Below are 99,689 nucleotides of genomic sequence, written 5' to 3' on the forward strand. Positions count from 1 at the left end.
TTTTTTATTCTCACCGAATTATTGTTTGGTTTGTACTTCTCTCAAAGTATTTACTTTATTTAATTTATTAAGGTTCTATACTCACGAAATATATTTTAAAACGTGATTTTCAAAGTTTATTTGAAGTTCGCGTTTTGTGAGCTAACTATTACATTATACTCTTGTATTTCTTTATTGTCAAGTGTTTTTTTAATTTTATTTAATTAAAAAATTCACCGAACAATTGAGTGCTTATATATATTATCAAGTTTGCACTGTATTGTCAAGTGAATTTTAAAGTTTTTTTACTTTTGTTTTACAATAAAACCACAGAAAGCCCCCGACTTTAGTCGTGGGGATGAACTGGAAAGCAAGCTTTAAAAAATAATTTATACAATAGATTGTTGTTGTGTAGTCTATCCATATATGATATAATAAACATAGGTGATATCAATGATTAACTACACTAGAAAAAAAGGAATAGTATACAAACATCAATTCCATATTATCTTTTGTCCTAAATACAGAAGAAAAGTATTAGTAAATGGAATTGACGATAGATTAAAAGAGGTGTTTTTAGAAATCGCTAAGGATGAAGAAATAGATATTAAGGCTATGGAAATAATGCCAGATCACGTTCATCTCTTTATAGAGTTTGACCCTAGAAAAAGTCTTCATAGAGTAATAAAAGCACTAAAAGGAAAGTCTTCAAACATACTAAGAAATGAATTTCCAGAATTAAAAAGCAAAATACCGAGTTTATGGACTAGAAGCTATTTTGCTTGTTCTGTAGGACACATAAACGACAAGGTAGTAAAAAAGTATATAGAACAACAGAAAGGTGTATAGATGAAAAATAAGACAGCATCGTATGTAGTTCAATATGAACTATTGACAACTACTAGAGATAGAAAAAGTTTAGAAAAGAAATTTAATAGTGCTAAGTCTATATACAATGCTTGTCTTAATGAGTGTTTGAAAAGACTCGATAGATTAAAGAAAAATGAAGAATACAGTAGTCTTTTAAAAGAAAAATCTAGCAAAGAAAGAAACAGAAGACTTAAAGAAATAGAACTATCTTTGAACTACTCTGAATATGATATGCACAAATATGTTAAAGACATAAGAAAGCTTTATTCTAAACATATAGGCTCTTTAGAAGCACAAAAACTTGCTACTAGATCATTTCAGGCTGTGGAAAAACTACACTATCATATTGCTGATAAAGTTAATTTTAAAAACAGATATAGCGATATGTCTGTTGAGAACAAAAGCAATAATACAGGTCTTAGATTAAAAGATAATATTGTTCTATGGAATGATTTAAAGCTAAAGATTAAAGAAAAGAGAAATGACATATACAATATTCAATCAAGAAATGATAAGACTAAATACATTAGAATACTTAAAAAAAAGATAAGAAGAAAGACTAGATATTTCATTCAAGTAATCAAAGAAGGTATTCCTCCTAAGAAAAGAAACTACGGACAAGAAACTGTAGGTCTTGATATAGGAACATCATCTGTTGCTATTGTATCTGATAGTTGTGTTAAATTAGAAAAGCTATCTAATACCGAAAATGAATACAAAAAATTGAGACGATTAAATAGAAAACTAGAACGATCTAAGAGAATAAATAATCCCAAAAACTATAATGATGACGGAACGGTTAAAAAGGGATCAAAAAGATGGATATACTCTAATAGATATATCAAACTAAAGCAAAAAAGAAAAGACTTGTACCGTAAATTAGCTAGTAAAAGAAAAGAATATCAAGAAATATTGGCAAATAAGATAATATCATTAGGTGTAGATATTAAAGTCGAAACAATGAGATTTAACGCCCTACAAAAAAGAGCAAAAGAAACAACCATAAACAAGAAGAACGGAAAGATTAATAAAAAAAAGAGATTCGGAAAATCTCTTATCAATAACTCACCTTCCCAACTGTTAACTATCATAGATAGAAAACTACACTATGTAGGTAGCTATTTAAAAAGAATAGATACGTTTGAAGTTAAAGCAAGTCAATTTAATCATAAAACTAAAGAGTGTGTTAAAAAGAAACTATCTCAAAGATGGAATATAATAGACAATATTAAAATACAAAGAGATTTGTATTCAGCATTTTTAATCCAAAATGTATGTGATGATTTAAAATCAATAAATGTTAATTTATGCAATGAAAAATATGACAAGTTTGTTAACTTGCATGATATAGAAATAAATAGACTAAAAGAAACAAAAGAAATGCGTTGGTTAATCGCATAAAAAAAGACCAGTCGGATTGACTGCACCGACTTAAATAAGACAAAATCATAAGCACATAGCAGGTCTTTTAAAGGCTGGGCTAGTGAAGTGCATATCATACGATATAGATTTGTTGAGTTCTCTGTTAAAGAAGACTAGATTATTTGTATAATGAAGCAATCTTCGGCTATGTCAAAAGAGAACCCCCCCGTCTTTAGTCGTGGGGAGTAGTCAGTTTTATTTTACTTTAGTATATTATTACTGCTATGTTGTCTGTCACATCATAATATATGCTTTCTAATAGGTTGGGGCTTACTTGTATGTCAGAGTTTTGTTCTGTAGATATTGTGTGTCTGTAAAATCCCAGCGTGTAGTTTTTGGAGTAGCCTTTTATTTTGTTATCTATGTTGTAGATTCCTTTTGGGATTGGTTGTGCGATTTTTATGGGTATACTTTTGTTGATTTTGTAGTTATTGATGTAGTAGAGCGTTTTGTTTTGTTGGTCGATTTCAATGTATTCGTCTTGAATGTCGTTTTTGAGTCTTGACTTCGCTTTTTTTGAATACACTGGTTCTATTGTTTTATCTTCCGCATCATCTAGTGTGAGTTTTATAAGTTCTACCGTTTTGTGTTTGTCGATTTCCCAGCCGTAGTCTGTTGCGCCCAGTGTGAGTGTTTTGTTTTCTGCTGTTTTTATTGTGTGTGGTTTGTTGTATGTGTCGGTTTCTTTTTTCAAATCGTCTACGTAGTGTCCGATTTCACTGTCTTTATATACGAATCCATCTCTTTCATCAAACTCCATCATGTTGCGAAGTTGTGCGCCTTTTAGTTTATGAATTGTGTCGTTGAAGTCAAAGCTTATTTCGATGTCTTTGAGTTTGTTGAGTTTGTTTTTGGCGCGTATGATGTTCCAGTCGTTTGCGTAGACTTTTGGTTTGATGTATTCGTTTTTGAGTGTGATGTCTTCTTTTTGTTCTAGTAGTGATTTTTTGATTGTGTCTTTGAGTTTGTCAGTGTCTATTTCGTTTCCGATTTCTTCTGGTATTATTGTGTATTCATCATCCAAGTAACTGATGTAGGCGTTGTACGATTTCTTGGCGTTTTTGTTGAGCTGTGCTTGGTAGATTTTTTTGTTTAGTTTGTCTTCGTCAATTGTGTAATCAAAATTGATATTGTATTTTTTGGTGTCAAAAAAAGACAACGGCCATGAGAATGGGTTTTGTTCGATTTTGAAATCTTCTGTTATTTTTAGGTTGAAATCCACTTCTTTTGCATCTATTACAAGTTTACGGTTATCAGTAGCATTAATTGTGAGTGTTCTGATGTCTGCATTTCTGTCAACTATTTTGGATTTTTCGACATAGCTCATGTTGTAACCATTGACGTATGTGTTGGGTAGTGCGTAGAATGTGAAGAATGTTGTTGCACTAAAATACACTAGGAATAAGAATAGTATTGTGGTTATGAGTACTCGTTTTTTCATTTGTTTTTCCTTTTCTTTTATGATTAATATTATTGTACTTTTAATTTGAGTATATATCAATGTTTGCAAATAAAAAAAGCGAGTATAATTACTCGCCTTTTGATTATCTTGAGTACAACTCAACTACTAATGAGTCTGTAATTTCGATTGGAATTTCTTGTCTTTCAGGAAGTCTTGTCAATGTTACTTTGAAGTTTTCTTCCTTGTCAATGTAAGGTAATGATTGTGCAAAGTTTGTTTCATAGTTTTCTTTGAACAATTCATTTGATCTTGATTTTTCTTTCAATTCGATTACAGATCCTTCAGCTACTTGGTAAGAAGGGATATCTACTTTTTTACCGTTTACTCTGATTAAACCGTGAGATACCATTTGTCTTGCTTGTCTGATTGATGATGCAAATGAAGCTCTTAGTACTAGGTTGTCTAATCTAGTTTCTAATTGTCTTACCATTACATCCCCAGTTGTAAGACCTTCTTTGTTGTTAAGGGCTTTTTCGAAGTATTTGTGCATTTGTTTTTCGTTTACTCCGTAATATGCTCTTAATCTTTGTTTTTCAAGAAGTTGCATACCATATTCAGTTAACTTCTTGTCGTTTCTTCCAAGTCCTTTACCCATTCTTTTGTTAGCTTTTGGGTGACCGCATACGTTAAGACCTAATCTTCTAGATTGTTTAAATCTAGGTCCCATCATTCTTGCCATTAATATTCATCTCCATTAAAAAATTATTTGCCGCGATAATTTTTTAAGCCAACGCTATTATATCACCTACTGGTTTGTTTTTCAACAATTTTTGTGTTAATTTTGTTGTAAATTTTCGATGAATTTAATGTATTGTTTTGCAAGGTCGTTATCTTTGTTAAGTGTAGCACCTTTTTCAAGGATTGCGTCATCTATTACGACTTCATCTTTTTCAATATTTACTGATACTGCTACTTTTGTTCTTCCATTAGCTCCTACTAATGTAAAGTAGTTATCAAATATGCTTTTTAATCTTTCACCTGTCACATATTTTTCGTGTTCGTTCATTAATTTTGCTAATTCGTTAGCTTCTGCATTAGTAAGTTCTCTTGTAACTTTCTTACCGTCTTTTGTGTATGTGAATTTAACAGATGTTGCAACGTTTGGGTTGGTTTTAGCTAATTCTTGTTGAATTTGTTTGGATACTGTCTTTTCTCCACCTATTATAGCTATTAGTAGCAATGTAATTAGAATTCCAGCTACTAGTTTTTTATTCATAGGTTCCTCCAATAAATTTCTAGAATATTTCGCTATATGTTAACTAATTATTCTTATTTTTATTATATTGCTATCTTTTCATTTTCGCAAATGGCCATAAAAAAAATAACTAAGCAAATGCTTAGTTATTTTCTATTTGTCAGCTTTCACTGTTTCTTTTTCATTTGAGGATTCTTTTTTTGTGTAATCTACTAATTCAAGTATACACATTTCAGAACCGTCTCCTCTACGAGGTCCTAATTTTAAGATTCTAGTGTATCCACCTTGTCTGTCAGCATAAACTGGTGCGATTTCTTCAAACAATGTGTTTACAACGTCTTTTTTGTATATATATTTAAGAGCTTCTCTTCTAGAGCTCAAATCACCTTTTTTACCAAGTGTAATCATCTTTTCAGCTTCTCTTCTAACTTCTTTTGCACGAGTAACTGTTGTTTCGATTTTTCCATTTTCGAACAATGATTGAACTAGGTTTCTTAACATTGCTGTTCTGTGATCAGTTCTTCTACCTAATTTTCTTAAGTTAGCCAATGTCTATCCTCCTTTATTCGTCTTTTATTTCTTCTTTAAATGCAAGGCCCATTTCTTGAAGTTTTTCTTCAACTTCGTCTAAGGATTTTTTACCAAAGTTCTTTATCTTCATCATTTCTGCTTTTGTATGAGATACGATATCTCCTACAGTATTGATATTAGCTCTTTTCAAACAGTTGAATGATCTTAATGAGAAATCTAATTCTTCGATATTGATGCCCATTTGAGTTTCTTTATCTTTTTGATTGTCTTCGTCGTCACTGTTTGTATTACACTCGTAGTTAGGTAATTCACTGAATAATTCCAGGCAATTGATTAGGATGTTGCTTCCTTCGCTTAAGGCATCTTGTGGTCTAATTGTTCCATTAGTCCACACTTCTATTGTAAGCTTATCGTAATCAATTACTTGGCCAACTCTGGCATTATCTACTGTGAAATTAACCTTTTTCACAGGGCTAAACAGTGAGTCAATGGCGATATCTCCTATAATATCTTCATCTGTTTTGTTAAATTCAGATATTTTGTAGCCTTTTCCGTTGATAACTGTGATTTGCATTTCTAATGAAGCTTCTTCATTAAGTGTTGCAATGTAGTGATCTGGGTTTTTAACTTCCAAATCAGTATCAACTAAAATATCCTTAGCTGTTAGAACACATGGACCTTTTATGTCTACATTTAATGATATAGGTTCTTCATTGTATTTCTTTACAGCGATACCTTTTAAATTCAAAATTATTTCAGGTACGTCTTCTTTGACACCTTTAATCGTAGACATTTCATGAGCTACACCTTGGATATTTATCTTTGATATAGCAGCTCCTGGTAATGATGATAATAAAACTCTTCTGAGAGAGTTTCCTAGAGTAGTTCCATATCCCCTTTCCAGTGGCATTATGACAAATTTACCGTAATTATTTTGTTCATCTAATTCAACGATTTTTATTTTAGTATCTAATTGTTCAGTCATAAATACAGCCTCCTTCGACAAGTCCTATCAGGAAATCCTGAATTAAGCCTATGTGTTATACTCTTCTCTTCTTTGGTGGTCTACAACCGTTGTGAGGGATTGGAGTTACATCTTTAATAGAGCTAACTTCAAGTCCAGAAGCTTGCAAACTTCTAATTGCAGATTCTCTTCCTGAACCTGGTCCTTTTACATAAACTTCAACAGTTTTTAATCCGTGTTCCATTGCTTTTTTAGCAGCTTCTTCAGCAGCTTGTTGTGCAGCGTATGGAGTTGATTTTCTAGATCCTCTGAATCCTAATTGTCCAGCAGAAGCCCAGCTTAATACGTTACCGTTAAGGTCAGTTAAACATACCATAGTGTTGTTGAATGTAGAAGAAATGTGTGCTTGACCTTTTTCAATATTCTTTTTTACTCTTTTTTTACCGCGAACGTTACGTTTTGCGCCTTTAGTTTTTAGTGCCAATTAATTTCCCCCTCTCTATGCTTGTTTTCTAGGACCCTTACGAGTTCTTGCGTTGTTCTTTGTATGTTGTCCTCTTACTGGAAGGCCTTTTTTGTGTCTTGATCCTCTGTAGCAGTTGATTTCTTTTAATCTTTTGATGTTCATTGCTACGTCACGACGTAAATCCCCTTCAGTAAGATAGTTGTCTAATTCATTTCTGATATCAGATAATTCAGATTCTGTTAAATCTTTTACTCTTGTGTCAGGATTGATTCCTAATTTAGCTAAGATTTTATTTGATGATTGTCTACCTATTCCATAAATTGCAGTTAGTCCAATTTCTACACGTTTGTCATTTGGTAAGTCGACACCTTGAATTCTTGCCATTTATACCTCCTACTAACCTTGTCTTTGTTTGTGTTTAGGGTTATCGCAAATAACCATAACACGACCTTTTCTTTTTATAATCTTGCACTTTTCGCACATTTTTTTAACTGATGGTCTTACTTTCATTGCTTAACCTCCGTTTATTTCTTTCTCCATGTTATTCTTCCACGATCCAAATCGTATGGTGATAGTTCAACCGTTACTTTGTCTCCTGGAAGAATTCTTATATAATTCATTCTTAATTTGCCTGAAATATGAGCTGTTATTACATGGCCATTTTGAAGTTCTACCTTAAATACCGTATTAGGAAGAGCATCTACTACTGTTCCTTCTAATTCAATAACTTCTTTGGACATCCTTGTCTTGATCCTCCTTTTTTAAATTGTTTAACATATATCTTAGTTTCTTATCTGTTAAATTCTCTAATTGCAACTTTTTGTTGTATTTTTGAAGATGTTTTATCTTCTTTTTCTTTGGTTTTTCGATTTTACGTTGTTTTCCATCTACTACCAATACATAAGAATCGTCAAGAATTTCCAAAACCATTTGTAGTTTGCCCATATCACGACCACAAGTACTTAAAACAACTTGTCCTGTTTCAAGTTTGTTGTATTGGCTCATTAATTCTAACCTTTTTTTAATTCTGTTACTAACTTATTAGTGATTTCATCTATTGGAAGAGTTCCGTCAACTGTGAATACTAAATCTTGTTTGTTGTAGAAGTCTACTAAAGGTTTAGTTTGTGAATCGTAAACTTTGATTCTGTCTAGTACAGTTTGTTCTTTGTCATCTTCCCTTTGGATTACTGGAGTTTGGCATACATCACAAATTCCTTCAACTTTTGGAGGGTTGTTATCAATGTGATAGCTTGCACCACAGTTTGGACATACACGTCTTCCTGAAAGTCTTTTTACAAGAGAATCTTTGTCAACGTCTATGTTTAATACGCGGTCTAGTTTCAATCCCCTTTTAGCTAGTCCTTCATCAAGAGCTTCAGCTTGTGGGATTGTTCTTGGGAATCCGTCAAGTAAGAAGCCATTTTTGCAATCTTCTTGATCTAATCTATCCCAAACTATTTCTATTGTTAATTCATCAGGTACAAGTTTTCCTTCTGCAAGTAAGCCTTCAACTTTTTGACCTAGTTCTGTCTTTTCTTTGATATTTTTTCTGAAAATATCTCCTGTTGAAATATGAGGAATATCAAATTCTTCAATTACTCTTTTAGCTTGAGTTCCTTTACCTGCTCCCGGAGGTCCTAATAATATTAATCTCATTATAAACTCCTTATTTCAAAAATCCTTTATAGTGTTTCATAGTTAGCATACTTTCCATTTGTTTTACAGTATCTAATACTACCCCTACTACGATGATGATTGATGTACCACCGAATAGGATTTGTATTCCTATAGCTTTTGATATTAGCATTGGTGCTGATGCTACTAGCGCTAATATGATTGCGCCTATAAATGTTACTCTATCAGAAATTTTCTTTAGATACATGCCTGTTGGTTTACCAGGTCTAATTCCCATAATGAATCCGCCATATTGTTGCAAGTTTTTAGCGTATTCAACAGTATTAAACTGAATTGCTGAGTAGAAGAATGCGAATATTATAATCAATAACATGTTTACTATTGAGAAGATTACTAACCCTGATGTTGTTTGTACTGTGAATATGTGGGCTAACCATCCTGGCATGTCTTTGCCAAATAATAATGCTATTGTTTGTGGTAATTGTAATATTGCTGATGCAAAGATTACTGGCATTACACCACCCATATTAACTTTGATTGGAATATGAGTTGATTGACCACCATACATTTTTCTTCCTACTACTCTTTTAGCGTATTGTACAGGAATTCTTCTTTCACCTTGGTTAATTAATACCACTACTACTAATATTATAATCGCTATTAGTACGAAAAGTAATATTTTCCACCAAGATAACATTCCTTGTCTAGATTGATAAATCATTGTACCGATTTGTCTTGGCATATTTGAAATGATACCTAAGAAAATCAAGATTGAAATTCCGTTACCGATACCTCTTTCAGTAATCATTTCTCCTAGCCATACTAGAAACATTGATCCTGCTACCAAGCTTATTAGTATAACAAATCCTGTTAAAAAGCTTTTGTCTACGATTGCTCTGTTAAATAAACCATTAACTGTAGCATATCCTTGAATGAATGCCAAAATTATACTACAGATTTTAGTGTATTTACCCATTCTCTTCTTTCCTTCTTCACCTTCACGAGTAAGTTCTCCCAATCTAGGAAATGCTACTGTTAAAAGTTGAAGAATGATTGAAGCGGTAATGTAAGGGTATATTGAAAGAGCGAATATGCTCATTTGTCTCAATGATCCCCCACTCAATAGGTTCAATAAAGAAACTATTCCGCCTTCTTGACCGCTCATTATTTGTTTAATAATGGCCTTATCCATAAAAGGAACCGGTATTGCATTACCTAATCTAAAAACTACAACCATTAGTAGAGTAAAGCCGATTCTTTTACGAATGTCTAAAACCTTCCATGCGTCTTTCAAGGTTTTAAGCATCTTAAATCACCTCTACCTTTCCTCCGGCTTTTGTAATTTTTTCTTCAGCTGATTTAGTAAATTTATTAGCTTTTATAGTTAATTTCTTAGTTAATTCTCCGTCACCTAAAATCTTAACGCCGTCTTTTGCCTTAACTGGCTTAAAGAATCCTGCGTTTGCTAGGATTTCTGGTGTTATTTCGTCTCCATCTTCAAAACAATTTAAGTCTCTGATGTTGATTTCAGCGTATTGTTTTGCGAAGTGGTTTTTGAAGCCCCTCTTAGGAAGTCTTCTGAATAAAGGCATTTGACCCCCTTCAAATCCTGGTCTCACGCCTCCGCCTGATCTTGAGTTTTGTCCGTCTCTACCACGTCCAGCATTGTGTCCTAATCCTGAACCGTAACCTCTACCAACTCTTTTTCTTGCTTTTACTTCTCCACCTTTAGCAGGTCTTAAGTTGTGTAATTTCACTATAACACCTCCTACTTAACTTCTTCTACGTCAACCATGAATGCAATGTGTCTAATCATTCCACGTACTGCATCATTGTCTTCTTTGATTACTGATTGTCCGATTTTATGAAGTCCAAGGGCTTCACAAGTTCTAATGTGTTTTTCAATTCTACCGATTTTGCTCTTTTTAAGAGTGATCTTTAATTTACTCACTTAAAAGCCCTCCTTATTTTAAAATTTCTTCTACAGACTTTCCTCTTAATTTAGCTACTTGTTCAGCTGTCTTAAGTGATTTAAGTCCTTCTACAGTTGCATTAACAATGTTTTGAGGGTTTGATGTTCCCAATGATTTAGAACGAACGTCTTTGATACCTGCTAATTCACATACCGCACGAACAGGTCCTCCGGCGATAACTCCAGTACCTTCTCCAGCTGGTTTTAATAATACTCTACCAGCTCCAAATATTCCTGTTACTTGGTGAGGAATAGTTGTGTTTACGATAGGAACTGTGAAGATGTGTTTTTTAGCATCTTGGCTAGCTTTTCTGATGGCTTCTGGTACTTCTTGTGCTTTACCAATACCAACGCCAACGTGTCCGTTTTTATCTCCAACTACTACAAGGGCTGCGAATCTAAAGTTTCTACCACCCTTAACAACCTTAGCTACACGGTTAATATTTACAACTCTTTCTTCTAATTCTAAACCTTCTATTTCTTTATTTAAAAGTTCCAATACTAAATACCTCCCTTGCACTAAAATTTAAGTCCGGCGCTTCTAGCACCTTCAGCTAATTCTTTAACTTTTCCGTGATATAAATATCCAGATCTGTCAAATACGCATTGTTCAATGCCTTTGTCGATAGCTTTTTTACCGATTAATTCACCAACAAGTTTTGCAGCTTCCATGTTAGATTTTGATTCGCCTTTGTAATCTTTATCTAATGTAGATGCAGCTACTAATGTGTTGTGGTTAACATCATCGATTAATTGTGCATAGATGTTAGTATTAGACTTGAATACGCATAATCTTGGTTTTTCAGAAGTTCCTGTAAGGTTCTTACGAATACGTAGATGTCTTTTAACTCTATTTGCATTTTTATCAATTTTCTTAAACATACCTTACTCCTTTCTTACTTACCTGTTTTACCGACTTTACGTCTAATATGTTCATCTTCATATCTGATACCTTTACCTTTGTATGGTTCAGGTCCTCTTAGGTCTCTGATTTTTGCAGCATAGTTACCAACTTGTTGTTTGTTATTACCACTGATAACTAATGTGTGTTGTTCTGGAACTTCAACTGTGATTCCTTCTGGATCTTCTTTTTCAATTGTGTGTGAATATCCCAAGTTTAACACTAATTTTTTACCTTGTTTTGCTGCTCTGTAACCAGTACCTTCTATAATTAAAGTTTTCTTATATCCTTCAGTAACACCTTCAATCATGTTAAAAACAAGAGTTCTTGTTAAACCATGAAGTGATTTGTGTCTTTTAATTTCTGAAGGTCTTGAAACTGTGATTGTATTATCTTCTACTTTGATAATCATTTCCTTTGGCATTTGTTGAACTAATTCACCTTTTGGTCCCTTTACAGTACACAAATTGTCTTCAGTTATTTTTACTTCAACGCCATTAGGAATTTCAATTGGTTTTAATCCAATTCTTGACATGGTCAAACCTCCTTATAATGTTTGTGTTACCATACGTAACAAATTACTTCTCCACCAATACCTTCTTTTCTAGCAACTTTATCAGTTACAAGGCCTTTTGATGTAGAGACAATAGCAATACCAAGTCCGCCTAAAACCTTAGGAACTTCATTTGCTCTGGCATAGACACGAAGTCCAGGTTTAGATATTCTCTTGATACCTGAAATTACTTTTTCTTCGTTAGGACCATATTTTAAATCTATTGTAATGATTCCTTGTTTACCGTCATCAGTAACATTGAAACCATCGATAAATCCTTCATCTAATAAAATTTGTGCTATTGATTTTTTGATATTAGATGCAGGAACTTCAACAACTTTATGTTTCGCATTAACTGCGTTTCTTATTCTTGTTAGCATATCTGCTATAGGATCAGTCATCATAAAAGCTTCCTCCTTCCTTTCTTACCAGCTTGCTTTTCTTACGCCAGGGATTTCGCCTTTATAAGCCAATTCTCTAAAGCATATACGGCAGATGCCATATTTCTTTAAATATCCGTGAGGTCTACCACAAATTTTGCATCTGTTATATTCTCTTGTGCTAAACTTTGCAGGTCTTTTTTGTTTTGCGATCATTGATTTTTTAGCCACTAAAACTCCTCCTTATTTCTTAAATGGCATTCCCATTTTGTCTAATAATTCCTTAGCTTCTTCGTCAGTGTTTGCAGTAGTAACGACCACAATATCCATACCTCTAATTTGATCTACCATATCGTATTCAATTTCAGGGAATATTAATTGTTCTTTGATACCTACAGCATAGTTTCCTCTACCATCGAATGATTTAGAAGAAATACCTCTAAAGTCTCTTACACGTGGAAGAGAAATGTTCATAAATTTATCTAAGAAATCATACATTTTTTCACCACGTAATGTAACTTTAACACCAACATTCATTCCTTCTCTAAGTTTAAAGTTAGCGATAGATTTTCTTGCTTTTGTTACAATTGGGTGTTGTCCTGTAATTGTTTCTAATTCTTTAACTGCGCTTTCGATAGCTTTAGGATTTTCTTTTGAAGAGCCTAAACCCATGTTAAGCACGATTTTTTCCAATCTTGGAACTTGCATGATGTTTTCATATTTGAAACGTTCAACCAAGAAAGGAACAACTTCATTTGTATATTTTTCTTTTAATCTGGAAGTCAAGTTTATACCCTCCTTATGTTACTTAATAGTTTCGTTGTTAGATTTCATAAATCTAACCTTCTTACCGTCTTCAAACTTGTAACCTAATCTTGTGCCTTTCTTGATTTTAGCATCATAATACATTACGTTTGAAACATCAATAGGAGCTTCTTTTTTGATTAGTCCACTTTCAACACCACGTCCGTTAGCTTTTTGGTGTTTAGTAACTATGTTAACTCCTTCTACTACCACTTTATTTTGTTTGGCTAATACTTCAATAACATTTCCAGTCTTTCCTTTGTCCTTACCAGAAATAACTATTACAGTATCTCCATTTTTAATCTTCATATCTCTTTACACCTCCAATTATAATACTTCAGGTGCCAATGAGATTATTTTCATGAAGTTATTGGCTCTCAATTCACGAGTTACTGAACCAAAAATTCTTGTTCCCACTGGATTTTTATCATCTTTTATAATTACAGCTGCGTTATCGTCAAATCTGATGTAACTTCCATCAGCTCTTCCCAATGGTTTAGTTGTTCTTACGATAACAGCTTTTACTACATCACCTTTTTTAACCATACCGCCCGGTTGTGCAGATTTAACTGAGCAAACTACGATGTCTCCGATAGCTGCGTACTTTCTTTTAGTACCACCTAAAACTCTTATTACTAGTAGTTCTTTTGCACCAGAGTTATCTGCAACTCTCAAACGACTTTCTTGTTGAATCATAAAATTCTCCTTTCGTAATAAGAATTACTTAGCTTTTTCTATAACTTCTACAAGTCTCCAGTTCTTTGTCTTAGAAAGAGGTCTTGTTTCCATTATTTTAACTTTATCGCCGATACCAGCAATGTTTTCTTCATCGTGTGCTTTAAATTTAGTTGTTTTTCTTAATTGTTTACCGTATTTAGGATCTTTGACAAGTGTCTTAACTTCTACAACAATTGACTTATCCATTTTATCTGAAACAACTATACCAACTATGGTTTTTCTCATATTTCTTTCCATAATTGTTAAGCCTCCTTACCAATGTTTAGCTCACGTTCTCTAATAATAGTCTTAATGCGAGCTATATCTTTTTTTACAAGTCCTATCATCATAGGGTTTTCTAATTGCCCAGTAGCTAATTGAAAACGTAGATTAAACAATTCACTTTTAGATTGTTCTAATTGTTTTTGTAAATCTTGATCTGATAGATTACGAATTTCTTTAGTTTTCATCAGCTTCACCGTCCTTTTCTCCGAACTCTTCACGAGCTATAAATTTAGTTTTGATAGGTAGTTTGTGTTGAGCAAGTCTCATAGCTTCACGAGCTACATCTTCAGGAACACCTGCCATTTCAAATAATACTCTACCTGGTTTAATTACTGCTACCCAATATTCTGGAGCTCCTTTACCTGAACCCATACGAATACCGATAGGCTTCTTTGACACTGGCTTATCTGGGAAAACTTTAATCCAGATGTTACCGCCTCTTTTTATATATCTTGTCATAGCACGACGTGCTGCTTCTATTTGATTAGCTGTTAACCAACAAGAACCTAACGCTTGTATACCATAATCACCGTAAGTTAAAGTATTGCCTTTTAATGCTTTACCTTTCATTCTGCCTCTGTGAACTCTACGGTATTTTACTCTTTTAGGCATTAACATAGAATATTTCCTCCTCTCGAATTAGTTTTTAGCTGCTTGGGATTTACCTTTTCTGTTATTGTTTCTTCTTTTTCTGTTTTTGTCGTTTTTTTTGTTTTTGTAAACAGGTAAATCTTCTTCTGTCATACCAGGTAACATTTCACCTTTGTATAACCAAACTTTAACACCAAGCTTACCATAAGTTGTGTCTGCTTCTGCAAATCCATAGTCGATTGCAGCTCTTAGAGTTTGAAGAGGAATAGTTCCTTCGCTGTATCCTTCGCTTCTTGCCATATCAGCTCCACCAAGTCTACCAGAAACCATAGTCTTAATACCCAAAGCTCCTGCTCTCATGCTTCTTTGCATTGTTTGTTTCATTGCACGTCTGAAAGAAATACGTCTTTCTAATTGACTTGCGATATTTTCTGCAACTAATTGTGCATCTAAGTCTTGGAACTTAATTTCTTCTACATTTATGATTAATTTCTTACCTGTTAATTTTTCTAATTTATTTTTTAATTCTTCAACGCCAGCACCTTGACGGCCAATAACCATACCAGGTTTAGCTGTGTTGATAGTTACTTTAATTTTGTTTGATGCTCTTTCGATGGCTATACTGCTAATACCAGCGCTGAAAGATTCTTTCTTGATTAGTTCACGAATTTTGTGATCTTCTACTAAATAATCACTAAAATCTTTTTTATCTGCAAACCATCTTGAATCCCAGTCTTTGATAACACCAACTCTTAATCCTTTAGGATTAACTTTTTGACCCATCAGACTCCTCCTTATAATTCTCTTTCTTCTACAACTACGCCAACATGACTTGATCTTTTAAGGATTGGATAAGCCATTCCTTTAGCTTTTGGTCTCCATCTTTTCATTACTGGAGCATTATTAGCGTATGCTTGTGATACAAAAAGATCTTCTCTGTTTAATCCAAAATTGTGTTCTGCGTTTGCAATTGCTGAATTTAGCACTTTTTCTAAAATTCTAGCACCTTTTTTAGGAGTGAATTTCAATATAGCAAGGGCTTCATCAACTTGTTTACCTCTAATTTCTTTGCATATAAAGTTAACTTTTAGAGGAGAAATACGTACATATTTCGCTATAGCTTTAGCTTGCATTGTCATACCTCCTTATATTAATTACGAACCTTACTCGTTTTTTCGTTTTTAATGTGACCTTTGTATGTTCTTGTAGGAACAAATTCTCCTAATTTATGACCAACCATATCGTCAGTAATATAAACAGGTACATGCTTTCTTCCATCGTGAACTGCAATTGTGTGACCTACGAAGTTAGGGAATATTGTAGAACGACGAGACCAAGTTTTAATAATCTTCTTTTCATCGTTTTTGTTAAGTTCTTCCACTTTCTTCATTAAGTGTTCATCGCAGAAAGGTCCTTTTTTAAGTGATCTACTCATTCTATCCCTCCGTTATTTCTTTCTTCTTCTTACAATGTACTTATTAGACTTTTTGTTTTTCTTACGAGTCTTAAGTCCAAGTGCTGGTTTACCCCATGGAGTTGAAGGAGCTGGTCTACCGATTGGTGCTCTACCTTCACCACCACCGTGAGGGTGATCTACTGGGTTCATTGCTGAACCTCTTACGTAAGGTCTCTTACCTAAGTGTCTGTTACGTCCAGCCTTACCAATTGTAACCAATTCGTGAGAGATATTTCCAACTTGTCCTACAGTAGCTCTGCAGTCAAGGTGAATTAATCTATATTCTCCTGATGGTAATCTTAATTGTGCAAATTTGCCTTCTTTAGCCATAAGTTGTGCTTCAGCACCAGCTGTTCTAACTAATTGAGCTCCTTTGCCAACTTTCATTTCAATGTTGTGAACTGTAGTACCAACTGGAATGCTTCTTAATGGAAGAGCATTACCAGGGATAATATCTACATCCGCACCACTTTCAACTACATCTCCAACTTTTAAACCTTGTGGTTGGATGATGTATCTCTTTTCACCATCTTCATATTGTAACAAAGCGATGTTTGCTGTTCTGTTTGGATCGTATTCGATTGATTTAACAACAGCTTTAATACCATCTTTGTTTCTTTTAAAATCTATAATTCTATATTTTCTCTTAGCTCCGCCGCCTCTGTGACGAGTAGTTACTCTACCATAAGAGTTTCTTCCGCCAGATTTGTTTAAGCTAACAGTTAATGATTTTTCAGGAGTAGTTTTTGTGATTTCATCAAATGATAAAACACTCATACCACGTACACCGGCAGAAGTCGGTTTATATTTTTTTATTGCCATGTTTTTACCCCCTTAATTACATTCCTTCGAAAAATTCAATTTCTTTTGAATCTTCTGTTAATGCAACTATAGCTTTCTTCCAATCAGATCTCTTACCACTGTGAGCGCCCATTCTCTTAACTTTTCCTTTAACGTTCATAGTGTTAACAGATTTTACTTTAACATCAAAAATCTTTTCGATAGCGTTTCTGATTTCTATTTTATTCGCATTTTTATCTACTTTGAATACATATTTCTTGTCTTCCATTTTTTCCATAGAATCTTCAGAAATAATTGGTTTCAAAATAATATCATATGGTGATTTCATTATTGAAACACCTCCTCAAGAATTTTAACAGCATCAGTTGTAATAACTAATGAGTTGTATTTCAAACAATCATATACATTGATTAATCTAGCTTCACAAATAGCTACATTTTCAATGTTTCTAAATGATCTGTAAAGTGTATCATCATTTTTATCAACAACTACTAAAGCTTTCTTGTCTGCTTTAATATTCTTTAATACTTCAACAGCTTTTTTAGTGCTAATAGCATCTAAGCTTAATTTATCTAAAACGATCATTTCATTGTCATTAACTTTGTCAGTTAATACTGATTTGATTGCAAGTCTTCTAACTTTCTTAGGAACAGCGTAGCTGTAATCTCTAGGTTTTGGAGCGAATACTACCCCACCACCTCTCCATTGTGGAGATCTGATAGATCCTTGTCTTGCTCTACCTGTACCTTTTTGTCTCCAAGGCTTCTTTCCTCCACCTCTTACCTCACTACGAGTTTTAGCAGATTGTGTGCCTTGTCTTTTATTAGCAAGTTGATTTCTAACTACTTCGTAAACAACGTGCTCATTAACATCAACGCCGAAAATGGCTTCATTTAATTCTAATTCTCCAACATTTTCTCCTTGTTGGTTTAAAATTTGAACTTTAGGCATGTTTCATCCTCCTTCCTATTTTGACTTAATAGCTTCTCTAACAGTAACTACTCCACCTTTGTTTCCTGGAACAGCTCCCTTAATAAGAAGTAAGTTTCTTTCATTGTCAACTTTAACAATTTTCAAGTTTTGAACAGTTACACGGTCATGGCCCATCTTTCCTGAACCTTTACGTCCTTTGAAGACTCTTGCTGGATAAGATCCCGCACTTCTTGCACCTGCAACTCTGTGTGATTTAGAGCCGTGTCCCATAGGTCCTCTTGCATAGTTGTGTCTAACTATTGAACCTTGAGTTCCTTTACCTTTTGAAATACCGATAACATCTACAACATCTCCGTCTTGGAAGATATCTAATTTGATTTCATCTCCAAGGTTGAATTGTTCGTCATCACCTATTTTGAACTCTTGTAAGTGTTTCTTGAATGAAACGCCTGCTTTGCCAAAATGACCTCTCATTGGTTGGTTTACATGTTTTTCTTTCTTTTCGATGTAACCAACTTGAATTGCGTTATATCCTTCTTTTTCTTTAGTTTTGATTTGTGTAACAACCATTGGACCCGCTTCAATGACAGTTACTGGAACAACACTACCATCTTCGTTGAAGATTTGAGTCATTCCGATTTTTTTACCTAAAATACTCTTCATTGAGTACACCTCCTATAGTGTGATATCCACATTAAAATTTACTTACAGCGGATTGCTTTACAATCATACTAAGATTAAAGTTTAATTTCGATATCTACGCCGGCAGGAAGGTTAAGTTTTTTAAGCGCTTCCAATGTCTTTGCGTTAGGATTAATGATATCGATTAATCTCTTATGTGTTCTTTGTTCGAACTGTTCTCTTGAGTCTTTGTATTTGTGAACAGCTCTTAAGATTGTAACAACTTCTTTTTCTGTTGGCAACGGAATAGGACCTGATACTTTAACGTCAGTTCTCTTAGCTGCCTCAACGATTTTTTGAGCTGATTGATCGATTAATTCGTGATCGTAAGCTCTTAGTCTGATTCTGATTTTTTGATTTGCCATTTAGGCACCTCCTCTATATTTTTGAAGAAGCGTCTTGCTGGGTTATATTCATACACCCTCCCGGGTGTACAGTGACCTAAAATTTAAAAAACTTTTTTAAAAAGTTTAACCCATCGCCCTAATCGTGTAGGACTTCTCGGTGAAAATTACCTCGGAAGATTAATCACGTTTCCCGAGCAACCTTCCACTTCTACGCTTACTAACTTTAGGCACAACTGGTATTATACATTGTCTATACAACAATGTCAACACCTTTTTGAAGTTTTTTTGTAAAATTTCAATATTTTTACGAAAAATTTGTTTCCTTCCTTATTATATAATAAAAGGGCGGGGAGTAAAAGTTATATTCTTGCTGAACGCATTTCAAAAAACAAAAATAATTTAGCACGAATATCTGTCTCCAAAAATAAACAAATTCAAAGCTTGTGAACCTAAAATCTCAAGTGCGAGCTTCGCTCTGGCACGAGTGAGATTTTTTCACGGTTCACTTCGCTAGAATTTGTGATTATTTTTTACGAATGATATTCTTAGCTAAAACTATTTTTGTTTTTATTGCTAAGAAGTGTCGTCAGTAATTTTCGGTAACATTTTTCGTTTTAACTTGCGACAAATTTTCATCCAACAATTTTCGTTTTAACTTTCAACAAAGTGTTGTTAATAATTTTCTTAATATTTAGTGAATAATATTCTTTAAATCTGGGTATATAAAGTATATCAACAATTTAAGGAGGTGTTAGTATGGTAGAAGAAAAGAAATCAGTTGATTGGATTTCTCTTATTACAGGTATTTGTTTTATTATAGTTTCATTCATAGCTTTTAAAAATCCATATGCCAGCTTAGCGAGTCTGGTGATTTATTTTGGAATAATTGCAATTGTTAAAGGCGTAGGCGGAGTTTTAATTTATAAAAAGATAAAAGATTTTACAAGACTGAACATAAAATTATTCTTTTGGATAAGCATAATAGATATAATACTTGGCCTCATTCTTCTTTTTAATGTCGAATCTGCTGTATTGATCATTCCGTATGTGTTCTCGATTTGGTTTATTATCGATTCAATCAACGATATTAGTTTCGGAAGATATCTAAGGTTTGTTCCAGGTGGACTTTACCATCTTAATATCATAATTAATATTATTACTTTAATTCTTGGAATTATGATGTTGTACAATCCTTTAAGAGCATCTTTTACGGTTGTATTTTTAATTGGAATGTATTTGACAATATCTGGCGTTAAATATATTGCATATGCTTTCAAACATGAGTATTAAAAAAATCGTCTCAAAATGATGTGTGCCATCTTTACCGGGTCATCCAGTAAGGATGGTACATATCAAAACGAGACGATTTTTTATATTTTAATGTTAACCCATTTACCTTGTCTAAATCTGATTGAATTGAACATGTATCTAGAGAATTGGTCGGAGAAGATTCCTAGCCATATTCCAACTATTCCCATTTCAAACACAGATACAAGGATGTATGTTACTACTGTCCTTATGATTGTTACACTTATGATTGAAGAGATTAATGTGTATTTTACATCACCTGCTGATCTCAAACATCCTCCGTAGATGATTTGTGAGATTTGTAGAAGGACTATTACTGTGATGAATCTTGCGATGATTTCTCCTGTTTCTATGATGGAGAGTTTGTCGAAGAACAAATGGAATATTCCTTTTCCAAATAACAACAATATCAAAGATAGTACAAGAGATATCATAAGTCCTATTCGTTGGCAGACTTTGCCGTAAATCTTGGCGTTTTCTTTCTTACCAGCGCCAAGGCTTGATCCTGTTAGAACGACTGCTGCAACTTGCATTCCGTCTGCGAACGCAAAACAAATACTTAGAAGATTCATTCCTACATTGTGTGCTGCAAATGTGTCTGTTCCAAGTCCCGCTGCCATAAGTGCCGTTGTCAAGAATCCTATTCTCATGGCTATGTTTTCAACGAACAAGTTGGTTCCAAGTTTGACGATACTTGTGAATACTTCAACTGTTGGCTTGATTTTCTTTTTGAAAATGTATTTGATTTGTACGAAACCATCTTTTCTGAAAAGCGATCTAATGCACATTATACTACTTACGACTGTTCCAAGTACTGTCGCAAGCGCCGCTCCTGAAACTTCCATTTTGGGAAAACCAAAATTACCACCTATCAAGCAGTAATTAAAAAATATGTTGACAATACTTGACACCAAGTTAGTTGTAAATGCAATTCTAGTGTTGCCCGATCCTCTTTGTGCTGCATTTATCGTCATACTCACTACGGAGAAAATCATTCCTCCCATGATTATTCTGAAATAATTCAGCGCATCAGTATGCGTGTCCGAGTTACTTCCTGCAAGTCTCAGAATACTATCCGAAAAATACACCATCACAGTGCTTATAACAACCGTTAGCACAAGTCCCATGATAATCGCTGTTACAAGTATTCTGTTTGCTTCTTCCTTGTCCTCTTCTCCAAGACGTCTAGCAACTAAAGCCGACGTAGCGATATTTATGGAGAAGAATATCGCTAGTGCTATGAATTTGGGTTGTGTGGTAAGACCTACAGCCGCTACTGCAGAGCTTCCAATCGAAGACACCATGTATGTGTCAATAATTCCCGCAAGTGCTATGAAAAAGCTCTCCAACACCGACGGCCACGCCACCTGTATTGCTCTTTTGTAAAAATTCTTATTCTTCATTTAATCATCCATTCTATCGTTCAATCTAATTCTAATACTCAATCTAAAAATAAAATTATATATTACATCATACTACTACAGAAAATTTAATACAAGTTAGCGTGTCTTAATTCTCACAGTTGAATATTCTTCATTAGTATATACAACTTCAAATCCACAGCTCAAAAACAAATTCAACGAAGGATTGCCTATACCAATATTATCGTAAAGCTCATCTATGTCCAATTTTTTCGCCAAATCAATCAAAAACATTAACGCTTTTTTCCCGTAGCCATTGTTTCTGTATTCGTCTTTTACAATTAAACTGCAAATCCACCTATCATCTTCCTTATATATACAACATTCTCCGACAGGCTTGTTATGACCCATAATGTAATAGTAAAATCTGTCGTCAGAGTTTATCCATTTGTCATACCAACTTTGCCATTTGTCTTCTGAGAAATCAATAGCTCCGCCATATTTTTCATTGAAACTCATCGTGTTTTCATCCGCCAACAATTCTTGTCTGAAATTCAACTCATCAAATTCAGGAATCACAAAATCACATTCGTAGTCTTCGTCAATCATCGAATACATACAAGAATCTGCGACGCCTTGGTTGTCCATTGCTGATTTTCTAAGACATCCTTCGAATTTCATATTAGCATTCATCATAACCTTGCCACTTGCAGAATTTCTCCTGTCGTGTGTGGCTTCAACTCTTACGGCGTGTTTATCTTCAAACAAATATTTTATCATCAGTTTCAAAGACTCAGTCATTATTCCCTGGGACCAATAATCGTATGCCAAGCAGTAGCCAATAGCGTAAGTCTTCGGATTTTCCTTAATTAATGATGCAGATATGCAACCGATGTTTTTATCGTTTGTGTTGCAAATCGCAAAGTACACATCCTTGTCGTCGTTTATCCATTGTTTAATTATACTTTCAGTTTGCTGGATTGATGTGTGAGGCTCCCACGTCAAAAACTTCGTAACTCTGCTGTCACTTGCCCAGTTTTCATACATTTTGCCTGCATCATTTATCGTAAATTTTCTTAAAATTATTTTGTCAGTTTTCATAATTGCACTTCCTTTTTTATATAATACCATATTATTTTCTTTGCACTAACCACTTTTAAGATAGAAAGTTATCAATTTCGTTGACTAGTTATATTTTATAATTTATAATTAAATCACGATAGTATTTATCGTTAAATAATTTCTGGAGGTGAACTAATGAGTTCAGAAGAAAACAATTGCTGTTGCGAAGTCGTAACGAAAGAAAGCCTCATACAAGGATTCACAGGTGAGGTTATCGGTACATTTTTGATGTGCTTTTTAGGAATTGGATCTGTAGCCACAGCTACATTGTACCAAGCGCACACTGGTCCATTCCAAGTCGGTATCGTGTGGGGTCTTGCAATCGCTATTGCGATTTACGCTACTAGAAACTTGTCTTGTGCGCACTTCAACCCAGCGGTTACTTTTGCAATGTGCATTTCCAAAAGATGTTCATGGAAGAATTTCCCTGTATACATACTAGGTCAATTTGTTGGGGCTATCTTAGCAGCCAGTGCATTATGGGTGTTCTTTGCAGATTCTGTGAAGAAAAGCTTGGATGCAGCTAACTTGACCATGGATGTGGCATCACCAGCATCAAGTATTTGGATTGAAGTGTTCCCTAACACAGCAAACGGCGTAATCGGTATGCCTGTTGCGGCTTTCGCAGAAGCACTTGGCGTTTTCATTTTGGTTATGATTATTTTCTCAATGACTGAAGGTTGTAACATAGGTAGACCAAGCGACGATTTGTTCCCATTATTTATCGGTCTAACAGTTGCCGCTTTGATATGTACAATTGGACCTATGACTGATGCAGGACTTAATCCAGCGAGAGATTTCGGCCCAAGAATCGTGGCGTATTTTGTTGGATGGAAAAACATCGCATTCACAATGGATGCATTCATAGTTTATGCACTTGCACCACTAATCGGAGCTGGACTAGCAGCGATTTTCTTTACAAAAGTAATCGAGCCAATGCAAAACTCAAAAAATAGTTGCGGTTGCAATTAATGGTATAATAATATTAGAGTAACAATAGGAGGTATTTATGGAAGACATTAGAAAACAAGTATCAGAATATTATAGCAATATAACTACAGAAAAAGAAGGACAAATGGAAACAAAAATCTGTAGTTGCCAAGATAATATGCCTGAACATTTGAAAGAAATAAGAAGTATGATTAATCCTGAAATCATCAAAAGATTTTACGGATGTGGCTCTCCAATCCCACAAGCCTTAGAAGGATGCACTGTATTGGATTTGGGATGCGGTACTGGAGTTGACGTGTATGTAGCTTCAAAATTAGTTGGCGAAAATGGAAAAGTAATCGGCGTGGACATGACTGATGACCAATTAAACTTTGCTAAGAAATACCAAGACGAAATGGCTGAAAAATTTGGCTACAAGAAATCAAACGTAGAATTCAAAAAAGGATACATCGAAGATTTGAAATCAATCGGAATCGAAGATGAATCAATCGATGTTGTAATCAGCAACTGCGTTATCAACCTTTCCCCTTTCAAAGAAGAAGTGTTCAAAGAAGTGTGGAGAGTATTGAAAAAAGGTGGAGAATTGTACTTCTCAGATATTTTCGCTGACAGAAGGGTTTCTGATGAAATATACCAAAACCCTGTATTACGTGGTGAATGTTTAGCCGGTGCAATGTATGTAGAAGATTTCAGAAGATTATTGCATAAAATCGGCTGGGAAGATTTCAGATATACTAAAATCACTAAGGCACCAATCGAAAACAGAAAAATCGAAGAATTAGTTGGCAATGTGAACTTCACATCAAGAACTGTAAGAGCTGTGAAATTACCAGGAATTATCGAAGATAGATGCGAACAATACGGACAATTCGTAACTTATCGTGGAGGTATTTTAGGTAGTGAACACTACTTCGACCTTGACGACCACCACAGATTCTATAAAGATTTGCCAATGGCAGTGTGTGGAAATAGCTGTGCAATGATCGAAGAAACAAGATTTAAAAAATACTTCGATGTCGTTGGAGATAGAACAAATCACTTTGGTCTGTTCGATGGTTGTGATGGCCCAGGAAATGAATGTGATTGTGATGGAAACAGCGGTTCTTGCTGCTGCTAACAAAATCAAAAGCTGTGAGTTTTCTCACAGCTTTTTTTGATTGCGTAAAATCATGCTTTAATATATTTAGTTGCCCTTCCACTACCTATTTGTTTAATTAAATGTGTGTCTTTTAATTCTTTCAAGGCTCTTTCAATAGTTCTTTGAGAAATATCTGGACAAAGCATAACAATATCAGACTTTGACAATGGTTTTAACGTTTTTTCGAAAATCTTCATAACTCTCTCAGCAGATGTCAAAGATTTTTCTCCGATAAGTCTGAATCTCTCATCACACTCAACATATGCCTTGTAAATAACTGATAACATATATTTTATAAATGGCAACTCGTTATTTTCTCCAGAATGCCAATTCTTGCTTGATGATTGTAATTGTTCATAATACATGTCCTTAGTATCTTCAATTATCATTTCCAAGGAAATATATTTTCCTACAAAGAAACCATTTTTGTATAAAAGTAAAAGCGTCAGTAGCCTTGACATTCTACCATTTCCGTCATAAAAGGGATGAATACACAAAAAATCATGCACCACAGATGAAATTAATAACAATGGTGGTACTTTTAATTTTACGGCTTCATCATAAGCACTTATCATTTTATCGATATAATTTTCCGTTTCAAATGCAGACACTGGCTGAAACCTTATCTTTTTCTCTCCAAATGCATTTGTTTCCACAATGCTATTATCGATAGTTTTGAATTTCCCTTTATGACTTTCAGAAGAGTAATAATACAACCTACTATGAAGAGTCAAGATATTATTTTTCGTAAATTCAATATTTGAATAATTTTCGTGGATAATATCCAACACTTCCCTATATCCATATATTTCTTCTTCATTTCTATTTCTAGGTTCACTTTTTTTCTTCATTAACTCTTCTAATCTACTATCATTTGTAGAAATTCCTTCGATTGCATTAGAAGATTTTGTTGACTGAATCTTCGCAACCTCCACCATCTTTTCAAGTACATCAGAAAAATTTGCCACATAAAGTTCCTGTTTGCCTTTATATTCGTAAATTTTTGATATCAAATCGTACATATTTGCAGGAATATTCAGATTTAATAATTTTGAATAATCAAATTCTCTCATACATTCTCACCATCTTTCTCGCCATTATACCATAAATGGCGTAGATAAATCAATATTGGCGAGATTAATCTCGCCATTTTTATCAATTTGGCTGCGATAAATAAAAAGTGGCGAGAAAAAAACTACGAGCGATATCGCCCGTAGTTCTCATTTTAAATTATCTGTACAATCCACCAACTGATTTTAAGTTAGCGTTGATGATTTCCATTACTTTTTCGTAAGCTTCTGTTGATGACATTTCTACATTTTCAAGTGTTTTTCTTTCAGAAAATTCTACTATGTCCTCAGTTGCTTTCTTTCCTACAGTTATTCTTAGCGGAATTCCTATTAGGTCACGGTCGTTAAATTTTACTCCTACTCTTTCTTTTCTATCGTCAAGTAGAACTTCTACTCCTTGAAGAATTAGCTTTTCGTAAAGTTTTTCTGCAAGTGTATTTTGTTCTTCATTTTTTGTGTTAACAACTGTGATGATTACGTGATATGGCGCTACAACTAATGGCCAAATCATTCCCTTGTCGTCGTGGTTTTGTTCTACAATTGCGCTGACACTTCTTGTAACACCAATTCCGTATGAGCCCATCCAGAAGAATTGTTCTTTTCCATTTTCATCTAAGAATGTAGCGTTCATACTTTTGGAGTATTTTTGTCCCAATTGGAAGATATTTCCAACTTCGATTCCTCTTTTGAATTTCAGTGGAGATTTTGTTTCAGGATCGATATCCCCTTCTTGTACCATCAATAAATCTTCTACGATTTCTCCTTCGAAATCATCTCCATAGTTTACATTTTTGATGTGATAGTTTTCTTCATTCGCTCCAACGACGAAGTTTTTCATTTGTGTAACTCTTGAGTCAATGATGATTCTTGAATCTAGTCCGATTGGTCCAGTAAATCCTGGTGAGCTGTTCAATGCTAGGATGTCTTTTTCTTCCATCATTTCTATTTCGTGTTCTGGACATTTCAAATAACTTACAAGTTTGGACATGTTAAGTTCACGATCTCCTGGTATGAACACTATTACAGGTTTTCCTTCTACCATCAAATCCACTGCTTTCAAACAATGTGCAGGGTCGACTTTTAAGAAATCACTTACTTCTTCAATTGTTTTGCAATTTGGTGTTAGAACTTTTTCTGATGGAAGTTTTTCTACATTTTCATCTTCAACTTTGTAATATACATAAGCTTTTTCGTCAGTCGCTGCGAAATCACTGTCATCGCTGTAGCAAATCACACCTTCACCTACATCACTAAGTGCGATAAATTCGTGCGAACTGTTACCACCCATGGCACCGCTGTCTCCAGCTACGATTTTGTATTCCAAACCAAGTCTGTTGAATACAACTTCATACGCTCTCCACATGTTCATGTAAGCTTCACGCATCGCTTCTTCATCTACATCAAATGTGTAAGAGTCTTCCATCAAGAATTCTCTGGAACGGTTGATTCCAAATCTTGGTCTTTTTTCATCACGGTATTTTGTTTGGATTTGATAAATATTAAGTGGAAGTTGCTTGTAGCTTTTGATTTCACCTTTTACTAAATCTGTAAAATATTCTTCGGCTGTTGGTCCAAGGCAGAATTCACGATTATTTCTGTCTTGTAGCTTGAACATTTCCGGTCCAAATGTCTTCCATCTTCCCGATTCTTCCCAGATTTCACGAGGTTGAGTTATAGGCATGTGGATTTCTTGTGAACCGTAGTTGTCCATTTCTTCACGAACGATGTTTTCTACCTTTCTTACAATTCGATATCCCAATGGCAAATAACTGTACAATCCTGCTGCTGTTTTTCTAATCATGCCAGCTCTTAATAGAAGCTTGTGGCTTGCTATTTCTGCATCTTGTGGATCCTCTCTTAAAGTTGGCATATAAAATTTATTCATTCTCATAATTTACATGTTCCTTTCTTTGGTGTATTTAATATGTATCTAAAAAAAGATCCCCCGTCACGAAGACGAAGGATCGCTATACCACTTCTAGTTTGTTAGTTATAAGGTGACAACCCTATGATTTTGACATAATCTCCGAGTTAGGTTCATTCTATCGTAAATGAAAGTTTCCACCTTACACTTTCTCTCTGAAAAATCGTATAGAACTAGTATTCTCTTCATCGATACATTAGATTGTATCAGAATAGAGTGTTTTTGTAAAGATTACTATTTTATTTTTTCGACAATTCTTGATTTTGTTTCAAAGTTACTATCTGTTCCTGTGAATGAAGAATCTTTAACTGCCAAATCACTCATAGCGTCAATAATATCTTTGAATTTGTTCAAATCTTTTGTCTTGTTGGATAATTCATCAATTCCTTTTTCTTTGTATTCTTTTAGTTTGGAGCTGAATTCTTTTTGTCCAGAAGCAAGCTTGTCGCTACCTGATTTTAATTGTCCAGTTGATGAATCTAATTTTCCAAGTCCATCATTTAACATATTGATTGCATTGCTCATTGGAATGATGGCTTTTTCATTGATTTGTGACAATGAAGATAAAAGAGCTGATTGTTTGTTGAATTCTTGTAATCCACCAGATAATTTTGATGAGCCTTCAACTAACGCACTTGAATTCTTATCCAATTCTTTTATTCCATTCAAAAGCATTGCCATTGCTTTTTCGTTTTGCAATGTTCCTTCTTTTAATGTTTGTGATCCACCTTTGATTTGACCTGTTGCATCGTCAAGTTTGTCGATGGAATCTTTCAATGTTGATAATCCGTCTGCGCCATTCAATGCGCCACCCATTTGTCCTAATCCTTGAGATAATTGGTTGGAAGAATCTACAAGTTTTGCTTTTGATTGATTCATAGCAGCTGATGTTCTCATAAGTGCATTGGATAAATCAGCGTTTCCTTGTGATAATGCACTTGAACTTTGTGCTAGTTGTGCCAATGCTGCTTGTAGTTTTTGTTGCCCAGCATTTTGTGAACCAGCATTTCTAATGGATTCTGCTTGAACGTACATTACATTTTTTTGTGCTTGAAGATATGCAATTGTGTCGTTAAGTTGTCCTTCTTCATTTTTTGCTTGTAATTGTTGGATTGCATTGTTCAATCCTTCTGCTGAGCTTTCAAGTCCACGTGCGATTTTTTCTGCACTTGCGCTTGTCTCAGCACCACCTGCAAGTTGTGCAACTTGTTGTAATTTTTCGTTGAATTGTGCGCTTGAATCTTTTAATTGTTGTGATTTTCCAGAAATTTGTTCAACTGTATCTGCTAATTGACCATAACTTCCTGCCAAGCCATTCAATCCGTTTGATAATTGTGATGATTTTTCAAGTAGTTGGTCTTTTTGTGCAGTCATTTCTTTCATATTTTCAGTTCCAGCTCTTAATTGTGAAGTCGCATCTTTTAATTTGCCAACTCCATTGTCCAAATCAGTCGCACCTTTGGCTAATTTTTCGGATCCTGCTTTGATTTTAGCTGTGTTTTCTTTGATTTTTCCAACTGCAGCTGTGTAGTCAGAAATTCCGTTGTACAATTTCAAGCTACCGTCATTCATTTGAGCTACATATCCTTGGATAGGACCTACTTTTGATTGTATTCCTGAGAATTTGCCTTGCATTTGTTGTGTAGATGATGCAAGTTTGTGTGAACCTGAGTGAAGTTTTGTAACTCCTGTTTGCATTTGTGAAATTCCTGAGTTTAGTTTGTCTTGTCCTTCAGATAATTTAACTGATGCATCTACAAGTTTTTGTGAATTATCTTGTAATTCTTTAACACCGTTTTGAAGTTTATCCAATGAGTCGATGTTTTTCTTTTCTTGGAAAAATTCGTTAGTGATTACAGAATAGATTTCTACTGGTTTGTAATCCTTGATGTCCATTTCAACTGAAACTTCGTCCTTGAATTTGTCCAAATTTTTGTCTTCTACAATCCCTCTCAAGTTTTGTTTCATACCTGGTGTCATAACTGTAGTTACTATTTCGTTCTTGCCGTCTTTTACAACTTTGATATCATCTGATGATACGTTGTTTACTTTTTCATCATCAAATGTCATCGCTGCTACAACGACATATGGTGAATATACATTTCTTGATTGTCCGTCAATTGTTTTGGCTTCGTATCTGTTATTTTTAGAAGTAATTACAATCTTCAAATGACCAGATTTCCCTTCTAATTCAGAAGCTTTCATTTCTTTTCCATCTAAGAAGTATTTTACAGATACATCCACTGGAAGTTTTTTGTCAGTGTCACCTTTGTAGTAGATGTCTTTTTTGTTTTCATCTAATTTCAAATATCCGTTTTCAGATTTTAGTTCTTTGTCTGTTTTTAAATCTTTTACATTTGTCAAATTAGATTTGTCGTTTGCCTTTATATTTTTATCTGAATTTAACCACACAGAAACTGATTTGTCTTTGATTTCGTTACCTTCTACTGTTACATAAACTGTTTCTGATTTTTTGATTAAATCTTGTTGTTCTGCAAATGATAGGTTAGCAAATGTCATTGAAGATACTAATGACAAGGCTAAGATTTTTTCAATATTTTTCTTCATAGTCTTCTCCTTTACGCTAAATTTTTAGTTGTTTTCTTGATAAATGGGAATGTAATGCTCAATACTGCTGGAAGTAATATTATGATTACAAGCATACTGATGATTGCTCCCCTAGCCAATAACGTACATATTGTGGATACTATTTCCATTTTTGAATAAATTCCTACACCAACTGTTGCTGCCATGAATGATAAGGCACTTGTAACAATTGATTTGGATGTTTCTCTTACTGATGTTTTCAACGAACCATTTACATCTTTAGTCTTTCGATATTCGAACAAGAATCTGTCCGTCATTAATATAGAATAATCTATAGTAGATCCCAATTGAATTACGCCGATTACTATCGATGTGATAAACGGAATTGTTTGATTGAAGTAGAATGGGATTGCCATGTTGATTTGAATTGCAAGTTCTATGGCTGCTATCAATACAACAGGAATTCCAAATGATTTGAACGATATTGCGATGATTATGAATACTGCAATTAATGATGCTATGTTAACCATCTTGAAGTCTTGATCGGAAATATCTGTCAAATCGTCTGTAAGAACAGCTTCCCCTGTCAAATATCCGTCCTTGTCGTGTTTTGCTATTACATCACGCATTTGTGTGATTTGTTTGTCTACTTCGTCAGATGCTGTTTGGTATTCTGAATTAACCATAAGCATTTCGTAGCCGTTTTTTACGAAGTTATCTCTGAGTTTGTCTGGCAAGAATGTCGCAGGAATTGTAACACCTGTGATTGAATTCGTTCCGACAACTGAATTGATACCGTCGATGTGTTCTAACTCATCAATCATAGAATCCATAGCAGTATTAGATAAATTATCTTTTACTACGATAAAATGAGTACTTGCCATATTGTAGTCTTTCTTCATTTTATTAAGAGATACAATAGAGTCCAAATCTTGTGGCAATGATCTATCCAAGTTGTAGTATAATTTTGTGTTTACAGATCCATAAATTGCTGGAATAAATAACACTACAAATACAATTGCCAACACTTTTCTCTTGTCTACGACGAAGTTTGGTAATTTTGTAAATTCTGGAAGTAATACTTTGTGATTGTATTTGTCCACAGCTTTTTCTGTAAGAAGTAGCATTGGTGGAAGAACAACCAAAGTAGATAAAAGTCCTATGAATACACCCTTACTCATTACAAGACCGATATCTTTACCCAACGATAATCTCATCAATATCAAAACCAAGAATCCTGCAAAAGTTGTAAGTGAAGATGAGAATAACGATGAGAATGTCGCCTCAATAGCTTTTGCCATTGCCTTCTTATGTGTGTCTCTCTTTTTCTTTTCCGCTGCATATCTGTGATACAAGAAAATCGAATAATCCATCGTAACGGCAAGTTGCAACACCGCTGCAATCGCCTTAGTAATGTAGGATATTTGTCCTAAGAATATATTAGTCCCAAAATTATAAATAACAGCATATCCTATATTCAACATAAATACGAATGGAATTACAGTCGATTCATTCGTCAAGCTCAACACCACAAGTCCAAGTGCCACAGCAAGCATTACATAAATCGGCGTTTCCTTGTCAATCAAATCCTTCGTGTCTTTTACAAGAGCACTAATACCACTCAAGTATTTTTCTTTGGATTCGATTTGTTTGATTTGATCTATCGCCTTCATAGTTCTCATTGAAGATGACGATTCACTAAACTTAACCATCATTAGAGTACTATCTTTGGCATAGAACACATCTCTAATATCATCTGGCAAAAATTCGTTAGGAACAGTTGGTCCTAAAATTGAAGTCTTGGATATAACATCCTCAACCCCGTCGATTTTTTGCACTTCTTCTCTTAATTTCTCGGCATCGTTGTCTGTGCCTTTTAAAATCAACATCCCAGTAGCTGCATTTTTGAAATCTTTATCCAAAATAGTTTGACCTTGAGTTGATTTCAAATCAGTTGGCAAATAAGACAAAATATCGTAATTGATATTTGTTGCCTTGTAACCAATTATTGATGGAATCAACAACAAAGTCATAACCAAAAGCACTAACTTAGGATGATTAGCTATAAATTCTGAAAATTTCTTCATGTAAATCACCCTTATCTATTTAAAATTTGTTTAATAACTTCAACCAAAACAGACTTCATTTCATCAATAGATAAAATGGAATCCTTTCTGATTGCAAGCTTACAAGTCGAAATCACAGTTTCAATCGTCAAAGAAAGAATATATAATTTTTGTGAATCAGAATATTCCTTTGAGAACAACTGTGAATACTTGTTCAAAATGTATTTCAGCGCAGTGTCTGTTTCAGAAAATCTCTTATCATTTTCTACCTTAGCATACAACGCCCAGTTCAAATTACTCGCAACAAGTTCAAACTCAAAAGGATTAGCAATATAATAATCAATAATATAATCCAAAAAACTAATAAACCTTTCAACATAATCTTCTTGTGTGCACTTCTTCTCAGTTTCCACCACCAAATCTGTAAGCTTCTTCAGGACGATTTGTTCCTTCAAATCTTCCTTATCCTTAAAATAAGAATAAAAAGTTCCCAATCCCAAATCAGTGTTGCTCATAATATCTCTGATAGTCGTCTTATCAACGCCTTTTTTCTCAAACATCTTAACTGCAGACTGAATTATTTGTAATTTATTATCTTTTTTCTTTTCGTCCAAATACGACACAACTAACCTCCTTTCATCTATTGAACACTGTTCATTTCTTTTGACGTTTTATATTGTAACACTTTTTTGAACTATGTTCAACATTTTTCCTAAATTTTTTTATTTTTATTTTCATAATTTAAAACGTTTAAAATACAACATTTGTTTTGCAAATTTCGTTTTTATTTGATATTTTTCAATTTCATAAAACAAAATTTTTGAAATTTTGTAACATTTTTTTATAAATTTTCGGGGGTTGGAGTTTGATGTAAATTTGGGCAAAAAAATACCGTGAACTAGTCCACGGTATAATTTGTAATATTTTATTTTATATTCATGATAAAATCTCTTTTTTCCATAATTTCTTCTGTTTTTGGGCCATAAGAAACATAAGAGATTTCTGTGTCTAATTCTTTTTCGATAAATGTCATGTATTTCAAGAAGTTTACTTCAAACACATCATTCCAACCGTCAAATTCTTTGTAGATTGGCTTTGCTTTTTTGAAATCATTTGAAATGAATGGCATTTTTTGTTCAACTCCATCAATTTCATATCCAACGCATACTTTTACTTTGTCGTATCCGTTTAATACGTCTGCTTTTGTCATGACAATTGAATTGATTTTGCTCTTTTTGATGGCATAACGTAATTGTGCAAGGTCAATCCAACCTACACGTCTGTTTCTTCCAGTTGTAGCTCCGAATTCATTGCCTAATTTTCTAAGCTTATCTGCTTCTTCATCGAACAATTCTGTTGGGAATTCTCCTTCTCCAACTCTGGATGTGTATGCTTTTACAACTCCCATGATTGTGTCATCATCAGTCAATGTAACATCTGCTGCTGATGCGCTGTAAGCAGTTGTTGTGCTTGATGTAACGTATGGGTATGTTCCTGAGTCTAAGTCAAGCATGATTCCTTGTGCACCTTCGAAAAGTACTTTTTTGTTTTTGATTTCATCTTCGATTTCAGATGCTGATGTGAATGTAACGCCCAATTTTAATAATTGGTCGAACTTGTCAAGCAAATAATTTACTGTTTCGTCGACATCGATGTGCATTTTGCCTTCGTAGATGTTGTTTTTCAAATAAACTATTTCTTCAACACGTTCTCTTAACAATTCATCGTCAAACAAATCAATAATTCTAACGTTTTGTCTAGCAGCTTTGTCTTGATAAGCAGGTCCGATACCTCTTTTTGTAGTTCCGATAGGATTTTTTCTCATAGATTCCAACAATCCGTCTTCTTCTTTGTGGTAAGGTAGAACGATGAATGTTTCTACATCGACCATAAATCTCATAGAAATTCCTGGAAAATCAGCTTCCAAAACTTTCAACTCTTCTATCATTTGTTCTAATTCTATAACCATTCCTTTTGCCAAGAATCCCTTAGAATCTGTATCAAAAGTTATAGATGGTAGCAAATGATGTACGTATTTTTTGTCTTTAAAATAAATAGTATGTCCTGCGTTGGCACCACCTGAAGATCTTACAATAATATCATTAAATTGTGAAAAGTAATTTACAACCTTTCCCTTACCTTCGTCTCCCCATTGTGCACCAATTATCGCTAATTTATTCATAACAACTTCCTTTCAAATTATTAGATTCATTTAACTGTTAAGTTAACTACAAATCACAACTACTAATTATACCATATTCCCACATTTAAAAATAGTGTAAAATCCGTAATTTATCCGATTTGTTATTTTGAATTATTCTTTCATTTATATTATACACCAACTTATATCTAATTCTGATACCAACAAAAAAGTCCTCACCAAATCTCTACCAAAATCCAATGAGAACTTCGCTATGTTACGATAAGAATATTTCAATTTTCTATTAAATCATATTAAAATTACGAAAATTATATAAAAAATTACCAGCACGGAAATTGATCCAATTTTAAACTTTTTTGTTAATTCTGATAAAAATGTATCTGCGGTTAAACTAAAAACATTAATTCCCACTAAAAGAATCAATGTGATTTTTGATATTTCAATATTTCTCTTGTTAACTATAAACATTAAAATTAATGTCACCAAATAAATTAATTTGCATATTGCAGATAAGTACTTTCTTCTCATTCTTCTCCCTCTTGATAGTGAATATTCTTATCACTTATATAATAAATTTTCATTTACCATTTGTCAATAAAAAAACTAGCTATTTCTAGCTAGATTTTTCTAATATTCTCTTTTAATAATATTCACGATTTCTTTCTTGTAATCGTCTGTATTTGGATAGCCCACAATGAAATATCCCTTGTCTTTAACTTGTCCGATTATCATTTGGTTTCTGTATAATTTGTTCTCTCCAGTTCCCAAATATCTCATGTCTGTGACAAATCCTATGATAATTCTCTTCTTGTCTGATAATTTGTATTCTTCTTCATAATCTTTCATCACAGAAAAAGCCATAATTTCTCCTGCAACACCATCGTCAATCGACAATCCATCAAGACAAGCTATTAAAACATCTGCTTCTTTTAACTTCGCCATGTCATTTCTTGCGATGTCGATGTCAGTAATTGTAGCATCATTGTCTTTTTTGTTGTTTATCGAATCATTTCGTTGTGGCACATACAAGTCAATGTCCACTTCTTTCTCTATAAACCTCGCCAAATCTTCAGTCCAACGAAACATAGCGTCATTGAAGAAATGTGATGCAAAATATCCTTTCATTTTTCACCTCAATTAATTTTATCATAATAATTTACCTAAATTATATACCAAATGCACTTTAAATCCACACCCGCATTTTATTATATAGATAACAAGGAGGAGCTTATGATTAAATTAAATAACGTTAAAGTTCAATACAAAGACAATATTGCTGTTGATATTAAAGATGAAATCGTCCTAGAAGATGCTCATAAAATAGGAATTATTGGATCAAATGGTGCAGGAAAATCCACGTTAATTAAGGCAATTTTGGGATTAGTTAATTATAGTGGGAGCATTTCAAGCGATATACCCAAAGAAAAAATTGCAGTTCACATGCAGTTTAACAATTATTCAGAAACGGTTAAAACAAAAGATATTATTCAAATGATTACTAATAAAAAAATAGAATCAGATGAAAATTTGATGGATTTAATAAAGTATTTCGATTTCGAAAAATTGCTTCATAAATCATTTAAAAAATTATCTGGTGGAGAAAAACAAAAACTCACTTTGATTTTGGTTATGTGGCAAAATTCTCCAGTCACTATATTTGATGAGGTAACAACAGGACTTGATTTTGTGAGTCGACAATCATTAATGGAAAAAATAGTAGAATACTACAAAGACAAGTCGACAACAATCCTCATGGTTAGTCATTATTATCAAGAATTAGAGGATATTTGTGATAAGTTGTTGTATTTACATGAAGGAAAAGTTCTTTTCTATGGAAAAAAAAGAGAGATGTTCTTAAAGTACTGTACAAGTTCAGTTATTTTAACCGAAAAAAACAACATAACAGAATCACTTATACCAAAAGATATAAGATTAGAAGCAATGGAAAACAAAATAGCTGCAGGATTTCATGATTTAAATACAGAGAAAAAATTGATATCATCTCTTGTGGATAATGATCAACAATTCGAACGTTTGAATGATTCTATTGAACTTACAGTTCTTAATGCATTGAAGAAGGAAGGAGCAAAATAATGAACAAATACATTTTTAAGTTTGAAACAAAGTTACTTTTACAAAACTTTACAAGTTTATTTTTCGGAATGGTATTTCCAATATTGATGTCATTTCTAATAATATCGGGACTCAAAGATGTTCCTGCACCTCTCATTGATGAGGTAAAAAGAAGCATAGTTTTAAGTATTAGTATTATAAGCCCATTTTCTATATTCTTAGTTGGATTATCAGCATTATTTGCTAAAGATTTGGAAGAAGGTGTCTATGATAGGTTAGACTTGTTTTCAATTAATCATTTATCAATGGCAAAATACAAATTTATAGTCTATTATTTATTCTGGACTGTTTGTAATATTTTTTATTTTGGGGTTATGAAATACGCTTTAGGTGTTAATATTCCTTTAATATCAATAATAAAACACACAGGATTTGTAACTTTGATTGCTGTTGCTTCTTTTTTTATCGGATATTCTATATGTATATTCTTTAAAAAATTCTCTATTTCTTTTTCCCTTTCAATGGGAATATACTTTTTGAGTATGATACTAGGAGGAATGATGGGGATTCAAGTAGAAGATATGCCAAAAGGAATCAAGAAGATTGCACAATTAATTCCAATTAGTCACTTTTCTTCTGTAGAATATGTGAATGAAGTAGCAAAAGGAGCAAAATTAAACTATTCATTCTTTCAATCTTTAATCGTATTAGTCTTATTATCATTAGTATTATTTACTATATCTATTTACAAAAACAAACGCAAATCGAACTAACAACTACATTTTTTATCAACTTATTATATAATTATTATAGGATGTGATGGTATGAAAAAAATATTCTTTTTAGAAGACGAATTGCAAATAAGAGAGATTTTAACCGAATACATGAAAATAGCTGGATTTGATGTGTGTCAAAGTTCAAATGGCGATGAAGCGATTAAAATTTTGAGTAATAATAGTTTTGATGCTATCATCCTAGATATTATGGTCGAAGGAGAAAACAGCGGAATAGATGTATTAAGGTTTATACGAAATACTCCGTCTATATCAAACTCAAACGTATTGATGCTGACTGCTCTTGACGATTTAAATACTCAAATTAGTGCTTTTGATCTGTATTGTGATGATTACATTGTCAAGCCAGTTCAGCCAATACTATTGATTAAAAAACTAGAAATGATAATGAAAAGAAGAAGTTTTTCACAAAACACTTCACAGGTGGGATTATCGTTAGATGAAGAAGGTTTTCGTGTATTATACAATGGAATGGATTTGAAATTAACAGTTACAGAATTTCAAATTATGTCGTTGTTTCTAAACAATCCAACAAAAGTATTTTCAAGAGAAAATCTCATTAATTCTCTCTACAACACAGATTTTTATGGAAGCAGTAGAACTATAGATTCCCATATAAAAAATTTGAGGAAAAAACTACCCAAAGACTTTATTAAAACAGTTATAGGAGCGGGGTATAAGTTAAATGAAGAAGCCTAAATTAAATATTTCATCAAAAAATTTTCTCTATAATATCATCCTCACTCTCTTGATATGTACTATTATATTTTCCTATATGGCTTTTTATATGCCCAATGTGTACTTAGAAAAAAAAATAGAATCAGCAGAGAATTTTGCATCATCAGTTCATGATTCATTTATAAAAAACAAAAATTACAATAATCTAAATGAAATCGCAAAAGAGGGTATGTATTCATATTTTATTCCTAAAGGAAAAGATAAAGTTGTGTTTTCAGGTCTGCGATTTAATTTAAGTATGACAATTAAAAATGAAAATATAAAAAATCTTTTACGCTCTCTTGAAACCGATGAGTTTAAAGAGATAAATTCTAAATATTCTGAAAGATTAATAAACCCTTTAATAAAAGAAGCAAAAAAAGAACTAGAAAAATACGTTATAATTGATAGTTACAGTAATATCAATAATGTATCAAAAGACACTTTTAGTATTAAAAGAAAGAATAATTCAATACTAATTAAAGCAGAGTCCAAAACAAAAGATTCTATCGCTACTAATCTTATTTTAATATCAAAACATTCTGAAGGAACTTATGTTTCTATATATCCTTATATATTTAACAGCATTTCCGATATAAAATCTACTGTGATTTCTGCATTTCCTGTGATTTTCTTGCTTATAGTAATGATAGTGTTCTTACTAAATAAAATCTACTCAAAATCAATAACACAACCAATTCTAAAGATGAATAATTTCACTAAAGTATCCAAAAACCAAAAAAACGCCAAATATGATTTGGAAATTCATACTAACGATGAGATCGAAGAACTTTCTAATAACTTGAAATTACTGTACGAAACACTAACTGAGAATTATAAAATATTAGAAAAAAACACGAAGAAAAAAGAAATCTTCATCAAATCTACATCTCACGAATTGAAGACACCTCTTCAAACTGCTATTTTATTGAATGATAGTATGATTGAAAAAATAGGAAAATACGAAGATACCGACAAGTACTTGCCAGAACTTAGGAAAAAATTATACCAAATTCAAATTCTAATAGATGATTTATTATTCATGAATAAAATTGATGAAAATCCGATAATGGAAAATTTGAAATTATCAGAGATAATGAGAGAATCCGTTAAAAATCATCATGATTTAATAGCTGAGAAAAATTTGAAAGTAACGATTAAAGGAGAAAAATCCGACATAGTAGATTATGACCATTTCAGAATAATTTTTGATAACTTACTAAAAAACGCAATAGAATACACAGATTTCGGAGGAAACATATGCTGCGATTTTAATGATGTTATTGAGATTTCAAACAATCCTACAACTGTAGATAAAAATCTTTTAAATAAAATCACACACCCTTTCGTATCATCCACAAAAAATAAATCTAAAGGAATTGGAATGTATATCGTCGAAAACTTACTTGAAGATATGAATTATAAAATTAAAATAGTGTATTCAAACGAAACATTCACTGTGAAAATTTTAAAAACCAATTAATCTCGTAATCATTAACGAAAATATTAACTATGAGCTCAAATAATTGAAACAATGTGTTTATATGTGGTATCATAAAAATATATTTTAGGAGGTTCTCAATATGGAAAATTTAGATTTTTTACAAGAAATTTTAATGACTTCTTCTCCATCTGGCGACACTAAAGTCGTTATGGAAAAAGTTAGAAAAAAATTCGAAGAATTAGGAAAAGTTGAAATCAACTTCACTAATAAAGGTGCAATGGTGGTTACTCTTCGTGGTGAAACTGACGAAAAGCAATCTACATTTGCAGCTCACGTGGATACATTGGGATTAATGGTTAAAGAAATCAAACCAAATGGAAGATTAAAAACATTCTTAGTAGGTGGATACGCATACAACTCTGTTGAAAATGAATACGTAACTATCTCTACAATGTCTGGCAAAAAATACACTGGTACATGCTTAAACGACAAACAATCAGTTCACGTTTACGGACCAGAAACTAAAAGCAACGAAAGAAACGCCAAGACAATGGAAATCAGAATCGACGAAAAGGTAGAATCAGCTGAAGATGTAAAAAAACTTGGAATCAACGTCGGTGATTTTATCTATTTAGATTCAAGAACACAATTAACAGAAAGTGGATTCGTAAAATCAAGACACTTAGACGACAAAGCTTGCGTATACGTATTATATGAAACAGTAAGATATTTTGTAGAAAACAACATCACTCCAAAACACACTCTTAACTTCTTCATCTCAAACTACGAAGAAGTTGGCCACGGTGCATGTTATGGAATCCCAGAAGAAACTGACGAATTCATCGTTGTTGACATGGCCGCTCCTGGAGATGGACAAACATCTTCTGAATTTAAAACAACTATCTGTGCAGCAGATTCTTCAGGCCCTTACGATTTGGAATTAAAAGAAAGATTGGTTAGAATTTGTGAAGAAAATAATATTGCCCACGCAGTTGACATCTACCCATTCTACAGTTCAGACGGATCAGCAGCATTAGAAGCAGGATATAATTTGAGAGTAGCTTTGATTGGCCCTGGAGTTGATGCATCACACGCAATGGAAAGAACTCACCAAGAAGGATTACAAGCATCTATCGATTTGTGTATAAAATACATCGAAGACAAGAAATAAATTTTATCTTACTTTAAATAAAAAACCAAGAACGTATTAATAATCCAATACATTCTTGGTTTTATTTTTATTATTCTAAAATTTAGTAAATCAACCTTTTATATAAATTTTCTTTGCAACCATTGATATAGCAACAACTCCAATACCAATAAATAAATATTGGTTCATTGATTTTACACTAAATGCCCGCGAAAAAACGAATGATCCAAATGGTATTGTTTGTTATGAAAATTCTTTCATTGACAAATTATCTTAATATCTCATATACCTATACCGTCAAATTTTAAACGATATATTTATTAATATATTCTAAAAATATTATTATAAACTTCTTTTTCGTTTAATTTTACCATGTTTCTTTCTAAGACCTCTCCTTCTCTTAGCCCAATAATCTTTATCGTACTATTTGAATTAGTCTGCTTTATTATGTCATTAGCTAATTCATATATAGATATTTCCTCTCCAATATCAAAGTTAAATACCCCATTTTCGCATATATTGTTGTAAAAATCATTCCATGTAAAAATAAAACTACTTAAATTAGCTGTAATTTTTTTTATATTTTTATCAGTTACCGTAAGTGGTAAATTGTTTTTAGCCTGTTCCTTAAAAATATTATAAACTGAACCTTTACTTTCGACTATAAACGGAAATCTAACTGATTGTACTACTTTTCCATTTTTCTTAATTTTTTTTAAAATATTTTCAACTTCTAGTTTATCTTTTCCAAAAAAATTGGTTGGATTATACGCTTCATCACTGGAAAGAAAAATAAATCTTTTTAAATCTTTCGAACCAATCATTCTGTATATAAGTTTTATTGTTCCACTGACATTGCTATTATGATAGTACTTATTATAGATTTCGTTGTAATAAGTGTTTTTCAGTACAGCTGCATGTATGATCGCAGTTGGATTTAATTTTTCGATAATATTTAGTGTATATTCATCATATATATCGAGTGGAATAAATTTAATGTTTTCATATTTAATATTTTTTTCTAAGATTGCAATGTCATTTTCATTAATATCAACAGCTATAATATAATCATCTTTGTCTATGTAATACTTTAAAAGTTCTCTGCCAACAGTTCCACATACTCCTGTAATAACTACTCTCTCATTCATATTCGTCAGTCTCCTTCTATTTACTCTCCATGAATTTCTCTTATCCATTCAATCGTCTTTATGTCTATATCTTCAAATAAAGGATTCATCGGTATATTTTTACAAAACAATCAGAATTGGTCAGCTTTTCGATTATCCTACAAAAGTTGGAACTTAATATAATTCTTCATTAATATTTTTGATTATTTCAAAAAATGCCATTGTAGATTTTGAATCACATCGTACTATAACCACTAATCCATAATCTTTTAATAAAAATATCATAGAGAGATTTTTTAAATTATAGCATATTGTTTTTTAATTGTCTATAAAAAATCATATTATTTTAAAGCTGAATTCAGCTTTATTTCGCTAAATTTCTTTGTAATCATCAATATGCATTATCAATTTTTTCAAAAATTTTCCCAAAAATTTAAAATGCTTTCTGTTTTCTTTCGGGAAAATCGCAGGAAAACATTGATTAACCGTGATTTTTTTATTTTTCTTATAAAACTTGAACATATCAACATTTGTTTTCCCAAAAAATATTTTATCGAATAAAAATAAGCCTATTATGAAAACGGTATGCACAAAAATCATTCGTTTTCCTGATTTTTCTTTACAAAAATTTTTCAAAAAAGTTTCAAAAAGTGCTTGACATAGCTGTTTTATGGTTATATAATACTTAATGCAATGAGGGATATGAAATGAGTTATCATTTGGATATTCTTTGAATATTAAATTCGATAATTTCTGTTTGGTGAATAATCAATTATTACCAAATAGAAAATAACATATAAATATTAAATGAGGGGGAACTAAAATGATTAAGAATAACAGAAAATATTTAGATTTTGCAAAGAAAACATCTCTTGGTTTGAACACAAACATGTCATCAATGACATTCGCAAGTGTCGATCATTTTAACGAAAGATTCTCTCCATTGTTTGGATCAAGAAGAATCTTCAAGAACAGAAAAAACGCATAGGGGGTAAAATTTATGAGAAAAAATAATATTAGAAAAAGTTCACAAATTAGTTTTAACACAAGTATGGCGAGCATGAATTTTGCTCAAGCGGATAACTTTTACGAAAGAATGACACCATTATTTGGTTCAAGAAAATTAAAGAAAAACAAAAAACAAGCGTAATAACTAAACAAATTAAACAAATAGTAACATCTTAAAAGAATAATAAACAATTAATAGGGGGAAAATAATATGTTCACAAAAACAACACAAAAACAAATTAGAAATTTCGGTAAAAACTGTACAGTAAGCTTAAGCTCAAACATGGCAAGTATGAATTTTGCACAAATGAATGACTTCTACGAAAGAGTTAATCCTCTTTTCAATTCTGAAAGAAAATCAAGAAAGAGCAGAAAACAAGCTTAGTTAAATAATTCAATTCCAGATTAAGATATTGAGAAAATCCAATCTGTTAACGTATCAAATTTATTTGACGTTTAAATATGAAATCCAACTTCTACATGAAGTTGGATTTTTTTGTTTATAGATTTTTTGATAAAATGTCACAGATTCTTTCAGATGCGTGGCCATCTCCGTAAGGGTTTGTGGCTTCACTCATTTTGTCGTATTCATTTTTGTCAGAAAGAAGTGTTGTCATTTCGTTGTAGATGTCTTCTTCACAAAGTCCAGTTAATTTTAATGTCCCTGCCTCTACCCCTTCAGGTCTTTCTGTTGTATCTCTCATTACTAAAACTGGCTTTCCAAGTGCAGGGGCTTCTTCTTGAATTCCACCTGAATCTGTCATTACGAAGAATGATTGTTTCATGAAGTTGTGAAAATCAACTACATTCAATGGTTCGATGAGTTTGATTCTAGGATGATTGTCGAATACTTCGTTTGCGATTTCTCGTACTTTTGGATTCAAATGTATCGGATAAATCACATAAATATCTTCGTTTTCGTTGACAACTCTTTTGATTGCTCTGAAGGAATTCTTCATGGATTCTCCCAAGTTTTCCCTTCTGTGCATTGTTAGAAGAATCATTTTTTTGTCTTCAATCAAATTTTCGTTAGAATAATTGTCACGCACTGTTGTTTGAAGTGCGTCTATTACTGTGTTTCCCGTTACGAAAACTTTGGATTCGTCTTTGTTTTCTCGTAGCAAATTATCCCTTGCAGTCGTAGTCGGTGCGAAGTGGAAATCAGCCAACGATCCTATGGCTTGTCTGTTAAATTCTTCTGGATATGGAGAGTATTTGTTGTAAGTTCTAAGTCCAGCTTCCACATGACCTACTGGTATTCTCAAATAAAATGCAGCAAGTCCTGCAACAAAACTTGTCGAAGTGTCTCCATGAACCAAAACAATGTCTGGTTTTTCTTCTTCTAGTATAGATTTTATTTTGTCCAAAATAGTTGTGGTAACATCGAACAAGCTTTGTCCTTTTTTCATGATAGCCAAGTTGTAGTCTTCTTTGATTTCGAAAACGTCCAACACTTGGCGTAGCATTTCTTTGTGTTGTCCAGTTACAAGCACGCAAACTTCGAATTCGTCTCTTCTTTTGAGTTCTTTTACAAGTGGACACATTTTAATCGCTTCTGGTCTTGTCCCAAAAACCACCATTACTTTTTTCATTTTTTACCTCTTTTGAAAAAAAGGCGCTGCAAATTTAGCGCCCTTTGATTTGTTTTATAATTTGTAGAAATTATATTTGTTATCAACATCGATGTTTCTTGTATCAAGTACGACTTTGTCTTTTAATACATCCATGTTTTCTCTGATTTCATCGTGACCAATCATCACGATTACGAAATCAACATCGTCTAAGAATTTGTTCAAATCGTGGTATTGATTTTCCACAACTTCTCTTTTTACCATTGGATCGTAAACTTTTAGTCCATCTCCCAAATGTTCTTTTTGGTGTTGTAACAATTGAAGTGTTGGAGATTCTCTTACATCGTCTACGTTTTCTTTGTAAGTCAATCCGTAAATACCAACTCTTGAAAAATCTTTTAAGTTGTTTTCTTGCATAATATTGTAAGCACGTTTAAGAACATATTCTGGCATTGAATCGTTGATTTGACGAGCTTTGTAGATTATTTCAGTAAGAAGTGGATAATCTCCAACTAAAAACCATGGGTCAACTGAAATACAATGTCCACCTACACCAGGTCCTGGTGAAAGTATATTAACTCTTGGGTGTTTGTTGGAAATTCTGATAACTTCGTTGACATCAAGTCCACCTTGACGGCAAATCTTAGCTAATTCATTAGCGAATGCAATATTGATATCTCTGAATGTATTTTCAACAACCTTTGTCATTTCAGCAGTTTTGATATTAGTTAGATTGATTTCGCCTTTGCAGAAAGTTGAGTACACTTCCCTAACTTTTTCGCCGTATTTTGGATCGTCAGCTCCGATTGTTCTGGCGTTGTGTTCCAATTCGTAAACCATATTACCTGGAATAATTCTTTCTGGAGCGTGAACCAAGTTTAATTTCTTGCCTGATTTTTCCATGTATTCATTGACAACAGGTCTGACGTAAGTGTCGATAGCTCCCGGTGAAACTGTTGATTCAACAACAATAATCGCATCTTCTTCTGCAGGTTCCAACACTGATTCTACAGCTTTCACTACGTAAGAACAATCCAATTTCTTAGATACAGGATCGTATGGAGTTGGTGCTGTAATAATATAGAAAGAAGTGGACACTGGTTTTAATGAAAAAGTAATATCAGAGTTCAAAGCTTTTTCGAAAAGCTCATCCATTCCTTTTTCTTCGAAAGTTAATTCTTTATGCTTTAATTTTTCAATTACTTCTTCTTTAATATCTGTTCCAACTACCTTGTTGCCTGATGTTGCTAGCATCAAAGCTGTAGGTAGACCTATGTAACCTAAGCCAATTACATTAATCATAATATTCTCTCCTTTAAAATAAATTTTCTATTCTATTTAATAATCTTTCGTTATTTTTTTGTGGATTTAATTCTGATTGCATCTTTCTGCAGTTTTCTTGAAGCGTGTGGTAGAATGATTGGTCATCTCTAAGTTTAAGCAAAACATTTCTCATTTCCTCATCTGATTCGTGATCAACCGCAACTCCCACATTCCATTCGTTCACAACCTCTGACAAATAAGTGTCTCTTGCGACAATTATAGGAAGCTCTGCGTGAATGGATTCGTATAATTTATTAGGAAGAGCAATTCTAACATTCTTCATCGACGCATCGTACACTGAGAATATGCAGTCGCATTTCGAGTAAAGCTCTGCAATTTCATCGTCATAGTAAAATTTGCCACGATATTCAATGAAATCTTTCGTTTCAGCAAGCTCTTTGAAGTAAGTTCCACTCTCGAAACCCGCCATCATCAAATTCATTCCCAAACCGTCCATAGCTTTCGTAAGCTTTTTCAATTCGTTCAAATATCTTAGCCCACCGATGTATCCTACAGTGAAAGTATCGTGTTGGTTTTTCACCCTTAACTTATCATAATCCCTGAATAATTCCAAATTTGGAATGTTGGGCATGAACACCAAATTATCCTTGCTGTATTTCCCTTCAAAATGTTCCCAGAATTTCATACTAGTAACAATCATCAAATCCACGAATGAAAGCATATTGTTCTCTCTTTTTTTCAAAACAGAAGATACAACATTCATAGGGAAATTCTTCTTGTCATCAGTCAAATATCTGTGAATATCTGGCACTTCGTATATAATCTTAACCTTGTCGTCGTTGTTTTTCTTGTATTTCGTAGCTATCTCTAGCATATCATAACTTTGAACGTGAATTAAATCCGGTTTAATTCTCTCCAAAATTTTATAAGCTTTTTGTGAGAATTTGTAAGTTGGAATAAGTCTTTTCATAGGGTTACTGTTGTCAGCATCTATATTGATTATTTCCTTCTTGCAAAAGTCACGCTTGAAATCATATTTTTCATCTCCACCTTTGTCCCAACAAACAGCATACAAATCGAACTTTTCTTTTACAAGATCCATTCTCTTTATAAGTCTTGGAGGGGGTGTCGTATTAATCAAAAAAGTGTATTTTTTTTGATTTGATTTTTCCATTTTTCATCATCCTATTAATATATTTAACAGTTAAAATTATATCACAACTTCACTAAATTTGCTTATTTTTTCTGTAATCTTTAGAATTTCTTAACGTTTGAAATCAAAAAATCCTACCTGCAAAAATAGCAAGTAGGATAATTGAAGTATGTGAAAAGTTTTGTGTATCAGATCCTCGAAATAATAACCTGATATTATAATCCCAAATATTCTATTATTTCTCCACAGCAAATTCCAGCTTTTTTAATGTTCCGTTTTCAATAATATAATTCTTGTGTGCAATTTTTTCAAATTCTTTATCATGACTAACAACAATTATAGTTTTCCCCAGTTTGTTTAGTTTTACAAGTGTATCAATTACTATCTTTTTATTTTCACTATCTAACGATCCTGTCGGTTCGTCTGCTAACATTATTTCGTATGGCTTAACCATATTTCTCGCAAGAGCTACTCTTTGCTGCTCTCCACCTGATAATTCAAATATTTTTGATTTAAGCTTGTCTTCTATTCCCATATTCATAAGAGCTTTTTTTATAATTGATTTTTTATCTGTACTTCTACTGTATTTTACTGCCAAATTCAAATTTTCTTGAACTGTCATATTATCAACTAAAGCAAAGTTTTGAAAAAGATATGCTATTTTATACCTTCGTAAAAGTTCAGATTCTTTTCCATTTCTAATTGGATTATGTTTAGAAAAGCAAATCAATTCCCCTTCATCATATTCTTCAAGCGTTCCAATTATATTTAATAGCGTTGTCTTACCACCACCACTTTTACCAAAAATACAAATAAAATCTCCTTCATAAATGTCAAGATTAATATTTTCTAATATTTTATGGTTCCCATATTTTTTCGATATATTTTTCAATGATATTTGAGGTTTATCAATATTCATTTAATTACCTTCCTTTATCTTTCTCACTAAACTTTTTTCGTTCTTTTTTACGTTAATAATTTCATATATGAAACAAATAATAATACTAATAATTGACATAATTAGACAAATTACTAATTTTCTTAAATTCCACCCATCTCTTGGTTCAAAAAAACCAAAACTTCTAAAATATATCGTAAAGAGTATTATCATAAAACAAACAATAACACTTACGATAAACCCAACTATAATCTGAATTATTTTAGATTTATGGATAGATTTAAAATCATATCCCAATAATCTAGAAACGTAAATTCTTTGTCCATAATTATAAAAATATGATTCTTCATCTATTTTTATCGTTACAAACAATACTAAAACCGATAATAAAAATCCTAAAAGATAAATAATAGTTTCCGTCTTATACATTTCTATTTTTTCAATGACTCCATCATAAACGCTTGTAACGTAAAGTATATAAGGAGACGATCCTGTTTTTTGAATAACTGGTTTTAAATATTCATAGCACTTATTAGGATTCGAAATATAAGGATGAAACTTCCCGTTAACCAATGATGGTAGTTTAATCTCTCCAGTAGGCACTAATTCTTTGCCATTAACCATAATCAAAGCATAATTCAATATATCTGGACTATTTATTTTTTGCTGACTATCAAATGTAAAAACTTGTTGATTTCCCTTAATTTTAATATACTTCTCACTGACATTGTCTTGTTTAGTTGTACAATTAAACACATGTGATTTTCTTATATTTTGCCTATCATTATCAGTTATTGAAATGTTTTCAGGTACAAATATAATCCATTCATTAGAATTAGACGTATATTTAGCTAATGGTCTGTCTTTTTCATCAACCAAGTTATTTAGTTCAAGGTAATTCTTGTTAATATAAGCATACCTTCCCCTAAAAACCTGATTGTTTAAATATTCATCATCATTTTCATGTTGAATATTTGGTGCGAAAAATAGTATTGCTCCTTTAGAATCTAATTCATCCCATAAATTATTTAACTTTGGGACTACTATTTTTTCAAACTTATCATCATTTTCAACATAAGTCCACGGCCATGCACAAGCTATATTAGCATAATTCTTCGATTTCTCCCATGCATCAAAATATGAAGTAGAAGTAACATAATCGCTTAATCCAAACACAGTTACAACAAATAGATATAGGACAACAGAAAATGAAATAACTTTAAAAATCACAGGACTTATTTTATATCTTTTTTTGTAGCCTTTTAGCCACGAAATAGTGCTAACATTCTTAACTCTAAAGTAAAGCATAAGAAAATAGAATAGTATCAATGTAAATCCTATTAATCCAAGTAATAATAATATTGGTTTGATGGATATTAAAAATCCGATTATTGAGTCTGGGTTTGTCAAATAAAATAAAAAGCTAAACATTCCTAACCATGAAATTAATATAGGAATTGCTAACAAATCCACAGCCTTTTTATAGCAAAATTTCAGTTCATTATGACCCAATAAAGAAATTATCGATATTTCCTTAGAAAGTGATGAATTATAAATTACAAAACTAAATAATAGAGCAAAAATAATTACTAAAATAAGCATTACGTATAATATGGCTTGTTTTTGAGTAACTTCACTAGCAACCGAAAAAGATTTATCAACAATTGCATCAATTCCCAAATCTTGTCTGCTATTTAATTCATTCATAAATTCCAAAACATCAGAAGGCGATCCTTTAATATGATAATCTCCGTTAAACGTATAATCGTTAATCTTAGAATAATCAATAAAATCAATTTTTTTGCTAGTCAAAAGGCTATTCTTAGTTACATTTTTGAATCTATTAATTCCGTTGTAATTTTCATCGATATCAATGTTCTTAAATGATTTCTTAAACCACCTAGCATCATCAAGGTAAATAAATATATTTATTTTTTGTTTTTCTTTTAATGAGTTTTTGGGTATGTAGACTTCTTTTATGAAACTAATTTTATTTTTCTTCGCAATTTTCTGAATTTCAATGATATTATTTCCAATATTTTGTGGCTTGGTAGTTATATTTACGGTAGTATTAAATTCTCTTATAAAAAACTCCATAAAACGTGAATCTTTACTATAGAAAAATCCTAATCCTACAACAAAAACCAATAAAAATGTTAATAAGCCTATTACTTTTTTCATAAACTTTTTCCCCTCTATGAATCTATCTTAAAAAAACAGAAGTTCCAATCCTCCTATTTTCAAATTGGAACTTCTGAATCTTTACATAGTTTATTTCACATCAGCCCATGCTCTGTTTCCGGCAAATGCTTTTTCCCATGAAGCTGCAGCCCTTCTGCCAGCACCAACCCATCCTGAATAAGAGTATTTACCTTGTGAACCTCTTACAGTAGTCTTGTGTATTTTGTAACTATGATCAAAATACGACCATACTTGACTTGAATCAACTCCATGTCTCCATCTACCACCTAAGAAATTTTTCCATCCACTATCATAGTTATAAAAAGTAATTTCATTTTCATCATTTTCCAATACTTCTACTTCATATCCTAACCCTTTAACATATGGTAAGTCACTATTATTTTGTGCATAAACAGTTCCTGTAGAAGTAAACAACAATCCCGACAATAATAAAGCTGATAATACTAGTTTTTTCATATAATTTTCTCCCTTCAAATATATTCATTAGTCAATAATAAAATAATTGTAATAGATTTTTAATGTTATTTTTCATCTGATAAATGCAGAAAATCACATAACAAATCATCCCCTTTTTATGTTTTATAAACAATTATTTGATTTACTATAGCTATGTAAATAAAAAACTAACCTTATAAATATCATTATAGGTTAGTCTTGAAAATAAGAGATTAAGTTTTCTTGTATTAATTCTTGCTTTTTTCTTGCTTTTTTCTTTCTTTTTAATATACGGGAATAATTACATTTGCAATTACCCAATTATCTTTATTATACACTTCAAATTCCCCATTTAAATGAGCTACAATATCATTTACAATTGTAAGTCCAACTCCAGACCCATTGTTTTTTAAGCGATTTCGTGACATATCCCCGCGATAAAATTTATTTTTCACCAATTTCCAATCTACGTTTAAATTATTTTCAACTTCATTTTTAACTGTCAAATTTAATGCTTTATCCTGTATCTCAACTTTGACTATTATTGTTGATCCTTTTTTTGAATATTTGTTTGCGTTCGATACTAAATTATCTAAAATCCTCACGAGTAATTCAGGATCTGTATTAATTTCTTTACCAGAAGTATTTGCAAATCTAATATCCAAAACATTATCGTTTACCAATGTTTTTCTTTCTTCTTCCCATTGTTTTAAAAATAGCTCTGCATCAAACTTTTTGATGTTAATTGGGATTTCATTCAAATTGAATTTCAAATAAGAAAAGAAATCTTCGCTCAAACTATTTAATGATTTCACATTTTCGTAGATAACTTTTATAAACTTTTTTTGTTGCTCATAAGTTAAATTATCTTCATCATGAAGCAAAGTAGAATATCCCAATAAATTTGATAGAGGTGTTTTAATATCATGTGCCAAATACGTCAGCAAATCTGTTTTTTCCTTATATGCTAGTTCATAATTGTTTTCCATTTCTAATATAAGTTTTCGAATATTAATGAAATCTATTCTTTCGTTAGATAAAGATTCATGAAATTCTCTTATCTCAGGAATTTCGCCTTTAATGTATTTAATTCCAGATACAAAATACTCGCGATATTTTTCGAATTCTTTATTCTGAATATAAAAGCATCCGAAAATTATGAAGATTGCGCATATCATAATGAAAACATAATTACCATATTGAAAATAAATCTTATATATTGATCCTAACTCAGCTTCTGTATCAATATTATAAATTATTAAACTATCGATTAATCTATGAAAAGCAAATGTAAGAAAAATTACAACAGCTATCCATAAGCATTGATACAGAATAATTCTTTTAATATATGAATTTTCTTTACGCATTAATTTTATACCCCACTCCCCAAATTGTCTTTATTATGGAACTTATTCCATGTTTTTCAAATTTACTTCGTATTCTTCTTATATGCACCATAACAGGATTTACCTCGGTTGATAAAACTTCATCTTTCCAAATTTTGTAATGTATTTCATCCATATTGTGAACATCGTCTGGTTTTTCCATCAACAGCCATAAAATTTCAAATTCTTTCGGCGTTAAAGTTATTTCTATTTCATTGTAAAAGCTTTTATGCGTTTTTTTATTTAATCGCAAATTTCCAACAACACGTTCGTCAGGTTCGCGTCCTTCATCGTTTATAGTTTTTGCATATGAAAATTCATAACTTCTTCTAAGATTTGACTTAATCCTAGCGACTAATTCTGTTGGCTCAAAAGGTTTTATTATATAGTCATCTGCACCCATATTTAATCCTTGTACTTTATGAATAGAATCTTCCAGAGCAGTTAGCATAATTATTGGAATTGTGGATTTTTCTCGTATTTGTTTGCATATCTCAAATCCATTTATATCTGGAAGCAATAAGTCCAATAAGATTAAATCATAGTGATTTCGATTAAAACTTTCAACTGCTTTTTTACCAGTATGAAAAGTTTCTATCTCCCATCCTTCTGGAATCAAATACATCTTAATTAATTCTGATAAATCAATATCATCTTCAACTACCATAATTTTCATATTTTTTCTCGTCCTCAAATCTTATATTATTATATTTCATCTTGTTCGATCAGTTTTTTATCTTCAATAAACAAAATCCTATCCGAAATTCTTTTTGCTTGGTCCATGTTATGTTTAGAAATTATTATGATGTATTTATGTGACAAATTATTAAGCAAGTTTTCTATCGCCAATGTGTTTTGCAAATCCAAAGATTAGCAAGGTTCATCAAATATCAGTATTTTGGGATTTGTTGTAAGCATTCTGGCTATGCATAGTCTTTGTTTTTGTCCTCCGGATAGTTTGTTAGCGTTCATTTTCAAGTGTCTTTTCATTTGAATTAGTTTTGTTAGAATTATTGGCGCATCCTGTAAATCCGATCGCCATAACCATCATTAAAACTAGTAACTTGTAAGGTTTTTTCATATTAACCACCTAATTTTTATAGTTATATTATATCACATATATTTTATTTTTATTTATATGAAAACGCTATAAATCTCCCATCATTTATTGAAATCTTCTATAATTAAGATTTTGTACGTCGTATTTGATAAGATTATATTAAAAGGGCAATGCAAATTGTCTAAAAAATAGGAGGTAATTTATGGATAGTAAAGAAGTATTGGCTGAAAACTCAAAATTATTTGGAGAACATTTACCAGATGTAGCTAAGAATTTCTCTGGTATGTGTGGAGAAATTTTTAAAGACGGAAAATTATCTTTGAAGGAAAAAGAATTGATAGCTCTTGCAATCGGAATTACTGTAAAATGCGACGGATGTATCGTTCATCACACTAAAGGATGTATTGATGCAGGTTGTACAATCGAAGAAATCTCAGAAATGATGGAAGTTTGCGTTGCTATGGGTGGTGGCCCTGCTACAGTTTACGCTGGAAAATCTTTGAGAATTGCTGAAGAATTATTAAAATAATTACGATTGACTAGCTGCAAGCCATGTGCAGCTAGTTTTTTTGGTGGAAATTTTTCTAGTTTTGGAATATGATTATGTTAAAAGGGGGAGTTTATGAACGCGGATTATACGAAGAAAATGATAATGGAAAATTTAATTAATCTTCTCAACAGAATACCTCTGAATAAAATTACGGTGGGAAAACTAGCTGAAGAATGTGGAATCAACAGAAACACTATTTATTATCATTTCAAAGATTTGAATCAAATCATAGACACGATTTTTGAAATAAGACTTAAGAGAGTGTTGAATGAATCGGATAATATTTCTTGGGAGGATAGTTTTATCGAAGAAATGCAGTTTGCTATTGATAACAAAACCGCGATTTTCCACATTTACAATTCTATTTCCAGAAAAACTCTGTCTGATTATTTGTACAATAAATCGGGGCAGATTATGAGAACTTACGTAGAAAATGTGGACAAGGAAATTCATGCTAAAAAGGATGACAAGGAGATTATTATTAAGTTTTTTCAAAGTGCGATTACGGATTTGGTTATCAGGTGGCTAACTTCAGGAATGGATGAGGATATCGAGAAGAAGATTAAAAGGATAGGATTTTTATTAAAAGATACTGTTAAATCTTCATTAACTAGGAGTAAAATGAATTAATTTTTTAGATTTTTTTTCATTTTTGTTAGAATTTTAGGCAAATACACCCTTTTGTCCAAAGACTTTGATTAACGTTTGAGATACAATGAAGTTAAGAGATATATCTAATAGGATAGTTCTAAAAATTTTAATATATGAAAAGGTGGTTATATGAAAATTATAGAAGCTGGAAAAAGATATGGATTTGATAAGGTATTCGATTATGTTGCGAAGGATCCTCAAAAACGAGGGGTACAATTAGTCGAATGGGCAGAAAACCTTTCTCACGGAGATTTTTCGCCTCAAATTAAAATTATAAGGGAAGTTTTCGAAGACGAAAATCACCCTTACCATAGTTTTGTGATGAAAATTTTCCAAGAAGTTGACAAAAAACAAATAAAAAAAGTAGCGTATAACTTTTTTATGAATGCGTCTGTTTTGGGATGGCAAACTCAACAAAAATACAGAGAAGAATACAATTGTAATATCCCATGGGCAATTTTGTTGGATCCTACATCTGCATGTAACTTAAAATGTACTGGATGTTGGGCTGCTGAATACGGCTACAAACAAAACCTAAGCTATGATGAGATTGATTCTATCATCACTCAAGGTAAAGAATTGGGAACTTATATGTACATATACACAGGCGGAGAACCTCTTGTGCGTAAAGATGATTTGATTAAATTATGCGAAAAACACAACGACTGTGTGTTCTTGTCGTTTACAAATGCGACTTTGATTGACGAAGATTTCGTAGACGAAATGCAAAGAGTTGGTAATTTCATTCCTGCGATTTCACTTGAAGGTTTTGAAGAAGCAACTGACGGTAGACGTGGAGAAGGTGTTTATAAAAAAGTAATCAAAGCAATGAAGATGCTACAAGAACGTCATTTGATTTACGGAATTTCTTGCTGCTATACTTCACAAAACTTTGATTCAATTACAAGCGAAGAATACTACGATTACCTAATAGAGTTAGGTGCATATTTCGTGTGGTACTTCCACTATATGCCAGTTGGAAATGCTGCTGTAACCGATTTATTACCTACTCCTGAACAAAGAAAACAAACTATCGAAAGGCTAAGAAAATATAGAGCAGAAAAACCATTATTCGCATTGGATTTCCAAAACGATGCTGAATATGTTGGAGGATGCATTGCAGGTGGAAGAAGATATCTTCACATTAATGCATCCGGCGATGTTGAACCTTGTGTTTTCATTCACTACAGCGATTCTAATATCAGAGAAAAATCTTTGTTGGATTGTTTGAGAGCTCCCCTATTTACAAAATATCATGACGGTCAACCATTCAACGATAATATGTTGATGCCTTGCCCAATGCTTGAAAATCCAAACGAACTTAGAGAAATGGTTCATAGCACTGATGCAAAATCTACTGATTTGGAATCTAAACAAACTGTAGATTCACTTTGTGGTAACTGCGATGAATATGCGAAAAACTGGGAAGTTGAAGCAGAAGAAATCTGGGACAAGAGTCCTAAGAAGGAAAGATTCAAAGGTTCATATCACACAATGAATCGCCAAGAAACTATGAAATCAAAATAATTTCAATGAGCAGCTTTTAATAAGCTGCTTTTTGTATGCCAAATTTTTTGAATAAAAAATATTTAACTGGGTATAATTTTGTAAGAGGTGTAATATGAGATTTATTGAAAAAAGTACGATTTATTTGGCTGGTGGATGTTTTTGGGGAGTGGAAGCTTATTTCAAAAAATTAAACGGTGTAATAGACACTGACACAGGCTATGCAAATGGCGAAGGAACAGACACCGACTACAGAAAAGTTAAACAAACTCATCACGCAGAGACGGTGAGAATTGTCTATGATAAAAACAGGTTGGATTTGGCTGAAATTTTACTTCATTATTTCAGAATTATCAATCCAATTTCTGTGAATAAGCAAGGAAACGATGTTGGCGAACAATACAGAACTGGAATTTTCTACGAAGATGAAAAAGATTTGGAAATAATCAATTCTGTTGTGAATTACATTCAATCAAAATACGATGAAAAGCTAACTGTTTTGGTTGAAAGATTAGAAAATTTTGTATTAGCAGAAGATTATCACCAAGATTATTTGGACAAAAATCCTGGTGGATATTGTCACATCAATCTGAATGCTTTTGATGAGGATTTGGATACGACTGAATACAAGAAAATGTCCGATGAAGAATTGAAACAAAATCTATCCGATGTGAGTTACAGAGTTACTCAAAACGAAGCGACTGAACGCCCTCACACATCAAGCTTCAATGATTTTGATGAAAGAGGAATCTATGTCGACATCGTAAGTGGTGAGCCGTTATTTTCTTCTAAGGACAAATACGATGCGGGTTGTGGTTGGCCATCATTTACGAAAACTATTACGTCAAGTTCTGTAAATTATTCTGATGATCACAAATTATCCAGAGTTAGAACTGAAGTTAGAAGTAAACACGCTGACAGTCATCTTGGTCATGTGTTCGACGATGGTCCTAGTGAAAAAGGCGGTCTTAGGTATTGCATCAACGGCGCAAGTTTGAGATTTGTCCCATTAGAAAAAATGGAAGAAGAAGGATATTCACAATATATTCCGTTCGTATAAATCGAAAAATCACAAGGAGGACACTGTTCCTCCTTTTTTTGTGTGCGAATTAATTTATTGGGCTTTTTAGGTGTTTACAAATCATACGAAAACTGGGATAATATATCTGAAATTAAATAAGAGGAGGAAAAAATGGATAAAAAGAAAGCAAATTTACTTGCTAAATTAGCGTTATTAATAGTAGCTATCCTTTGGGGAAGCTCTTTGACTGTAGTTAAGCAATCTTCCAAAACATTCAATCCCAACTTTATCTTGGCGATAAGATTTACGTTGGCAGCCATTTTATTATCGATTATTTTCTGGAAGAGACTTCGCCAAGCAAAATATGACGACATAAAAAACGGACTTTTGATAGGAATATTTTTGTTCATGGCGTATTCATCACAAACATTGGGGGTAAAATTCGCAGATCCTGGTAGAAGTGGATTCTTATCTGCATCTTATTGCGTAATCGTGCCGTTTTTGGGTTGGATTGTATTCAAGCAAAGACCAGACCGATACAATTTGTCGGCGGCGGCTTTGTGTATAACGGGAATATTTTTCATATCACTTTCAGGATCAAGCGCTCACGTGGATAATCCATTAGCATGGCTTGGAGATTTACTAGCTTTACTTAGCGGATTGTTATTCGCATCGCACATCATCGCAGTAAGCGCCCTTGCAAGAGACCGTGACCCTATCGTCATGACGATATTGCAATTTATAATGGCGGCTGTGTTGTCTTGGATAACTACAATTGTAGTAGAAGACAATTCAAATCTTGTCGTAACTTCAAGATCTGTGATGGAATTATTGTACTTAGCTGTAATGTGTACTGCCGTTGCACTATTACTTCAAAACATCGGACAAAAATACACAAACCCATCCACTGCTGCAATTATTTTGGGATTCGAGTCAATATTTGGAATTTTAATTCCTGTACTTATCGGAATCGAATCATTGACAGTTTTCTCAGTAATCGGTTTTGTATTCATATTCGCAGCGATTCTTGTCAGCGAGACAAAACTTTCGTTCTTGAAAAAGAACACAATAACAGCACAATAAATAGTACTTTTTAAGTACCAATTAAAAAACAGATAGCTAATTACAGCTATCTGTCTTTGTTTTGGCGGAGAAAGTGGGATTCGAACCCACGTGGGAAATAATCCCAAACGCATTTCGAGTGCGCCCCGTTATGACCACTTCGATATTTCTCCAAATATAATAATATTATAGCACTTTTGTTGATTTAATCAAAAAATGTATTTTTGTTTTATCTTTGATATAATAATATTGAAATATAATTGGAGGAAATATGAAAATAATAGGACTTACACCACTTTATAACGTGGCAGAAAACAGACTTTTTATGCTTAGAAAATACATTGAACTTATCGAAAGAAACGGAGCTTACACAGTGATTCTTCCGTTCAATTCCGATAGGAAATTCTTAGAAGAAATCGTCGACAGGTTGGACGGAATCGTGTTTACAGGAGGACTTGATGTGGCTCCATCATATTACAATGAAGACAAGATTTTGGAATGTGGAATTTCATCAAATGTACGCGATGAATTGGAATTTAATCTGATGGATATTTGCTACAAAAAGGACATTCCCACTTTGGGAATTTGTCGTGGATTGCAAATAATGAATGTGTATTTGGGCGGAACTTTGTATCAGGATTTGAAAAAACAAAAGAACATCTCCATCATTCACTCTCAAGACAAACCTTACAATGATTTGGTTCACGAGGTTACAAATTACGGAATGTTCAAAGAAAAATTTGGCGACAGATTTTATGTGAATAGCCTTCATCATCAAGCTATCAAAGATGTTGCAGAAAATCTTGATGTGTTACAAAAATCTTCTGATGATATAGTGGAAGCGGCATACGTTAAGGACAAGAAGTTCTTCTTGGGAGTGCAATACCATCCCGAAATGGCGTTGGATACTTTGGCTCAAGGACACGAAATTGTCAAAATGTTTTTGGATTCAATAAAATAGATTCAATAAATTATGTAAACCTGTGATTGTCACAGGTTTTTTTGTTTTCCTAAAACTTAGGAACAAATCTTATCAGAATTTACGCTTATCGTTGACATAAGCTTGATTGAAAATATTTCTGTCGATGTGAAGGAAATCCAATATTTCGTAGCTTTTTGGATATCTTCCCGAAAGCACAACTTTTCCATCTACAACTGTGATTGGAAGTTTCATCCCGTCATCAATTTTCTGTGCAATCCCCTGTTGTTCGAACATATCGGGATTCTTGTTTAATTTAAACCTGTCGACAACGACATTCTTTGTTTTTAATTTCTCCAAGAAAAATGACAACATCACAGAATTTCTATTATCCATTTCATTTTCGAACAAATTATTCTCGTCTACTTTGTTCTCAAAAATCATCATTTTCATACTATCACCTATTATAATTATATCAGATAATAATGTGCTTTATTTGTGATAAAATAGTTGTAACAAATTCAAGGAGATTATCATGCAACTTTTAAACGAAACTCAAAGGAAACATTATTTGGATATTTGGCACAGAGACAATGGAATATCAAGTTCTGGACTTAAAGTAATCGCCTGTATATCCATGCTTATCAGTCACATTGTGCAATGCAATATGCTTCAAAAATTCAACATTTATCCTACGATGACACTCACATCATCTGACTGGAGAGTCACAGTAGGAGCGTTAATGCTTTTTATTGGAAGGATTGCATTTCCTATTTTCGCATTTTTAATCGTTAATGGAATGTTTCTAACTAGAAGCGTAGAAAAATACATAGTAAGGTTGTTTTCCTTTGCGATTATTTCGGAAATTCCTTTTGATTTGGCAATTAGTGGTGAAATGTTCGATTTTTATCACCAAAATGTATTCTTCACGTTGGCACTTTCTGCGTGTCTTATATTTATCGTTGAAAAAATCGATAAGTTCGACCAATCAAATTTCGTGAAGGCGATTTTAAAATTAATTTCCGTAGCCATATTCTGTGTAATTGCCAATTACTACCACACAGATTATTCTATGCTTGGAATTTTAGCGGTGTTTTTGTTGTATTTGGGCTCATCTTCCAGAAGAAACACTTACATAGCGATATTGTTCGGGTATTTTTTCGAAGCGTATATGTATTTGTTCGTGTATCTGTCGATTCCCATCATTCACTTTTACAACGGCAAAAAAGGCAACATCAACAAATGGGCATTCTACATTTTCTATCCAGCACATTTGTTGTTGATTAGCTTTATTAGAGATGTCGTGTTATAGTTTGAATTTTAAGCTGAAATACATTAGAATTATATATTATACTTTTAATGGAGAATTTTATGAAAAAAACTAAAAAACAAAGTGAAATTTCACTGGAATCTTTTGTGACAATCGCTGTCGTTTTCGGGCTTTTCGGCTACATTGCAAAAGTTATGGGTCTTGGCAATATGTTTAATACTTTGATGAAAACGGCGCACGATTTGCTGCTTAACACTGTGTTTTTCATAATGGCAATCGCAGTTTTAACAGGTGCGTTATCCAAGCTTTTAAGCGAATTTGGAGTTATTGCACTGATCAACAAAATCATCAGCCCTATAATGAAACCACTTTACAATTTGCCTGGAGCTTCGGCGCTTGGTATATTGACGACGTTCTTGTCGGATAATCCGGCAATCATTGGACTTGCAAAGGACAAAGGATTTGCCAAATATTTCAAGAATTATCAGCTTCCTACGTTGTGCAATTTGGGAACATCGTTCGGAATGGGATTTATCGTGTGGACTTTTATGTCTTCACTTGGAAATGGTACGGAATTTTTCAAGGCGGCATCCCTTGGAGTTTTGGGAGCAGTCGTAGGTTCTGTGGTTTCCGTAAGAATTATGATGCATTTCACGAAAAAATACTACGCCGATACTGATGAACAAGTGGAATTTGAAGAAGAACAAATCTTAGATAAAAAAGAAGATTTGACTTTGATGGAGAGAGTTTTGAATTCAATGCTTGAGGGTGGAAAATCTGGTGTACAAGCTGGGATGGACATTATTCCTGGAGTTGTTGTAATTTGTACGTTGGTTATGATACTCACATCGACAGGTACTGTTGAAAATGGAACCGTAATCTACACTGGAGCAGCCTACGAAGGAGTCGGTTTGATTCCAAAACTTGGAGCATTGCTAAACCCTATTTTGAAACCATTGTTTGGGTTCACCTCATCAGAATGCATTGCATTTCCACTTACAGCTTTGGGGAGTGTCGGAGCAGCGCTTGGACTCGTTCCAAAATTATTGGAGAAAAATTTAATCACTGGAAATGATATAGCAGTTTTCACAGCCCTTGGAATGTGCTGGTCAGGATATTTGTCCACACATGTTGGAATGATGGACACATTAAACGCCAGAAAACTCGCACCAAAAGCAATTCTGTCTCACACGATAGGAGGAGTAGCAGCTGGAATCAGCGCACATTTCTTGTATTTATTGTTAGGATAAAAAAAATCCAACTTTGCTTTTCAGTAAGTAAAGTTGGATTTATTTTTTTATTTGATTATTTTGGACAAAGTTTTAAATTCAGGACTTCCCGCCCTTTTCAAAATATCGAAAATCAACGTTTCAGAATTGATTACCAAACAGTCCATCTCTCTAAAATTTTGGATAGCATTCATTTTATTTTCAACACGTCTACTTGTAACGCAATCTTCAAGCACAATCATTTTATATTCGTCAATCAAATCACGTATCGTTTGGTAGACACAAATGTGAGTTTCCGCTCCGACAACCACGATTTGTTTCCTTCCAGTTTTTTCGATTTCATTCATAACATCATCAAGCTTTGCAGTAAAATCAACCTTGTCGAATACCTTCGTTTCGTATTCTTTCAAACATTCTACAGTATCTCCAAGTCCTTTCGGATATTGGCGTGTTGTAATCACAGGAATATCGTAAATTCTTGCCATCTCCAACACAGCCTTCGTGTGATTAAGCACGTATTCATTGTCGTGAAGAACAGGCACCAATTTTTCTTGCAAATCAATCAACAAAATTATCATATCGTCTTTATTCACATTAAACTTTTCCATATCTCACCTCAAAACTATCATACCATAAAAAAAGCACGCCACACAGCGCGCTTTGATTTAAATTGTCCAGCTTAGAATTCTTTTTTTGATTAGTTCAAATATTTGCATTACAACAACTAAAACTATAACCAAAAATATAAATCCTACCCAAGCATGATTAAACAATCCAAAATCAGTGTATTTTTTTACGAAAAATCCCATTCCGTATTTGGAGCCGTACATTTCTGCGTAAACCAACATTACAAATGTACTTCTCAACGAACTTACAAATCCTGCTAATATTGAAGGACTCGCCGCTGGAAGGATAACTTTTACAAGTTTATCAAATCCTTTGATTTCTAATGTCTTCGCCTTGTCCAAATATCTTTTGTCAATTGTCATTATTCCAGTGATCGTCGCAAAAATCGTAGTCCACACCGTTCCATAAATTATCAAAAACAATGAAGCAGACCACAAATTTGGCGCTAACATCAACACAAATGGTGACAATAAAATCGATGGAATAACACTAAAAGCATAAATTACGGGATGTAAAATTTCTCTCAATCTTTCGCTCATTCCCAATAATGTTCCCAATCCTATCGCAATTATCAATGATAAAACTATGGATGGAATCATTAACCCGAATGATGAAAACATATTAATCAACAAAACTGATTTGTCTTCGTGAAATGCTTGAGCTATTGATTCTTTACTCGGAAAAAGGTATGGATTGACCATGTGATTGTCTGTCAAAAATATATACACAACTATTAATGACACGAAAATCAACACAGTAATCCAATATTTTCGAATAAACTCCTTTACCTTATCCAAAACAAACCTCTATTTGTCGTTTTCTTCAAAGAATTTTTCTAAGCTTTCGTAGAATTTAGGATCTTCTTTTCCGTATTTTTCTTTAGTTTCTTCTAAAGCTTGTTTGTACAAATCTGTATTGATTTTGTCTTCAATGTTAATTGTTTTTGCTTTTGCATCTAAGAAATTAGTCTTGTCCAAAATATCCCAAGCTCTAATAACACCTTTTTTCAATGGGTCAATATGAACATCGTAGTGTTCGTCAAGCATGTAAGCTGCTACGAATGCATCGTCAGCTTTGATTTGTTTTGCTAACATATGAACAGCTTCTTGTTTGTTGCTTTCATAATATTGTTGTGCTCTGATTAAAGCTCTTAAAATAGCCTTAACAGTGTCTGGATTTTCGTTGATGTATTTTGTCTTAGCTACCAATCTACAACAAGAATAGTTAGGCATTACATCACTTTGATAAGTAACCACTTCAATGTCTTTCATATTTTTAACTGCTTGGTTTTGTTGAGTTCCTAAAAGTGCGTAATCAACATCTCCTCTGACAACAGCTGCCATTGCATCGTTGTATTTTGTGATTTGTACCCAATCAACTTCCTTCAATGGATCTTTAACACCTGCATCCATCAATGCACCAGTAAATGCGTAGTATTGTGGGTTAATTGCTGCTTTCTTACCAACTAAATCAGTAATTCCATTCCATTTAGTTCCTTTTTTAGCGATAACAGGCATTGCACCATTTAACATATGACCACCAAAAATTGTCAAATCTACACCAGCTGAAATTTGTTGAAGTGGATTTGAAGTACCGGCGTTTGATACAACATCAACCTTGTCTGATGCTAAAAGAGATAACGCATCTGCGTTTTCTGTAGCAAATACAGGTTCTATTTTGATTCCTTCGTCTTTAAAGAAACCTTTTTGTTCAGCAATAGTTACCAATACATTACCACTTGTTCCGTAATTCCATTTAACTACAGTTTCTTCCTTCTTATCATTAGAAGAAGAATCCTTTGAAGTTTCTTCCTTCTTTTCTTCTGTCTTATTTTGTGTTTCATTGTCTTTTTTATCGTTGTTATTAGAACATGAAGCAAATACTAAGCAACAAATAAGACTCATTACAATCAATAATTTCTTTTTCATAAGTACCCCCATAAAATTTTATTTAAATAAACTAAATCAATAGTCTACTATAATTTATTTGAAATATCCTCATTAATCTTTTTAATCAAAAGATTTCTAAGCTCAATAGTTTTCTTATCGTTGAATTGATTTTCCCTAGTCATAACAGTAGACTTATCCAACTTCAAATCAAAAATAATCTTGCTGGGAGATTGTCCCAAAACGACAATTCTGTTTGCCAACAAAATAGCCTCGTCAACATCATGCGTTACAAAAAACACTGTTTTCTTCTGATCTTCATTATTATATAGATTAATAATTAAATCCTGAAGATTCGCCCTAGTAACAGCATCAATAGCTCCAAATGGTTCATCCATCAAAAGCACTGGAGAATCCAGCGAAAAAGCTTGTGCAATCGCACACCTTTGTTGCATACCACCTGAAAGCTCCTTAGGAAGTTTGTAGTAAATATCTTCTTCCAAGCCAACACTTTTCAAAGCTTCCATTGCCATGTTTTTGATTTCAGACTTTGATTTGTCTGGATATTTTTGTTTCAATGCCAACGAGATATTATCACCAGCACTAAACCATGGAAATAATCCATAATCTTGAAATACTACAGCCCTATCAAGTCCTGCCTCTTTGATTTCTGTGTCATTTAATTTTATAGATCCATATGTAGGCATCTCCAAACCAGATAAAAGTCTAAGAAGAGTACTCTTGCCACATCCTGATTTTCCCAAAATGCACACAAATTCTCCAGAATCAACCTCTAAATTTAATCCTTCCAAAATCTTCCTAGAATTATTCTCGTAAGAAAATCCCAAATTTTCTACAGTAATATAACTCATTTAGCACCTGCTTGATAAATATTTTTCTATCTCATAAATTTACTTATCTAGTCTATCACGTTTCAATGATTTGTCATCTTTTCATAAAATCATTTATAAATCTAGCCTATAAATTATTTATCATTTCTATTTTATTAAAATACCTAAAATTGAAATTATTGCCACTAAATTCAGAATTTTACTTATATTTATAAATTAACTTCCTATTTTTCTTGGATTTTCCAATGTATTTTCCGTCATTTATTTAAAATTACAATAAATATTCCTTAATATTTTACATAAATTTATCGTTTTTCTTACTTACACACATGAAAAAAAACCACAGATAATGAATATCTGCAGCTTTTCGTAAATTAAAAATATATTTTTGTTTCAATTTGCGCTTTATTTATTTAAAATTTCAATAACTATTTCCCCACATTTTTGTAAATCAAAAAGCTTATCAACAAAAGTATCCCCACTCCTACGACAATTCCAACTATTTTTAGTTTGGAGTTTAATTGTTCTGCTTTTTGTTCGCTGGTGTCTATGATTTCTTCTGGGATGAATTTCTTTGCGACCATCATTAATGATGGTGCTACTAATAAATCATCTAATATTCCAAGTCCTGCTACGAAATCTGGCACGAAATCCACTGGGCTTACTACATAAAGTATAGACAATGCCAATACGATTTTCGATAATAATGGTATTTGTTTGTTAAAAAAAGCATACCACAATGTAGGTATATCGTTCTTCAAGTTCAACAATTTTTTAATCATTTACTCACCTCGAATATATTATACCATACATTGCACGATATATCGTATTACATAATAGTTACAATTTATTTTTTTATTTTTCCTATTAATCCACCGATGACTGCTGGGATTATCCAAATAAAACTTTTGACTTGCATTGGAAATACTGATTCGATGGCTTTCAACAAACCGAAATCCAATTTGAATCCGTTTAGTAATACTATAACCGCGTAAATTGACACCCCTATTATTGATCCTAATTTTACGTTTCGTGAAAATGTATTTTGTTTGAACAAATTCAAGAAAATCAAAACTATTGCGACAGGATATATCGCTGTCAAAAATGGTGCTGAGATTTTCAAGATTTTTTCGACGCCTACTACTGCGAAGAATGCACTGAAAACTGTGGAAATTATTATGATTAAATCATATGAGATAACTCCGTTTGTTTTCTCTTTTAGCATATCACTGAAGAATTGTCCGACTGTTGTCGTAAGTCCGATTGCAGTTGTGAGACACGCCAATGCCATGGCGATGCAGATCAAAACTTTTCCCAAAATTCCCAAATGTTGGTAGCAAATGTACAACAACAAATCAACTCTTTCGACATTTCCTAGATTGAACTTGGATGTGGCAGCTCCGATGTAAATCAATCCTCCGTAAACGAAGCAAAGTCCTATAGCTGCTATGATTGACGATTTTATCGTGTATTCTTTGATTGTTTTGTCATCTGTAATTCCGTTTTCCATAAAACCTTTGGTAACTACGATTGCAAAGACTAATGATGCCAACGCATCCATTGTTTGATATCCTTCTTCAAAGCTTGATTGGAAGACTTGAATTTGATATGTATTCACAGGCGTTGCAACTGGAGATATTATTCCTTTGAAAATAATCACGACAAGAGTTGCAATCAACAACGGCGTCAAAATTTTTCCCAAATTATCTATTATGCTGCTTGGCTTTCTAACGAATAAATACACACAAATAAAAAATATTACCGTGAGCAAAACCGAATTTGCACCCTTGAAAAATCCTTTTTGAATTATTTCTACTGTTGTCGCTGCAGTTCTAGGAATTGCAAGTCCAGGTCCTATCGCAAGCATAATTATTGTTGAAAATATTAGTGAAAATCGTGGACTTATAGTGTTGCCGATTTTTTCGATTGTTCCTCCACTTTTTGTCGCTGCGAGTAATCCCAAGAAAACCAGTCCCACTGCGCTTAGCAAAAATCCTAATGTTGCAATCCAATACTGATCTCCTACTTTGTTACCCAAGAACGGTGGAAATATCAAATTCCCCGCTCCAAAAAACATCGAAAATAGTGCGAATCCACTAACGAATATTAGTTTCTTATTTTTCATGATTACCTCTGTATAAATATTTTAAAATTTTATTAGTTCTTACAATTCTACCACAATTTTGTTCGATTAACAACAATTTTTTCTAGAAAAACAAACTTGTGCGAATATTTGTTTTATTATAAAATACGAATAGGTGATATTATGGAATTAAAACGCAAATTATCAATATTATCAGACGCTGCCAAGTACGATGTGAGTTGTTCTTCAAGTGGTTCCAATAGAAAAAACACTGCGAATGGAATTGGCGCGGCACACAATTCTGGAATATGTCACAGTTGGTCTGAAGACGGAAGATGCATTTCGCTACTTAAGATTTTGCTGACTAACAAATGCATTTACAGTTGTGAATACTGCATCAACAGAAAAGAAAACAACGTCGAAAGAGCAGAATTTACCCCAGAAGAAGTGGCTGATTTGACTATAAATTTTTACAAAAGAAATTACATCGAAGGATTATTCCTGTCAAGTGGAGTTGTAAAAAGTCCCGACCACACGATGATGCAACTTATTAGAGTGGCGGAAATTCTTCGTAATGAGAAAAAATTCAACGGATACATTCACATGAAGGCAATCCCTGGTGCAAGTGAAGAATTAATCGAAAGACTTGGAAAGCTTATTGATCGTATGAGTATCAACATAGAACTTCCAACGAAGTCAAGCTTGAAGATGCTTGCTCCACAAAAAACTTATGAGTCCATTGAAAAACCGATGGATTTTATCAACGAATCCATCACTCAGTACAAAATCGACAGGAAAACAATCAGAAAAACGCCTTTGTTCTTACCAGCTGGTCAATCCACTCAAATGATTGTCGGTGCAGGAAGAGAATCGGATCTTACAATTATCAACAAGGCAAGTAGCCTTTATGAAGATTACAAGCTCAAAAGAGTTTTCTATTCGGGATTTGTCCCTGTAATTAAATCGAAATACACAGACGGAATCAAAAAAGTTCCCATGCTACGTGAACATAGGTTGTATCAAGCAGATTGGCTGATGAGATTTTACAAATTCAAATCAAACGAAATTTTGAACGAACAAAATCCGTTTTTTGATTTGACATTAGATCCCAAAGCATTCTGGGCAGTGCAAAATGTAGGTAACTTTCCAATAGAAATAAATCGCGCATCTTATGAAGAACTTCTGCGTGTTCCAGGATTCGGTCCAACATATGCGATGAGAATAATAAATGCGAGAAAATTTGCCAATCTCAACTACGACGATTTGATCTCTCTTAAAATCTCACTGAAAAAAGCGAAGAACTTCATACTTGTAAACGGAGTATACCGCGGACAAAAATACAGCACAAAAGACGATTTGCTGGACATTTTGAGAATACAAGAAAGAAAAAATGTAACACAACTTAGTTTTTTGGAGTAAATATGAGATACAGTTATGATAACAGCTTAGATGGCTTGTTCACGGTGATTTTTGAACAGTACCGACACATTGAAAATTCAATTATCGTTGTGAAATCAGAGCAATTGGATTTTTTGAATGATGACATATACGTTGAAACAAATACTGACAAATCATCACGTGTGAAAAAATCGATAATAGACAAATTCGGATTCAACTTTTATCGTAGCATCAACTACGCATTCGTCTCAGAAAATCCCGACAAATCGACCATTATCGCTAAGACAATCAAAAATATGTACAAATACGGCTACAACTTCATCAACTCTTCTGACAAAATCGCTGTCCAATTCAACAGCCTGTGCAAATATTCCACAAGAGAACTTCACGCATACAAAGGACTTCTTAGATTCAAAGAAATCCAAGACAATTTCTTGTTCGCAGAATTCGAACCTAACAACGACATTTTAGAATTACTCACATATCATTTCAAAAACAGATTGAGAAATGAAAAGTTTGTGATTTACGACAAAAAAAGAAATAAGTGTGCAATATATGTGGACAATGATTTGGCATTTTACGATGTACAAGAAATCTTCAAAGAAGAATCTGATGAAGAGAAAATGTTTGAAGATTGCTGGATAGAATTCTACAATTCAGTCGGGATAAAAGAACGCCAAAACCTCAAACTTATGCAGAATAATATGCCGAAAAGATATTGGAAATATTTACCAGAAAAAAACAAAATTTACAATAACTAAGAATAATTGTTGTATTTACACTTGATTTTTTTGAAATAATCAGTGTGATTGCAACAATGTGAATTCGAAAAAATTCAGTAGTGATGCTTTTTGTATTTGTTGCCCTTTTGTTTCCCTTTTGTTGCCCTTTGTCAAGAACCTTAAAGAATTGCGAGTACTATCTGTAAAATTTAATAAAATAAAAATAAGCCTAGAACGTGTAAATTCTAGGCTTTTTATATGGTACTCCCACCCGGATTCGAACCGGGGATGCCCCCTTAGGAGGGGGGTATTATATCCAGCTTAATTATGGAAGCACATAAAACCGACTCAAATCGGCTTATGATGCAAGAAGTGCTTCCAACAACTCGTAAGTGTATTTGGCGCTTCTTTTTATTCTGGTTAATGTGTCTGCTTTTTCGTAAGGTTTTTTGACAACGAGGCTTACTTCTCTTTTGTCGCCTTTTCCAGTATCGATTACAACTTTTCCTACGATTTGTCCTTTTTTCAAAGGAGCTTTCAAATCTTTTTTGATGTCGACTTTTTGTTGCAGACCAGTTTTTGTATTATACAAAATGGATACGTCTTCTGTCGGATAAATCTCAACGTTTTTGTCCACAACGCTGTTTACTGATTTCGTTTCGATTGGCTTTTCGCTGTTTAATATATTCATTGGTTCAAATGAATTTCTGACGTATTCCAGTATTATTTTTTGGTAAGTATTTCTATCATATTTTGTGGGAGCTCCCATCAAAACAGATACTACTTTGTTTTTAGGATCGTTTGGCTTCAAACTCATCGTAGTTATCAAACAGTATCCTGCTTTTTCAGTTGTTCCTGTTTTAAATCCGTCGACACCTTCTATTTTGCCTAAAAATGGAACTGTAGTCACGCCTTCGTATTTTCTAGTCGGCATTACAAGTTTTTGTGTTTTTGTGTAATTTAAAACTTGTGGGTAATTGTTGATTGTATATGTGGTTAATTTTGCCAAATCTTTTGCGCTCATCAAATTTTCCTTGTCGTTTTCAGGATAACCTGATGCAGAATAAAACTTCGCAGATTCCAATTCCAATTCGGCTGCTTTTTTGTTCATTCTTTCGACAAATTTCCCCACAGATCCTTCTGATTTCACAGCTAATTCGTCTGCGGCATCATTCCCACTGACTATCATCATTCCTCTTATCAAATCATTTACAGTTAATTCTTCGCCTTTTTTAAGTTGTATAGTACTCGCTTCAGGCTTATTGTATTGTGTTTGGATTTTGATTTTATCGTCGAGCTTGTATTTGTTTGCGTTGATGTCTTCCATAACCAAAACATAAGTCATTATTTTAGTTAAGGACGCTATAGCAAAAGGTTTGTTTTCGTTGTAATTCAACAACTCTTGGGAATAATCCTGTTCAATTGTATAATACGAGTTTACTTTGTCTTCAAATCCCAACTTCGAGTCCGCTTTAGATAATGCAGGTTGAAATACAATAGCAAGTATTAACATTAAGGGTATTATTTTTTTAATACTCTTCATTTCTCACCTCATCTTTTCGATATAACTTCTTCGTACACTTTTATTACATCATCTGTAATATTTTCTTCGGAATATACTTTTTTGATATCGTGTGATATTTTCTCTCTGTCGTATTTTTCAATATTGTCGTGCATATATCTTAACGCTTCGGCTAATTTCTCAACGTTAAATCTATCAACCAATATTCCATTTTCTTCATTTATTAAATGTTCTGGCCCACCGCATTTACTTGCGACCACAGGAAGACCTGCGGACAATGCCTCCAAATACGCCAACCCAAAAGTTTCTGAATACGAATACAAACAAAACATATCCGCATTATTGTAGCCTTCAACGATTTTTTCTCTTTTAGTAAGTCCAGGAAGAAATACTTGGTCTGTCAAATTCAACTCTTCTACCATTTTAAGTAGCGGTTTTCTCAAAAATCCGTCCCCGTAAATCGTAAGCTTCACATTTTTATCGTTTGAAAAAGCAATGTTAAACGCCTCGATTAATTCTTTCGGACCTTTTGTCGTTATTACATTTCCAGTGGAAACTATGTTGAAGATATCTCCCCTTTTGAAATTCTCATTGTTTTTGAAAATCGTAAGGTTTGGAATAATTGCAATTTCTGTAGAATCTTTTCCAAATTCTTCTTTGATTTTCTCTTTGAATTTGGGGCTTACAGTTATAAGTCCGTCTGTTCTGTCGTATGTTTCTTCTGCGATTCTTCTGTAAGAAGGTTTGATAGTGTCTTGGTTTACAACGGAATTGCATTCTGTAAGTACGAATGGAATGTTCAACTCTTTTGCAAGTTTGGATGTATAATATCCCTGGTCTGTAAAATAAGTGTGAATTACATCCGGTCTTCCTTCGATTTCCTCCACTTTTTTGTAGAAATGTCTAAGTACCAAATAAGAAAAGTCATAAAGGCTTTTGAAGATATATCTTCCAATCGGAAAATGAAAGGAATACACTTTGACATTGTCTTTTATAAAATATTCACTTTTATATTTGCGAAAACGTCTAAGTGATCTGAAATCAAGTGCAATCAACACAACTTCGACGCCTTTTTTGGCTAGTGCAATTGCTTGATCCAATTCAAATATTCCGTTCATTTTGTATTTATCCGTCGGATATCCTCTAGCGATTATATAAGCCTTCATTTCTTTTCCTATCTTAATTTTAGTTTACTAGTCTATTATATCAAATCCTGTGTATTTTTGTAGCACTTCAGGAATTTTTATACTTCCGTCAGCTTGTTGATAGTTTTCGATTACAGCTGCAAAGCAACGTCCAATAGCAAGTCCTGAACCGTTTAATGTGTGAACGTATTGTGGCTTATTATTTTCGTCACGATATCTAATATTTGCACGTCTTGCTTGGAAATCTTCAAAGTTAGAACAGCTTGAGATTTCAACGTATCTATTATAACTTGGCATCCACACTTCAATGTCGTAAGTCATTGCTGATGAGAATCCCAAATCCCCAGAACAAAGTCTAACAACTCTGTATGGAATTTCCAATAATTGCAAGATTTCTTCTGCGTTATTTGTAAGTTTTTCTAATTCGTCATAACTTGTAGAAGGTTCAACGAATTTTACCATTTCAACTTTTTCAAATTGGTGATTTCTAATCAAACCTCTCGTGTCACGTCCAGCACTTCCAGCTTCTCTTCTGAAACATTGAGTAAACGCTGTGTAATAAATTGGCAAACTTCCTTGTTCCAAAATTTCTCCACCCAATAAGTTAGTTACAGGAACTTCTGCAGTAGGAGCAAGATACATATCGTCTTTTTCGCAATAAAACATATCTTCTTTGAATTTTGGAATTTGACCTGTACCCATCATCGCACTTGGACTCATAAGCACTGGAGTATTCATTTCAGTGTAGCCTTGCTTGTCAGTATGAAGATCAACCATGAAATTCATCAAAGCTCTTTCAAGTCTTGCGCCTTTTCCTTTGAATACACTAAATCTCGATTTGGAAATCTTAGTTGCTCTTTCGAAATCCAAAATATCCAAATCAACGCCCAAATCCCAGTGAGCTTTTATATCAAAATCAAATTTACGAGGTTCTCCCCATTTTCTCATTTCCAAGTTTTCAGTATCATCCAAACCAACCGGAACATCTTTGTTAGGGGTGTTTGGGATTTCCATTAAATATTCTCTGATTTCTTCGTCGATGTTTTTCAAATCATCATCCATAGATTTGATATCATCAGACAACTTCTTCAAGTTTTTGAAAAGTTCTGTAGTATCTTCTCCGTTTTTCTTCATTTGTGGAACTTGTTTAGAAAGCTTGTTTTGTTCAGCCTTCATTGATTCTACTTTTTGAATAACTTCACGTCTTTTTTCATCAGTATCCAAAAGTTTTTGAATAGGATATTCTCCTCTTCTTTTTTTAAGTGCCTCAACAATTTCTTCTGGATTGTTTCTAATTCTTTTAATATCTAACATAACTTTCTCCTTATAAAACAATAAAAAAACTCATACCAAGGGACGAAAATTACGTTTCCGCGACTGCCACCCTAATTAGCATAAGCTCTCTCAACTAATAACGCATAGAAGTTAGATTCATTATCTTCGTATACTTATTCTCACCACACATAAGCTCTCTGAATTACTCCAATAATTACTATTTCTTCATCAACTGCAATATTCAACTATATTAATGTATATTTTACCACAAACAATCTTGTTGTGTCAATGTATAGCGTAATTACAACGTTTTTTAGATTTTTTTATACAGATTGGCATTTAATTTGCAAATTAGCATTTTGCATTTAGAAATTTGTTCATAGATTCATAATAAGATTAGCGTTTTTGTTAAGAACATCATACGGAAAAAACAATCAGAAATTCAAGCGAAGTGAACCGTCAAAAAATCTCACTCGCGCCAAAGCGAAGCTTGCGCTTGAGATTTTAGGTCCACAAGCGATGAATTTATTTGTTTTTGTAGTCAGATATTCGTACAAAATGCTAATCTGATTTATATATCTATTTCAAACCCAAGCAACACTATTTCTAAGCATACTAGTAAACAAAAAACACCAAGCTCATCTCACAAGATTTGCTCAGTGTTATTAGTTAAATATCTTTGTCTGCATTTTGGAAAAATTTTGCCACATATCCTATTACAACTAAAACCAAGAATACTTTCATCAAGAATTTCAAAATACTAACAGTTATTCCCATAATTCCCATCAAAATATTCAAAGCCAAAATAGCCAAGAATATGTACAAAATGTATTTTAAATATTTGTTATCCATACTCCACTTCCTTTATACTTCTTCTTTTGCGAAAAATCTTCTGTAAATAAATCTAATTACCAACACTGCTAACGCTATTTTAATGAAAACTTTTAAGAATGAGTAAGCAACAGCTCCAATCGCTACCAAAATTCCTACAATTGCGCCGCCTAATCCCAATATTAAACCAAATGTTCCTAAAATAGCTGCGAAAACTATTGATAGAATAACTATCAAAATAACAAATGCTAAAGTAATCATAACTGCCTCCCTTTGCTTTGTACAGTACCTTTTATTACATTATAGCACAATAATCCCTTATTCACAACAAGCATTAGGAGATAATTCAAAAGATTCTATAAAAAACTTACCACCTTTTTGTACCAGTTTAAGTTCCGATTTTATATCATCTTCTAAGATAATTTCCTTGGAATTGGCTTTGCACACCACTGGCTCAAACGCCCATTCTTCATCATTTTCCATTACATAATACGAATTGTCATCCTTAGAGTACACGACATTTTCTTTGTTTGTAACATCATCTGATGAAATATTTGCGTATTTCAATAAAACAGCATCCACCAAATCCTTGTCAACTTTCAAAATCTTAGCGTTTTCTCTTGTTTGTTTGAGCGCATCTGGATTTTGTTTTTTAAGTTCATCTATCTTGGATTTGTCCTTTTCTGGATCCAGCGTTTTGCTTGGAAAATTCGCCACGAAGTTTTTAAGCGTAATATCTTGTGGTGATGCGAAGCTCTCCCCGTAGAAAAATGTATCTAGAGAGTTTACAACCTCTTCGCCATTATAATCGTACGGCTTGTTGAAGTTCGCCGCGATTTTGTCGACATCTGATTTTTCCAACCTACCGTCTTTTGAAATGTCCACACCCTTGAACCCATCGTTCAAATAATCTGCCACATACGCCTTTTTTTCTTCAGGCAATTCTGGCATTTTCTTCGAACAAGATGCAACAAATACGACACTCAAAACCACAAGTAAGATTTTAAATAATTTGTCCTTCATAACCCCTCCAATCTCATTAAACTTATTATATATTAAAACCCAACAAAAAAACACTGACGGAAGTTTAACCAACTCCCAAATCAGTGTTTTCAACTAGCATCTCGACTTTCGGATGGTCTTTCAAATCGTAGTGATTTTCCAAAAACCACTTCACAAGCTCATCATCTCTTTTAATCGGCGTAGAATTATTTATAAAAATATTAATAGTAATCCATTTGAAATTAGAAAGGCCTATCTCGATATCGCGCTCAATCATTTGCTTAGTTTGACCCTTGATTCCAACCATTAAACACGCCGAATCAAAATAATCGGACACATCTTTTACATCAGTGAATTTTGCGTTTTTGTTGAGGACATTTTCTCTAAAATCGTAATCGAACGTTTCAATTCCAGTCTTAAACAAAACCTCGCATTCGAAAAATTCCCTGATTTCGTGAAGTCTATTCTTGAAAATATAATGCGCTTCGAAAACCAAAGTATGAATGTTTTTTTCGTGAATTAAATTTCTGATGTCGATTTTCGTCTGTTCTGGAAGTTCAAACACATTTCCCGAATTTATACATTCCAAAACACCGAATTCACCAGTCACATTTTGAAGAATCTCACGATTTTCACGAACAGCATCATCCATATCCACCGTATTGTCTTCAATGTAATCGCAAAATGTGCATTTGCCCCAAAAACATGGTCTGCCTTTTAATAGCACAATCTCGCGTTTTAATTTTTCCTCAATCTTAGCGTATCGATTCAAGCTTAATCCTCTTAACAGCAGTCATCACGACACTAAATGAAATAAGTCTGTCCACAAATTCCATAAAATATTGATTGATAAAAGATGCCGCAGCTGGATTTACTCCCTTGTTAATCATAAATCGTACGATAACATCACTTCCTGAGCTTGTAACCCCACCAAAAATATAACCTTGAATAATAGCACCCAAAATAGCGCCTGGAAGCACAGCCAATAAAAGTGCAGGAATAGTGTGCAATTTCTTGAAATATCCCTTTTCGTATAAAATACCAACCATAAACACCATAAGCATACCTGTAGGTGCAAATGGAAGCGCAAATGGATCGAAAAGAATTTGGTTCATAACAGACGATAAAAGCGCAGTCACAACACCGTATTTCCATCCAAATAACATACACACCAATAGAGATCCTATGTGATCCAATAACAAAGGAACCTTCGTACTAACAGCGATAAAAGCACCAAGGCAGTTGATTGCAATGCAAATCGCTATAGTAGTCAACAATTTCGTATTCGTTTTTCTCAATAAAAAAACCTCCTAATAAAATATAGGAGAACTCAAAAATAACGCCTTGTTTTTTTATACTTGGAGCTCTCAAACAAGTCCTGAAATAAATTTCAGTTTTAACTAGGCAACAGTAATTTTACCAAATAATTAAATTTATTGCAAATTAGATTGTTACAAAAAAGTAATTGCAAAAAAGTAGAAACCTATTTGTGTGATGTTGTGTTGCAAAAAGTAGAAACCCGATTTGGTTGCTCACTCACACATAAAACACAAAAACTCGTAAATCGCTCATCTGACTACAAAAATTGGTAAATTCAACGCTCATGAAACTAAAATCGCGAACTCGCTACCGCTCAAACAGCGCGATTTTTACGTTCCATTTCGCTTGAATTTAGAACAATTTTTTCCGAACGATTCGCTCTATTACGAAGTTTTTGGTTATAACAAATTCCTATCCAAATCGGTTTCTACTTTTTATTGCTACCATATTTTGAGTTGAAAATTTCGTAAAATTCCACACACATCTCCCTCTTTTTTCTATCAATTAAACATGTGTTGCGCAAAGCTTAGTAAGGTGTTTTCACTTGTGAGCAAATAAAAGATTGCAAATAAGCGTATCATACGGAGAAAATTGCAGTAAATTCAATCGAAGAAATCCGGCTAAATTTTGACCGCGTAAGCGACAGCAAGCTTCAAATTTTAGGATTTCGAGATTAGAATTTCCCAATTTTCGTAATCGATTAAGCGTTTTGCAACTTTTATTTTCTACTTCTCTCCCTCTTTTTCTCTATCAATTAAACATGTACTTCTCAAGCTTCGTAAGGCGTTTTCTCTTTGCAGTTTAGTTAAGCCTTATTGCGTCGAATATCATCTGGAGAAAACAAATACAAATTCAAGCGAAATGAAACGTTAAAGAATTGCACCGCGTAAGCGAAGCGTGCTTGCAATTCTAGTTTCATAAGCTTAGAATTTGCTTGTTTTCGTAAGCTAGATGTTCGAGGCAATATGCTTAACTCCCTTTCCCAAAATAAAAACGCCTCTTACGAAGCGTTATTTAATACATGTTTAATTGATTTCTCCGGTATACCTATTGTTTCCACAACATATTCTCCCTCATAGTCTTGTAACGATTTTTTCGGTAATTGCAATGTCACTAGAAGGTCAGCCTTGACAGCTACGTTGTGGATTTTGTTTTCGTCAGAATCCAGTCCCGATGGCATGTCCACGCTCACAACAAATGCTTGTGTGTCGTTAATCATGTCGATTACATCTTTGTAAATCCCTTCGATATCTCTTTTGAGTCCCGTTCCAAAAATGCTGTCGACTATCAAATCATTTTCTGTGATGTCGAATTTCGTGTTTTCGTCTACAAATTCAATCTCCACGTCCAATTTTTTCAAAATATCATAGTTGATTTTAAAATCCGTCGACGCTTTTTCTAGTTTCCCAATCACATACACTTTCACATACTTTTCTGCGATGTAAATGTCTCTTGCAACTGCCAAGCCATCTCCACCGTTGTTTCCAACAGATGCGAACACATACGCTTTGGCAAATTTCTTGTCCAAAATATGTTTGGAGATTTGCGCTTTGGCGTTTTCCATCAACACAATCGATGGAATTCCAATTTCATTTATCGTGTAATGGTCGATTTGTCTCATTTGTTCAGCTGTTACATAAATCATAGTCCGTTTTTGAACCTCTCTTCTCTTATATCCCTGCCGAAAAATTGTATCGGTATAAACTCGCCCTTGATTCTCGATGAAATTCTCTGATCGTATTGTGTTGTCAAATCATCAAGGTCAATATTTGTTGAAATTATCGTAGTTTTTTGGTTTTGAATTCTGTAATTTAACAGATCAAACAATAAACTGATATTGGTTTCTGTGGAATTTTCTGTTCCCAAATCGTCAATCATAAGCACATCGCAGTTGTAGATAATATCCTCAACTTCTGGTTGTGGTTTTTCGTTAAAATTCTGATATCTTATTGAAAAAAGTTGCTTCAACAATTGCATCGCGGACAAATAAATCACAGAATATCCGTTTTCAATGATTTCTTTCGCCATGCAGGATAACAAATATGTTTTTCCAGTTCCAACTTGTCCGTACAATAACAGCGACTTCGCGTTTTTCGTGTAATTTTTGGAATAGTATTTCAAATTCTCGCTGATTGCTTCCATGTTTTCACGTTGGGACATTCCTTGTGAGTTGTCTTTTTTCGTGTCAAACACGTTAATGTTAAATCTATCAAAGTTTTGTTGTTTCATTTGCTCGTTAAGGGAACTTTTCTCACGTGCAATGTTGACCATAATGGTCTTCTTGCAAGAACACATTTTGCCGTTGTAAACTCCAGTATCTTCGCACTTGTCGCAGTGATGCTTCAATTCCAAATAATCACTTGGATATCCGCTTAGTATGAGCATTTTGTGCATTTTTTCTTCAGTGGATTTGATTTCATCTTCCAAGTTTTTTAATTCTTCCTTGTCACCACCGATGCTTTTTTTCAAATATTCGTATCCAAGCTCGTTTCTATGTTGTAGCAAATCCTGATATTCTGGAACATTTCGAAAAACTTCCTCAAATCTCATATCCAATTCTTTTTTTGATTGATTTCTGTAATCTTCCAATATTCTGTTGGCTTCTTTTGCGTAGCTCATTATTATTTATCCTTTTGTTCTTTTGATTTCTTGATAAAATCGTTCAAAAATTTTGAGTTAATATTTGTAGCCTTGTTTTCAATATCGTTAGCCTTCGGTCTGTAATAAGTTCTCTTCTTGGTTTTTCTTTGTTGCTTTTTGTTGTTTTCTTCTTGCCATTGTTCCAACGTCATGATACCGTCAAGCTTCCAATTTCTGAGAACTTGTAAAACGTAATTCGTGTTGTTTTTCGTATTCGGATTAGTTGTGCAATAATGAAAAGCCGTCACCACCAACTCTGGTGTTTGGTGATAAGTGGAAATGTGTTCCAAAATTCTTTCCATTTCTGATTTGGATAATTCCATATCTCTGATGTCTTCGATATCTCTGAACATTTCTTTGATTTCTTGACTGTTTTGTGGAATGTAAGTCTTCTGAGATTCGTCTGGTTCGGGATTTGTAATTCCAAGATACAATTGTCTCAAACTCAAAAAAACCGTGTGGTTAGTTTGCGTTTCGGCGTCAGTGTATCGTTTGATAATTCCCTCATCCAGCCAATAATTCCAACACTCAGATACTTCACTTTCAGTCAAATCCAACGCCTTTGCGATTTTTTCGTCTGAAATATCCACATTCGCCGAGGTATCCTTGGCAAGCTTGTAGGCATACAAATACACTTTTAGTTGATTTCCTGTGGCCACTTGAAGATATTGATTCAAAAATATATTTTCAATAGGTGTTTCGCCCAAATCTATTTTAAATTTTTCTACACTATATTTCATAAAATCACCTCTTATTATCAATCGCCATCGTAGTGTTCTTCGAAAAAATTGTCCCGTCTTTTACTATGAAAAACTCATCGAATTCTTCATCATGTGTGTCCAATCTTTGATTTTCGAACACTTCTTCGTAACTACAAAACTTCCTGAATCCACATTTTTCGTAACATTTTATCGCTCTTCTGTTGAAATTATTCACATTCAAGAAAATCCTGTCCAGCCCGTAAACTGTAAATCCCATGTTAATCAAAGCTTTTATGGATTCTTCGCCGTATGATTTGTCCATTTCATTTGGATCCAAAACAATACCCAAAAACGCCGTTTTGGTGAACTTGTCGTATTGTTTCAGCCCCACATATCCCACCAATTTTCGGGACTTATCCCTAATCGCAAAATATTTTTGCGTTTTCATTTCTCTTTTTTGGCGATACCACATTTTTATTTCAAAATCGTCCAAATCGGACAAGTTGTAATCGATTAGTCGTTCGTCTGTGTGTTTTCCCCATTGCTCGATTTCAAATGCATCGTCCAATGTGAAATCTTCTAACGTTAACCTCTCAGTAGTTATCATTTGTCAAACGCTCCTACATCGGGCATTTGTTTGTCCAAATCCATAAACTTCGTGTGTTCCTTGTCGAATAAAGTATCCACAGTTCCCGTTGGACCATTTCTGTGTTTTGCAACGATAATTTCTGCGATGTTTGGCTTGTCCGTTTCGGGATCGTAATAATCATCACGATACAACATCAACACAACATCCGCGTCTTGTTCGATAGCCCCAGATTCACGAAGGTCACTCATTACTGGTCTGTGGTTCGGTCTTTGGTCAGGCGCACGTGACAACTGACTCAACGCTAGAATCGGACAATTTAATTCCTTTGCCAATCCTTTGAGTCCTCTTGAAATCGTGGAGATTTCTTGTTGTCTGTTCTCACTTCTGGAATTGGTAGTCATAAGTTGCAAATAATCTATAATCACCAAATCCAAATCGCTACGCGCTTTTAATTTTCTGCATTTGGAACGAAGCTCATTCAATGAAATCGATGAAGTATCATCGACATGCATATTTGTTTCTGCTAATAATTGTGCTGCTTGTCCGAGATTTGTCCACTCAGTAACTCTGCCAGACACAAGTTCTGATAGATTAATGTTACTAAGTGCGGACAATAATCTCTGAGTCAATTGCATCTTACTCATTTCAAGAGAAAAAATCGCGACTTGATGCTTGACACTCGCCTTGTATGCAATGTTAAGTGCAAGTGATGTTTTACCCATTGCAGGACGCGCTGCAAGTAAAATCAAATCTGAGTTTTGAAGCCCTGAAAGTTGTCTATCCAAATCAATCAACCCAGTCGTAACGCCAGTTAATTGTCCTTGGCTCATACTCATTTCGCCGATCTTTGCAAGAGTTGGCTCCAACATTTCTTGAATTTTAACCAAATCTTGGTGGTTTCTGTTCTGACTGATTTTGAAAATATTGCTTTCAGCGTATTCTAAAACTTCGCCAACGGAATTGTTGGCAATGGACATATCAATCACATCTTGTGACACGCGCATCAAATTTCTGATAATCGCCTTGCTTTTGATAATATCTGCATAGTATTTTACATTCACAGCACTTCCTACAGCTTCCGAAATGCTTATAAGCTCATCAATCCCGCCGATAATTTCGTACATATTATTGGATTTTAATTTGTCTTCCAATGTAATATAATCTACAGGCTTTTTCTCGTCAATTACTTGCAAAATCGCCTTGTAGATTTCTTGGTACTTCGTAGAATAAAAATCCACCGGCTCCACGATTTCTGCCGCATCATCCACAGCTGTCTCGTCGATTATCATCGCACCGATTACACTTCTCTCAGCTTCCAAATCGCACGGCATAATATTTTGTTGATTTTCCATTACCTCACCGCCTTTCTGTCGTGTATTCTAAAATTATTCTTTGTCTACAATTACTTCCAAGTTAGCGTTAATGTCAGGGTATACCTTAACTATAACGTTAAATGTTCCCAAAGATTTGATGTTGTCTTTCATTTCAATTTTTTTCTTATCAACATCCAAACCGTGTTGCTCCTTCAATGCTTTTTCGATATCCATTGAAGTGATTGAACCGAAAAGTCTGTCACCTTCACCTGTTTTGGCGATAATCTTAACTTTTGTGTTTTCGATTTTTTCTTTTAATTCATTAGCGTTTTTGATGTTTTCTCTTTCAATCGCTCTTAATTCTGCTTGTTTTTCTTCCCAAATTTTGATGTTTTCTTTTGTTGCTTGTACTGCTAATTTATTTGGTAGTAGAAAATTTCTCGCAAAACCAGTCTTTGCATTAACCATTTCTCCAGCTTTTCCAAGTTTTTCTACATCACTAGTCAATATAACTTTCATCCGTATCCTCCTTGATATATTCATCAATTGCTTGTTTTATCTTTTCTTCTGCTTCATCCATGCTGCATTCTAATTGCGCACCCGCACTTGTAAGGTGACCTCCGCCCCCGACTTTTTCCAAAATCAATTGTACGGAGATTTTGCCCAAACTTCTCGCACTAACATGGATTTTATCCTTTATTTTCGCCAACACAAACGAAGCTTCCACTCCCAAAATGTTGAGCAAATCATCTGCTGATTGTGCCGCAACCAAAATGGATTCGTCCACTTCTTCTTCCAATCTTCCGATGGCAATATTATCTTTATACATTTTCGATGAAGCGATTACGTCAGATTTTAGTTTGATAGTTCTCTCATCATCCTTGAATAGTTTCTTAACCCTGACACTATCCGCACCTTGTCTTTTCAAGATAGACGCCGCTTCAAAAGTTCTAACACCTGTTTGATAGAAGAAATTCTTCGTATCCACAGTTATTCCTGCAAGTAATGCTTCTGCAACAATTTTTGGAATCTCTAGTTTTTCTGTCATATAGAATAACACTTCTGTCACCATTTCAGATGCACTAGATGCGTAAGGTTCCAAATAAGTCAACGACGTTTCTTTAATATAATCGGAACTTCTTCTGTGGTGATCGATGACCACGATATTTTTCGCAATATCCATAATTTCTTGGCATTCAACAGAGTTTCTTCTGTGATTATCGCAAATAATCACCAAACTATTGCTGTTGCAATTTTCCTTAGCAAATGCATTCTTCACAAAATATTTCTTGTAATCAGGTTTTTCTTCAAGAACTGCATTATAAATATTTTCGATTTGAGGGCCAACCTCATTTAAAATAATGTAGCATTCCTTGTTGTTAATCCTGCACGCTTCCAACATTCCAAGAGACGAGCCAATAGAGTCCATGTCTGGATTTCTGTGTCCCATAATAAACACATTGGAGCTTTGTACTATAAGTTGCTTCAACGCATGTGACACAACTCTAGCCTTAACCTTGTTACGTTTTTCAACGGCCTTGTTCTTGCCACCGAAATATTTTAATTCACCTGTGTCAACCACTGCTTGGTCACCACCACGGCCCAATGCAACATCCAAACAAGATCTGGATTTCTCGTGAATTTCATAAGGATTATCGCCAATAATTGATGCCCCAATACTCAAAGTAACAGGAACATTATTAGTGTTTTGGATTTCCTTAATCATATCCAACACAGAGAATTTTTGTTGCATAATATTTTCAAGCTCGTGTTTTTCGACAATCATTGAGAACTTATCTGATTCGTATTTTCTGATATACGCATTGTGTTCTCTCGCAAAATCTTGCAAAATATTTTCAACATCTGAGAACACTCTCGTTCTTTCTTCTTCCTTGATGCTGTTACGTGCTTCGTCGTAATTATCTATGAAAATATCGACAAGTCCCAGTCTTTTTTCATCCAAAAGCGTCACAACATCCATGAAAGCAGTGTTGTCGATTCCATAAAGCAAAGTCAAATCCTTGTCTTCACTATCTTTTATAGTAACAGGATAAAATCTGTAGTATTTGCCATCAACCTGAGTTTCATAATAATCCAAGTTATCTTCATCGTCTTTTACAGTCTTCAAATCCAGAATTTTTTCGACTTCATTGTTGAAAATCTCAATCTCATCATCAGCCAAATCCTTAAAATAAGTGTTAAACCAGCTAATTTTATTCTTATCGTTAAGAATCAAAAGTGGAAAAGGAACCTTGAATACAGCATTTTTGGTAATATCTGTAAACTCATTATTAAGATTAATAATCTTCTCCTCAACCTTTTTATTCTTATTATTGATGTATGTGTATTGATCCACAATCATAAAAGCCGAAGCAATAAAGGCCAAAGTTCCTATGATATTTTGAAAATAAAACAAAATCGCAGAAAGTATCACCAACAAAACTGCTTGTACAATCAAATGTTTCAGCGAATATTTAAGCTCTTTCATTGTTTTCCTTCTTTCTCAAATCTTTAAAGCTATTCAAAGCCCCTAAGAATGCCAAAATATAAATAAATGGTTGAATTGTAACAGAAACCAACACAGTCAACACCTTAAAAGGAGTCGATAATGATTTCAAATATGAAAACATCAAAGCAATTCCTCCCAACAAGTACGAACTAATTCCGAAAACCGACAAATTATACAATAAATAATTTCCTAAATCCTTATTCACAAAATAAACAATTCCCGAAATCAATACCAAGCCAACAATTATGATTGTGAATTTCGTATCTATTCTGAAATCGTGAAACTGATGTTTTTTAGATTTTTGTGGAATATACACATTCAACACACTTGTATAAAAAGCGATAAGTCCCAAAATTGCATACACAGCCCTTACAATAAGCTTAGATGATTGTTCAAACATAATTTTAAAAGACTTCATCATTTCCTCGTCCATCTTCACAGAACTCAAAACCTTCATGAAATCATTCAACTTTGCGTTAATCACATCTGCAATCGACATATCCGCGTTTAATTTCAAAAGCAAATTCGTCAACAAAACGAAAACACAAATTCCAACGAAACTAATCGTTATAGCCTGTGTGTCAGAAAATCCTGAACTTAGCAAATTCAAAATCGAATAGAACACCAAAATTATGTACAATCCGACAGGAATAGCAATCATAGGACTTGATACAACCAAACTCAACACAAAAAATATCCCGAAAGATATCAGAGCCAATCTGTTATCTTTTTCCAATCCTAACTTAATAAAATAAGAAGGCAACACAATAAATCCAAATGGAAATAAAAATAAGCTCACAACATAAACCATCAGAGCTTTTAATGAAATTTTCATTAAAGATTTATAATCAATCGTATTAATAATCCCACCTCCGTTATCATATTATTATATCATAAATCTTGAAGAAATTTATGAGCTGCAACTCTCATAAATCACGAAACTATCCTAATCTTAGCAGAAATAGAACATTTCTGACCGCTTTTCAAAGCAAACTTTGAACCAACTGAATCCCTGTTCAAATTAGACACATAATAAGAACAATTTCCGTCCACAAAATCACTTGCAGATTCTAATTTGTATCCAGAAATCTCACTTACAATATTTTGACTTTCCAAATTATTTTTCCAATCAATCACAACTGCTGGATTCATCTTAATTGTGTGGTCGGAATTGTTAATCACATTCACATTAACACTCACACTGTCATTTGTGAATTGATACACAACAAAACTTTCAATTCCCTCACTGACACATCTTAGAACGCACATATCCTCAGACTTGCTCACAACATCGTATTCTTCGTCTACGAAAAGCCCATCAGTCGGATAACGAAAAGTCTTGTCCACACCATAATTTGGAATACAGATTTTCAAATCATCAATCATATTTACATCGTCTATTTTAAACTGTTCGATCCTCGCACCAACACTGTTGATACAAATTTCCATATTTTTAATCGCATACAAAATTCTCATTTAATCACTTCCTTACATATATATACCCAAATGAGATTAGTTTGCAAAGAAAAAAGACTTCCAATTAACGGAAGTCAATTATCACCGATATATTTATAGATTACTTTGTTTATTCAGATATTCAGAGCTACTATTGTATATCCTTATACTGCCATTTTCTACAGACCAAATTTCATCAAATTTATCTATAATTCTAAATGGATGATGTGATATCACTATATTTGTCAATCCATTATCTAATATATCATTTATGATACATTTTCTTGATTGTTCATCCAAGGATGAATCAGGTTCATCATATATCATTAATTGTTTATTTGCTTTTAAACTTCTGAGATATATCAATTTTTGTTTTTCACCATCCGATAAATCATTAGCATTTTTCTTTAAAAAGTCATCTTTTAAATTAAATAGTTTTATGTATGACTCATCAATTTTAAAATGCCCATATAATCCTAAATTATTTTTAACTGTATCATCAAATATCTGATTATCTTTAGATATATATATTATTTCTGACAAATGGTAACTGTCTCCACTAATTATTTCTCCTTCATAGTTATCTATAATTCCAGATATAATCTTAGCTAATGTACTTTTTCCTGATCCATTAGTTCCTAAAAGCAAATAATTTTTACCCCTATCTATCTTTAAATTCACTTTATCTAATATGTTTTTATCTTCGCTAGAAAATGATATATTTTGTAGTTTTATTGGAAATATATCTTTTTTTGTATTTGATTTTGCATTATTACCATTATTCAACAAAGCGTTATAACGCTCTATAATAGGCTTAGATGAATTTATTTCATTTATTGCCGAAATAATATTAGTTAAGGGAAAAGTTACATTCGCCATAAGTTGAGCTACTGCTATCAACATCCCAATACTTATAGTTTTTTCAAAAACTAAATACCCTCCTAGTATATATATAATTAATGTTACAATTAAATTCAAGAATGATATAACTCCATTAGCTATGCCTATCTTACTTTCTAAACGTTTTTTTGATTCCGTAGAATTATCAACTACAAATTTAAAATTAGTCAATATTTTATCCATGATATTAAAAGATTTTATTAAATAAAACAAATCTATATAATTTTTGCTAATAGACATGTATTTTTCATAGTTTTTAATTCTATATTCACTTTCTGTATTTATCCATTTTTTTAAGATCATTGGCGCAATACATAAAACTAGTCCTATTATTAATACAAGGGGTAAAAATAATACATTAAAATAGATTATCGTTATTGTAGAAATTACCAGCAATATTAAGTCACTAATGATTTCTAATCTTATTTTAATGTATGATTCTTCTAATATGTCTAATTGATTTGTTAAAAAACTAAAAAATTCAGATTTATCATCTTCTTTAACCTCTATAGTATCAGTATTGTAAAAATATTTTAATGCGTTAAATCTAATCGTCTTCATATATCCTGATGAAATACTATTTTTTAGCACTATAGATATCAACAATACAAATATTAACAGCACAACTAAAGTAGTTGTTTTAATAATATTATGTTTAAATACATCATAATTTCCTATCGTTATTGAATCTGTAATATTTTTTATTGAGATAGCAAATCCAGAATTTAATAAGGAATAAATAATCTGGAATATAATCAGAATTATTATTTTTCCTTTACCTTTATATAATTTCATAGTTACTTTTCTCTAATTCTATCAAGCACTAATTTATGACCAACATATGATAATACAAGAAATATAACAAATGACAGTGAAAAGTTTGAATTTTTCGAAACTGTTATATATTCTGTTTGTAATGTTTGTGCTTTTAATACTATGTCATTAATTATTGTGCCATCTCGTAATATTATAAAAAGGAATACATAAAATATAAAGTTCATAGAAAAATAGAGTACATTTATCTTAGCCTTATCTTTTTGATTAATGTTATAGCCCTTATTTAGAAAATAACACATTATAACACTAAGTAAAACCGGACTTATCACAATAAGCATAAAACTTATTACTTCTAACTTTTCTTTTAACAGTGATAGAGCAATTATCATTGTAACATTTACAAATAAAGATCCAATCAGATTTTTCCTAATAATCTTTGACATTAAATACCTCCTATCATATTGTTCGCAAAATGTATTAGAATTGGCAATTCAATTTTTTGAGTCCTGTAATATATTAGACCCATAATAATGGCAAAAGGAAATCTATTAGTTAGATTTTCATATACAGGTCGATTTTGATGTGTTATAAATGCAAATATTAGGCTTGAGACTAAAACACAAATAATTTGAGAAAACTTACTTTTTTTTAACTCATTAATAAGCATACCCCTAGCCCATAATTCTTCAGATATTGATACCACTAATGTTTGCAATGCAAAAAATATAATCGAGTAATCCCATTTTCCTAAACTATATATGACAGCGGTTATCAGTATTATTAATAAAGAAAAAATACATATTGTTTTAGAAGTAAAATTTCTAATTCCGATGTTCTTCAAGTTTATTTCTTCTCCTGATTTTACCAAAAATAAGTATGGTAGTATTACAAAAGATAATGGTAATATTAGAAAAGTTTGTACAACGCCATACTTATCTAACTGCAAATCTAAAGCTATAAAAACTAAGCTAATTGCAAACACTAAAATTTGTGGTAAAATACTCAAAAATATAAAACGACTTAAATCAAGTTTTTTAATTTTTTCAAGCATTTATATGTCACTCCTTGTGAATTTTCTACTTCCGATAAATGAAAAAATAATAACCAGACCCCAGTTTATAATCATAAACTTAATAAAATCTAAAAATCTCCCAGAATCTATTAGACTTTCAAGATAGTATATTGGCGAAATGATTTTAACACCAGGAAACTCTTTAAAATATAACAATATTATCCAAACTACAATAAATATCCCTATGGAAACATAAGATTTAAAATACATACTCATACTTTGAACCATGCTTATCACGAAAATATATGATGAATAAATAGCGATAATTGCTAATAACTCGTTAGCCCAATTTGTTCCTATTAGTCTACCATCAGATATATCTAATCTTGAAACAAAAATATAGTAGCAAATTATTGAAAATAGAATGAACAGAATTGTCACTATCGCCCAATAAATAATTTGTTCATATAGTTTTGCATTATAAATCTTCTTTCTATTATTTATTCTTGTTAACATAATTGAAGTACTACCGTTGTCTATCTCTCCTCTCAATATGTTAGAACTATTTATAGCTATAATCAAATAAAACACAAACACCATATAAACGAAAACATACATACTATTTGCAAAAGCTAACCCATTCACTGCTTCATTGCTATTGTAAGTTATAACACTTGAGTTGTTATAAACACCAATAGAATAAAGTAGTGGAATTAAAAACATAAAAAGAAGAATAAAGTTTTCTTTTCTTTTTAACTGTTTAATTAATTCAAATTTTATTATTTTTAGCATCTGTTCTCACCTCTAACATTTTTTCTAACGGATTTATTATTCTTTCTATTTTTGTAATTTCAGTCAATTTAGCTATATATTCAAGTTTTTTATTTAAATTTTGGTTTGATATTTTTACAGTAAAATCATCTAGAATCTCTACATAGTTTTCATCCAAATCAATTGTACTTTTAACCTTAATCAATACTGAACTCTTAATGTCTAAATCCCCATCATATATTTTTTCTCCTCCTCTTATTACTATAAGTCTATTGCAAAGTGATTTAACTTCATCTAAATTATGGTCTGAAAAAATAACAGCTAAATTTTTGTTTTTAACCATTTTTTTTATGTATTCCTTAACCATTGATCTTCCATTAATATCAAGTCCAACAAATGGCTCATCTAAAAGCATTATAGATTTTGTATTCAAAATCGCTTGTGCAAAACCAAGTCTTTGTTTCATTCCGAAGGAAAATTCCTTTATCTTTTTCCCTTCTACATTATTAAGACCAACTACATTCAAAACATTTCTTATCTTTTCGTCTATTTCATTTTTATCTTTCTCTTCGCCTAGAAATAATATTGAACTTAAATTCTCATAAGTATTCATATAATCATAGAATCCTGGATTAACTGAAATTCCAAAATTTTTTCTATATGAAGAGTCTATTTCCATCTTATTCTCTTTATAAAAGAGTTCTCCAGAATCTGGTAGTGTATTTCCTGATATCATATTTAATAAAGTAGTCTTACCCGCTCCATTAACTCCAATTAGACCAACAATATCTCCACTATTTAATTCCATTGAAAAATTAAATAAACCTTTTTTATCCCCATAATTTTTAGTAAGAGAATCTATCTTTAATAAACACATTCCTAACCCCTCTAGTTAAATTATATTTTCGAATATATTTTTAAAATATCTATAATTTAATGCACAATATGCGTCTTTTTCTTGCAAACTATCATACTTAAGAAAACTTCTTCCTCTACATCCACCACCACACAGATATTTGTACTCACACTCTTTACATTTATTGATTTCGCTAACTTCAATTCCTAAGAACATATTGTTTGGACTTTTTAATAATTCTTTAATATCTTCTGTCTCTAAAGCATTTCCCAATTTGAATCTGCTATAATGCAACATATGACATGGATAAATATCTCCTTTTGAATCTATGCTTATAAGTTTCTTACCAGCTTCACAGCTTTTTCTACAGTTAATGCCAAAAGACCCTATTGGTGTATCCGATATTTTAGTATTTACATTTAAATCCATAAGTATCTTTTCTATTTTTATTAAATCATCATCCTCTAGAATATAATCTTTATACACTTCATCTCCAAATTCATTTGTAAAAATACTGAAAGAATAACTTACTCCTAATCCTTCTGCAAGTTCATTGTATTTCCCCATGTCTTTATAGTTTTTCTTATGTAAAGTTACTATCAAATTAATATTTGGTGTTAATTCTTTTATTCTCTTTATATTTGAGAGAACTAAAGGCATTATCCCCTTATCTCTAATATATTGAACTTGTTCATTATATCCATCAATAGAAATATTAAACTCATCTATATAGTCTATCGCTGAAGCATACCTATCAATATCTAAAGTTCCATTTGTTATGGTACACAGTTTCTCTATTCTTAGTTCTTCTTTTATATATCTACAAATCTTGCCCATGTCATCCCTTAAAAATGGTTCTCCCCCAGATATTACAATCCCTTTAACCCCTGATTCCTTTAATTTTTTTAGAATATTGCAGATTTCTTCATAGGACAACTCCTTCTTGTTATTCCTATTTTCGACATAAGAATAACATCCGATACAATGTAGATTGCATCTATCATTAACATGTAAGTAAGCAGAGTCCACTCGAAAATAGTCCTCATCATAATAACCTAATTCTATTAATGCTCTTTCTAATTCTAATGCTTTATCTTTATTATATGGAGAACCTTTTTCTAAGTAATTTAGTGCATCCTCTTCAAGCCCTATAACCGCACCATTATTGAAGTTACCAATAATATTAATTCCATTAACATTAAATATTTTTATATTTTTATTCATATTTCCCCCCATAAATAAATTAAACTGGTTGCTACAAATAATAAATCGAACTCAATAATCACGAATTAACTATAAAGTTAGAAATCACTCTATGATCTCTACGTCTCAAATCATAAATGAAGATTAACCTTGTACCTTAATATTTAATACCTGATAATCGAAACGATTTATTATCTATATAGCAACCATTAAGTAATTTTTTGCAATTATTATTCAATGTTAAATAATTGCTTAGTTATAATGTTTACCAATTCTTTCCATAGCTTATACATACACCAAAAGGACCAACGCTAATACAACCTGGTGCTAAAGCTTTTTTGCTTCTAAATAGCATTTAATTCACCTCCTTGTCTTTTATATTTACATAATATCAGGTAATTATTTCTCTTATATAACAACAACCTTACATAAAATTAAATCTGCTTTACTCTAACATAAATATCTTAAATAAAAATATAGAGCTAGCAACCTGATAAGCCCCTCCTTTATTGAATCCTCAGTAAGGAAGAGACATATCCTAGATGGTTACTAGCTCTCGTCTTTAAGCGTTTTATTTAATTATAATTATACGATGTTAGCTCAATTGTAAAGTATTTAGTATAACTTTTTGAATTCTGTTGAGTTAAGTATATTCTTCCATGATGTAAATCGACAATCTTCTTTGTAATAGCTAACCCTAAGCCTTTGTTTTTATTCGCACTGTTTCTAGAACTATCATCGGTTACAAATGGATCAAATATACTTTGAGCTATGTTTTCGTTTATTTTATATCCTGTATCTCCAATTATCACTAATATTTTATTACTACAACACTTTATTTCAAAGTATGCTTTTATACCCTCAGAATTATGATCCACTAAATTCTGCATTAGATTTTTTATAGCTCTATTAAATATATTCTTATCAATTTCTACAAATAATTGTTCTTCTGGGATTTCTATTTCTATCTCTATATTATGTTGTTCAAAAACGGGTAGAAAATCTATAATTAATTGTCTCATATATTCACAAACATCTATGATTTCAAGATTTAATTTATACTTATAGTCTTCATACTCAATTATTTCTGACATCTGATTTAATAATGAATCAATAATAATTGCATTTTTATTTATAGCTGTTAAGTATTTATTTAAGTCATTTTCTGATATTTTCTTGCTAATAAGCGCTTCGGAAAACCCCTTGATCACTGTTATAGGAGTTTTTAAATCATGCCTTATGTCTATAAATAATTGCATTCTTCTAGCTTTATTTTCTATCCTTTCATTTTTCAGTTCTCTTAAAGATTCAACCGTTGAATTAAATGTATCTCTAATATAAGAAAATTCAATGATTTTTATTCTATTTTTCGAATCTTCAATAAAAGAATATTTCTCTTCTTTTAGTTTTGAAAATCCACATTCTAATTCTTCTAATGGTTTATGCAATCTATCGAATAGTAATCTTGAAAACAAAAATAATACAATAAAAGTTCCTAATATAAAAATCAAAATTCTTATTACAAAAAATAAAATAAAAAGATTAAGATTTTGTTTTTGAGGGGTAAGTAAAATTTGATTCTTAATATATTTAGAAGGTACTACCACAACTCCGTATTTATTATCGGCTAGACTTTTAACAGATCCAAAATACTTTTTCCCATTGTATTCATAAATACCTTTGTTTAAGTTTATAATATCTTTAAAATTATAATTATTTGGAGTTGCATCATTAGAGGTATAATCTAAACTTAAGTCTTCGTTAATAATAAAAATCCATCCATCTATACCTATTATTCTATTAAGATTCTCTTTGTCTACTCTATTATTATCAAAAATATAGTCTGCTGAATATTGATTTGCTACTTTTGAAAACATATTACTTCCTATTGAATCCAAGGTAATTGAAGAAATAATGTAGTATACATATACAATCGACACTATTATTATTAAGTTTAAAAATAAAAACCTATTAAACTTAATTTCTCTTCTAAACTTAATCATCGAATTTATACCCCAATCCTCGAATTGTTACAATATAGTTTTCTCCATCTGAATTTTTTCCTATTTTTTCTCGAATACGACTTATATAAACTGACACAACATTTTCATCATAATAGTCATTTTCCCAAACTCTTTCCATTATTATATTTTTCGTGAAAACTATATTTTTATTTATCATAAAAAACTCGAGTAATTTAAATTCTTGACCCGTTAAATCTATCTTTTTTCCATTTTTAAAAACTTCACAAGAGTCCCTATTTAATTCTAAATTGTCACAAGTAATTATTTTATTATCTTTTTCTGAAAAACTTAGTCTCCTTAACAAAGCATTAACTCGAGCAAAAAGCTCCATCGGATTAAATGGTTTTACAATATAATCGTCAGCACCTTTATCGAGTCCTAAAATAATTTCAAAATCTAAGTTTTTAGAAGACAATATTATAACTGGAATATTACTTTTTTCTCGTATTTTTTCTAAAACTTCATAACCATCTGCTATCGGTAACATTAAATCTAATACTATGATATCAAATATTTCTTTTGAAAATTCTTTTAATCCTTCCTTACCATCCTTAGCCTCTTTTATATAAAAATTATCTGGTTTATACAATTTAATTAAATCAATTATTTCTTCGTTATCTTCAACAATAAGTAATTTTATATTATTTTTCATAAACTCTCCTAAGTAATATATTTACTATGACTCATATAGAAACAAAAATACTTAACAAATTGATACAATATCTCCAAAATCAACATTAAATGCTTTGCAAACCTTATACAATGTTTCCATACTTACAAATTCTCCTTTACCCATTTTTGCTATTGTTGCTGGTGCAATATTAGCTATTTCTTGTAAGTCTGTTTTTTTCATATTATTATCTATAAGTATTTTCCATAAACCATTATAATTAACTCTCATAAATACTCCTCTATGTTCATATATCTATATATATTCTTCATTGATTATAACATATTATTCAGATTTTTTGAAATCTCATATTGACTCATACTCCATCAAAATTCTGCAATCATATAATTTGATAATTATAATTTATCTCCCTTTTGAAAAAACTTACACAATAAAAAATGCCCCGTCTATGACGAAGCATTCTATATTATCTTAAAGCTCTTCTGAAACCAGCAGCACGAGCTTCTTTTTCTGTTCTAAAATATCTTATATGACTTGGTTTAATCTTGTTGTAGTCTCTTTGTCCAGGAAGATGATAAATCATCGAATTCATATTTCCTTTAATTCTTCCTTCTCCAACAGGACCATATCCATCTTGGTAGATGTAGTTAGGTTTGGTTGGTTTGGAAGCTTCTTTTTTGGCTTGTTCTTGCTTTTTAAGTTCTAATTCCCTTTGCTTTCTAGCTTGTTCTTCCCTAGCTTTTCTTTCATTTTCAAGTCTTTTCATCTCATTTACTTCTTCAGCAGTAGGATTAGAAAATATATTGCTAGCTACAGACTTTTCTCCACCAATAATAGTTACAGAATTCATATTTTCTAGATAACTCTTAGTTAATTGTGTCAAATTTTCATTGTCAGTCAAAATAATAGGCGCCTTGTAATTTTTCGCAACGCTTACCGCAGACAAACTATCTGCAAAAACTTTTGAATTTGCCAATATAGCATTTTCATTATTTTCAAATGAACGTCTTGCTATAGCCAATGCTGTTTGATATCTGTCATTTCCTGCTATTCTTTCCCCAGTAAAACCGTTCAACGGAAGTTGGTTAACTCCACCAATTGCGATTTCTTGTAAATCGGATTTCGGATAAGAATTACCATCACTAAGAACCATCAACGCCTTGTGATCTGCCATGAAACTAGTAGCGCTAAGAGCGTCAGGGAAGTTTTTGCCGCTTGCTATCAATAAGTATTCTGCATCGACAAACTCTTTGGTTTTTTCCATAACCTTCACTGAAGTTTCGTATCTATCGTTTCCCTTAAGTCTTTCAATGTTAATATCATTTACAACAGATTTTACGGATTCTTCAATATTTGAACTCAACGCCGTTTCTCCGCCAACAATGTAGATATTTTTTGGTTTTAGCTTAGCAATTTCATCGCTAGTTCTACTGTCCAATTGATCTTTTGACAAAATAAGTGGCGCATTTAACGCCGCAGCAAGTTGACCAGCTGATAAAGCATCAGCAAAGTTAAACCCACTAGCAAGTACAACATTGTCCGATTCACTGAACATTTCTTTTGAGATTTCAATAGAAGTTGCAATCCTATCTTCTCCTGCAATTCTCGACACATTTTCAACATTCGCGCTAGACACACCAGCTGGAATCATAAAAGAAATAACCAATGCGGCTAGTGTAAGTTTTTTCAAATTTTTAATAAACATTTTCTCCTCCATTAATTTAATATACTACTATGATACCATAATAACTAATAAATTTATAAAAAATTTTATTATCAAATACTACCTAATTAGCATATTTCCCACGAACATAACTATTGGAAATGCTAATACTAACAAAAAATTCAAAATAGCCCTCACTACACTTTTTTCAATCAAAGAAAAAACAATTCCAATTATTCCTAAAATCGGGCAAATATATACCGTCACTAATCCAATAGGTCTCAGATTCCCTAAGAAATCGAACTGAAAATCCTTCAATATAAAACTAACCACAAGACACACCACGCCAATGATAAGTGTCCACAAGCTTTTGTTCTTCGTTTTGTTCATAAACTCCTCCTATATTTAATCTCATTATACACTATTTGATGTTTTTAGATAAAATCGTTAAATAAAAAAGAGTGCAGAACAATCTACACCCTTGTGTTTAATATTTACGAAGCTATCAGAACCTCAGTTGCCACGCCATTTTCAACAGTAATCGATAGTGACAATCCTACATTACTAACTTTGTGGTAGTAATTAATAAAATCACTTGCTTTGTAATAAGCTGTAGGAGCCATTCCACTGTGCACTTTAAATTTTGTTTTATTAGTTATTTTGAAAGAATGATTTACGCTGTGACCTAAAGGTTTACCGTCAGAAAAAGAATTAATGTCTTTACAGTATTTCATATGTCCAGAAACTATCAGGTAATCACCCTTAATTTTAACATCGTAAGCTTGGTTATACTCTCTCGATTTTGATTTTGATAGCTTTTTCTGTATTAGTGTTGAACAATATTCACCAGTTTTTGTGTGCAAATTCTTATCTTCTTTCTTTGCAATAGGTTTTTTCCTAGTCAAAATATCCTTCACAACAGTTTTTTCCCCACCAACTATGAACACATTCTTGCCATTCAAATATTTCTTAGCATTTTCTGTCAAGCTATTTGATTGTGTAAGAATGATTGGTGCGTTGTGTTTTTTGGTTAAACTTACTGCTGACAAGCTATCTGCAAAAACTTGTCCACTTGCAAGGATTGCGTTGTTGTTTTTGTCGAATGAAAGCTTTGCGATTTCTAGTGCTGTTTCGTATCTGTCTTTTCCGGAAACTCTTTTTCCTTTGAAGCCTTTTAGTGGTAGTTGATTTTTCCCACCGATTGCGATTTCTTGTAGGTTTGATTGTGGATAAGTTACTCCGTCACTTAATACCATTACTGATTTGTGATTGACAAAGAAGGATGTCGCTGCTAGTGCATCTGGGAAGTTTTTGCCACTTGCTATCAACAAATATTCTGGGTTGATGATTTCTTTCGTTTTTTCCATTACTTTTTGAGATGTAGAATATCTGTCCTGTCCTTCAAGTCTTGTTACGTCAATCTTTTTTGATTTTAATGTTGTGTCAATTCCAGTTTTGCTGATTGCGTTATCTCCACCTACAACGTAGACTTTTTTTGCTTTCAAACGTTTGATTTCATTTTTTGTTTGTGAATCTAGTTTATTTTGTGATGATAATAAAAGTGGTGCGTTAAGTGCTGATGCAAGTTGACCTGCTGATAATGCATCTGCAAAATTGAATCCACTTGCAAGTACGACATTTTCTGATGTAGTGTATGCTGATTTGGATATTTCTACAGATGTTGTGATTCTATCCTTGCCGGATATTCTTGTAACTTTTTGTGCCGCAGCATTTGATACACCTGCTGGCACAATCATAGCCGCAACTAATGCCGCCACAGTCAACTTCTTCAATTGATTTTTTAACATTTTTCTCCTCCATAAATTCTTTGTTATAATATTTCTAATAAAACAATAGAAATTCTCCCATTATTTTACCTTCAATACTATTATACCCATTCTGAGATTTTTTGATAAAATCGTTCAATAAAAAAGAGTGCAGATTCTTCTGCACCCTTTGTGTTATTTTAGTTTTTCGTAAGCAGCTTTATCTTTTTTGAGGCTTTTTTCCCATCTGGCTATATCTTCTTCGGTTATTTTAATTAATTCTCTTATCCTATGAGTTTCATAGTCTTCATGGTTCTTTAAGTCTTCCATCTCTTTTTCTCTTTCTTTTTTGTCTGACTCAACCCTCTTAATCCAATTTTCTGCCCCTTCTTTATCTTCTAACAAACTATATTCATCTGTTATTCTCTTGTATTTATCAAAATTCCAATCATGTTTCGATTTCGGTTTTTCACTTACTTCATCACTTTCTGCATTAAGACAGAATGTATTATAGGAGCTATTTTTTGATGTATTTCTTGCAATAGCTATAAAATTATCATCGCTATATAAAAGTTCTACAAGAATACCAATAACAGATTCTTTTCCATGTATCCTTTTATATTCTTTTCTAGCTAGATCTTTCGCGATATATTCTGGATAGTTATAATACTTTCCCTCTATTTTTTTTAATTCATCCAGTACTGCTTTTCCATCATTATACCAATATTCTATAGGATTTTTCTCTCCCGAATATAAATCTTCAGTAATGCTAAATGTATTTTTATTTGAAGAATAAACATTTCTGTTACAGCTTACCATTGCTTTTGCCATAATGGTAAAATTTGTATCAACATCGTAATAATAAAAATCTCCTTTAACCTTGTTAAGCTGTTTATATAAATCAAAACTAGCCAACAAATTCTCATAGCTTGTAGCATCTCCAGATGTTTTCTTAACATCACCTTTTTTATAATATTCGTTAAGTATTGCTAATGCTTCGTCAGCATTTTTCTTTTGTTCTGGATATTCTTCTCCTGCCCATTCGAAAAATGCGAACGCACCTTCCTTAAGTCTGTAATCTAATAAGGAAATATTTCTATTAGTCTCTTCTAATTTCTTTATAGCATCAGCCTTCTCTGATTTATATCTCTTTTCATATTGTTCAGTTTCCTCTTGCATTTTTTTTAGCTTAAGTTCTTGTTTTTTTATATAATTTGGGTTTTCCTTATATTTTTTTAATTCATCATTATATTGTATTAATTTTTTCCTCGCATTAGCTAATGTTCTTTCCCTTGAATCAATATCATCTTTAGCTCGTCTTTTTGTTATAACTCTATTTATCTCTTTTTCCAAGTCAACATTTTGGTTAGATTGCTTTTTATCCAATATTTTTTCAATTTCTTTTTCCAAGTCGACTGATTGACCGATTTGTTTTCCTGATAGAGCTTTTTCGACTTCTTGTTTGATAATCAAATTTTGATAAGCTTGGTTTTTGGCTAAGATTCTTTCGATTTCTTTTTCCAAATTGATATTGTCATTATTTTTCTTTTTTGCTAATACTTTTTCTATTTCTTCTTCAAGGTTAAATGAAGCTATCTTCGCTCTTTCTTCTGTTGTAATATTCGTCATTATTTTGTTCACAACAGTTTTCTCACCACCAACTATAAACACATTCTTGCCATTCAAATATCTCTTGGCGTTTTCTGTCAAGCTATCTGATTGTGTAAGTATGATTGGTGCGTTGTGTTTTTTAGTTAAGCTTACTGCTGACAAGCTATCTGCGAATACTTGACCACTTGCAAGGATTGCGTTATTGTTCTTGTCAAATGAAAGCTTTGCGATTTTTAGTGCTGTTTCGTATCTGTCTTTTCCGGAAACTCTTTTTCCTGTGAAGCCTTTTAGTGGTAGTTGGTTAACTCCACCGATTGCGATTTCTTGTAGATTTGATTGTGGATAAGTTACTCCATCACTTAAAACCATTACTGATTTGTGATTGACAAAGAAGGATGTCGCTGCTAGTGCGTCTGGGAAGTTTTTGCCACTTGCTATCAACAAATATTCTGGGTTGATGATTTCTTTTGTTTTTTCCATGACTTTTTGTGATGTAGCATATCTGTCTTTTCCTTCAAGTCTTGTCACATCTATGTTTTTTGATTTTAATGTTGTGTCAATTCCACTTTTACTGATTGCGTTGTCTCCACCTACAACGTAGACTTTTTTTGCTTTCAAACGTTCGATTTCGTTTTTTGTTTGTGAATCTAGTTTATTTTGTGATGATAATAAAAGTGGTGCATTGAGTGCTGATGCAAGTTGACCTGCTGATAATGCATCTGCAAAGTTGAATCCACTTGCAAGTACTACATTTTCTGATGTAGTGTATGCTGATTTGGATATTTCTACAGATGTTTGGATTCTATCCTTGCCGGATATTCTTGTAACTTGTTGTGATTTTTCTTGTTGTTGTGTATTTTGTTTGTCAGCATTTACAACGCCAATTGGAAGTACCATGGAAAGCGCAAGTGTCGATGCCAAGACTTTTTTCAATAATTTCGTGTTCATTTTCACCTCAAATTAGTTGTTTTTGTATGCTTCTAATACTTTTTTGTAGCCTTCTTCTTTTAATGCTTCCTCAACATATCCTCTGATTTCTTTTGTTGGATATACATTTCTCTTGATAGATTTCATTTTCTTCAACACATCTTCAACAATAATGTTCACATCAGAAGTATTCATCTTTGCTTCAGCAGAATCGGATGTTTGAGCTATTGAATGGAAGATTTTTTCCTTATCAAAGCTTTCAACGCTGCCAAGTTTTTTAAGCACCCATTCTCCTTCTTCTCCGAACATTTTATCAAGCACATTAATCTTTGCATCTTCAATTAAATTTGCAACTTTGTTTGGGTCTATATCGTTATCCTTAAAATAGTCAAACAATATTTTTGTTAAATCGTTCATAAAATCCTCCTTTAAAAAATTAGAGCATCCATTAAAAACGGATGCTCAGCTTGTCTAATTTATCTACCTTAATTAAGGTTTTTATTCTATAATTTTAGAAACAACGCCAGCTCCTACTGTTCTTCCGCCTTCTCTGATGGCAAATCTTAATCCTTCTT

112 protein-coding genes, 2 tRNA genes and 2 pseudogenes are annotated in these 99,689 nt (G+C 32.6%); 23 read left to right on the forward strand and 93 right to left on the reverse strand.

Annotated features, from left to right (window positions below):
* Nucleotides 1–432: 432 nt before the first annotated feature.
* Both tnpA and GKF99_RS05875 read left to right on the forward strand, forming a co-directional pair.
* Nucleotides 433–828 (forward strand): IS200/IS605 family transposase, encoded by a 396-nt coding sequence (gene tnpA / locus GKF99_RS05870; RefSeq protein ID WP_154272878.1) that lies wholly within the window; start codon nucleotides 433–435, stop codon nucleotides 826–828.
* Nucleotides 829–2,250, forward strand: coding sequence for a hypothetical protein (locus GKF99_RS05875; protein WP_154272879.1), 1,422 nt, complete (start codon nucleotides 829–831; stop codon nucleotides 2,248–2,250). It abuts the gene before it with no gap.
* A 226-nt stretch (nucleotides 2,251–2,476) separates the two neighbouring features.
* Here GKF99_RS05875 and GKF99_RS05880 read toward each other — a convergent pair whose 3' ends face one another.
* The 33 genes from GKF99_RS05880 to rpsJ form a co-directional block, all read right to left on the reverse strand.
* Nucleotides 2,477–3,712, reverse strand: coding sequence for a peptidoglycan binding domain-containing protein (locus GKF99_RS05880; protein WP_154272880.1), 1,236 nt, complete (start codon nucleotides 3,710–3,712; stop codon nucleotides 2,477–2,479).
* A 103-nt stretch (nucleotides 3,713–3,815) separates the two neighbouring features.
* Nucleotides 3,816–4,412 carry a 30S ribosomal protein S4 gene (gene rpsD, locus GKF99_RS05885; RefSeq protein ID WP_094205171.1) on the reverse strand — a complete coding sequence of 199 codons (597 nt, stop codon included), beginning with the start codon at nucleotides 4,410–4,412 and terminating at the stop codon, nucleotides 3,816–3,818.
* 96 nt (nucleotides 4,413–4,508) lie between these two features.
* The gene (locus GKF99_RS05890) at nucleotides 4,509–4,949 is read right to left on the reverse strand and encodes a hypothetical protein (protein ID WP_241673576.1); all 441 of its coding nucleotides are present in this window, start codon (nucleotides 4,947–4,949) and stop codon (nucleotides 4,509–4,511) included.
* Nucleotides 4,950–5,081: 132 nt separating this feature from the next.
* Nucleotides 5,082–5,477, reverse strand: a complete 396-nt coding sequence (gene rplQ, locus GKF99_RS05895) for a 50S ribosomal protein L17 (protein WP_094202429.1) — start codon at nucleotides 5,475–5,477, stop codon at nucleotides 5,082–5,084.
* A gap of 13 nt (nucleotides 5,478–5,490) precedes the next feature.
* Entirely contained in the window at nucleotides 5,491–6,444 is a 954-nt protein-coding gene (locus GKF99_RS05900) for a DNA-directed RNA polymerase subunit alpha (RefSeq protein WP_094206706.1), read from the reverse strand.
* 55 nt (nucleotides 6,445–6,499) lie between these two features.
* Nucleotides 6,500–6,907 (reverse strand): 30S ribosomal protein S11, encoded by a 408-nt coding sequence (gene rpsK, locus GKF99_RS05905; protein WP_002836140.1) that lies wholly within the window; start codon nucleotides 6,905–6,907, stop codon nucleotides 6,500–6,502.
* Nucleotides 6,908–6,922: 15 nt separating this feature from the next.
* Nucleotides 6,923–7,273, reverse strand: coding sequence for a 30S ribosomal protein S13 (rpsM, locus tag GKF99_RS05910; protein WP_002841105.1), 351 nt, complete (start codon nucleotides 7,271–7,273; stop codon nucleotides 6,923–6,925).
* A 12-nt stretch (nucleotides 7,274–7,285) separates the two neighbouring features.
* Entirely contained in the window at nucleotides 7,286–7,399 is a 114-nt protein-coding gene (gene rpmJ, locus GKF99_RS05915; protein WP_002836138.1) for a 50S ribosomal protein L36, read from the reverse strand.
* Between the two features lie 14 nt (nucleotides 7,400–7,413).
* Nucleotides 7,414–7,629: a translation initiation factor IF-1 gene (gene infA, locus GKF99_RS05920; protein WP_002836137.1), complete on the reverse strand. Its 216-nt coding sequence runs from the start codon at nucleotides 7,627–7,629 to the stop codon at nucleotides 7,414–7,416.
* Nucleotides 7,610–7,894: a KOW domain-containing RNA-binding protein gene (locus GKF99_RS05925; RefSeq protein WP_002836136.1), complete on the reverse strand. Its 285-nt coding sequence runs from the start codon at nucleotides 7,892–7,894 to the stop codon at nucleotides 7,610–7,612. The genes infA and GKF99_RS05925 overlap by 20 nt, the downstream gene beginning before the upstream one ends.
* A gap of 5 nt (nucleotides 7,895–7,899) precedes the next feature.
* Complete coding sequence (locus GKF99_RS05930; protein ID WP_002841116.1) at nucleotides 7,900–8,547, reverse strand: adenylate kinase; 648 nt, start codon at nucleotides 8,545–8,547, stop codon at nucleotides 7,900–7,902.
* A gap of 10 nt (nucleotides 8,548–8,557) precedes the next feature.
* Entirely contained in the window at nucleotides 8,558–9,832 is a 1,275-nt protein-coding gene (gene secY / locus GKF99_RS05935) for a preprotein translocase subunit SecY (protein ID WP_002836134.1), read from the reverse strand.
* Nucleotide 9,833: 1 nt separating this feature from the next.
* Nucleotides 9,834–10,283, reverse strand: coding sequence for a 50S ribosomal protein L15 (gene rplO / locus GKF99_RS05940; RefSeq protein ID WP_002836133.1), 450 nt, complete (start codon nucleotides 10,281–10,283; stop codon nucleotides 9,834–9,836).
* A gap of 11 nt (nucleotides 10,284–10,294) precedes the next feature.
* Nucleotides 10,295–10,477: a 50S ribosomal protein L30 gene (gene rpmD, locus GKF99_RS05945; protein ID WP_094203274.1), complete on the reverse strand. Its 183-nt coding sequence runs from the start codon at nucleotides 10,475–10,477 to the stop codon at nucleotides 10,295–10,297.
* A gap of 13 nt (nucleotides 10,478–10,490) precedes the next feature.
* Nucleotides 10,491–10,997 (reverse strand): 30S ribosomal protein S5, encoded by a 507-nt coding sequence (rpsE, locus tag GKF99_RS05950; RefSeq protein ID WP_002837356.1) that lies wholly within the window; start codon nucleotides 10,995–10,997, stop codon nucleotides 10,491–10,493.
* A 20-nt stretch (nucleotides 10,998–11,017) separates the two neighbouring features.
* A complete protein-coding gene (gene rplR / locus GKF99_RS05955) occupies nucleotides 11,018–11,380 on the reverse strand; it encodes a 50S ribosomal protein L18 (protein WP_094203273.1) in 363 nt (120 codons plus the stop codon).
* A 14-nt stretch (nucleotides 11,381–11,394) separates the two neighbouring features.
* The gene (gene rplF, locus GKF99_RS05960) at nucleotides 11,395–11,934 is read right to left on the reverse strand and encodes a 50S ribosomal protein L6 (RefSeq protein ID WP_094209382.1); all 540 of its coding nucleotides are present in this window, start codon (nucleotides 11,932–11,934) and stop codon (nucleotides 11,395–11,397) included.
* 26 nt (nucleotides 11,935–11,960) lie between these two features.
* Complete coding sequence (gene rpsH, locus GKF99_RS05965) at nucleotides 11,961–12,356, reverse strand: 30S ribosomal protein S8 (RefSeq protein WP_002836125.1); 396 nt, start codon at nucleotides 12,354–12,356, stop codon at nucleotides 11,961–11,963.
* 21 nt (nucleotides 12,357–12,377) lie between these two features.
* Nucleotides 12,378–12,563, reverse strand: coding sequence for a type Z 30S ribosomal protein S14 (locus GKF99_RS05970; RefSeq protein ID WP_002836123.1), 186 nt, complete (start codon nucleotides 12,561–12,563; stop codon nucleotides 12,378–12,380).
* Nucleotides 12,564–12,575: 12 nt separating this feature from the next.
* Nucleotides 12,576–13,118, reverse strand: a complete 543-nt coding sequence (gene rplE / locus GKF99_RS05975; RefSeq protein WP_002836122.1) for a 50S ribosomal protein L5 — start codon at nucleotides 13,116–13,118, stop codon at nucleotides 12,576–12,578.
* Between the two features lie 18 nt (nucleotides 13,119–13,136).
* The gene (gene rplX / locus GKF99_RS05980; protein WP_154272881.1) at nucleotides 13,137–13,445 is read right to left on the reverse strand and encodes a 50S ribosomal protein L24; all 309 of its coding nucleotides are present in this window, start codon (nucleotides 13,443–13,445) and stop codon (nucleotides 13,137–13,139) included.
* Between the two features lie 18 nt (nucleotides 13,446–13,463).
* Entirely contained in the window at nucleotides 13,464–13,832 is a 369-nt protein-coding gene (gene rplN, locus GKF99_RS05985; RefSeq protein ID WP_002836120.1) for a 50S ribosomal protein L14, read from the reverse strand.
* A 24-nt stretch (nucleotides 13,833–13,856) separates the two neighbouring features.
* Nucleotides 13,857–14,111, reverse strand: a complete 255-nt coding sequence (rpsQ, locus tag GKF99_RS05990) for a 30S ribosomal protein S17 (protein ID WP_002836119.1) — start codon at nucleotides 14,109–14,111, stop codon at nucleotides 13,857–13,859.
* A 5-nt stretch (nucleotides 14,112–14,116) separates the two neighbouring features.
* Nucleotides 14,117–14,323: a 50S ribosomal protein L29 gene (gene rpmC, locus GKF99_RS05995; protein ID WP_002836118.1), complete on the reverse strand. Its 207-nt coding sequence runs from the start codon at nucleotides 14,321–14,323 to the stop codon at nucleotides 14,117–14,119.
* On the reverse strand, nucleotides 14,313–14,756 hold the full coding sequence (gene rplP, locus GKF99_RS06000) for a 50S ribosomal protein L16 (RefSeq protein WP_002836117.1): 444 nt from the start codon (nucleotides 14,754–14,756) through the stop codon (nucleotides 14,313–14,315). Before rplP ends, rpmC begins: the two co-directional genes overlap by 11 nt.
* 21 nt (nucleotides 14,757–14,777) lie before the next feature.
* Complete coding sequence (rpsC, locus tag GKF99_RS06005) at nucleotides 14,778–15,512, reverse strand: 30S ribosomal protein S3 (protein ID WP_094205164.1); 735 nt, start codon at nucleotides 15,510–15,512, stop codon at nucleotides 14,778–14,780.
* Nucleotides 15,513–15,523: 11 nt separating this feature from the next.
* Entirely contained in the window at nucleotides 15,524–15,862 is a 339-nt protein-coding gene (gene rplV, locus GKF99_RS06010) for a 50S ribosomal protein L22 (RefSeq protein ID WP_002836114.1), read from the reverse strand.
* Nucleotides 15,863–15,879: 17 nt separating this feature from the next.
* A complete protein-coding gene (rpsS, locus tag GKF99_RS06015) occupies nucleotides 15,880–16,164 on the reverse strand; it encodes a 30S ribosomal protein S19 (RefSeq protein WP_002836113.1) in 285 nt (94 codons plus the stop codon).
* Between the two features lie 12 nt (nucleotides 16,165–16,176).
* Entirely contained in the window at nucleotides 16,177–17,007 is an 831-nt protein-coding gene (gene rplB, locus GKF99_RS06020; RefSeq protein ID WP_094203270.1) for a 50S ribosomal protein L2, read from the reverse strand.
* Nucleotides 17,008–17,023: 16 nt separating this feature from the next.
* Nucleotides 17,024–17,314, reverse strand: coding sequence for a 50S ribosomal protein L23 (gene rplW, locus GKF99_RS06025; protein WP_002836110.1), 291 nt, complete (start codon nucleotides 17,312–17,314; stop codon nucleotides 17,024–17,026).
* A complete protein-coding gene (gene rplD / locus GKF99_RS06030; protein ID WP_002836109.1) occupies nucleotides 17,314–17,937 on the reverse strand; it encodes a 50S ribosomal protein L4 in 624 nt (207 codons plus the stop codon). Before rplD ends, rplW begins: the two co-directional genes overlap by 1 nt.
* A 15-nt stretch (nucleotides 17,938–17,952) precedes the next feature.
* Nucleotides 17,953–18,582, reverse strand: a complete 630-nt coding sequence (rplC, locus tag GKF99_RS06035) for a 50S ribosomal protein L3 (RefSeq protein WP_094203269.1) — start codon at nucleotides 18,580–18,582, stop codon at nucleotides 17,953–17,955.
* A gap of 74 nt (nucleotides 18,583–18,656) precedes the next feature.
* On the reverse strand, nucleotides 18,657–18,965 hold the full coding sequence (gene rpsJ / locus GKF99_RS06040; RefSeq protein ID WP_094203268.1) for a 30S ribosomal protein S10: 309 nt from the start codon (nucleotides 18,963–18,965) through the stop codon (nucleotides 18,657–18,659).
* A 738-nt stretch (nucleotides 18,966–19,703) separates the two neighbouring features.
* On the opposite strand from rpsJ, the gene GKF99_RS06045 reads away from it, so the two are divergent.
* Complete coding sequence (locus tag GKF99_RS06045) at nucleotides 19,704–20,237, forward strand: DUF308 domain-containing protein (RefSeq protein WP_002840199.1); 534 nt, start codon at nucleotides 19,704–19,706, stop codon at nucleotides 20,235–20,237.
* 80 nt (nucleotides 20,238–20,317) lie between these two features.
* Here GKF99_RS06045 and GKF99_RS06050 read toward each other — a convergent pair whose 3' ends face one another.
* Together GKF99_RS06050 and GKF99_RS06055 are read right to left on the reverse strand one after the other, a co-directional pair.
* Entirely contained in the window at nucleotides 20,318–21,658 is a 1,341-nt protein-coding gene (locus GKF99_RS06050; protein WP_154272882.1) for an MATE family efflux transporter, read from the reverse strand.
* 96 nt (nucleotides 21,659–21,754) lie between these two features.
* The gene (locus GKF99_RS06055) at nucleotides 21,755–22,717 is read right to left on the reverse strand and encodes a GNAT family N-acetyltransferase (protein ID WP_154272883.1); all 963 of its coding nucleotides are present in this window, start codon (nucleotides 22,715–22,717) and stop codon (nucleotides 21,755–21,757) included.
* 156 nt (nucleotides 22,718–22,873) lie between these two features.
* Between GKF99_RS06055 and GKF99_RS06060 the strand changes: the two genes are divergently transcribed.
* Nucleotides 22,874–23,710, forward strand: coding sequence for an MIP/aquaporin family protein (locus tag GKF99_RS06060; RefSeq protein ID WP_154272884.1), 837 nt, complete (start codon nucleotides 22,874–22,876; stop codon nucleotides 23,708–23,710).
* A 37-nt stretch (nucleotides 23,711–23,747) separates the two neighbouring features.
* Entirely contained in the window at nucleotides 23,748–24,806 is a 1,059-nt protein-coding gene (locus tag GKF99_RS06065; protein ID WP_154272885.1) for a methyltransferase domain-containing protein, read from the forward strand.
* A 50-nt stretch (nucleotides 24,807–24,856) separates the two neighbouring features.
* Here GKF99_RS06065 and GKF99_RS06070 read toward each other — a convergent pair whose 3' ends face one another.
* From GKF99_RS06070 to GKF99_RS06100, 7 genes are all read right to left on the reverse strand, one after another.
* On the reverse strand, nucleotides 24,857–25,900 hold the full coding sequence (locus GKF99_RS06070; RefSeq protein WP_154272886.1) for a Fic family protein: 1,044 nt from the start codon (nucleotides 25,898–25,900) through the stop codon (nucleotides 24,857–24,859).
* Nucleotides 25,901–26,057: 157 nt separating this feature from the next.
* A complete protein-coding gene (locus GKF99_RS06075; protein ID WP_154272887.1) occupies nucleotides 26,058–27,788 on the reverse strand; it encodes a proline--tRNA ligase in 1,731 nt (576 codons plus the stop codon).
* 267 nt (nucleotides 27,789–28,055) lie between these two features.
* Complete coding sequence (locus GKF99_RS06080) at nucleotides 28,056–30,389, reverse strand: hypothetical protein (protein WP_154272888.1); 2,334 nt, start codon at nucleotides 30,387–30,389, stop codon at nucleotides 28,056–28,058.
* An 11-nt stretch (nucleotides 30,390–30,400) separates the two neighbouring features.
* The gene (locus tag GKF99_RS06085; RefSeq protein WP_154272889.1) at nucleotides 30,401–32,455 is read right to left on the reverse strand and encodes an MMPL family transporter; all 2,055 of its coding nucleotides are present in this window, start codon (nucleotides 32,453–32,455) and stop codon (nucleotides 30,401–30,403) included.
* Between the two features lie 11 nt (nucleotides 32,456–32,466).
* Complete coding sequence (locus GKF99_RS06090) at nucleotides 32,467–33,057, reverse strand: TetR family transcriptional regulator (protein ID WP_172976423.1); 591 nt, start codon at nucleotides 33,055–33,057, stop codon at nucleotides 32,467–32,469.
* A gap of 302 nt (nucleotides 33,058–33,359) precedes the next feature.
* Entirely contained in the window at nucleotides 33,360–34,616 is a 1,257-nt protein-coding gene (locus GKF99_RS06095) for an adenylosuccinate synthase (protein ID WP_154272890.1), read from the reverse strand.
* Nucleotides 34,617–35,222: 606 nt separating this feature from the next.
* Entirely contained in the window at nucleotides 35,223–35,720 is a 498-nt protein-coding gene (locus GKF99_RS06100; protein WP_154272891.1) for a nucleoside 2-deoxyribosyltransferase, read from the reverse strand.
* 105 nt (nucleotides 35,721–35,825) lie between these two features.
* Between GKF99_RS06100 and GKF99_RS06105 the strand changes: the two genes are divergently transcribed.
* From GKF99_RS06105 to GKF99_RS06125, 5 genes are all read left to right on the forward strand, one after another.
* Nucleotides 35,826–36,689 (forward strand): ABC transporter ATP-binding protein, encoded by an 864-nt coding sequence (locus GKF99_RS06105; RefSeq protein WP_154255000.1) that lies wholly within the window; start codon nucleotides 35,826–35,828, stop codon nucleotides 36,687–36,689.
* A complete protein-coding gene (locus GKF99_RS06110) occupies nucleotides 36,689–37,441 on the forward strand; it encodes an ABC transporter permease (protein ID WP_154272892.1) in 753 nt (250 codons plus the stop codon). Before GKF99_RS06105 ends, GKF99_RS06110 begins: the two co-directional genes overlap by 1 nt.
* 51 nt (nucleotides 37,442–37,492) lie before the next feature.
* Entirely contained in the window at nucleotides 37,493–38,161 is a 669-nt protein-coding gene (locus GKF99_RS06115) for a response regulator transcription factor (protein WP_002841974.1), read from the forward strand.
* Nucleotides 38,162–38,249: 88 nt separating this feature from the next.
* Nucleotides 38,250–39,662: a HAMP domain-containing sensor histidine kinase gene (locus tag GKF99_RS06120; protein WP_241673577.1), complete on the forward strand. Its 1,413-nt coding sequence runs from the start codon at nucleotides 38,250–38,252 to the stop codon at nucleotides 39,660–39,662.
* Between the two features lie 100 nt (nucleotides 39,663–39,762).
* Nucleotides 39,763–40,794, forward strand: a complete 1,032-nt coding sequence (locus GKF99_RS06125; RefSeq protein ID WP_094223049.1) for a M42 family metallopeptidase — start codon at nucleotides 39,763–39,765, stop codon at nucleotides 40,792–40,794.
* Nucleotides 40,795–41,093: 299 nt separating this feature from the next.
* Here the strand turns inward: GKF99_RS06125 and GKF99_RS06130 are convergent, their stop codons facing one another.
* Nucleotides 41,094–41,969, reverse strand: coding sequence for a polysaccharide biosynthesis protein (locus GKF99_RS06130; protein ID WP_154272894.1), 876 nt, complete (start codon nucleotides 41,967–41,969; stop codon nucleotides 41,094–41,096).
* A 754-nt stretch (nucleotides 41,970–42,723) separates the two neighbouring features.
* Between GKF99_RS06130 and GKF99_RS06135 the strand changes: the two genes are divergently transcribed.
* From GKF99_RS06135 to GKF99_RS08555, 3 genes are all read left to right on the forward strand, one after another.
* Nucleotides 42,724–42,888 (forward strand): hypothetical protein, encoded by a 165-nt coding sequence (locus GKF99_RS06135; protein ID WP_002835797.1) that lies wholly within the window; start codon nucleotides 42,724–42,726, stop codon nucleotides 42,886–42,888.
* Nucleotides 42,889–42,900: 12 nt separating this feature from the next.
* Nucleotides 42,901–43,050, forward strand: coding sequence for a hypothetical protein (locus tag GKF99_RS06140; RefSeq protein WP_002835798.1), 150 nt, complete (start codon nucleotides 42,901–42,903; stop codon nucleotides 43,048–43,050).
* A 69-nt stretch (nucleotides 43,051–43,119) separates the two neighbouring features.
* Nucleotides 43,120–43,293, forward strand: coding sequence for a hypothetical protein (locus GKF99_RS08555; RefSeq protein WP_002837401.1), 174 nt, complete (start codon nucleotides 43,120–43,122; stop codon nucleotides 43,291–43,293).
* A 115-nt stretch (nucleotides 43,294–43,408) separates the two neighbouring features.
* Here the strand turns inward: GKF99_RS08555 and wecB are convergent, their stop codons facing one another.
* The 9 genes from wecB to GKF99_RS08845 form a co-directional block, all read right to left on the reverse strand.
* Nucleotides 43,409–44,500: a UDP-N-acetylglucosamine 2-epimerase (non-hydrolyzing) gene (gene wecB, locus GKF99_RS06145; protein WP_154272895.1), complete on the reverse strand. Its 1,092-nt coding sequence runs from the start codon at nucleotides 44,498–44,500 to the stop codon at nucleotides 43,409–43,411.
* A 54-nt stretch (nucleotides 44,501–44,554) separates the two neighbouring features.
* The gene (locus GKF99_RS06150; RefSeq protein WP_154272896.1) at nucleotides 44,555–45,781 is read right to left on the reverse strand and encodes a nucleotide sugar dehydrogenase; all 1,227 of its coding nucleotides are present in this window, start codon (nucleotides 45,779–45,781) and stop codon (nucleotides 44,555–44,557) included.
* A 13-nt stretch (nucleotides 45,782–45,794) separates the two neighbouring features.
* Nucleotides 45,795–46,937, reverse strand: coding sequence for a glycosyltransferase (locus GKF99_RS06155; protein WP_154272897.1), 1,143 nt, complete (start codon nucleotides 46,935–46,937; stop codon nucleotides 45,795–45,797).
* Nucleotides 46,938–47,151: 214 nt separating this feature from the next.
* Nucleotides 47,152–47,835, reverse strand: coding sequence for an ATP-binding cassette domain-containing protein (locus GKF99_RS06160; protein WP_002840205.1), 684 nt, complete (start codon nucleotides 47,833–47,835; stop codon nucleotides 47,152–47,154).
* Nucleotides 47,836–49,995, reverse strand: coding sequence for a hypothetical protein (locus GKF99_RS06165; protein ID WP_094202409.1), 2,160 nt, complete (start codon nucleotides 49,993–49,995; stop codon nucleotides 47,836–47,838).
* 90 nt (nucleotides 49,996–50,085) lie between these two features.
* The gene (locus tag GKF99_RS06170; protein WP_002840185.1) at nucleotides 50,086–50,472 is read right to left on the reverse strand and encodes a lactococcin 972 family bacteriocin; all 387 of its coding nucleotides are present in this window, start codon (nucleotides 50,470–50,472) and stop codon (nucleotides 50,086–50,088) included.
* 263 nt (nucleotides 50,473–50,735) lie between these two features.
* Nucleotides 50,736–51,818: a HAMP domain-containing sensor histidine kinase gene (locus GKF99_RS06175; protein ID WP_154272898.1), complete on the reverse strand. Its 1,083-nt coding sequence runs from the start codon at nucleotides 51,816–51,818 to the stop codon at nucleotides 50,736–50,738.
* Entirely contained in the window at nucleotides 51,811–52,512 is a 702-nt protein-coding gene (locus GKF99_RS06180; RefSeq protein WP_154272899.1) for a response regulator transcription factor, read from the reverse strand. Before GKF99_RS06180 ends, GKF99_RS06175 begins: the two co-directional genes overlap by 8 nt.
* A 194-nt stretch (nucleotides 52,513–52,706) precedes the next feature.
* Nucleotides 52,707–52,826: an ATP-binding cassette domain-containing protein gene (locus GKF99_RS08845; protein WP_002840206.1), complete on the reverse strand. Its 120-nt coding sequence runs from the start codon at nucleotides 52,824–52,826 to the stop codon at nucleotides 52,707–52,709.
* A 272-nt stretch (nucleotides 52,827–53,098) separates the two neighbouring features.
* Between GKF99_RS08845 and GKF99_RS06195 the strand changes: the two genes are divergently transcribed.
* The 5 genes from GKF99_RS06195 to GKF99_RS06215 all read left to right on the forward strand — a co-directional run bounded on the left by GKF99_RS06195 (nucleotide 53,099) and on the right by GKF99_RS06215 (nucleotide 57,707).
* Entirely contained in the window at nucleotides 53,099–53,425 is a 327-nt protein-coding gene (locus GKF99_RS06195) for a carboxymuconolactone decarboxylase family protein (protein ID WP_002835813.1), read from the forward strand.
* A gap of 93 nt (nucleotides 53,426–53,518) precedes the next feature.
* Nucleotides 53,519–54,076 carry a TetR/AcrR family transcriptional regulator C-terminal domain-containing protein gene (locus tag GKF99_RS06200; protein WP_154272900.1) on the forward strand — a complete coding sequence of 186 codons (558 nt, stop codon included), beginning with the start codon at nucleotides 53,519–53,521 and terminating at the stop codon, nucleotides 54,074–54,076.
* 150 nt (nucleotides 54,077–54,226) lie between these two features.
* The gene (locus tag GKF99_RS06205) at nucleotides 54,227–55,624 is read left to right on the forward strand and encodes a radical SAM protein (RefSeq protein WP_002835815.1); all 1,398 of its coding nucleotides are present in this window, start codon (nucleotides 54,227–54,229) and stop codon (nucleotides 55,622–55,624) included.
* 94 nt (nucleotides 55,625–55,718) lie between these two features.
* Nucleotides 55,719–56,663 (forward strand): peptide-methionine (R)-S-oxide reductase MsrB, encoded by a 945-nt coding sequence (gene msrB / locus GKF99_RS06210; protein WP_154272901.1) that lies wholly within the window; start codon nucleotides 55,719–55,721, stop codon nucleotides 56,661–56,663.
* Nucleotides 56,664–56,795: 132 nt separating this feature from the next.
* A complete protein-coding gene (locus tag GKF99_RS06215) occupies nucleotides 56,796–57,707 on the forward strand; it encodes a DMT family transporter (RefSeq protein ID WP_154254978.1) in 912 nt (303 codons plus the stop codon).
* 62 nt (nucleotides 57,708–57,769) lie between these two features.
* On the opposite strand, the gene GKF99_RS06220 is transcribed toward GKF99_RS06215, so the two are convergent.
* Nucleotides 57,770–57,859 (reverse strand) — tRNA-Ser (locus GKF99_RS06220).
* A gap of 98 nt (nucleotides 57,860–57,957) precedes the next feature.
* On the opposite strand from GKF99_RS06220, the gene GKF99_RS06225 reads away from it, so the two are divergent.
* Nucleotides 57,958–58,647, forward strand: a complete 690-nt coding sequence (locus tag GKF99_RS06225) for a gamma-glutamyl-gamma-aminobutyrate hydrolase family protein (protein WP_094207972.1) — start codon at nucleotides 57,958–57,960, stop codon at nucleotides 58,645–58,647.
* Nucleotides 58,648–58,719: 72 nt separating this feature from the next.
* Here the strand turns inward: GKF99_RS06225 and GKF99_RS06230 are convergent, their stop codons facing one another.
* Complete coding sequence (locus GKF99_RS06230; protein ID WP_094207971.1) at nucleotides 58,720–59,058, reverse strand: arsenic metallochaperone ArsD family protein; 339 nt, start codon at nucleotides 59,056–59,058, stop codon at nucleotides 58,720–58,722.
* Between the two features lie 82 nt (nucleotides 59,059–59,140).
* Here GKF99_RS06230 and GKF99_RS06235 point away from each other — a divergent pair, with 82 nt between their 5' ends.
* Together GKF99_RS06235 and GKF99_RS06240 are read left to right on the forward strand one after the other, a co-directional pair.
* Complete coding sequence (locus tag GKF99_RS06235) at nucleotides 59,141–59,917, forward strand: TraX family protein (protein ID WP_154272902.1); 777 nt, start codon at nucleotides 59,141–59,143, stop codon at nucleotides 59,915–59,917.
* Between the two features lie 59 nt (nucleotides 59,918–59,976).
* Nucleotides 59,977–61,125: a hypothetical protein gene (locus GKF99_RS06240; protein WP_154272903.1), complete on the forward strand. Its 1,149-nt coding sequence runs from the start codon at nucleotides 59,977–59,979 to the stop codon at nucleotides 61,123–61,125.
* Nucleotides 61,126–61,172: 47 nt separating this feature from the next.
* On the opposite strand, the gene GKF99_RS06245 is transcribed toward GKF99_RS06240, so the two are convergent.
* The 6 genes from GKF99_RS06245 to brnQ form a co-directional block, all read right to left on the reverse strand.
* A complete protein-coding gene (locus GKF99_RS06245) occupies nucleotides 61,173–61,712 on the reverse strand; it encodes an isochorismatase family protein (RefSeq protein WP_154272904.1) in 540 nt (179 codons plus the stop codon).
* Between the two features lie 57 nt (nucleotides 61,713–61,769).
* Nucleotides 61,770–62,528: an ABC transporter permease subunit gene (locus GKF99_RS06250; RefSeq protein ID WP_094205122.1), complete on the reverse strand. Its 759-nt coding sequence runs from the start codon at nucleotides 62,526–62,528 to the stop codon at nucleotides 61,770–61,772.
* Nucleotides 62,529–62,537: 9 nt separating this feature from the next.
* Nucleotides 62,538–63,659: an ABC transporter substrate-binding protein gene (locus GKF99_RS06255; RefSeq protein ID WP_154272905.1), complete on the reverse strand. Its 1,122-nt coding sequence runs from the start codon at nucleotides 63,657–63,659 to the stop codon at nucleotides 62,538–62,540.
* 47 nt (nucleotides 63,660–63,706) lie between these two features.
* A complete protein-coding gene (locus tag GKF99_RS06260; protein WP_094203206.1) occupies nucleotides 63,707–64,489 on the reverse strand; it encodes an ABC transporter ATP-binding protein in 783 nt (260 codons plus the stop codon).
* Between the two features lie 407 nt (nucleotides 64,490–64,896).
* Nucleotides 64,897–65,250, reverse strand: coding sequence for a DUF1232 domain-containing protein (locus GKF99_RS06265; RefSeq protein ID WP_154272906.1), 354 nt, complete (start codon nucleotides 65,248–65,250; stop codon nucleotides 64,897–64,899).
* A gap of 65 nt (nucleotides 65,251–65,315) precedes the next feature.
* On the reverse strand, nucleotides 65,316–66,593 hold the full coding sequence (gene brnQ, locus GKF99_RS06270) for a branched-chain amino acid transport system II carrier protein (RefSeq protein WP_154272907.1): 1,278 nt from the start codon (nucleotides 66,591–66,593) through the stop codon (nucleotides 65,316–65,318).
* 141 nt (nucleotides 66,594–66,734) lie between these two features.
* Between brnQ and GKF99_RS06275 the strand changes: the two genes are divergently transcribed.
* Together GKF99_RS06275 and GKF99_RS06280 are read left to right on the forward strand one after the other, a co-directional pair.
* Complete coding sequence (locus tag GKF99_RS06275; protein ID WP_154272908.1) at nucleotides 66,735–67,970, forward strand: putative DNA modification/repair radical SAM protein; 1,236 nt, start codon at nucleotides 66,735–66,737, stop codon at nucleotides 67,968–67,970.
* A gap of 2 nt (nucleotides 67,971–67,972) precedes the next feature.
* Nucleotides 67,973–68,710 carry a TIGR03915 family putative DNA repair protein gene (locus tag GKF99_RS06280; RefSeq protein ID WP_154272909.1) on the forward strand — a complete coding sequence of 246 codons (738 nt, stop codon included), beginning with the start codon at nucleotides 67,973–67,975 and terminating at the stop codon, nucleotides 68,708–68,710.
* Nucleotides 68,711–68,930: 220 nt separating this feature from the next.
* Here GKF99_RS06280 and GKF99_RS06285 read toward each other — a convergent pair.
* The 33 genes and pseudogenes from GKF99_RS06285 to GKF99_RS06445 form a co-directional block, all read right to left on the reverse strand.
* A tRNA-Arg gene (locus GKF99_RS06285) sits at nucleotides 68,931–69,006 on the reverse strand.
* A 23-nt stretch (nucleotides 69,007–69,029) separates the two neighbouring features.
* Nucleotides 69,030–70,214: a D-alanyl-D-alanine carboxypeptidase family protein gene (locus GKF99_RS06290; RefSeq protein ID WP_154272910.1), complete on the reverse strand. Its 1,185-nt coding sequence runs from the start codon at nucleotides 70,212–70,214 to the stop codon at nucleotides 69,030–69,032.
* Between the two features lie 8 nt (nucleotides 70,215–70,222).
* The gene (locus GKF99_RS06295) at nucleotides 70,223–71,359 is read right to left on the reverse strand and encodes a glycosyltransferase (protein ID WP_154272911.1); all 1,137 of its coding nucleotides are present in this window, start codon (nucleotides 71,357–71,359) and stop codon (nucleotides 70,223–70,225) included.
* A gap of 27 nt (nucleotides 71,360–71,386) precedes the next feature.
* Entirely contained in the window at nucleotides 71,387–72,652 is a 1,266-nt protein-coding gene (gene serS, locus GKF99_RS06300) for a serine--tRNA ligase (RefSeq protein ID WP_154272912.1), read from the reverse strand.
* A gap of 630 nt (nucleotides 72,653–73,282) precedes the next feature.
* A complete protein-coding gene (locus GKF99_RS06305) occupies nucleotides 73,283–73,465 on the reverse strand; it encodes a hypothetical protein (RefSeq protein WP_094203197.1) in 183 nt (60 codons plus the stop codon).
* 12 nt (nucleotides 73,466–73,477) lie between these two features.
* On the reverse strand, nucleotides 73,478–73,705 hold the full coding sequence (locus GKF99_RS06310) for a hypothetical protein (protein ID WP_094206655.1): 228 nt from the start codon (nucleotides 73,703–73,705) through the stop codon (nucleotides 73,478–73,480).
* A 57-nt stretch (nucleotides 73,706–73,762) separates the two neighbouring features.
* Nucleotides 73,763–74,467 carry a hypothetical protein gene (locus GKF99_RS06315; RefSeq protein ID WP_154272913.1) on the reverse strand — a complete coding sequence of 235 codons (705 nt, stop codon included), beginning with the start codon at nucleotides 74,465–74,467 and terminating at the stop codon, nucleotides 73,763–73,765.
* Nucleotides 74,468–74,531: 64 nt separating this feature from the next.
* Nucleotides 74,532–75,218 carry a radical SAM protein gene (locus tag GKF99_RS06320; RefSeq protein ID WP_154272914.1) on the reverse strand — a complete coding sequence of 229 codons (687 nt, stop codon included), beginning with the start codon at nucleotides 75,216–75,218 and terminating at the stop codon, nucleotides 74,532–74,534.
* Entirely contained in the window at nucleotides 75,202–75,744 is a 543-nt protein-coding gene (locus GKF99_RS06325) for an ECF transporter S component (RefSeq protein WP_154272915.1), read from the reverse strand. Before GKF99_RS06325 ends, GKF99_RS06320 begins: the two co-directional genes overlap by 17 nt.
* Nucleotides 75,745–76,766: 1,022 nt before the next feature.
* Nucleotides 76,767–77,411, reverse strand: a complete 645-nt coding sequence (locus GKF99_RS06330) for an NAD(P)H-hydrate epimerase (RefSeq protein ID WP_154272916.1) — start codon at nucleotides 77,409–77,411, stop codon at nucleotides 76,767–76,769.
* Entirely contained in the window at nucleotides 77,408–78,385 is a 978-nt protein-coding gene (locus tag GKF99_RS06335; protein ID WP_154272917.1) for an ATP-binding protein, read from the reverse strand. Before GKF99_RS06335 ends, GKF99_RS06330 begins: the two co-directional genes overlap by 4 nt.
* A 2-nt stretch (nucleotides 78,386–78,387) precedes the next feature.
* Nucleotides 78,388–79,146, reverse strand: coding sequence for a DnaD domain protein (locus GKF99_RS06340; protein ID WP_154272918.1), 759 nt, complete (start codon nucleotides 79,144–79,146; stop codon nucleotides 78,388–78,390).
* A 4-nt stretch (nucleotides 79,147–79,150) separates the two neighbouring features.
* Nucleotides 79,151–79,714, reverse strand: a complete 564-nt coding sequence (locus GKF99_RS06345) for a GNAT family N-acetyltransferase (RefSeq protein WP_154272919.1) — start codon at nucleotides 79,712–79,714, stop codon at nucleotides 79,151–79,153.
* Nucleotides 79,711–81,048, reverse strand: coding sequence for a replicative DNA helicase (gene dnaB / locus GKF99_RS06350; RefSeq protein WP_154272920.1), 1,338 nt, complete (start codon nucleotides 81,046–81,048; stop codon nucleotides 79,711–79,713). Before dnaB ends, GKF99_RS06345 begins: the two co-directional genes overlap by 4 nt.
* A gap of 33 nt (nucleotides 81,049–81,081) precedes the next feature.
* Complete coding sequence (gene rplI, locus GKF99_RS06355) at nucleotides 81,082–81,528, reverse strand: 50S ribosomal protein L9 (protein ID WP_094205050.1); 447 nt, start codon at nucleotides 81,526–81,528, stop codon at nucleotides 81,082–81,084.
* Nucleotides 81,509–83,497 carry a DHH family phosphoesterase gene (locus tag GKF99_RS06360; protein WP_154272921.1) on the reverse strand — a complete coding sequence of 663 codons (1,989 nt, stop codon included), beginning with the start codon at nucleotides 83,495–83,497 and terminating at the stop codon, nucleotides 81,509–81,511. Before GKF99_RS06360 ends, rplI begins: the two co-directional genes overlap by 20 nt.
* Nucleotides 83,484–84,317 carry a DUF2232 domain-containing protein gene (locus GKF99_RS06365; protein ID WP_316529672.1) on the reverse strand — a complete coding sequence of 278 codons (834 nt, stop codon included), beginning with the start codon at nucleotides 84,315–84,317 and terminating at the stop codon, nucleotides 83,484–83,486. Before GKF99_RS06365 ends, GKF99_RS06360 begins: the two co-directional genes overlap by 14 nt.
* 134 nt (nucleotides 84,318–84,451) lie before the next feature.
* Nucleotides 84,452–84,994, reverse strand: coding sequence for a hypothetical protein (locus tag GKF99_RS06370; protein ID WP_154272923.1), 543 nt, complete (start codon nucleotides 84,992–84,994; stop codon nucleotides 84,452–84,454).
* Nucleotides 84,995–85,087: 93 nt separating this feature from the next.
* Nucleotides 85,088–86,668, reverse strand: coding sequence for an ABC transporter ATP-binding protein (locus GKF99_RS06375; RefSeq protein WP_094207947.1), 1,581 nt, complete (start codon nucleotides 86,666–86,668; stop codon nucleotides 85,088–85,090).
* A 2-nt stretch (nucleotides 86,669–86,670) separates the two neighbouring features.
* On the reverse strand, nucleotides 86,671–87,093 hold the full coding sequence (locus GKF99_RS06380; RefSeq protein ID WP_094207946.1) for a hypothetical protein: 423 nt from the start codon (nucleotides 87,091–87,093) through the stop codon (nucleotides 86,671–86,673).
* Nucleotides 87,093–87,701 carry a type II CAAX endopeptidase family protein gene (locus GKF99_RS06385; RefSeq protein WP_094207945.1) on the reverse strand — a complete coding sequence of 203 codons (609 nt, stop codon included), beginning with the start codon at nucleotides 87,699–87,701 and terminating at the stop codon, nucleotides 87,093–87,095. Before GKF99_RS06385 ends, GKF99_RS06380 begins: the two co-directional genes overlap by 1 nt.
* Nucleotides 87,702–88,454, reverse strand: a complete 753-nt coding sequence (locus GKF99_RS06390; RefSeq protein ID WP_094207944.1) for a hypothetical protein — start codon at nucleotides 88,452–88,454, stop codon at nucleotides 87,702–87,704. It abuts the gene before it with no gap.
* Nucleotides 88,432–89,310: an ABC transporter ATP-binding protein gene (locus GKF99_RS06395; protein WP_094207943.1), complete on the reverse strand. Its 879-nt coding sequence runs from the start codon at nucleotides 89,308–89,310 to the stop codon at nucleotides 88,432–88,434. The genes GKF99_RS06390 and GKF99_RS06395 overlap by 23 nt, the downstream gene beginning before the upstream one ends.
* Before the next feature lie 15 nt (nucleotides 89,311–89,325).
* Complete coding sequence (locus GKF99_RS06400; RefSeq protein WP_172976424.1) at nucleotides 89,326–90,513, reverse strand: radical SAM protein; 1,188 nt, start codon at nucleotides 90,511–90,513, stop codon at nucleotides 89,326–89,328.
* A 554-nt stretch (nucleotides 90,514–91,067) separates the two neighbouring features.
* Entirely contained in the window at nucleotides 91,068–92,369 is a 1,302-nt protein-coding gene (locus GKF99_RS06405) for a HAMP domain-containing sensor histidine kinase (RefSeq protein ID WP_158521242.1), read from the reverse strand.
* Between the two features lie 118 nt (nucleotides 92,370–92,487).
* Nucleotides 92,488–93,168, reverse strand: coding sequence for a response regulator transcription factor (locus GKF99_RS06410; RefSeq protein ID WP_094207940.1), 681 nt, complete (start codon nucleotides 93,166–93,168; stop codon nucleotides 92,488–92,490).
* Between the two features lie 51 nt (nucleotides 93,169–93,219).
* Nucleotides 93,220–93,417 carry a helix-turn-helix transcriptional regulator gene (locus tag GKF99_RS06415; protein WP_094207939.1) on the reverse strand — a complete coding sequence of 66 codons (198 nt, stop codon included), beginning with the start codon at nucleotides 93,415–93,417 and terminating at the stop codon, nucleotides 93,220–93,222.
* A gap of 196 nt (nucleotides 93,418–93,613) precedes the next feature.
* Nucleotides 93,614–94,852 (reverse strand): cell wall-binding repeat-containing protein, encoded by a 1,239-nt coding sequence (locus GKF99_RS06420; protein ID WP_154254951.1) that lies wholly within the window; start codon nucleotides 94,850–94,852, stop codon nucleotides 93,614–93,616.
* A 78-nt stretch (nucleotides 94,853–94,930) separates the two neighbouring features.
* A complete protein-coding gene (locus tag GKF99_RS06425) occupies nucleotides 94,931–95,200 on the reverse strand; it encodes a hypothetical protein (protein WP_094207937.1) in 270 nt (89 codons plus the stop codon).
* A 104-nt stretch (nucleotides 95,201–95,304) separates the two neighbouring features.
* On the reverse strand, nucleotides 95,305–96,618 hold the full coding sequence (locus GKF99_RS06430) for a cell wall-binding repeat-containing protein (RefSeq protein WP_154272924.1): 1,314 nt from the start codon (nucleotides 96,616–96,618) through the stop codon (nucleotides 95,305–95,307).
* A 1,581-nt stretch (nucleotides 96,619–98,199) separates the two neighbouring features.
* A pseudogene (locus tag GKF99_RS08850) lies at nucleotides 98,200–99,135 on the reverse strand (cell wall-binding repeat-containing protein); the annotation flags it as partial.
* Between the two features lie 12 nt (nucleotides 99,136–99,147).
* Nucleotides 99,148–99,531, reverse strand: a complete 384-nt coding sequence (locus GKF99_RS06440; RefSeq protein ID WP_154272926.1) for an ATP cone domain-containing protein — start codon at nucleotides 99,529–99,531, stop codon at nucleotides 99,148–99,150.
* Between the two features lie 81 nt (nucleotides 99,532–99,612).
* Nucleotides 99,613–99,689: pseudogene (locus tag GKF99_RS06445) on the reverse strand (elongation factor Tu); the annotation flags it as partial.

It is taken from the genome of Finegoldia sp. BIOML-A2 (assembly GCF_009678315.1).
Classification (GTDB): Bacteria; Bacillota; Clostridia; order Tissierellales; family Peptoniphilaceae; genus Finegoldia; species Finegoldia magna.

Coding starts and splice junctions, on each gene's coding strand:
- tnpA (WP_154272878.1), top strand. CDS start 433: ATGATTAACTACACTAGAAAAAAAGGAATAGTATACAAACATCAATTC.
- GKF99_RS05875 (WP_154272879.1), top strand. CDS start 829: ATGAAAAATAAGACAGCATCGTATGTAGTTCAATATGAACTATTGACA.
- GKF99_RS05880 (WP_154272880.1), bottom strand. CDS start 3,712: ATGAAAAAACGAGTACTCATAACCACAATACTATTCTTATTCCTAGTG.
- rpsD (WP_094205171.1), bottom strand. CDS start 4,412: ATGGCAAGAATGATGGGACCTAGATTTAAACAATCTAGAAGATTAGGT.
- GKF99_RS05890 (WP_241673576.1), bottom strand. CDS start 4,949: ATGAATAAAAAACTAGTAGCTGGAATTCTAATTACATTGCTACTAATA.
- GKF99_RS05900 (WP_094206706.1), bottom strand. CDS start 6,444: ATGACTGAACAATTAGATACTAAAATAAAAATCGTTGAATTAGATGAA.
- rpsM (WP_002841105.1), bottom strand. CDS start 7,273: ATGGCAAGAATTCAAGGTGTCGACTTACCAAATGACAAACGTGTAGAA.
- rpmJ (WP_002836138.1), bottom strand. CDS start 7,399: ATGAAAGTAAGACCATCAGTTAAAAAAATGTGCGAAAAGTGCAAGATT.
- infA (WP_002836137.1), bottom strand. CDS start 7,629: ATGTCCAAAGAAGTTATTGAATTAGAAGGAACAGTAGTAGATGCTCTT.
- GKF99_RS05925 (WP_002836136.1), bottom strand. CDS start 7,894: ATGAGCCAATACAACAAACTTGAAACAGGACAAGTTGTTTTAAGTACT.
- GKF99_RS05930 (WP_002841116.1), bottom strand. CDS start 8,547: ATGAGATTAATATTATTAGGACCTCCGGGAGCAGGTAAAGGAACTCAA.
- secY (WP_002836134.1), bottom strand. CDS start 9,832: ATGCTTAAAACCTTGAAAGACGCATGGAAGGTTTTAGACATTCGTAAA.
- rplR (WP_094203273.1), bottom strand. CDS start 11,380: ATGTTTAAGAAAATTGATAAAAATGCAAATAGAGTTAAAAGACATCTA.
- rplF (WP_094209382.1), bottom strand. CDS start 11,934: ATGTCAAGAATTGGATTAAAACCAATTGAAATTCCTAATGGCGTTGAA.
- rpsH (WP_002836125.1), bottom strand. CDS start 12,356: ATGATGACTGATCCTATAGCAGATATGCTAACAAGAATAAGAAACGCA.
- rplX (WP_154272881.1), bottom strand. CDS start 13,445: ATGAAGATTAAAAATGGAGATACTGTAATAGTTATTTCTGGTAAGGAC.
- rplN (WP_002836120.1), bottom strand. CDS start 13,832: ATGATTCAACAAGAAAGTCGTTTGAGAGTTGCAGATAACTCTGGTGCA.
- rpsQ (WP_002836119.1), bottom strand. CDS start 14,111: ATGGAAAGAAATATGAGAAAAACCATAGTTGGTATAGTTGTTTCAGAT.
- rpmC (WP_002836118.1), bottom strand. CDS start 14,323: ATGAAAACTAAAGAAATTCGTAATCTATCAGATCAAGATTTACAAAAA.
- rplP (WP_002836117.1), bottom strand. CDS start 14,756: ATGTTAATGCCTAAAAGAGTAAAATACCGTAGAGTTCACAGAGGCAGA.
- rpsC (WP_094205164.1), bottom strand. CDS start 15,512: ATGGGTCAAAAAGTTAATCCTAAAGGATTAAGAGTTGGTGTTATCAAA.
- rplV (WP_002836114.1), bottom strand. CDS start 15,862: ATGCAAGCTAAAGCTATAGCGAAATATGTACGTATTTCTCCTCTAAAA.
- rpsS (WP_002836113.1), bottom strand. CDS start 16,164: ATGAGTAGATCACTTAAAAAAGGACCTTTCTGCGATGAACACTTAATG.
- rplB (WP_094203270.1), bottom strand. CDS start 17,007: ATGGCAATAAAAAAATATAAACCGACTTCTGCCGGTGTACGTGGTATG.
- rplW (WP_002836110.1), bottom strand. CDS start 17,314: ATGAAATCACCATATGATATTATTTTGAAACCAATTATTTCTGAAGAT.
- rplD (WP_002836109.1), bottom strand. CDS start 17,937: ATGCCTAAAGTTCAAATTTTAAACCAACAAGGAGAAAATGTTGGAGAA.
- rplC (WP_094203269.1), bottom strand. CDS start 18,582: ATGAAGAGTATTTTAGGTAAAAAAATCGGAATGACTCAAATCTTCAAC.
- rpsJ (WP_094203268.1), bottom strand. CDS start 18,965: ATGGCAAATCAAAAAATCAGAATCAGACTAAGAGCTTACGATCACGAA.
- GKF99_RS06045 (WP_002840199.1), top strand. CDS start 19,704: ATGGTAGAAGAAAAGAAATCAGTTGATTGGATTTCTCTTATTACAGGT.
- GKF99_RS06050 (WP_154272882.1), bottom strand. CDS start 21,658: ATGAAGAATAAGAATTTTTACAAAAGAGCAATACAGGTGGCGTGGCCG.
- GKF99_RS06055 (WP_154272883.1), bottom strand. CDS start 22,717: ATGAAAACTGACAAAATAATTTTAAGAAAATTTACGATAAATGATGCA.
- GKF99_RS06060 (WP_154272884.1), top strand. CDS start 22,874: ATGAGTTCAGAAGAAAACAATTGCTGTTGCGAAGTCGTAACGAAAGAA.
- GKF99_RS06065 (WP_154272885.1), top strand. CDS start 23,748: ATGGAAGACATTAGAAAACAAGTATCAGAATATTATAGCAATATAACT.
- GKF99_RS06070 (WP_154272886.1), bottom strand. CDS start 25,900: ATGAGAGAATTTGATTATTCAAAATTATTAAATCTGAATATTCCTGCA.
- GKF99_RS06075 (WP_154272887.1), bottom strand. CDS start 27,788: ATGAGAATGAATAAATTTTATATGCCAACTTTAAGAGAGGATCCACAA.
- GKF99_RS06080 (WP_154272888.1), bottom strand. CDS start 30,389: ATGAAGAAAAATATTGAAAAAATCTTAGCCTTGTCATTAGTATCTTCA.
- GKF99_RS06085 (WP_154272889.1), bottom strand. CDS start 32,455: ATGAAGAAATTTTCAGAATTTATAGCTAATCATCCTAAGTTAGTGCTT.
- GKF99_RS06095 (WP_154272890.1), bottom strand. CDS start 34,616: ATGAATAAATTAGCGATAATTGGTGCACAATGGGGAGACGAAGGTAAG.
- GKF99_RS06100 (WP_154272891.1), bottom strand. CDS start 35,720: ATGAAAGGATATTTTGCATCACATTTCTTCAATGACGCTATGTTTCGT.
- GKF99_RS06105 (WP_154255000.1), top strand. CDS start 35,826: ATGATTAAATTAAATAACGTTAAAGTTCAATACAAAGACAATATTGCT.
- GKF99_RS06110 (WP_154272892.1), top strand. CDS start 36,689: ATGAACAAATACATTTTTAAGTTTGAAACAAAGTTACTTTTACAAAAC.
- GKF99_RS06115 (WP_002841974.1), top strand. CDS start 37,493: ATGAAAAAAATATTCTTTTTAGAAGACGAATTGCAAATAAGAGAGATT.
- GKF99_RS06120 (WP_241673577.1), top strand. CDS start 38,250: ATGCCCAATGTGTACTTAGAAAAAAAAATAGAATCAGCAGAGAATTTT.
- GKF99_RS06125 (WP_094223049.1), top strand. CDS start 39,763: ATGGAAAATTTAGATTTTTTACAAGAAATTTTAATGACTTCTTCTCCA.
- GKF99_RS06130 (WP_154272894.1), bottom strand. CDS start 41,969: ATGGATAAGAGAAATTCATGGAGAGTAAATAGAAGGAGACTGACGAAT.
- GKF99_RS06135 (WP_002835797.1), top strand. CDS start 42,724: ATGATTAAGAATAACAGAAAATATTTAGATTTTGCAAAGAAAACATCT.
- GKF99_RS06140 (WP_002835798.1), top strand. CDS start 42,901: ATGAGAAAAAATAATATTAGAAAAAGTTCACAAATTAGTTTTAACACA.
- GKF99_RS08555 (WP_002837401.1), top strand. CDS start 43,120: ATGTTCACAAAAACAACACAAAAACAAATTAGAAATTTCGGTAAAAAC.
- wecB (WP_154272895.1), bottom strand. CDS start 44,500: ATGAAAAAAGTAATGGTGGTTTTTGGGACAAGACCAGAAGCGATTAAA.
- GKF99_RS06150 (WP_154272896.1), bottom strand. CDS start 45,781: ATGATTAATGTAATTGGCTTAGGTTACATAGGTCTACCTACAGCTTTG.
- GKF99_RS06155 (WP_154272897.1), bottom strand. CDS start 46,937: ATGGAAAAATCAAATCAAAAAAAATACACTTTTTTGATTAATACGACA.
- GKF99_RS06160 (WP_002840205.1), bottom strand. CDS start 47,835: ATGAATATTGATAAACCTCAAATATCATTGAAAAATATATCGAAAAAA.
- GKF99_RS06165 (WP_094202409.1), bottom strand. CDS start 49,995: ATGAAAAAAGTAATAGGCTTATTAACATTTTTATTGGTTTTTGTTGTA.
- GKF99_RS06170 (WP_002840185.1), bottom strand. CDS start 50,472: ATGAAAAAACTAGTATTATCAGCTTTATTATTGTCGGGATTGTTGTTT.
- GKF99_RS06175 (WP_154272898.1), bottom strand. CDS start 51,818: ATGCGTAAAGAAAATTCATATATTAAAAGAATTATTCTGTATCAATGC.
- GKF99_RS06180 (WP_154272899.1), bottom strand. CDS start 52,512: ATGAAAATTATGGTAGTTGAAGATGATATTGATTTATCAGAATTAATT.
- GKF99_RS08845 (WP_002840206.1), bottom strand. CDS start 52,826: ATGAAAAGACACTTGAAAATGAACGCTAACAAACTATCCGGAGGACAA.
- GKF99_RS06195 (WP_002835813.1), top strand. CDS start 53,099: ATGGATAGTAAAGAAGTATTGGCTGAAAACTCAAAATTATTTGGAGAA.
- GKF99_RS06200 (WP_154272900.1), top strand. CDS start 53,519: ATGAACGCGGATTATACGAAGAAAATGATAATGGAAAATTTAATTAAT.
- GKF99_RS06205 (WP_002835815.1), top strand. CDS start 54,227: ATGAAAATTATAGAAGCTGGAAAAAGATATGGATTTGATAAGGTATTC.
- msrB (WP_154272901.1), top strand. CDS start 55,719: ATGAGATTTATTGAAAAAAGTACGATTTATTTGGCTGGTGGATGTTTT.
- GKF99_RS06215 (WP_154254978.1), top strand. CDS start 56,796: ATGGATAAAAAGAAAGCAAATTTACTTGCTAAATTAGCGTTATTAATA.
- GKF99_RS06225 (WP_094207972.1), top strand. CDS start 57,958: ATGAAAATAATAGGACTTACACCACTTTATAACGTGGCAGAAAACAGA.
- GKF99_RS06230 (WP_094207971.1), bottom strand. CDS start 59,058: ATGAAAATGATGATTTTTGAGAACAAAGTAGACGAGAATAATTTGTTC.
- GKF99_RS06235 (WP_154272902.1), top strand. CDS start 59,141: ATGCAACTTTTAAACGAAACTCAAAGGAAACATTATTTGGATATTTGG.
- GKF99_RS06240 (WP_154272903.1), top strand. CDS start 59,977: ATGAAAAAAACTAAAAAACAAAGTGAAATTTCACTGGAATCTTTTGTG.
- GKF99_RS06245 (WP_154272904.1), bottom strand. CDS start 61,712: ATGGAAAAGTTTAATGTGAATAAAGACGATATGATAATTTTGTTGATT.
- GKF99_RS06255 (WP_154272905.1), bottom strand. CDS start 63,659: ATGAAAAAGAAATTATTGATTGTAATGAGTCTTATTTGTTGCTTAGTA.
- GKF99_RS06260 (WP_094203206.1), bottom strand. CDS start 64,489: ATGAGTTATATTACTGTAGAAAATTTGGGATTTTCTTACGAGAATAAT.
- GKF99_RS06265 (WP_154272906.1), bottom strand. CDS start 65,250: ATGATTAAAAAATTGTTGAACTTGAAGAACGATATACCTACATTGTGG.
- brnQ (WP_154272907.1), bottom strand. CDS start 66,593: ATGAAAAATAAGAAACTAATATTCGTTAGTGGATTCGCACTATTTTCG.
- GKF99_RS06275 (WP_154272908.1), top strand. CDS start 66,735: ATGGAATTAAAACGCAAATTATCAATATTATCAGACGCTGCCAAGTAC.
- GKF99_RS06280 (WP_154272909.1), top strand. CDS start 67,973: ATGAGATACAGTTATGATAACAGCTTAGATGGCTTGTTCACGGTGATT.
- GKF99_RS06290 (WP_154272910.1), bottom strand. CDS start 70,214: ATGAAGAGTATTAAAAAAATAATACCCTTAATGTTAATACTTGCTATT.
- GKF99_RS06295 (WP_154272911.1), bottom strand. CDS start 71,359: ATGAAGGCTTATATAATCGCTAGAGGATATCCGACGGATAAATACAAA.
- serS (WP_154272912.1), bottom strand. CDS start 72,652: ATGTTAGATATTAAAAGAATTAGAAACAATCCAGAAGAAATTGTTGAG.
- GKF99_RS06305 (WP_094203197.1), bottom strand. CDS start 73,465: ATGGATAACAAATATTTAAAATACATTTTGTACATATTCTTGGCTATT.
- GKF99_RS06310 (WP_094206655.1), bottom strand. CDS start 73,705: ATGATTACTTTAGCATTTGTTATTTTGATAGTTATTCTATCAATAGTT.
- GKF99_RS06315 (WP_154272913.1), bottom strand. CDS start 74,467: ATGAAGGACAAATTATTTAAAATCTTACTTGTGGTTTTGAGTGTCGTA.
- GKF99_RS06330 (WP_154272916.1), bottom strand. CDS start 77,411: ATGATTTATGTAACAGCTGAACAAATGAGACAAATCGACCATTACACG.
- GKF99_RS06335 (WP_154272917.1), bottom strand. CDS start 78,385: ATGAGCTACGCAAAAGAAGCCAACAGAATATTGGAAGATTACAGAAAT.
- GKF99_RS06340 (WP_154272918.1), bottom strand. CDS start 79,146: ATGAAATATAGTGTAGAAAAATTTAAAATAGATTTGGGCGAAACACCT.
- GKF99_RS06345 (WP_154272919.1), bottom strand. CDS start 79,714: ATGATAACTACTGAGAGGTTAACGTTAGAAGATTTCACATTGGACGAT.
- dnaB (WP_154272920.1), bottom strand. CDS start 81,048: ATGGAAAATCAACAAAATATTATGCCGTGCGATTTGGAAGCTGAGAGA.
- rplI (WP_094205050.1), bottom strand. CDS start 81,528: ATGAAAGTTATATTGACTAGTGATGTAGAAAAACTTGGAAAAGCTGGA.
- GKF99_RS06360 (WP_154272921.1), bottom strand. CDS start 83,497: ATGAAAGAGCTTAAATATTCGCTGAAACATTTGATTGTACAAGCAGTT.
- GKF99_RS06370 (WP_154272923.1), bottom strand. CDS start 84,994: ATGAGAATTTTGTATGCGATTAAAAATATGGAAATTTGTATCAACAGT.
- GKF99_RS06375 (WP_094207947.1), bottom strand. CDS start 86,668: ATGAAATTATATAAAGGTAAAGGAAAAATAATAATTCTGATTATATTC.
- GKF99_RS06380 (WP_094207946.1), bottom strand. CDS start 87,093: ATGTCAAAGATTATTAGGAAAAATCTGATTGGATCTTTATTTGTAAAT.
- GKF99_RS06385 (WP_094207945.1), bottom strand. CDS start 87,701: ATGCTTGAAAAAATTAAAAAACTTGATTTAAGTCGTTTTATATTTTTG.
- GKF99_RS06390 (WP_094207944.1), bottom strand. CDS start 88,454: ATGCTAAAAATAATAAAATTTGAATTAATTAAACAGTTAAAAAGAAAA.
- GKF99_RS06395 (WP_094207943.1), bottom strand. CDS start 89,310: ATGTGTTTATTAAAGATAGATTCTCTTACTAAAAATTATGGGGATAAA.
- GKF99_RS06400 (WP_172976424.1), bottom strand. CDS start 90,513: ATGAATAAAAATATAAAAATATTTAATGTTAATGGAATTAATATTATT.
- GKF99_RS06405 (WP_158521242.1), bottom strand. CDS start 92,369: ATGTTTTCAAAAGTAGCAAATCAATATTCAGCAGACTATATTTTTGAT.
- GKF99_RS06410 (WP_094207940.1), bottom strand. CDS start 93,168: ATGAAAAATAATATAAAATTACTTATTGTTGAAGATAACGAAGAAATA.
- GKF99_RS06415 (WP_094207939.1), bottom strand. CDS start 93,417: ATGAGAGTTAATTATAATGGTTTATGGAAAATACTTATAGATAATAAT.
- GKF99_RS06420 (WP_154254951.1), bottom strand. CDS start 94,852: ATGTTTATTAAAAATTTGAAAAAACTTACACTAGCCGCATTGGTTATT.
- GKF99_RS06425 (WP_094207937.1), bottom strand. CDS start 95,200: ATGAACAAAACGAAGAACAAAAGCTTGTGGACACTTATCATTGGCGTG.
- GKF99_RS06430 (WP_154272924.1), bottom strand. CDS start 96,618: ATGTTAAAAAATCAATTGAAGAAGTTGACTGTGGCGGCATTAGTTGCG.
- GKF99_RS06440 (WP_154272926.1), bottom strand. CDS start 99,531: ATGAACGATTTAACAAAAATATTGTTTGACTATTTTAAGGATAACGAT.